The sequence below is a fragment of the Streptomyces sp. DSM 118878 genome (assembly GCF_052936595.1).
The window spans coordinates 5,045,880-5,160,730 of record NZ_CP193622.1 but is presented as its reverse complement, the minus strand read 5'-3'; the positions used below and the strand labels follow the sequence as shown (position 1 = coordinate 5,160,730).

The window sequence follows — 114,851 nt, the reverse complement described above, 5'->3', positions numbered from 1 at the left end:
GTTCGTCCCGTTCCCGGCGGCCGGTGCCTGGCCGTACCTGCTCATCTCGGCGGCCGTGCACGTCGGCTACTACGCCCTCCTGATGCGCTCCTTCAAGCTGGGCGACTTCGGCCAGGCGTATCCCATCGCGCGCGGCACGGCACCGCTGGTCGTCACCGTCCTCGCGGCGGTCTTCGCGGGCGAGATCCCGGACGGCTGGCAGGCGGCGGGCGTGGCGGTCTCGTGCGCGGGCCTCACGGGCCTGGCGCTGTGGGGCATACGGGGTTCAGGGCGCCGCCCGGACTGGCCGGCGCTCACCGCGGCCCTGGCCACGGGCGTCTCGATCGCCGCGTACACGGTGGTGGACGGCCTCGGCGTCCGAGCCTCGGGCTCCTCGATGGGCTACATCGCGTGGCTGATGATCCTGGAGGGCCTGGCGATCCCGCTCTACGCGGCGTGGCGCTGGCGCGGCGAACTGGTCCCCCGTCTCCGCCCCTTCGCGGCGGTGGGCCTCCTGGGCGCGGCCCTCTCGGTAGCGGCCTACGGCCTGGTCCTCTGGGCCCAGACCAAGGCGGAACTGGCCCCGATCAGCGCCCTGCGCGAGTCATCGATCATCGTGGGCGCGGTGATCGGCGCGGTCTTCTTCAAGGAACGGTTCGGGACGCCCCGGCTGGTGGCGGCGGGCTTGATGGTGGCAGGAATCGGCTTGATGCTGCACGCGGGGTAGCGCCCCGGGGGGCAATGCGGCGTTGTGCACGCCAGGCCGCGTCAGCAACTGCCAGTCATTCTTTTCGTTCTGACACATTGCCGACGTATTCGCTCTCACCTGGGGCAACACCCAAGTTCTTGTCAGGCAGGCACTATCGGGAGTGTGGGCCCCCGGCGCTCGACTGGCACAGTCCTGCTATGCGCATCCTCACCAAGGGCTCCGTCGCACTCATCGGGAGCTTCCGGCAGCACTACCCCGAAGTCCTGGCGGTCGCCCGGGTGTTCGCGGGTGCGGGACTGGCCGTGGGAAGTCCGCCGATCTGCCGGATCGTCGATCGGGGCCGCGAGTTCGTACGCTTCGAATCCGACCCTCCGGAGTCCTCGGACCAGGATCTCCAGGCGGCGACTCTGGAGAAGATCTTCACCTCGGATCTCGTGTACGTCGTGAACCCCGGCGGTTACATCGGCCGCACCACCGCCTACGAACTGGGACGCGTCCATGAGCGCGGCATGGCCGTGTACTACGCGGAGCCGCCGAAGGACCTGCCCATCGCCGTCCCGGAAGAAACAGTCATAGATGCCCGCCGCTTGGTGGAGATCATCACGGGCAGCGTTCCTGGACCCGCTCCGGTCAGGCGGCCACGAGTCGCGGCGCAGCCGACGGCCGACATCGTCATCTTCACGATCCGCATGGACCAACTCCGTGTCCTGCTCGTCCGGCGCGGCAAGAAGCCATATCGCGGAATGCTCGCCCTGCCCGGCGGGTTCGTCCGGCCCGGCGAATCCCTTGAGGGCACGGCGGAGCGCGAGCTCCGGGAGGAGACCGGGCTCAGCGACTCCCGAATCCGGCTGGAACAACTGCACACGTACTCGCGTCCCGAGCGTGATCCGCGGGGCCGCATCATCTCGACCGCCTTCTTGGCGGTCATGCCGGATCCACCGGAGGTGACCGGCGCGAGCGACGCCCGCGAGGCCGACTGGGTCGAGGTCGAGGAATCGCTCTGGGGACACAACAGCAGTCTCGCCTTCGACCATGGCAAGATCCTCCGGCACGGGCTCGACCGCATCAGGACCCGGCTGGAACACACCACCGCCGCGACCGCCTTCTGCGACGAGCTCTTCACCATCACTGACCTGCGCAAGGTCTACGAGGCCGTGTGGGGCTACGAGCTCAACCCTGGGAACTTCCACCGCAAGGTCGTGGAGGAGACCGCGGGCTTCGTCATCAGGACCGACAAGGTGCGCCGGTCAGGGCCCGGGAAGCCGCCTGCCCTGTTCCGTCGGGGCACGGCGAACCTGCTGTACCCGCCGATGGTGCGCGGCCGTCGCTCCCCTTAGGAAACCGCAGCGATCCACGCTCACCAGACCTTTGGAAGAGCCCGTCCGGTGCGCGTCCCACCTCAGGAAGGACAACACCATGCTGCCGCTTGCCTCTTCCAGCTCTCCTTCCGGCGCGGGCGATTTCTCTTCCGAGTGGTCCTGGGGAGCGTTGATCGCCCTTATCGCCCTGCTGGTCAGCACCTGGCTCGTCATCAACCACCGGCGCCGCGACCAAGCCGTCCAATGGCATCAGCCCGACTACGACACGGCGAGCGATGCGCTCCTCGTACTGAACCGCCTGGCACTCACGGCGGCCGTCGAAGGCGTCACGGCCGAACTGCGCGAGCTGATCGACGTGGTCAGCAGGCTCAGGATCGCCGAGCGGCGCTCCCCGGACCTCCCGTTCGGCGTGGCCGTCGCGCAGTTGGAGGGATACCGGACCAACGTGCTGCCGCGAAACCACGCCGAAATGCTGGCCGCCGACGAGAGCCTGCTGAACCACCACCTCGCTCTCGCCCGCATGCAGGGCATCAAACTCGAAGCCGCACGCACCGCGATCGTCCAAGTGCAGCGGAAGATCGAGAAGCGGACCCGCGCCTAGGTTCCGTCGAGCGGTCCCGGCGCCGGGAGCGTGATGCTGCCGCCGGGGCCACCGCGTGGCACGGCTTCGTCGCCGGGCTCCGGGGCGTCCGCGCCGAGTAGCCGCCCCGGCGTCAGCCGCGAATCGGCTCCCTGCGGGGCAGGGCGAGGCCCACGCAGCGGCGGCACGCCCGGGCTGAGGTTGCCACCACCGCGTGGGAGGCTGCCGCGAGGGCGCCCGCCGCTGCCAGTAGGGGCCAGTTCGTGGCCAGGGCCGCGGCTATGGCGAGGGACAGGGTCGCTACCGCCATGGCCCCGCTTGCCGTCGTGCCCGTCCAGGCCACCGCCCGCGGCAGGCCGTGCGGCGTGGGCAGCCGGCGGGCCAGGGGGCCCGTGGCCGCCAGGGCCGCCGCCGCCAGCAGGGCCGCCAGTGTGGCGATCAGGGCCAGATGAGCCGCCAGCGTCTGCCAGGCCAGGGCCTGGGGGTCACCCGCGCGGGACAGGTGCCAGCAGGTGAGCAGGAACGGTGCCGTCAGCGCGACCGTGCGGGCCGTGTGCCTCGCCTGGGCGATGGTCAGTTCGTGCTGGCAGGCGGGGGCCAGGTCCTCGACCGTGCCGAAGTCCCGTACCGCCAGGCGGGCAGCGTCGTCCTCCGGCGCCCCCGCTGCCGCGTGCGCCGCCGCCGTGTCGAGCAGGCCGCCCCGCATCTCCTCCACCAGGCGGGACTTCGCGTTCGGCGGGCCGTGCAGAGCCGCCGTCAGCTCCCTCACGTACTCCTCGATCGGGTCGGGGTGCCGCACCGCCGCGCTCATGTGGCCAGTCCGGGCCGCCGCGCGCCGAGGTCGGGGCCGGGGTTCAGCACCGACCCGATGGCCGCCGTGAACTCCGTCCAGGCCGCCCGCTCACCCGCCAGGGTCGCCCGCCCCGCGTCGGTCAACTCATACGCCCTGCGGCGCCGCTCCCCCGCCGCCGACTCCCAACTGCTGCTCAGCAGGCCCAGCCGCTCCAGGCGGTTCAACGCCGGGTAGATCGTGCCCGTACGCAGCTCCAGCGCGCCGCCGCTCCGGCGCTGCACCGCCGCGATGATCGCGTAGCCGTGCAGCGGGCCGGGTTCCAGCACCGCGAGCAGCAGTCCGTCCAGGTGCCCTCGCACCGCATCCGCCTTCATGGGTAGGCAGCCTACACAACACACACGTAGGCAGTGTATGTATTGGTAGCCAACATATGCGGACCGCAGCTCGTGGTTCCGCCATGCGCCCACGCGTACGTCCCGCCCGGAGGACCCCCGTGACCAAGTTCCTTCTGTCCGTCCACGTACTCGCGGCGATCCTCGCCGTCGGGTCCATCACCGTGGCCGCCTCGATGTTTCCGCGGTACGCGCTCCAGACACTCGGCGGCCAGAACGACCGGGCCGCCGGGATCGCCGCGCTGCTTCACCGCGTCTGCCGCGGCTACGCCCTCGCCGGGATCGCCGTGCCCGTCTTCGGCATCGCCACCGCCGCCCAGTTGGGCGTACTCGGCGACGCCTGGCTCATCGCCTCGCTGATACTGACCGCACTCGCCGCGGGCCTGTTGGCCATGGCCATCCTGCCCGGGCAGCGACTTCTGCTCGACGCGGGCGAGGACCCCGGTGCCGCCCGCGCCACGGCCTCCCGGCTGACCATGCTCACCGGTGTCTTCAACCTCCTCTGGGCGACCGTCACCGTCCTGATGATCGTCCGGCCCGGCTCCACGACAGGCGTGTGACGGCCATGCGCACACTCCGTATCGCCGCCGCCGTCGAGGCCGCCTCGCTCGCCCTGCTGCTCCTCAACCTCGTGACCGTGCACGCCCCCGCGGCCTCCGCGCTCCTCGGTCCCCTGCACGGCACGGCCTATCTGGTCACCATCGCCACCGCCTGGCCACTGCGTGGTGCCGCCCGGTGGCTCGCCCTCGTACCCGGCGTCGGCGGGCTGTTGGCGCTGCGGCGCACCCGTGTCAGTACGCCGGGCCGGACGCGGCAGCCCGCAGCGCCCGCACCAGCGCCTGGGCCCGCGGATCGGCCGTGACCCCCTTGGCCATGCCATTCGTCACGTAACCGAAGGCGAGGCCCGACTCCGGGTCGGCGAAGCCGAGGGCGCCGCCGCTGCCGGGGTGGCCGAAGGAGCCGGGGGCCAGGAGCGGGGATGCGCCGCCGTGCAGCATGTAGCCGAGGCCGAAGCGGGTGGGGACGACCAGGACGCGGTCGGGGCCCGAGGACTCCTCGGCGCGGGCCAGGCCGACCGTCTCCGGCGTGAACAACCGCCTCCCGCCGTCCACTTCACCGATCAGCGAGGCGTAGAAGCGGGCGAGGCCGTCCGCCGTGGCGATGCCGTTGGCACCGGGCAGGGCCGCCGCCCGGTAGGCCGGGGCGTTCTCGTCGGGGCGGGACAGCTCCTGGCCCGCGGCGGCCGGGGCTATCGCCCCGAAGGCGCGGCGGGTCAGGGAGCCCGGGTCCGCGTAGGCCTCCGCCACGTTCCGCCGCGGCCGCACCCGCAGGCCGGCCGCGGGGACGGGCGGTTCGATGCCGCCCACCCGGCCGACCCGTCCCGCCTGGGCGTCCGGAAGCCCGACCCACAGGTCCAGGCCGAGCGGCCCGGCGATCTCGGCCGAGATCCACTCGCCGACCGCCCTGCCGGTGACGCGCCGCACCAGCTCACCGATGAGCCAGCTGTACGTCTGCGCGTGGTAGCCGTGGTCGGTGCCCGGCTCCCAGAACGGGGCCTGCGCCGCGACCACCGCCGCCGCGAGATCCGGGTCCAGCGCCTCGGCCGGGGTGAGGGGCTGGTCCAGAGCGGGCACTCCGGCGCGGTGCGCGAGCAGGTGCCGGACCAGGGCGCGCTCCTTGCCGCGCGCCTTGAACTCCGGCCAGTGCGCGCCGACCGGGGCGTCCAGGTCGAGCTCGCCGCGCTGGTGCAGCAGGAGCAGCGTGGCCGCCGCCACGCCCTTGGTCGCCGAGCGGATGATCTGGGCGGTGCCGTGCTCCCACGGGGCGTCGCCCGCCGCCGGGTCTCCGTCGACGTCCTTCGCGCCGCCCCACAGGTCGACGACCTTGCGCCCGTCGCGGTAGACCGTGACGGCGGCGCCGCGCTCTCCGCGCTCGGCGAAGTTGCGTACGAAGGCGTCCCTGACCGGTTCGAACCCGGCGGCCACGGTGCCGTGCACCGCACCAGGCGTCAGATCCCGAGCACCAGACGCCAGAACCCGAGCCCCAGGCGTCAGAACCGGAGCGCCAGGCGTCAGATCCCGACTCGTACCGTCCCTCACATCATCCATACCGAAGACAACAGCCGCCCCCGACCGACGATTCCCTACCGTCCCACCCTTGCCGTCTTCGGATCGAAGCCGAAGGGCAGTTCCAGGCGGTGTCTGCCCATCAGCTCGGGGTCGGCCAGGAGTTCGCCCGTCGGACCGTCCCCGGCGATCACGCCCTCGCTGAGGATCAGGGCACGGGGGCAGAGCTCCATCGCGTACGGCAGGTCGTGGGTGACCATCAGGACGGTGACGTCGAGGGACCGCAGGATGTCGGCCAGTTCGCGGCGCGAGGCGGGGTCGAGGTTGGACGAGGGTTCGTCGAGGACCAGGATCTCCGGCTCCATCACGAGCACCGTCGCGACGGCGACCCTGCGGCGCTGCCCGAAGGAGAGGTGGTGCGGCGGCCGGTCGGCGAACTCCGCCATGCCGACCTGCGCGAGGGCCTTCGTGACCCTCGCCTCCAGCTCCGGGCCCCGCATCCCCGCGGCGGCGGGCCCGAAGGCCACGTCCTCGCGGACCGTCGGCATGAAGAGCTGGTCGTCGGGGTCCTGGAAGACGATGCCGACCCTGCGCCTGATCTCGGCCATGTACTTCCTGCCGACGGGCAGCCCGGCGACCGTCACGCTGCCCGCGCCGCCGGTCAGGATGCCGTTCAGGTGCAGTACGAGGGTCGTCTTGCCGGCGCCGTTCGGCCCGAGCAGGGCGACGCGCTCGCCGCGCCCGACGCGGAAGTCCACGCCGAACAGGGCCTGGTGCCCGTCGGGTAGGCGAAGGCGAGCCCCGCGACGTCCAATGAGGGCGGCGGGGGCGAGGTCACAGCGTCCATCCCCACAGGCATACGGCGAGAGCGCAGAGCGGCAGGGTCAGTGCGTACGTCCACTGCGCACGCGATGCCGTGACGTCGTCGACGACCGGCATCGTTCCGGTGTAGCCACGGCTGACCATGGCCAGGGGGACATGCACACGCGCGCTCCTGGGCAGGCGGAGAAGCAGAAGCCGTCTTGAACCGTCCTGAACCGATCAAGGATAGGGCCTTCTTGCGAACGGTTCGCAAGAGCGCCGCAGTCCCGACAAGGCGGCGCCCGGCGGACGCACCCCGCGCCCCCGCCGCGGTGGAGCGCCGTAAATATGGGACATTGGGGAAGGAAACATCAGAAAACATACGCCCGGTCGAGGAGTCCAGCGATGTCCGCAGTCGAGCAGTACGCACGCGCCCACCTCGTCACGGACTCCTCCGAGGGCCACCGCGTCGTCCCCGCCATGCTGCGGTACGACGCGGAGGCCGACCCGCACGCGATGCGGATCGGCCTCCCCGACGGCCACGAGTGGACCTTCGCCCGGCAACTCCTCGAACAGGGACTCCGGGCCCCCGTCACCGCCGGTGACGTGCACATCTGGCCGTGCGGCCGGGTCCAGACGGTCGTGGAGCACCACGCGGGCGACGGGGTGACGGTCGTCCAGTTCGACGCGTCGGCACTCATCCGCTTCCTGCGCCGCACCTACGCGGCGACCGCCACCCCGGTCATCCACTGACCTCGGTCATGCATCGACCCCGGTCAGACGCGGGCCAGCTCCCGTGAGTCGGTGTCGGAGTCCTTCTCGGCCGCCGTGCGCAGCCCCTCGCCCTCGACGTCGACGTTCGGCAGCGCGCGGTCCAGCCACCTGGGCAGCCACCACGCCTTCTTGCCGAGCAGCGCGAGGACGGCGGGCACGAGGGCCATGCGGACCACGAAGGCGTCGAAGAAGACCGCGATCGCGAGGCCGAAGCCGATCATCTTCACCATCTGCTCGCCGGAGCCGATGAAGCCCGCGAAGACCGCGATCATGATGACGGCCGCCGCCGAGACCACCCGGGCCCCGTGCCGGAAGCCGGTCACGACCGCCTGGGCGGGCCGCTCCCCGTGGACGTACGCCTCTCGCATACGGGTCACGAGGAACACCTCGTAGTCCATCGCGAGGCCGAAGACCACGCCCACCATGAAGATCGGCATCATCGACATGACCGGGCCGGTCTGCTCGACGCCGAAGAGCGAGCCGAGCCAGCCCCACTGGAAGACCGCGACGACCGCGCCGAGGGCCGCGAGGACCGAGAGCAGGAAGCCGAGGGCCGCCTTGAGCGGGACCAGGATCGAGCGGAAGACGACGATCAGGAGCAGGAACGCGAGGCCCACGACCAGTGCCAGATAGGGCACGAGGGCGTCGTTGAGCTTCTGCGAGACGTCGATGTTCATGGCCGTGGTGCCGGTGACCATGATCTCCGCGCCCGTGCCCGACGTGATCTCGGGTCCCGCGTCGCGGATCGCGTGGACCAGGTTCTCGGTCTCGATGCCGCTGGGCTTGGAGGACGGCACGACGCTGATGATCGCGGTGTCGCCCGCCTTGGTGAGCATCGGCGGCGCCACGGCCTGGACATCGTCGAGGCCGGAGATCGTCTTGGTGATGCGCTGAGCGGCGGCCTTCGGGTCGTCGGCGCCCTTGAGGTCGCCGACGACCATCAGCGGGCCGTTGGAGCCGGGGCCGAAGCCCTCGGAGACCAGGTCGTACGCCTTGCGCTGGGTGGTGGACGTCGGCTGCGCGCCGTCGTCCGGCAGGCCGAGTTCGAGCTGGGTGACCGGGATGGCGGCGGCGCCGAGACCGATGACGCCGACGAGCAGCACGGTGATCGGACGGCGCACCACGAAGCGGGCCCAGCGGGTGCCCAGGTTGGGCTTCCCCTCGCCGGAAGCCTCTCCGGAAACCCCACCGGAAACCCCACCGGCGGCCTCGCCGGAAGCCGCGCCCTTCTTCCTGCCGCCGCCGAACAGCCTGCTCTTCGCGCCCGTCGGCATGACCCGCTTGCCCGCGTACCCGAGCAGCGCCGGGATCAGGGTGAGCGCGATGAGGACGGCGATGACGACCGTGCCGGCCGCGGCGGCGCCCATCTTGGTGAGCATCGGGATGTTGACCACGGCGAGGCCGACCAGGGCGATGACCACGGTGAGCCCGGCGAAGACGACCGCCGAGCCCGCGGTGCCCACCGCACGGCCCGCGGCCTCCTCGCGGTCGCGTCCGTCGGCGAGTTCGCCGCGGTAGCGCGAGACGATGAACAGGGCGTAGTCGATGCCGACCGCGAGGCCGATCATCATGGCGAGCGTCGAGGTGGTGGTGCCGAGGTCGAGGGCGTCGGCGAGCGCGGTGATGGCGGAGACACCGATGCCCACGCCGATCAGCGCGGTGAGCAGCGGAAGACCGGCCGAGACCAGCGAGCCGAAGGTGATGACGAGGACGACCGCGGCGACCGCGATGCCGATGATCTCGGTGGTCCCGGTCGCCGGCATGGCCTGGAGCGCGTCACCGCCGACCTCGACCGTGAGCCCGGAGTCGCGGGCGTCGTCGGTGGTCTTCTCCAGCGCGTCGCGGTCCTCGTCGGCCAGCTCCATGGAGGAGACCTTGTACGAGACCGAGGTGTACGCCGTGGTGCCGTCCTTGCTGACCGTCTTGGCCGCGAAGGGGCTGTCCGCGCGGGCGACCTGGTCGGAGCCCGACTTCAGGGCGGCGACGGTCTTGTCGATCTCGGCCTTGTTGGCCGGGTCGGTCACCTTCTCGCCGTCCGGTGCCTTGAAGACGACGCGGGCGCTCGCGCCGTCGGCGCTGGCTTCGGGGGCGCGCTTCTCCAGCAGGTCGAAGGCCTTCTGGGCCTCTGTGCCGGGTATGGAGAAGCTGCTGGACGCGGCGGTGGGCGCGGTCGCGGCGCCGACACCGGCGAGGGTGAGCAGCGCCACCCAGATCAGGGCGACGAAGTGCCGTCGCCGGAAGGCGAGTTTGCCGAGTTTGTAGAGGAACGTTGCCACGGGGGCGTACTCCCGGTCAGGTCGTATTGCTTCAGAGCCTGTGTCATGACTCCGGTCGGATCAGCGTGCGGCGTCTGGTGCGTGCGATCGCAAGGCGCCGGAGAGTCCTCGATGGGGGTCCCCCCGGGCCGTTCAGGCCTGGGGGAGGAGCCACGTGGGCTTTTCGGCAACGCCGCGAGCGTGCGTGCCAGGCGTCGCGCGCCCGGCCGGGGTTATGACACAGGCTCTCGGGGCAGGGGGGATGAGCCCGACGACGTGAGCGGTCGCGTCAGGTAAGGGGTCGGGGCGTGCGGGGGGTCAGACGCCGAGGGCGGGGAAGATCACGGCGTCGAGGTACGAGGCGAGGAACGCGCGGTCGACCGGGCGGTCCTCGATCAGGTCACGGGCGACGAAACCGCCCACCAGCATGTGGACGACGAAGTCGAGCGCGGGATGGTCCGCGGCGACCTCGCCGCGCTCCACCGCTCTGCGCAGCAGATCGCTCAGGCCGGTCAGCTCCGGCTCGATGAGCAGGTCCCGCAGCGCCCGGTGGAGTTCGGGGTTGTCGTGGATGGCGTGGGACAGGCCCCGCATCAGCGCGGCGTCCCTCTCCATCTGGCAGTCGTCCGAGCGGGCCACCATCTCGTTCAGGTCGCCGCGCAGCGATCCGGTGTCGATGTCCGCCAGGGACGCCGGCTTGTTGTGCCGCAGCGCCCTGGCGATCAGCTCCGGCTTGCTCCCCCACTGGCGGTAGAGGGTGGCCTTGCTGGAGCGGGTGCGGGTGGCGACGGCGTCCATCGTGAGCGCGTCGTACCCCACCTCACGGAGCAGGTCGAGCACGGCCTCGTACAGCTCGGCCTCGCGCTCGGGCGTGATCCTGCTGCGCCGCGCCGTTGCCGCCTCAGCCATGACCATCGCCTCCTGTCCCGAATTCCCGAATTCCCGAACGAAACGGTTTCGTACCCCCGTATCGTATGCCCTGCCTTATCGAAACGAAACGGTTTCGTACGTGTCCTGGCTCACGTCGCCGCTCCGGGCCTCCGCGCTCCGCACAAGTTGCCGGGGCCTGCGGGGCGGAAAAGCATGGTGAGGTGACCGACGAGCGCGACGATGCCCAGGCCGACCACTCCACCGACCACTCCTACCTGCGATTCCCGCACCTCAGCGGCGACCGCCTCTGCTTCGCCGCCGAGGACGATCTCTGGGTGGCCCCCCTCACCCCGGAGGGCACCCCGGCCGGCCGGGCGTGGCGGGTCACCGTCGACCGGACCAAGGTGGGCCACCCCCGCTTCTCGCCGGACGGCCGCCACATCGCGTACACGACGTGGCGCAGCCTCGACCCGGAGATCCACCTGGCCCCGGTGGACGGCGGGCCCGCGCGCCGCCTGACCTACTGGGGCAGCACCGACACCCGGGTCTGCGGCTGGTCCCCCGACGGCGACGTCCTCGCCGTCTCCTCGCACGGACAGCCCTTCTCCCACCTCTGCTGGGCCTACAGCGTGCCCCTCGACGGCTCACCGGGCGGCAGGCTGCCCTGGGGCCCGGTCCACGACATCGCCGTCACCGACTCCCTCGCCGACGGCGACTGCGAGCGCAAGACGCTGCTCCTCACGGGCAAGCCCCCGCACGAGCCCGCCGCCTGGAAGCGCTACCGGGGCGGGGCGACCGGCCGCCTGTGGATGCACGGCAAGCGGATCCTCGGCCACCTCGACGGACACCTCGACTCACCCATGTTCGTGGCCGGGCGCATCGCGTTCCTCTCCGACCACGAGGGCGTCGGCAACCTCTACTCCTGCCTGCCCGACGGCTCCGGCCTGCGGCGCCACACCGACCACGACGCCTTCTACGCCCGCCACGCCTCCAGCGACGGCACGCGCGTCGTCTACCAGTGCGCCGGCGACATCTGGCTGGTCGACTCGCTCGCCGCCGACTCACGGCCGCGCCGCCTGGACGTCCGGCTCGGCGGGCCGCGCCCCGGGCGGCGGGTCTACCAGGTCCCGGCCGCGCGGCACGTCGACTCGCTCTCCGTGGACGCGACGGGCCGGGCCAGCGCCGTCGTCGTACGCGGCAGCCTCTACTGGCTGACCCACCGCGACGGCCCCGCCCGCACCATCGCCGACACCCCGGGCGTACGGGTCCGCCTCCCCGAGATGCTCGGCACCGGCGGCCAGGTCGCCTACGTCACGGACGCCGAGGGCGAGGACGCCGTGGAGATCGCCTATCTGCCGCGCGCCAGCGGTGCCCGGCCCCCGCGCAGGCCGGTGAGCGGCGGCCTCGGCCGCGTCCTTGAGCTGGTGTCCGACCCCGAGGGGGAGCGGCTCGCCGTCGCGTCGGACGACGGCAGGCTGCTGATCGTGACCCTGCCCGACGACGCGGGCGCCGCCGACCTGAACCGCGGGCTCCGCGAGATCGGCGAGCTCCGCGAGGCCGAGGAGGACGCCGACGACTCCCCCGACGAGGAGCCCGCCGAGGTCACCGAGCTGATCCGGTCCCTCAACGGGCCGGTGCGCGACCTGGCGTTCTCCCCCGACGGGGCCTGGCTGACCTGGTCGCACCCGGGGGTGGGGCGCTCCCTGCGCCAGATCAAGCTGGCCCGCGTCAAGGGGCCGGGCGCCCGTACGGTCGTCGACGTCACCAACGGCCGCTTCGAGGACGAGAACCCGGTCTTCACCCGTGACGGGCGCTACCTCGCCTTCCTCTCGTGGCGCGGCTTCGACCCCGTCTACGACGTGCACACCGGCGACCTGTCCTTCCCGCTCGGCTGCCGCCCCTACCTCGTGCCGCTGTCGTCGGCGACGCCCTCGCCCTTCGCGCTGCTGCCCGACGGGCGCCCGGTGGCGGGCGGCCTCGACCCGGCCGACGGCAGCTCCGGCGACGGCACGACGACCGTGGAGACCGAGGGCCTGGAGGCGCGGGTCACGCCCTTCCCCGTCGCCGCGTCGAAGTACTCGGCCCTCCAGCCCGTCAGCGACGGCGGCCTGGTCTGGCTGCGCTGGCCGATCTCCGGGGCGCTCGGCGAGACCTTCGCGAACCCCGCCGACATGTCGGGGCGGCCGACCCTGGAGCACTTCAACATCACCAAGGCGAAGAAGTCGCAGCTCGTCGACCACCTCGACTGGTTCTCGCTCAGCGGCGACGGCTCCCGCCTGGTCGTCGTGGACGAGGGCGACCTGTCCGCCGTGCCCTCCACCGAGCAGGGCGACGGCGACACCACCGTCTGGATCGACCTGCGGCGCATCCTGCACGAGGTCGACCCGGCCGCCGAGTGGCGTCAGTCCTACGCCGAGGCGGGCCGGATCATCCGCTCCTACTTCTGGGACCCCGACATGTGCGGCATCGACTGGGACTCCGTGCTCGCCCAGTACCGGCCGCTGGTCGAACGCGTGGCGTCCCCCGACGAGTTCGCCGACCTGCTGCGGGAGGTCCTCGGCGAGCTGGGCACCTCCCACGCCTATGTCTCCGCGGCCCGCCGCAACGAGGGCCCGCCCCACTACCAGCGCGCGATGGGCCTGCTCGGCGCCGATCTCGTACGCAGGGACGGCGGCTGGATGGTCAAGCGCATCCTGCCCGGCGACTCCTCCGACTCCAAGGCGCGCTCGCCGCTGGCCGGTTCCGGCATCCGCGAGGGCGCGGTCCTCACGCACATCGACGGCCGCGCCGTCGACCCCGTGGCAGGTCCCTTCCCGCTGCTCGCGGCGGCCGGCGGCACCACGGTCGAGCTGACGTTCCGGCCGCCGGAGGGCGGGGGCCGCGCGCGGCGCGTCGCCATCGTCCCCCTGGTCGACGAACGCCCCCTGCGCTACCAGGACTGGGTCGCCAAACGGCGCGAGGTGGTACGGCAGTTGAGCGGCGGCAAGTGCGGCTACCTGCACATCCCCGACATGGGCGGCTCCGGCTGGGCCCAGTTCAACCGCGACCTGCGCCTGGAGGTCTCACGGCCCGCGCTCATCGTGGACGTGCGGGGCAACGCGGGCGGCCACATCAGCGAACTCGTCGTGGAGAAGCTGACCCGGAAGATCCTCGGCTGGGACATCACGCGCAACGCCCAGCCCGTCTCGTACGCGTCCAACGCGCCGCGCGGCCCGATCGTCGCGCTGGCGGACGAGGCGACCTCGTCGGACGGCGACATGATCACCGCGGCCTTCAAGCTCCTCGGCCTCGGACCGGTCGTCGGCCAGCGCACCTGGGGCGGCGTCGTCGGCATGACCGGGCGGCACAAGCTCGGCGACGGCACGGTGATCACCGTGCCGATGAACGCGGGCTGGTTCGACGTCTACGGCTGGTCCGTGGAGAACCACGGCGTGGCGCCCGACGTCGAGGCCCTGCGGACACCGCTCCACTGGGCGGAGGGCCGCTACGCCCAGCTCGACGACGCCGTACGGATCGCGCTCGACCTCCTGGAGCAGCACCCCGCCGCGTCCCCGCCCGGATACGACGACGTCCCCGACCGGCGCAGGCCGCCGCTGCCGCCCCGCTCCTGACTCCCCGGTGACACTGCGTACTTGATCGAAATGCGAGGTTCGTCCGCCCGTGTAAATCTGGTCGAGGCCTCACCGAGGCCCCCAAAACCCCACTGGCATCACTGACATCGGGAGTGAACAACGCATGGGCATCAAGGACCAGTTCCAGGACAAGGCGCAGGACCTCGCCGACCGGGCCAACCGGGCCAAGGCGTCCGCGGGCGCCGATGACGACAGCCGCGAGCGCACCTCGCGCGCCCGTGACGAGGCGAGGGACCGCGCCTCGCAGGGCCAGGACCAGGCGCGGGACCGCGCCTCGCGGGCCCGCGACGCGGCGCAGAACCGCAAGGACCGCCTCGGCCGGGACCTCGACGAGGTCTGACCCGTCGCCCAGCTCGTGCGCAGGAGGCCCCCGGGACGCCGGGGGCCTCCTGTTCCGTTCAGGCGGTCACCGCGTGGTGCGGGCCGCCTCGTCCGCGGAGCCGCCCGCTCCGACCAGGCCCGTCGAGACGTCCTTGAGCCGCGGCCCGAAGCGCCGCATCTCGCGCTGGCCCACCGAGCCGACGACCGAGGGCAGATAGCCGCGGACGCCCTGCATGCCCCGCAGCCACCACTGCGCGTACACATGGCTGGAGCGCCGCTCGACGCCGGCCACGATGCGGTCGACCGCGGGACCCAGCGGATACGTCCGGTTGGCCGGCCACGGCAGCCGCTGCCGCAGCTCCCGCATCACGTCGTCCTGGTCCGCGCCCCGCACCATGTCCGTGTCGGTCCAGGAGAGATAGCCGACGCCGACCTTGACGCCCTGGTAACCCACCTCGGCCCGCAGCGCGTGCGCGTACGCCTCGACGCCCGACTTCGACGCGCAGTACGCCGTCATCATCGGCGCCGGGGTGATCGCGGCGAGCGAGGCGATCTGGAGCAGATAGCCGCGGCTCTCCATCAGGACGGGCAGAAAGGCGCGCCCGGTCACCGCGCTGCCGATGAGGTTGACCTCGATGACCCGCCGCCAGGCGTCCGGGTCGGAGTCGACGAAGGGGCCGCCGCTGGCGACGCCCGCGTTGGCGACGACGATGTCGACCTTGCCGAAGCGCTCCTTGACCTCCTGCGCGACCCGCGCCATCGCCGCGTGGTCGGTGACGTCCGCGTGCCAGTGGCCGGACTCGGTGTGCAGCCGCTCCGACACCTGCTTCAGCTCGTCCGGCTCCAGGCCGACGAGCGCGACCTTGGCGCCGCGCGCCGACAGCTTGCGCGCGAGCAGTTCCCCGACCCCGCGCGCCGCGCCCGTGACGACCGCGACCTGCCCCTCAAGGCTGACCCTGCTCATGCGCCCTCCCTCACCTGTACGTATGTTCCGACGAGCTCTCTGATCCGCCCCGTGACCACCTCGGGCGCCTCCACGGGCGTCATGTGTCCGACACCGGCGAGTTCCGTGAGGCCGACGCACTCCGGCAGCGCCTTCGCGATCCGCCGCGCGTGCACGACGGGCGTGAGCCGGTCGGCGAGTCCGGCGACGACGGCGGTGGGCGCCCGCAACGCGCCGACCTCCACGTCGAGTTGCAGGGTGGCGAGCACATGGGACCAGCCGTGCCGTACGGCCCGCGGGCAGGCGTGCACGATCCGCGCGCACGCCTCGACCCTGTCCGGCGCCGAGCCGGGGCCCATCGTGCCGTACCTCAAGATCCGCTTGGCGAGCGGCGTGACGGGGCCGAGCGGCGCCCGTGAGCCGAGCACGGAGCGCGTGACGCGGGTCCGCAGCCACCCGGCCCGCAGCGGCACCACCCGCGACTCGGCGACCAGGTCCGAACTGCCGGTGCTGCACAGCAGAACGGCCGCCGCGTGCTCACGGAACCTCGGGCGGTCCCCCGCGGCCATGATCGTCATGCCCCCCATGGAGTGCCCCACGAGCACCGCCTTCTCGCCCGGCGCGAGCGTCGCCGCGAGGACCGCTTCGAGGTCGTCGGCGAGCGCCCGCGTGCTGTACCCGTCGGCGTCCGGCGGCGCCGCGCTGCGCCCGTGCCCGCGCTGGTCGTACACGATGACCCGGTGGTCGGCGGCGAGGTCGCGTATCTGCGCGTCCCAGAAGAGCGTCGAGCAGGTCCAGCCGTGCGCGAGCACCACGGCGGGCGCGCCGTCCGGCCCGGACACCTCGACGTGGACGCGGGCCCCGTCGGCGGAGACGGCGGTCACCTCGCGCCCGGCGGCGTGCGGCGCGGGCGGCGCGGGCGGCCCGCTCAGGTCACGGGTCAGGCGGCTCACGCCTGGGCCTCCGCCCGCGCGCCACGGGACCCGTCGGCCACCGCCATCGCCTCTGCCTCTGCCTCTGCCTCCAGCGGCCTCGCCGGGCGCAGCACCTCGTACTCGGAGAGGTCCACGCGCCGCGTCGCCGCCCTGAACTCGGTGGTCGTGCCGGGCCACACGGTCGTGTTGACGCCGTTCTCGTCCAGGTACCAGCTGTTGCAGCCGCCGGTGTTCCACACCGTGCGCTTCATCCGCTCCTGCACGCGGTCGTTCCAGGCGCGCACGGCCCCGGGCCTGGCCGCGAGGGCGGCCCTTCCGCCGAGCACGTCGAGCTGCCGCAGGTAGTCCGCCATGTAGTTGAGCTGGGACTCGATCATCAGGATCATGGAGGAGTTGCCGAGCCCGGTGTTCGGGCCGATGATCGTCATCCAGTTGGGGAAGCCGGCGGCCGTCGCGCCGCGCAGCGCGTTCATGCCGTCCTTCCAGCTCTCCATGAGCGTGATCCCCTCGTCGCCCACGACCCGGTCGGCGATCGGCATGTCCGTCACGTGGAAACCGGTGCCGAAGATGATCGCGTCGGCCTCGGCCTCCGTGCCGTCGGCGCCGACCAGGGTGTTCCCGCGCACCTCGGCGAGGCCGCCGGCCACGACGTCGACGTTGGGCCGCGCGAGCGCCGGATAGTAGGAGTTCGACAGCAGGATGCGCTTGCAGCCGATGCGGTACGTGGGGGTCAGCTTCCGCCGCAGCGCCGGGTCCTTGATCGCCCGGTACATGTTCCGCTTGGCGATCTGCTCGACCATGCCCAGCTCGTTGGGCCGCTTGGTGAACGCCTGGACCTGCAACTCCCTGATGCCCCACAGGATGCCGCGCCGCGCCTGGGTGGTGAAAGGAAGCTGCCGGTGGAGCCAGCGCTCGGCCCCGGTGATGGCCCGGTCCGCGCGCGGCATCACCCACGGGGGCGTGCGCTGGAAGAGGGTCAGCCTGCCGACCCGCTTCTGGATGGCGGGCACGATCTGGATGGCGGAGGCGCCGGTGCCGATCATCGCCACGCGCTTGCCGGTCAGGTCGTAGTCGTGGTCCCAGCGGGCGGAGTGGAAGACCTTGCCGGGGAAGGTGTCGAGGCCGGGGATGTCGGGGGTCTTGGGGTCGGAGAGCGGCCCGGTGGCCGAGACGACGACGTCGGCGGTCAGGGACCCGTTGCTGGTCTCGATCTCCCACCGCAGCTTCGCGGCGTCCCAGCGCATCTGCTTCACCTCGGTGTCGAGGCGGATGTGGGAGCGCAGCCGGAAGGTGTCGGCGACACCCTCCAGGTACTCCTGGATGCGCTCCTGGCCGGAGAAGGTGCGCGGCCAGTCGGGGTTGGGCGCGAAGGAGAAGGAGTAGAGGTGCGAGGGCACGTCGCAGGCGCAGCCGGGGTAGCTGTTGTCCCGCCAGGTGCCGCCCACCGCGCCGGCCCGCTCCAGGACGACGAAGTCGGTGATGCCTTCGCGCCGCAGCCGCACGGCCGCCCCGAGCCCGCCGAAGCCGGACCCGATCACCGCCACTCGTACGTGCTCGTACTCGCGCCCCTGCTCAGGGGCACGCTCGTGCTCGGCCATGCCGACGCCTCCCGAAGTACCTGACTCTGCCAGTAACTACTGGCGCAATGGGGAGAGTAGAACACCGGCGTACTCATGGGTAGGGGTCGGCCCGGGAAAGTTACCAGCGGTACGCCATAGGCTTCCCCCGTGGCAGACGAACAAGAGAGCGGATCAGGGGACGTACGCGAGTACCGCATGGCGGAACTGGCCAAGGCGGCCGGCATCACCGTGCGCACCGTCCGCTTCTACCGCGAGCGCGGTCTGATCCCGCCACCCCGCCGCGAGGGCCGCATCGCCTGGTACGACGAGCACCACCTGGCCAGGCTCCGCACCATCGCCGCCCTCCTGGAGCGCGGCCACACCCTCAACGGCATCGCCGAACTCTCCGACGCCTTCGACAAGGGCCGTGACGTCGGCGAGCTCCTCGGCCTCGGCCGCCCCACCGAGGAGCAGCCGGTCCGCCTCACCCCCGAGGAACTCGCCGACCACTTCGCGGGCGAGGTGACCCCGGAGAACCTGGTCACCGCCCTCGACCTCGGCTACCTCGGCACCGACGGCGACGAACTGGTCCACATCAGCCGCCGCCTCCTCGACGCCTCATCCACCCTGGTGCGCAAGGGCGTGCCGCTCGCCGCGGTCCTGGAGGCGGGCCAGCGCGTCCGCGAACACGCCGACGCGCTCGCCGAACTGTTCATCACCGTCCTGCGCGCCCACGTCCCCGCCACCGCCGAGGTGGACATCGAACAGCTCCGCCCGCTGGCCAAGAGCGTGGTGGAGGCGGAACTGTCGATGGCACTGGACCGCCGCCTCCAGCAGCCCTAGTCCGCTCGGGAACCCAGCAGCCCTGATCCCCTCGGGAACTCAGCGGGGCAGCCACCAGCGCGCCTTGTAGATGCCGCCGCCGACGAGCTTGTGGCTGCTCTCGGGGCGGTGGACGCTCACCGTGGTCGTCCACCACGTCTCGCCGAGCCCGCTCTCGGGCACCGCGGTCACCACCTGCCCGGTGCGCGGATCGTCGCCCACGCACTTCACCGACTTACGGGAGATCAGCTCGGCGCCCGCGAAGTCCCGCACGAAGACGCGACGGGCCGTGTCGTACTGGAACACCGCCGCGTTCGTCGTCACCCAGAGCCGGCCGGGCCGCCGCGCCACGGGGAAGAGGTCGTGCCCGCCGGGCGTCCTGCCGGGCGTCCCCACCGGCAGCGCGATCGCCGAGGTCCGCTTCAACGCGGGCCGCGCGGCCGTCCCGCCCACCTCGTACGTCACCAGCTCGTCGTCACCGATCGCCCACAGCACCCGCCGGGCGGCGTCCCAGTGCAGCCCGTGCGCGCCCTTGAGCCCGGCCTCGGCGTACCGCGTGGCCCGCGGGCCCTGCGAAGCCGCGTAGAGCCGTACGATCGCGCCCGTGCTGCACGCGACGGCCACGTTGCCGTCGGGCAGGATCTCGGCGCTGTGCGGATTGAACAGGTCGTCGCCGGGTCCGATCGCCGCGGCCCAGTACCGCTCGCCGGAGGGGTACGCGACGACGGCCACGAAGCCGAACGACGCCGTGGTCAGGACGTACGGACGCCGCCGGTGCACCCGCACCTTCGACTCGTTCGGATAGATCCAGCTCACATCCGGCGCGAGGTCCTGGTAGCGCGGGTCCCCGAGCGGCGAGAACTGCCACCGCACGACGGAGGGGTCGGCGGCCGGGTCCCAGACGCGCCGCCGGGAATCGAGGACGAGGAGCCGCCTGGTCGCCTGCTCGGTGAGGAGCACGGGCGGCGTACCGCCGGGTCTCCCGCCGACGCCGTACGCGTTCGCGCCCGGCAGCGCGGCCACGGCTGTGGCGCCCGCGGCTCCCAGCAGCAGGGCACGCCTGGACGGCCGGGCTCCGCTCTCAGCGGCCTTCGACGACACGACGGACACGACGGACATGAAGTCCCCCCGACACCTCGGCAGTTGGGCATGACGCGACCGCAATCTGCCATGCCCCAGGGGCCCGGGACAGCCCTCTGCCGAACCGACTTTATGACCGCGCGCCGCTTCCGCCACGGGCGCCGCGCGCGCAGGGGTCCGCTACAGGTCGTAGACCACCGTCACGGGCGCATGGTCGCTCCACCGCTCGCCGTGCGTCGCGGCCCGCTCCACGTACGCCTTGACCGCGCGCCCGGCGAGGCCCTCCGTGGCGACGTGATAGTCGATCCGCCACCCTGAATCATTGTCGAAGGCGCGCCCGCGGTAGGACCACCACGAGTAGGGGCCCTCCACGCCGGGGTGCTGTTCGCGCACGACGTCGGCGTACTCCTCGAAGACCTGGCTCAGCCAGGCGCGCTCCTCGGGCAGGAAGCCGGAGCTCTTCCGGTTGCCCTTCCAGTTCTTGAGGTCGGCCTCCTGGTGGGCGATGTTCCAGTCGCCGCAGACGACGACGTGCCGCCCCTGTGCGGCGGCCCGCGCCTTGAGCTCCTTCAGGTACGGGAGGAACTCCCCCATGAACCGCACCTTCTCGTCCTGCCGCTCGGTGCCGACCTCGCCGGAGGGCAGGTACAGGCTGGCGACGGTGACGCCCGGCAGGTCCGCCTCCACGTACCGCCCGCTGCCGTCGAACTCCGCCGAGCCGAAGCCGACCCGCACCCGGTCCGGCTCGCGGCGCGTGTAGAGGGAGACCCCGGCCCGCCCCTTCGCCGCGGCGGGCGCGTGCACGACGTGCCACCCCTCGGGCTCACGGACGCCGTCCGGGAGCTGGTGCGGCTCGGCGCGCACCTCTTGCAGGCACAGCACGTCCGCGGAGGTCTCGGCGAGCCACTCGACGAAGCCCTTCTTGGCCGCGGCCCGCAGACCGTTCACATTCACAGAGGTCACTGTCAGCACAACACTCGCCTTACTTTCCTTTGGCCTCTCCGTCCTCGGGCCAGAGGAAAGGCTCCCATACGGGCGTCACGCGCCCACGCGAGCGTTACCGGCACACTGGATTACTGACTTCCCATACCGTCGCATAGAAGTACGATTGGCCGCATGACTATCCAAGACGCCGAAACCCCTGCCACCCCCCTCACACCCACTGCCCCCGCCGTTGATCTGCGTACGGTCACCTTCGCGCACCCCGACGCCGTCGCGCTCAACGACCGCGTCCAGCTCGAATATGCGGAGCGCTACGGCGACGAGGGCGACGTCACCTTCCTCGACCCGTCCATGTTCGAGCCGCCCCGGGGCTTGTACGTCATCGCGTACGACGAGCACGGCACGCCGCTGGCGACCGGCGGCTGGCGCTCGATGGACGCCGACAGCGAGGAGGGGTACGCGGACGGCGACGCGGAGCTGAAGCGGATGTACGTCACCCCGGAGGCCCGCGGCCTCGGCCTCGCACGCCGCATCCTGGCCGTCCTGGAGCAGGACGCGAGGGCCGCGGGCCGCACCCGCATGGTCCTGGAGACCGGCACGAAGCAGCCGGAGGCGATATCCCTCTACACCTCCACCGGCTACACCACGGCCCCGACCAAGTTCGGCCACTACCGCTTCGACGACCTGAGCCTCTGCTACGCGAAGCAGCTGTAACCGGGGATCCGGGAACGGGAAACGGGGAACAGGGAACGGGGAACGCAAAGATCCCGCCCGGTTCAGTGAACCGGGCGGGATCTCATGTGCAGTGGACCTGTGGGGATTTGAACCCCAGACCCCCTCGATGCGAACGAGGTGCGCTACCAGACTGCGCCACAGGCCCTTGCAACGAGTGAAACTCTAGCACCCCGAACGGAGTGTTCAAAAATCCGCTCCTGGCTGGTCAGCGGTCAGCCGGGGGACCTCACCGTGTCTCACTCGTTGGCGGCGCGGGGCCTGTCCCCGTCCTCGTACTGGTCGAAGAGCGGCGTGCGGCCACGCCCGCGGGCCCGCCGCGCGGACGCGGCCCTGCGCTTGTCGCCGCGTCCCCCGGTGGCGTCGGAACCCTCGGAGCCGTCGATGTCCCCGGCGTCGGCGGCCCGCCGGTCCGGCTCCTCGGCGGCACGCTCGGCCGGACCCGACCGCGCCGAGCTCCAGGCGTCGGGCGCGCCCAGGTCGACGCTGCCGGTGGCACGCGGGGCGACCGGCGCGGTGACGTACGTCGGCAGCGGCACCGGGACCGGGTCCCAGCTTTCGCCGCGGCCGGGGCCACGCTGCCGCTCGCGCTGCTGGTCGACCCACTCCGCGTGGTCGGTCTGCTCGACCAGGGCGCGGCGGTCGGCGGCGAGGGCGGACAGGCCGGTCTCGGTCCCGGGCCCCGCGCCCTCCTGCTCCTCGGCGGCGTCGCGCCCGGCGCCCACCGGCCCGCGGTAGGGCTGCCGCTCCCGTAGCTGCTGCGCCGCGGCCTCGGCGCGGCGGCGGTCCATGACGTAGGTGAAGCGCTTCCGCTCCTGGCCGCGCAGGTAGACGATGTAGCCGCTCAGGAGCAGGGCGGGCGCGGCGGGCGCCCACAGGAAGGCCAGGCCGCCGACGGCCGCGACGATCGCGCCGGCCGTGAAGGCGAGGAAGAGCAGCACGGTCGTGCGCCGGCGCCGGGCGAGCACCTTCGAGCGCCGGGCGCGCGCGGCGGCCTCGGCCGAACCCGCACGCCGCGCGGGCGAGGCCTTGGGGCGGCGGGAGCGCTCACGCTCCGGTTCGGGGCGCGCCTGCCGCGAGGCCGGGGCCTCGGACCGCGCCTGGGCGGCCTCGGACCGCGCCTGGGGGACCTCGGCCCGGGCCGAGGCGGTGTCGCCCCGCGCCGCGGAGACTTCGGGCGACCGTCCTGCGGGCTTCTCCGTCCGGTGCTCCTTGTCGGGTTCCGCCTTCGGGGGCGCGGCGAAGGACCGGACGTCCACCGAGCCGGTGATCACGTCCGGTTCGCCACGGCTCTCTCCCTCTTCGGGCGAGCGGGCTTGCAGGTCCTTGGCGTATCGGCGCTCCATCCCCGCCCGTCCGGACAGCAGCCGGATGGCGGTGCTGAAGCGTTCCGTCGGACGGGCTTCGTTCAGCTCGTCCTGCCTACGGAGCCACATCGGCACCAAGTAGGCGGCCCAGGCCCCGACGATGACTGCGTAGATGAGGCCGCTGCTGCTCACGCTCACACGGTAGAGGGGTTTCGCTGGGGCCATCCGCCAATTGAGTCGGTGTGTCGCACGATCCGGCAGATAACCCGAACTTTTTTGTGACTGATGTGATCAACGGATCACTGAGAGAAGGTGAATTAATGACCGGACGCGACCCATACGGACTGTTCATGCGCAACGCGGCGGGTCAGGCGGTGTTCCGAGGTCGCGCGCGGTGCCAGCGGCGCAGCAGCCCTTCCGGCACCTCTTCGACGGTGAGCGCGAAGACGAGATGATCGCGCCAGGCTCCGTCGATGTGGAGATAGCGCGGACGCATGCCCTCTTCCCGGAATCCGAGTTTCTCCACGACCCGTCGGCTCGGTGTGTTCTCGGGGCGAATGCAGACCTCGATACGGTGCAGCCCGACCGAGCGGAAGCAGTGGTCGACGGCGAGCGCGACGGCGGTCGGCATGACGCCGCGGCCCGCGACGGACTCGTCCACCCAGTAGCCGATGTGGCCCGAGCACATGGAGCCCCAGGTGATCCCGGCGACCGTGAGCTGGCCGACGAGGCGGCCCTGGTACTCGATGACGAAGGGCAGCATCCGGCCCGCGCCGGCCTCTGCCCGCAGATGGCGGACCATCTGCCGGTACGTGGGGCGGTGCACGATCGGGCCGCTGGGCGTGGGCGGCGGGATCGTGGCCTCCCAGGGGCGCAGCCAGTCACGGTTGCGCCGGTTGACATCACGCCAGACGCGCTGGTCCCGCATCTTTATCGGCCGCAGCGTGACGTCGCCGTCCGTCAGATCGACGGGCCAGGAAGAGCCGTTCAGCGCGCACCCCCTGGGGGGGCGGGGTGGTTCCCGGCGGCTGCCGGTCCCGGGTGGTTCGCCGCGGCTGCCGGGCCCGGGTGGTCGGCGGTGGCTGCCGGGCCCGGGTGGTCGGCGCCGCGCAGCTGGTCCGCGGCGTGCTTCAGCAGCGGCTCCAGGACGGCGAGCCCGTCACGTACGCCTCCGGTCGAACCCGGCAGGTTCACGATGAGCGTCCCTCCGGCGACCCCCGCGAGCCCTCGGGAGAGCACGGCCGTGGGGACCTTGTCCCTGCCGTACGCGCGGATCGCCTCCGCGATGCCCGGCACCTCGTGGTCGATGACGCGGCGGGTGGCCTCGGGGGTGCGGTCGGTGGGCGAGATGCCGGTACCGCCGGTGGTGAGGATGACGTCGTAGCCCGCGTCGGCGCCCGCGCGCAGGGCCCGCTCGACGGGGTCGCCGTCGGGAACGACCTGGGGGCCGTCCACGACGAAGCCGAGCGCGGTGAGCCCCTCGGCGAGGATCGGACCACCGCGGTCGGCGTACACCCCGGCGGCGGCGCGGTTGGAAGCGGTGACGACGAGCGCGCGATAGCCCCCGGTCCCATCCGACTGCCGCCCCCCGGCCTGCGGCTCCTGGCCGACCCGCGGGGCTCGGGGGTTCTGGGGCGCCCGGGTCGCCGGAGCCGCATCGTGGTCCACGCGTGCGTGGCCGTCTCCGACGCTCACGCCCCGGCTCCTTCGCGGCTCCACGTCCCCGACTTGCCGCCGGTCTTCTCCTCCACGCGTACGTCCGTGATGACGGCCCCCTTGTCGACGGCCTTGACCATGTCGACCACCGTGAGGGCGGCGACGCTCACCGCCGTGAGGGCCTCCATCTCGACGCCGGTACGGTCCGTCGTCTTCACCGTGGCGAGGATCTCGACCGCGTCGTCGGCCACGGAGAGGTCGAGCTTGACCCCGGACACGGCCAGCGGATGGCAGAGCGGGATCAGGTCCGGCGTGCGCTTGGCGCCCATGATCCCGGCGATCCGCGCGGTGGCCAGGGCGTCGCCCTTGGGGACGCCCTCACCGCGCAGCAACTCGATCACCTGCGGTGACACCAGGACGCGCCCGCTGGCACGGGCCGTGCGCGCGGTCACGTCCTTGGCCGACACGTCGACCATGCGGGCCGCGCCCGCCTCGTCGATGTGCGTCAGTCTCTGCTGCTCAGGGGGTCCGGGGGTGTCCCCCCGGGAAATCGCGGTCATGTGCTGTGGCGCTCCCGGTCCGGGCCCCGCGCGGTGCGGCGCGCGCGGGCCAGTTGTGCGCGACACGGTACCCCGCTGACGGCTGTCTCAGCCGAGCAGGACCACCTCGACGTCCGCTCCCGGCTCCACCGAAGTGGTGTCCTCGGGGAGGACGATCAGCGCGTTGGCGTGGGCGAGCGCGGCGATCAGATGCGATCCCGAGCCGCCGACGGGCTCCACACGGCCCGCCTCGGCGTCGTACCGCCCCCGGAGGAACTGCCGGCGGCCCGCGGGCGAGCCGAGCGCCTTGTCGCAGACCAGCTCCGCGCGCGCGGAGTCCCGGTTGACCTCGGGCAGCCCCATGAGCGTGCGGATCGCGGGGCGCACGAAGAGCTCGAAGGAGACGTACGAGGAGACGGGGTTGCCCGGCAGGGCGAGCAGCGGCGTGTGGTCGGGGCCGACGGTGCCGAAGCCCTGCGGTTTGCCCGGCTGCATGGCGAGCTTGCGGAACTCCACGCCGCTGCCCGCGCCGATGCCGTTCTCGTCGTCCGGGTCGCCCACGGAGGTCAGGGCCTCCTTGACGACGTCGTACGCGCCCACGCTCACGCCGCCGGTGGTGACGACGAGGTCGGCGCGGATGAGCTGGTCCTCGATGGTGGAGCGCAGCGTCTCGGCGTCGTCGCCCACCGCGCCCACGCGGTAGGCGATGGCTCCGGCGTCGCGGGCGGCCGCGGTGAGGGCGAAGCTGTTGGAGTCGTAGATCTGGCCCTCGGCGAGCGCCTCGCCGGGCTGGATCAGCTCGCTGCCGGTGGACATGACGACCACGCGGGGGCGGGGCCGCACCTTGACCGTGCCGCGTCCGATGGCGGCGAGCAGGGCGATCTGCGGCGGGCCGAGGACCATGCCCGCGCTCAGGGCGCGGTCGCCCGCGCGGACGTCGCTGCCCCGCGCCCGCACGTGCGCGCGTGCCGCGGCCGGGCGGTACACCTGGACCTCGCCGGAGGCGCCCTCGGGGGCGGCGCTGTGGGCGCGCATGCCGGTGACCGGGCCTCCGCCCAGTCCGCCGTCGGTCCACTCGACGGGCACGACGGCCTCGGCGCCGGGCGGCAGCGGGGCGCCGGTCATGATGCGGGCGGCCTGGCCCGCGCCGACGGTGAGCTGCTCGCCCGCGCCGGCGGCGACGTCCCCGATGACGCGCAGGACGGCGGGGAACTCCTCGCAGGCGCCCTCGACATCGGCGACCCGTACCGCGTACCCGTCCATGGAGCTGTTGTCGAAGGGCGGCAGCGAGACGGGCACCGTCACGTCCTCGACCAGGACGCAGCCCTGGGCGTCGAGGAGTTGGAGCTCGATGGGTTCGAGCGGGCGGACGGTCGCGAGAATGTCGTCCAGGTGCTCCTCCACCGACCAGAAGCCGCTCTGCCCGGTGGTCGGTGTCGTCGTGCTGCTGCTCAAGTGCTACATCTCCTCGGTGACGTAACTGCGAAGCCAGGCCTTGAAGTCCGGCCCCAGATCTTCACGTTCGCACGCGAGTCTGACAATGGCACGCAGATAGTCGCCCCGGTCACCGGTGTCGTAGCGGCGGCCCTGGAAGACCACGCCGTGCACGGGACCGCCCACCTTCTCGTCCGCGGCGAGCTGCTGGAGGGCGTCGGTGAGCTGGATCTCGCCGCCGCGGCCCGGCTCGGTTTCGCGCAGGACGCCGAAGACGTGGGGGTCCAGGACATAGCGCCCGATGATCGCGTAGTTGCTGGGGGCGTCGGCGGCGTCGGGCTTCTCGACCAGGTCGGTGACCTTGACGACGTCGTCGTCCTCGGTGGCCTCGACGGCCGCGCAGCCGTAGAGGTGGATCTGCTCCGGGGCGACCTCCATGAGGGCGATGACGCTGCCGCCGTGCCTCTCCTGGATCTCGACCATGCGGGCGAGGAGGGGGTCGCGCGGGTCGATGAGGTCGTCGCCGAGGAGGACGGCGAACGGTTCGTGGCCGACGTGCGGAGCGGCGCACAGGACGGCGTGACCGAGCCCCTTGGGGTCGCCCTGGCGTACGTAGTGCATGGTCGCGAGGTCGCTGGACTCCTGGACCCGGGCCAGCCTGTCCTCGTCGCCCTTCTTCAGGAGGGCGGACTCCAGCTCGTAGTTGCGGTCGAAGTGGTCCTCCAGGGGGCGCTTGTTGCGACCCGTGATCATGAGGACGTCATCGAGGCCCGCGGAGACCGCCTCCTCGACCACGTACTGGATCGCCGGCTTGTCGACGACCGGCAGCATCTCCTTGGGAGTCGCCTTGGTGGCGGGCAGAAAGCGCGTGCCGAGGCCGGCCGCCGGGATGACCGCCTTGGTGATCCTGGCGCGAGGGGGGTGAGACTCAGTCATGTCGCCACCATATCCGGTCAGTATGTGCGGAATCTGTGGTTCCAGATACTTGTTCGGCATATGCGTCCACTGAGAAGGGTTTGTGAATTCCCCATGAATGGAACCGATACCGGCGGCCAGCCAACCAAGCGTGGGTTGCGCGGGGACTTCCTCGCGGTGAGACGCGGGTTGACTGGGGATGACGTGCGGAAGGCGGCCGTGGTTCTCGCCGGGCACGCGCTGGAACTCCCCGAGCTCGCCACGGCCGGGACGGTCGCGGCCTACGTGTCCGTGGGCAGCGAGCCCGGCACGCGCGTACTGCTCGACGCGCTGCACGCGCGCGGGACGCGCGTACTGCTGCCGGTGCTCCTCGCGGACAACGACCTGGACTGGGCCGCCTACGACGGCGAGGACTCCCTGGTCGCCGTGGAACACCGGGGCAAGATGCCGCTGTTGGAGCCCGCCGGACAGCGGCTCGGCCCCGACGCCGTCCTGGAGGCGGACGCGGTGCTGCTGCCCGGCCTCGCGGTGGACGGGGGCGGCACCCGGCTCGGGCGCGGCGGCGGCTCGTACGACCGTGTCCTGACCCGCCTGGAGCGCGCGGCCACCGATCCGGCCCTCGTGGTGCTCCTGTACGACTCCGAGGTCGTCGCGCACCTTCCCGGCGAGACGCACGACCGGCCCGTGCACGCCGCGGTGACGCCCTCGGGGGTACGCCGCTTCCGGTGACCCCCGGACACCCGCTTCCGGTGACCTCCGGATACCCGAGAGGGCCCTCCACGCGCGCGTGGAGGGCCCTCTCGGCAGGTGCGGTGCTTCACCGCTCGGCGTGCCCGGTCAGGGGCGGAGCACCAGCTTGTCGCTCGTGCCCTTCTCGACGGCCTTCTTGGAGTGGGCCCACGGCAGCAGTTCGCCCTTGGCCCACTTGTCGGTCTGGTCGGTGTAGTGCGCGTTGTACGCGTGTCCCGAGGCGCCGGTGAGGTTGATCCACTTGGACTTGTCGAGGTCCTTGAGGTTCACCACCATGCGCATCGAGGGCACCCAGACGACGCCGTAGCCGCCCGCCGCGTTCCAGCCGGTGGCGTTGACCGCCGCCTCGCCGCCGCCGAGGTTCCACGGGCCGCGGTTGAGCACGTACTGCAGCCAGCCGGGGCCTTCGGTGCCGAGCGTCTGGTTCTTCAGCGTGAGGCGGTGCAGACGACCCCAGCTCCAGGTGTCGATGTCCTTGCCGAGCTTGGCCGTCAGGTCCCAGCGCGCGTCATGGAGAGCCCGCTCGAACAGCTGGTCGCGGTTCTTGGTCTTCTTGTCGGTGCGGGTCGACGGCGCCTTCCACCAGTCGTTGGTCTCGTCGTCGATGATCTTGCGGATCACCTCGTAGTAGCGGTCGCCGCCGTCCGGCTGGGCCGAGTCGGCGTCGCGCTCACCGCACTCGCGCACCCGCTTGCCCTCGTCGGCGGGGCGGGTGTTGCCGGCCGGTTCGACGTTCAGGCACTGGCCCTTGACGCGCAGCTCCTTGGGGAGCTTGTTGCCGATGGCCAGCTTGAGGATGTTGCGCCAGACCGAGTTGAAGTACGCGGCGGCCGCCGAATCGGCGTCCTGGGTGTAGTCCCAGCCCTCGAGGAGCTTCTGCGCCTCGCGGACGTACTTGTCCTTGATGTCGATCTTCAGCAGCTTGGGCACGAGCAGCTTGGCGATCTCGCTGCTGTTGTCCGTCTGCATGAGGCGCATGTCCTCGGTGGAGACCTTGCCGCCGTTCTTGATCTTCGACTGGATGAGGTCGTCGATCCGCTGGCTGCGCGCCCCGTAGCCCCAGTCCGAGGTGAGCTTGTACGGGTACTTCGCCTCGTCGCTGTCGTCGATGACGGCCTGGTTGGCCGTGACGATGTAGCCGCGCTTCGGGTTGTACTCGTAGGGCAGCGCGTCCTGCGGGATGTAGCCGTCCCAGCGGTAGTCCGGGTCCCAGCCCGGCGCGGGGAGCGAACCGTCGCCCTTGCCGCGGGTGGGGATCTTGCCGGGTGCCTGGTAGCCGATGTTGCCCTTGGTGTCAGCGTAGATCAGGTTCTGCGAAGGCACCTCGAAAGAAGCGGCCGCCTTGCGGAAGTCGGTGAAGTTCTTCGCCCGGTTCAGCTCGAAGACGGCGTCCATGGAGTTCCCCGGGGCCAGCGCGGTCCAGCGCAGCGCCACTCCGTAGCCGTCGCCCCGGTCGGGCGCGGCGGTGTCGACGCCTGCCTTCTTGCCGACCTTGACCAGCTCGTCGTCGCGGTCGGAGATGAGCGGGCCGTTGTTGGTCTCACGGACCGTGATCTTCTTTTCCTTGCCGCCCGCGACCTTGATGGTCTCCTCGCGCGAGGTGAAGGGCAGCACCTTGCCGTCGTACTGGTAGCCGTCCCCGGTGAACTTCTCCAGGTACAGGTCCGTGACGTCGGCGCCGAGGTTCGTCATGCCCCAGGCGATGTCGTTGTTGTGGCCGATGACCACGCCCGGCATGCCGGAGAAGGTGTAGCCGGAGACGTCGTACTGGCACTTGTCCGACACCGAACGGCAGTGCAGGCCCATCTGGTACCAGACGGAGGGCAGCTGCGGCGCCAGGTGCGGATCGTTGGCCAGCAGCGGCTTGCCGGTGATCGTGTGGTCGCCGGAGACGACCCAGGAGTTCGAGCCGATGCCGTTGCCGTTGGGGCCGAGGACCGCGGGGACCCCGTCCAGGGCGTCGGAGAGCCCCGAGAGCTGCGACTGCATCCCGTCCGGCGCCTGGCCGCCCCCGGCGAGCCCGGAGCCCGCAGCGCCGCTCGTGCCGGTCTGGGTGCCGGTGCCTGTGCCTGTGCCGGTGCCCGTTCCGGTGCCTGTGCCCGTTCCGGTACCAGTACCAGTGCCAGTTCCGGTGCCGGTACCAGTTCCGGTGCCGGTGGCGGTGCCCTCGGCGTCGTACTTCTCGGTGATGCCGTCGTAGGCGCCCTCGCGGACGACGGGCTTGTTCCGCTTGTACGGGTACGCCGGGTACAGGTCCTTGATCTGCGAGGGGCCGAGACGGCTCGTCATCAGGGAGCGGTCGATCTCGTCCTGCATGTTGCCGCGCAGGTCCCAGGCCATCGCCTTGAGCCACGCCACGGAGTCGACCGGGGTCCACTTCTGCGGCTTGTAGTCGTTGGTGAAGCCGAGCGCCGCGTACTCGACGGAGATGTCCTTGCCGTCCTTGCCGTCGAGATAGGCGTTGACTCCCTTGGCGTACGCCTGGAGGTACTTCTTCGTCTTCGGGGAGAGCTTGGAGTCGTACTCCTTCTTCGCCACCCGGTGCCAGCCGAGCGTGCGCAGGAACTCATCGGTCTTGACCTGACTCTTGCCGAACATCTCGGAGAGCCGCCCGGAGGTCATATGGCGACGTACGTCCATCTCCCAGAAGCGGTCCTGTGCCTGGACATAGCCCTGGGCCATGAAGAGGTCGGCGTCGGAATCGGCGTAGACCTGGGGGATCCCGTTCCCGTCGCGCTTCACCTCGACGTTGGCGGATAGTCCGTCGAGCTTGATCGATCCCTTGGTCTGCGGGAAGGAGGCGCGCACGGTGCTGACGCTCCAGTACGCGCCGAAGCCGATGCCTCCGACGATGGCCAGGACCAGGACGATCACGACGAGTCGGGCTCGGCGCCCCTTCTTCTTGCCGGACTTATGGCCGGAAGAGGCGTTGGTGTTGGAGGGCATCGCTGTCCTTGCTGTCCTTACGCGAGCGGCAGGGCGGGCTGTGCTGTCGACTGGGCGGCTCTGGGAGCGCTGGAGCAACCATAGGCGCAGGGGGTCGCGCCCCCGGACGCGGAGTCAGGAACCAGACGCCTGAAGATCGTAAATGCGTTCGAAGGCATCAAGGAAGCGTTAACAATTAGGTAAGGTAACGAAGTACTTGGCTCGCACGAACCACTTGTGCGCGCACGGAGGAAGGAACGGCCCCTGACTGTCCACCACCTCAACCAGCTCCTGCTCGTCTGCTCGCTCGTTCTGCTCGTCGCGGTGGCGGCGGTCCGCATCTCGTCGCGCAGCGGGCTACCGAGCCTGCTGCTGTACCTCGGCATCGGCGTGGCCATGGGCCAGGACGGCATCGGCGACGTCCACTTCGACAACGCCGAGCTGACGCAGGTCATCGGCTACGCCGCCCTGGTCGTGATCCTCGCCGAGGGCGGCCTCGGAACGAAGTGGAAAGAGGTCAAGCCCGCCCTGCCGGCCGCCGCCGTGCTCTCCACCGTCGGCGTCGCGGTGAGCGTCGGCGTCACAGCGGCCGGCGCGCACTACCTGGTGGGCCTGGAGTGGCGGCAGGCGCTGATCATCGGCGCGGTGGTCTCCTCCACGGACGCCGCCGCCGTCTTCTCGGTGCTGCGGAAGGTGCCGCTCCCCTCCCGGATCACCGGTGTCCTCGAAGCGGAGTCCGGGTTCAACGACGCGCCCGTCGTGATCCTTGTGGTGGCGTTCTCCACCGCGGGGCCGGTGGACCAGTGGTACGTACTGCTCGGCGAGATCGCCCTGGAGCTGGCGATCGGCGCCGCCCTCGGCATCGCGGTCGGCTGGCTGGGCGCCCTCGGCCTGCGCCACGTGGCGCTGCCCGCCTCCGGCCTCTACCCCATCGCCGTCATGGCCATCGCGGTCACCGCCTACGCCGCGGGCGCCATGGCGCACGGCAGCGGCTTCCTCGCCGTCTACCTCGCCTCAGTGGTCCTCGGGAACGCCAAGCTGCCCCACTGGCCCGCCACCCGCGGCTTCGCCGAAGGGCTCGGCTGGCTCGCCCAGATCGGCATGTTCGTCCTGCTCGGCCTCCTGGTCACCCCGCACGACCTCATCGACGACACCTGGCACGCGGTCCTCATCGGCCTGGTCCTCACCGTGGTGGCACGGCCCCTGGGAGTCGTGCTCGGCATGCTGCCGTTCCGGCTGCCCTGGCAGGAGAAGGCACTGCTGTCCTGGGCGGGGCTGCGCGGCGCGGTGCCCATCATCCTGGCGACGATCCCGATGGTGAGCGGCGTCCAGGACAGCCAGCGGATCTTCAACATCGTCTTCGTACTGGTCGTCGTCTACACCCTCATCCAGGGCCCCACGCTGCCCTGGCTGGCCAGGACGCTGCGGATCGGCGGCGGCTCGGAGGCGGCCGACCTCGGCATCGAATCGGCGCCCCTGGAGCGGCTGCGCGGCCATCTGCTCTCCGTGGAGATCCCCAAGGACTCCCGCATACACGGCGTCGAAGTCGGCGAGCTGCGGCTGCCCGCCGGGTCCGCCGTCACCCTGGTGGTGCGCGCCGGCGAATCGTTCGTGCCGCTGCCGACGACCGTGCTCCAGCGGGACGACGAACTCCTCGTGGTGGCGACGGACCCGGTGCGGGACGCGGCCGAGAAGCGGCTGCGCGCGATCAGCCGCGGCGGCAAGCTGGCCAGTTGGCTGGGAACCGACGGAGAAACGCACCAATCGTAGGTGGCGAGGGTCTCATCCACTGTGTTCACAGGGGCTGATGAGGCCCTTGCCTGTACGATAAAGGCACCTGATCGAACCAACTCTGCCTGAAGCAGAGCTGGCGCGACCGTATGGCGGCCGTGCAGCCCCACAGTTGGGCCCGGCATCTACCGCAGTTCCGCGCAAGAGGACAGCTCTCGGCGCCCCCGCACGGGCGCGCTACCAGGCGGCAGAAAGGCACGGCCGTGGCATCCACGGTCACCGACACCCGCCCGGGTTACGGACAGCTCCTGCGCACCCCGCGCGCCTGGACGTTCCTGCTGCCCGGCTTCGCGGCGCGCCAGCCGTTCGCGATGCTGACCATCTCCATCGTGCTGCTGGTCCAGCACACCACCGGCTCGTACGGTGCCGCGGGCGCCGTCTCGGCCGTCACCGGCGTCTCCATGGCGCTGTTCGCCCCCTTCAGCGGCAAACTCGCCGACCGGTTCGGCCAGCGCGCCGTCCTGGTGCCCGGCGTCCTCGTGCACTCCGCGTCCGTCATCACGCTGACGGTGCTCGCGCTCTCCGGCGCCCCCCTGTGGGCGCTCTTCGTGGCCGGCGTGCCCGCGGGCGCCTCGACGCCGCAGATCGGCCCCATGGTGCGTGCCCGCTGGGGCGTCAAGCTCCAGGACTCCCCCCTCGCGACCACCGCGGCGGCCTTCGAGTCCGTCACCGACGAGCTGACCTTCGTCCTCGGCCCGCTCCTCGCGACCGCGCTGTGCACCGGCATCACACCCTCCGCGGGCCTGTTCACCGAGGCCGGGCTCACCCTGGTCGGCGGACTCCTCTTCGCCGCCCAGAAGAGCACCCAGCCGAAGCCGTCCGCGCACGACGACGCCCACGCGCGCGTGGAGCACGTCTCCGCGCTGCGCATCCCCGGCGTGCGGGTCCTCATGGCCACCTTCCTCGGCATCGGCGCCGTCTTCGGCGGCATGCAGGTATCGCTCGCCGCCTTCTCCGAGTCCATCGGCGAGCCCGGCCTCAACGGCGTCCTGTACGGCACGTTCGCGGCGGGCAACATGCTCTCCGGCGTCGTCTGCGGCGCCATCGCCTGGAAGATCTCCCCGCAGCGCCGGCTCCTCGTCGGGTACACCGCGCTGACCCTGATGGCCTCCGGGCTCTGGGCCGCGCAGTCCACGCTGCTCCTCGCCGGGCTCGGCCTCCTGGTCGGCGTCTGCATCGCGCCCGCCCTGATCACCGGCTACACCCTGGTCGACAAGCTGGTCGCGCCGACCGGCCGCACGGAGGCCTTCACCTGGCTGACCGGCGCGGTCGCCCTCGGCCAGGCGGCGGCCGTCACGGTCGCGGGCCAGCTCGAGGACCGCCTCTGGGACGGGGCCGGATTCCTGGTCCCGCTCGGCGGCACGGCACTGGCCCTCGCGGTCCTCGTGACTCTCCGCTCGCGGCTCGTCCCCCCGGCCACGGGACGCACGGTCTCGCGTGGCGTGGGTCACCGCGTGCCGGTCGCGGTGGACTGATCTCGCGGAATACGTCACTATGGACCGTCGTTAGCACTCATCGAGTGAGAGTGCCAGGAGGAAGCAAGTGCCGACGTACCAGTACCAGTGCACCGAGTGCGGCGAGGGCCTCGAGGCGGTGCAGAAGTTCACCGATGACGCCCTGACCGTATGCCCGAACTGCGACGGACGCCTCAAGAAGGTGTTCTCGGCGGTCGGCATCGTCTTCAAGGGCTCCGGCTTCTACCGCAACGACAGCCGAGGCTCCTCGTCGAGCAGCACGCCGTCGACGGCCACGAAGACGGCCTCCGACGCGAAGCCGTCGACCTCGTCGTCCTCCTCCGGCTCGTCGTCCTCCTCGGACTCGAAGTCGTCCGCCGGCTCCTCGACGTCCGGCTCCTCGTCGGCGTCCAGCTCGGCCGCGTAGGAGCTCCTCGGAGGCTCGGGCTTCCGGGGTCCGGCTTCCGGCTTCGCCAGGTTTTCTTCGTGACCCCGCCGTTCACCGACGGCGGGGTCATCGTCGTGTCCGGACACGACGGGCGGGCGGGGGTGGCTGGTCGGGTCCGGAGGAATTGCACCTTCCGGTGACGGGGTTGTCCACAACCGGGGAGTAGTGCACGGGCCCCAGCGGGGATCGGCTCGGGCGTGGATCGTGGGAGCGCAAGTCCAGCTCGTCGTCCTCGCACCCCAGGCGGTGGTTGTCGTGACCCGCGTTTCCCCTCAGGCCCATGTCCCCTCCCCGAGCCGGCTCACGGAGGGCATCCCGGTCCCCCTCTTCCCGCCCGTTCGGGTGCGCGGCGGCCATCCGCGGCTGCGCCGGCTGCTGCGGCACCGCCGGTCGGCCATGGCCGCGGGGCTCGCGATGACCGCCGCCGCCCTGGCGGCCACGGGCCCGCCGGAAGCCGACCGGCCGCCGGACAGTACGGCGGCGGTCGCCTCCTCGCCCGAGCCGCCCCGAGGCGCTCCGGAGAGGGTGACGGCACCCGTGCGGATCGCGGACGCCGAGGCCGTGCGGCTACTGCGCCCCGGCGACCGCGTCGATGTCATCGCCGCCGCCGCATCACCCGCGGGAGGCGCGAAGCCGCGGGTGGTGGCCGCGGGAGCGCGCGTGACGGAGGTGCCGGAGCGAGGCGACGTCGCGGCGGAAACCGGCGCCTTGGTGGTTCTGTCCGTGCCCCGCGACACCGCCGCACGGCTGGCCGGCGCCGGGGCGAGCGCACGTCTGGCGGTGACCCTGCGATGAGGACCACCGGGCACGGTCTCACTGCCGCCCGCGGCCGCAGTGCCGCCCCTGGTCGCACTGGCACCCGGTCACGTCGCTCGTCCGTGAGAGCGCATTGGACAGGGCGACGGCGCGCTGGCGTAGGTTGCGGATTTGGCTGTTCCGCAACCTGCACACGCAACGAAAGGCCCCGTGGTGAGCGAGAAGAAGGAACCGGGCATCTGGGAGGGCTTCAAGGCCTTCCTGATGCGCGGCAATGTGGTCGACCTGGCGGTCGCGGTGGTCATCGGCGCCGCGTTCACCAACATCGTGAACTCGGTGGTCAAGGGTGTCATCAACCCGCTGGTCGGCGCCTTCGGGACGAAGGACCTCGACCACTACCGCTCGTGCCTGAAGTCACCCTGCGAGACGAACGCGGCGGGCGAGGTCACCCACGGCATCCCGATCATGTGGGGTTCCGTGCTCAGCGCGGTCCTCAGCTTCGTGATCACCGCCGCTGTCGTGTACTTCCTGATGGTGCTCCCCATGGCCAAGTACCTCGCGCGGGTGGCCGCGAGGAGGGCCGAGAAGGAGGGCACGAAGGAGGTCATGGAGGTCAGCGAGCTGGAGGTCCTCAAGGAGATCCGCGACGCCCTGGTGGCCCAGCGCGCCTCGGGCCCCGATGGCCCCTCCGACGAGCGGCCCGACGGGCGGCCCGGTCTGCCGTAGCGCGGGCTCAGATGTGGTGGGGCGGCTTCTCGTCGAGGAACCGCGCCAGATCGGCGGCACTGTCGCCGCCGGCCGACGGCCGCTCGCCCCACCCACGGTCCGTGTCGTCCGAGGACTGCTGCGACAGCGGATCGTCGAAGACCAGAGCGTTCCGGGGCTTCACGGATTTCGCGGTTTTCGCCGATTCCGCGGGGTTCCCGGGCTTCCCGGAGTCCTTGGACTTCTCCGGGGTCTCCGGGGTCTCCGGGTGCTTCGGGTCCTCCGGCTTCTCCGGGTGCTTCGGGTGCTTCGGGTCCTCCGGGTCGCGCGGCTCGGGGGCGGGGGCGGTACTCATGCCTCCAGGGTACGTCGGCCGAGTCCGGCACCGACGCGCTCGCCAGGGCTCCGCGGCCCATGCCGACTCCGCGGCTCACCTGGCCCTGACTGACATAGCCGGCTTGCGGGTAGGGCACGCCACGCCCATCAGCGACGGTCAACTGACCGGAACCACCGCCGTGTTGGCGCCGGAGGGCGGTGCGGTCGCCGCCGTGGACGTGCGCGGGGGCGACCCCGGGACCGCGAGACGGACGCCCTCGTCCCGCGCAACCTGGAGCGGCGCGTCGAGGCGGTCGTCCTCACCGGCGGCAGCGCGTACGGACTGGACGCCGCGGCCGGCGTGACGGCGTGGCTTGAAGAGCGCGGCCGGGGAGTGCGGGTCGGGCCCGGCGCCTGGCCGAGGCCACGGCGGGGAGCGGGACGCGGCCGCCGTTGAACACTCCACCGATGAATACCCCGCCGCTGAATACCCCGCCACTGAACACCCCGCTGCTGAACACCACACCGCTGAGCACCACGCTCGCCGTGGTCGCCACCGACGCCGCGCTCACCAAGGCGCAGGCGCAGAAGCCGGCGGGCACGTCGCACGACGGCATGGCGCGCGCCGTGCGGCCCGTTCACCTTCTCCATGACGGCGGCACGGTGTTCGCCCTCGCCACGGGTGAACACGCCTTGGCCGAGGGCGGTCCGCTCGCCCTGAACGACACCCTCGCCGCCGGTGCGGACCTGGTCACGGCCGCGATCGTGCGGGCGATGCCGGCCGGGGAGTCGGTGGGGACGCCGGGCGGAATGTTTCCCGCCTACCGCGACTTGTACGTGAAGTAGCAACTCCCGTACGTGCGAAGGCTGCACTGAAAGGGCGCATAGCGGCACAGAATCCCGCAAGTGCCCTCGGTGCCCGACGCATTGGGTGTCCTCGCGCCTCCGTAATGTGCCCGCACTCACACCAAGTGGCCGGAACCGCGCGGGCCGCCGTGCGCTCTTCACACGTACTGGATCAGAACACCTACTTGGAGCAGCCCGTGACAAGGTCGGTCATAGTCAACCCCCGGCGCCGTGCCCTGCTGGCCGCCACCGCGCTCGCCGCCGCGGGGGCGATGACCCTCACGGCCTGCGGCGGAGACGCGGACGCCAAGGGTGACAAGAACGGCGGGAGTTCAGCCGCCAAGGGCGCCGACATCACCATCTCCTCCAAGGACGGCGCCACCGACGCCTCGATCAACGCCACCGGCGTCAAGGTCGAGAACGGCAAGCTGACGAGCGTGAAGATGACCGCGGTGACGTCCGGTGCGGCCGTCGAGGGCGCCATCTCCAACGGTGGCAGCGCCTGGAAGCCCAAGGCTCAGCTGGAGCGCGGCACCAAGTACAAGGTCACCGCGAACGCCAAGGACGCCAAGGGCAACGCGGCGACCGAGAACGCGACGTTCACCACGGTGTCCACGGCCAACAGCTTCATCGGCAGTTACACGCCCGACGGTGGCACCACGGTCGGTGTGGGCATGCCGGTCTCCTTCAACTTCGACAAGGCGATCACGGAGAAGAAGGACGTCCAGTCGCACATCACGGTCACGTCGAGCAGCGGCCAGAAGATCGTCGGCCACTGGTTCGGCAACCAGCGCCTGGACTTCCGGCCCGAGGAGTACTGGAAGGCCGGTTCCAAGGTCACGATGAAGATCGACCTGGACGGCGTGAAGGGCGGGAACGGCATCACCGGCGTGCAGCACAAGACGGTCACCTTCACCGTCGGCCGCGCGCAGGTCTCCACGGTCGACGTGAACGCCAAGAAGATGACGGTCGAGCGGGACGGCAAGGTCATCAAGACCATCCCGATCTCCGCGGGCAGCGCGGCGAACCCCACGTACAACGGCAAGATGGTGATCTCCGAGAAGTTCACCCAGACCCGTATGAACGGGGAGACGGTCGGCTTCGGCGGGGAGTACGACATCAAGGACGTGCCGCACGCCATGCGTCTGTCGTCCTCCGGCACCTTCATCCACGGCAACTACTGGGGCTCGCCCTCGATCTTCGGCAGTTCCAACACGAGCCACGGCTGCGTCGGCCTTCAGGACGCGCGCGGCGCGGGTGACCCCAACACCCAGGGCGCCTGGTTCTACAGCAACTCCCTGATCGGTGACGTCGTGACGGTCAAGGGCTCGCCCGACAAGACCATCGCCCCGGACAACGGCCTCAACGGCTGGAACATGGACTGGAGCGAGTGGACGGCGGGCAGCGCGAGCTGACGCACGCCACCTCTCGACGACGCGAGCCACGTGGGAACTTCCCGCGTGGCTCGCGCGTTTTCCCGTTCCCGGGCATGATGTCCGACCCAGGGGCTACGGTATGCACCCACTAGGTGACATGCAGCAACGCCGGGAGACACCTTGAGCGTTCCGTACGAAACGGCGTACGAGCCACCCGAGTTGCCCGAGCCACATTCTCCGGAGGACCAGTCTCCGGAAGAACACCTCGAGCGGCTTCTCGGCCGTGCCCTGAATTCCTTCGACTTACCGGACGAGGTGCTCCGTCGCCTCGACTCCGCCCTCGCCCACAACAGCACCCTGCACTCCGCGCACCACAGCTCGGGGCTGCACCGCGAGACGTACAGACACACCTGGCTGCTCGCCGACGCGTCCGTGCTCACCCTCTGGGAGCTCGTCCACAACACCGCGCCGGGCAGCGAGCCGACGTATGAGATCTATGCCGACGAGGAGGACGCGGGCGTCGCCACCTCGCGGCTTCCGCTGCCGCCCGACCCGCCCGCCTGCGGCAGGCCCGTCGTGCTACAGCTCCCCGTCGACCCCGGCCCCCGCCACGCGTATGCTCCCGACGACTCCCCGGACCACGCGCGCCGGTTGCTGCGCCGTGCGGAGAACTCCGAGGGCGACCGCCCCGGCGAGGATGTCGCGCGCCTGCTGAGTTCGGCGGTCGCGCACCAGATAACGCAGGCCTTCGGCCGTCCCCGGCTGTCCGGCGAGGCGCGCCTGAGCCTCTCGCTCTACGAGCACGCCTTCCTGCTCTTCGACGGTGCCGAGGTCAGCCTGTGGGAGGTCGAGCACACCCTGACCCCTGACGGCCGCCACCGTTGCGAGGTGTATGCCACCGAGGAGGCGGCCCGCGCCGCGATGGAGCGCAGGGCCAAGGACGCGGCCAGAGGCTGACCGCGCCACTCGGGGGCTCGGGGGCGCCCGGCCGCTCGGAGATGCCTGGGCACCAGGGGGCGCCGGCCGTCACGTATCGCCGCACACCCCTACATACGCCCGTCTACATACGCCCGTCGCCGAACTGCCGGATCAGGCCGGCGAAGGCGGCGCGCTCGTGGGCGGTGAGCTGGACCGCCTCCGCGTGCGGCGGGCCCTGCTGGGCAGGCAGCGCGCGGAGCCGGTCGGCCTGGCGCCACGCCTCCGCGCCGGGGCGCTCTCTGCGCATCACCCGCACCAGACCGACGGTCCAGACGGCGGTCGCCACGGCGAACAGGGCGACGCCGATGCGCTGTACGTTCGAGACATCCTGGAACATGCGGCCCAGTAGACATCACGGACCAGGGCTTACGACAGGGGGGTTATGGGACATAGATCCTGAAGTGATGCATGTCGCACACTCCCCCACATCATCGGAAACTCCCCTGTCGCCGGGAACCCGGGGCCTCGGGGGCGATGCCATGCTGCTCTTCCTCGGGGCGGCCCTTCTCGGGCAGCAGGAAGGTGATCGCGAAGAAGACCACCAGCAGGCACGCCTGGACGATCAGCGCGCGGTGGAAGCCGCCGCTGAAGTCACCGGTCTTGGCCTCGGCGAAGAACACCGAGCCGAAGACCGCGACGCCGATGGAACCGCCGACCGCCTGGACCGCCGACAGGACACCGGAAGCGGAGCCGATCTCGTCGTCGTCGACCGCGGCCAGGATGAAGCTGAACAGGGCGGCGATCACCATGCCGGCGCCGACGCCCGCCACCGTCGTGCCCAGGACGATGTCCCAGATCGAGAACGAGGCAGCGTCCAGGCCGTCGAGCTCGAACCACAGCACGGCCGCGCCGGCCAGCTGGACCAGCGGTCCGATCTGGAGCACCTTGCGGCCGATCTTGTCGGCGAGGAACGCGCCGCTGATGGCGCCGCCGATCGCGGTTCCCACGGCGAGGGGCAGATTGCCCAGGCCCGCCTCACCGGCGGTGAAGTGCCGGCCGATCTGGAGGAACAGGGTCAGGACGAGCTGGGTGCCGATCAGTCCGCCGAAGAACAGGGCGATGCCGCCGAGGCCGACGGTGAAGGCCGGCTTGCGCAGCAGGCCCGGGGTCACCAGCGGCTCGCGGCCCGCGGCGGCCGTGCGGCGCTGCTGGAGGGCGAAGAGGGCGAAACCGATCGCCGAGGCGGCCATGGACAGCCACGTCCACAGCGGCCAGCCGTTCTCCTGGCCCTGGTTGAGCGGCAGCACCAACAGGGCGCAGGACGCCACGATCAGGGCGGCGCCGGTCATGTCGACCCGTAGCGTGCGGTCGCCCGCCTTCTTGGGCACGAACTTCGCGGCGACGATCAGTGCCGCGATGCCGATGGGCAGGTTGATCAGGAACACCGACCGCCAGCCCAGGCCGAAGAAGTCGCCCTCGATGAGGAAGCCGCCCAGGACCGGGCCGATGATGCCGCCCAGGCCGAGGACAGGTCCGAAGATCGCGAAGACCTTGGTGAGCTCGGGGCCGGAGAAGTTCTCCCGCAGCAGGCCCAGGCCCTGGGGCAGCAGCATCGCGCCTGCGGTGCCCTGTAGCAGGCGGAAGGCGATCAGCGACTCGATGTTCGGCGCGATCGCGCACAGCAGCGAGGCCGCGGTGAAGGCGGCGAGCCCGAGCAGGAACATCCGCCGCCGGCCGTAGCGGTCGCCGAGGCGACCACCGAGTACGAGCCCGGCGCCCAGGGTGAGGGCGTAGCCGCCGATCACCCACTGCAGTCCGACGGAACCGGCGCCGAGGGATCTCTCCAGGTCCGGTCCGGCGACGTTGACGATCGAGGAGTCCAGGAGGTCCATGATCTCCGCGACGATCATCACCGCCAGGATCAGCCACCGCCACCGGTAGGGCTCGGTCGCCTCCTCAAGGGTGGGGGACGGGTCGCGCATGACAGATACCTCCATGGTGAAGTAATTCCATCATGAAGGTAAAGTGGTGGCGGTAGGTTGTCAAAGCGGAGTGGCTGTGGGGACCGCGTGACAGGAGAGAAGGGCGAAGGCGTGGAGGAAGCAGTGCGCGACGGTGTCGCGGAGCAGCGTGAGCGGCTGATGGAGTCGCTGAGGATCTACGGCGGCCACTACGCCGAGCTCAGCCGGCGCTTCGCCGCCTGGCTGGGCCTGCACTCCACGGACGCGACCGCGGTCCTGGAGATCGCCGCCGCCGAGGAGCGCGGCGCCCCCCTGTCACCGGCGCGGCTGAGCGAGCGGATCTCCCTGTCCACGGGCGCCACCACCGCGCTGCTGAACCGCCTCGAAGCGGCCGGCCACATCACGCGGGCCCGCGAGCACTCCGACAGGCGCATCGTCACACTGCGCAGCGGCGGGCACATCCAGGAGCGGGCGGACGAGTTCTTCGGCCCGCTCGCTCACCGCCTCGACGCCGCGATGTCGCCCTACCCGCCCCGGTTCCTGGAACAGGTCGAAGCGTTCATGGCCGACCTGAACACCACCATGGACAGCCACCTCACGGAACAGGACGCGGTGACACCGCGTTCCCTTCGCGGCCCTGCCGAAGGAACGCCCTGACCGGCTTACTGCCCGCTGCCCGCTGCCCGCCAGTTTCTCTGGTCGGACCATCTCCGGTGGTCGGACCATCTCCGGCTTCACCCCGCCGTCGAGGTTCAGCAGCGTGGTCCGGTCAGGCCGCTGCCGGGTCCGGTCAGGCCGCTGCCGGGACGCGCTTGGTGTCGGACGGCTCGGCGGCGGTCGTGTCGTCGGCCGCCGGGGGCGTCGTCTTCCGTGCGCCCTTGAGCAGCACGACCACGGCCGTGGAGACGCAGACACCGGCGGCGATCGCCACGAGGTACAGCAGCGGCCGGCCGATCAGCGGGACCACGAAGACACCGCCGTGCGGAGCCCGCAAGGTGCAGCCGAAGGCCATGGACAGGGCGCCGGTGACCGCGCCGCCCGCCATCGACGCGGGGATCACCCGCAGCGGGTCGGCGGCCGCGAAGGGGATCGCGCCCTCGGTGATGAAGGAGGCGCCGAGGAACCAGGCCGCCTTGCCGTTCTCCCGCTCGGTCTTGGTGAAGAGCTTGCCGCGCACGGTCGTGGCGAGCGCCATGGCGAGCGGCGGGACCATGCCGGCGGCCATCGCGGCGGCCATGACCTTCAGGCTGCCGTCGGTGGGGTGGGCGAGGCCGCCGACCGCGAAGGCGTAGGCGACCTTGTTCAGCGGGCCGCCGAGGTCGAAGCACATCATCAGGCCGAGGATGACGCCGAGGATGACCGCGTTGGCCCCGGAGAGGCCCTCCAGCCAGTCGGTCAGCGCGCTCTGCAGGGACGCGATGGGCTTGCCCACGACGAGGAACATCAGGAAGCCGACCACCGCCGATGAGATCAGCGGGATCACCACGACCGGCATGATGCCGCGCAGCACGGTGGGGATGCGTACCCGTTGGATGCCCATGACCACGGCGCCCGCGATCAGGCCGGCGGCGAGGCCGCCGAGGAAGCCCGCGTCGATCGTGACGGCGACCGAACCGCCGACGAAGCCGGGCACGAGGCCGGGCCTGTCGGCCATGCCGTACGCGATGTAGCCGGCGAGGACCGGTACCAGGAAGGCGAAGGCGAGGCCGCCGATCTGGAACAGCAGCGCGGCCCAGCTCGTGTGGTCGCCCCAGGCGAAGTGTTCGGCGACGGACGGCGCCTTGTCGATCTTCCAGCCGCCGATGGCGAAGCCGAGGGCGATGAGGAGGCCGCCGGCGGCGACGAAGGGCACCATGTAACTGACGCCGGACATCAGCCACTTGCGGAGCTTGGTGCCGTAACCGTCGTCACCGTCACCGGCGTTGTCGACGGGGGTCGGTGACGCCTCGGCGGTGTTCTCGCCGCGGGCCGCCTTCTCCCGGACCTCCGCGATGAGTTCCGCGGGGCGGTTGATGCCGGCCTTCACGGCCACGTCGACCGTGGGCTTTCCGGCGAAGCGGGACTTGTCCCTCACCGGGACGTCGTGGGCGAAGATGACGCCGTCGGCGGCGGCGATGACCGCCGGGTCCAGGCGGGTGAAGCCCGCCGAGCCCTGGGTCTCCACCGTCAGTTCCACGCCTGCCTCGCGGCCCGCGGCCTCCAGGGACTCCGCTGCCATGTAGGTGTGGGCGATGCCCGTGGGGCAGGAGGTGACGGCGACGATCCGGAACGGCTCCTCCGGAGGCGCGTCGGTCTCCAGGGGCGCGTCGGCCTTCGGAGGCGCGTCGGCCTCCGGCCCCGGCTCAGCGGGTTCGTCTGCCGCGCCTTCCCCGGCGGGTTCCTCTGCCGCGCTCTCCGCGGAGCCGCGAGCCCGTTCGTCGCCGCGGATCAGGGAGGCGGCGGCCTCCGCGTCCTCCGCACCCCGCAGCGCCGCCGTGAACTCCGCGTCCATCAACTGTCTGGCCAGCGAAGAGAGGATCGTCAGGTGGGCGTCGTCCGCTCCGGCCGGGGCGGCGATCAGGAAGATCAGGTCCGCGGGGCCGTCCGGCGCGCCGAAGTCGATGCCGCGCGCCGAGCGGCCGAAGGCCAGCGTGGGCTCGGTGACGTGGGCGCTGCGGCAGTGCGGGATGCCGATGCCGCCGTCCAGGCCGGTCGGCATCTGCGCCTCACGGGCCGCCACGTCGGCGAGGAACCCGTCCAGGTCGGTCACGCGCCCGAGGGCCACCATGCGCTCGGCGAGGGAACGCGCGGCGGCTTCCTTGGTTTCGGCGGACAGGTCGAGTTCGAGATCGACCAGATCCGCGGTGATCATGTCGGTCATCGCGGGCTCCTTCGCGCGCGTATCGCCCGGCGGGGGGCGAGGGCCACAGAGGGGAGGGAGAGAGGGACGGGGACGGGGACGGGGGCCGGAGGGGTGAGGGCCGGAGGGGTGGGGGCGAGGGGGTTCACGGGGTGTGTTCCCTCGGTACGCGGTCCAGGAGTACGCGGTCCAGAAGTACGCGTTCCAGGAGTACGCGATCCAGCGGGACGTCGGCCGTCACGGTGACCGCGTCCGGTGCCAGGTCGGCGGGCGAGGGCATGACGCTGCCCGGCAGTTGGACCGCCGCCGCGCCGTGCGCCACGGCCGAGGCGAGCGCACGCTCCCCCGTGCCGCCGGCGATGAGGAAACCGGCCAGGGAGGAGTCCCCGGCGCCGACGTTGCTGCGTACGGCGTCGACGCGGGCGCTCGCGAAGTACGTGCCCGAGTCCTCGACCAGGAGCTGGCCGTCCGCGCCGAGGCTGGCGAGCACGGCACGCGCCCCCATTTCCCGCAGCTCCTCCGCCGCCTTGACCGCGTCGCCGACGGTGCTGAGGGGGCGGCCGACGGCTTCGGAGAGCTCCTCGGCGTTGGGCTTGACCACGTCGGGGCGTTCGGCGAGGGCGGCGAGCAGGGCGGGGCCCGAGGTGTCCAGGGCGATACGGGCGCCCGCGGCGTGGGCGCGGGCCACCAGGTCGGCGTACCAGGAGGGGGCGAGGCCACGCGGCAGGCTGCCGCAGCAGGCGATCCAGTCGGCCCCCGCCGAACGTTCGCCGACGGCGGCGAGCAACGCCTCCCGCTCCTCGCGCGACAGTTCGGGGCCCGGGGCGTTGATCTTCGTGAGCGTGCCGTCGGGCTCCGCGACCGCGATGTTGGAACGGGTCTGTCCGGCCACCGGGACCGGGGCCACCTCGATGCCCTGCTCGTCGAGGAGCTGCGCGACCAGTGCGCCCGGGGCGCCGCCGAGCGGCAGCACGGCGACGGTCCGCACGCCCGCCGCCGCGACGGCACGCGAGACGTTGACGCCCTTGCCGCCCGGGTCCATCCGGTCACCGGTGGCCCGCACGACCTCGCCGCGGTCGAGCGCGGGGACCTCGTAGGTGCGGTCGAGGGAGGGGTTGGGGGTGACGGTGAGGATCATGCGCGTACCGAGGCCTTCTTGTTGGTGCGTGCGGCGGAGGCGGCGGAGGCGGCGGCTGCTGCTGCTGCTGCTGCTGCCGGGATGTTGCCGACGGCTGTACGCGTGCTCGTAGACGTGCTCGTGCACGTACTCATACGCGTACGACCTCCGTGCCGTCGCGCTCGATGGCGGCGGCGTCGGCGGGGTCGAGGCCGGTGTCGGTGATCAGGAGGTCCACGTCGGTGAGGTCGCCGAAGCGGGCGAAGTGCTGCTGGCCGTGCTTGGCGGAGTCCGCGAGCAGGACGACCCGGCGGGCGGCGGCCACGGTCGCGCGCTTCACGGCGGCCTCGGCGAGGTCGGGCGTGGTGAGCCCGGCGTCGGCGGAGAAGCCGTTGGCCGCGAGGAAGAGGACGTCGGCGCGGATCTCTCCGTAGGCGCGCAAGGCCCAGGCGTCCACGGCGGCGCGCGTGCGCTGCCGGACGCGGCCGCCGATGAGGTGGAGCTGGATGCCGGGGTGGTCGGCGAGGCGGGCGGCGGTCGGCAGGCCGTGCGTGACGACAGTGAGCGTCGACTCCAGGGGGAGCGCCGCCGCGAGCCGCGCGACGGTCGACCCGGCGTCGAGGATGACGCTGCCCTCGGCGGGCAGCTCCGCGAGGGCGGCGCGGGCGATGCGGTCCTTCTCGTCGGCGGCGGTACCCTCGCGCTCGGCGAGGTCCGGCTCGAAGTCGAGGCGGCCCGCGGGGATGGCACCGCCGTGCACGCGGCGCACGAGGCCCGCGCGGTCCAGGGCCTTCAGGTCGCGGCGGATGGTCTCCGCGGTGACCTGGAACTCCTCGGCGAGCGACAGCACGTCGACCCGCCCGCCGTCCCGCGCGAGCCGCAGGATCTCCTGCTGCCGCTCCGGTGCGTACATGTCCGTTTGCCTCCGCCAGATGCCCGAGCGTGTTGTTTCACCGGCAGGCTACGGCGGCATTGCGCCAAAGTAAACACCTTCGGGCGAGGAACGGGCATGAACGGACATCAGGCGAAGCCCTGGCCAACGGGCCGGGACGTGGCGAAGCCTCGGCCCTACGGCCAGGGGAACGACTCCAACGCCGCCAGGCAGTGTGCCGCCAGGCCCGCCGGGCCCTCCCCCTCGGCCGCGGGCGCTTCCCCCGCCGCCCACGCCTCGACGGCGACCCGTACCGCCGCGCTCGCGACCGCTGCCGCGAGGCTGAGGTCCAGGGTCGGCCCGCTCTCGCCCGTCCGCTCCAGGAGTACCGCGAGCAGCGTCTGCTCCGAGGCGCGGCACGCGTCCGCCCACACCGCGCGCAACGCGGGGCTCTCCGCCGACATGCGCAGCAGCGAGCGCACCCACTCCAGGGACTCCACGGCCCCCGCGTCCCCGGCGGCCAGTGCCTGCGCCACCGCGTGCCGCAGCGCGTCCGGCACCGAAAGCCCGTCCGGGGCCAGGCGCACCGCCTCCGCCCACTGCTGCGCACCCGCTGCGAAGAGCGGGGCGACCGCCTCCTCCTTGGTCGCGAAGTAGCGGTAGAAGGTGCGGGGGGCCACGCCCGCGGCCCGGGCGATGTCCTCGGCGCGCGTGGCGCGCAGCCCGTCCGCGGCGAAAAGCGACGCCGCCGTGCGGGCGATGTCGAGACGGGTCTCGGTCTTACGACGCTCCGTCAGCGACGGCTGCGAGGGCGGCGACGACTGCGACGGCCGCGAGGGCGGCGACGACTGCGACGACTGTGAGGGCGGTGACGACTGTGAGGGCTGCAAGGGCGGTGACGGCTGCGAACCACTGGGCATGACAGGCAGGTTATGCCAGCCCAGCCGCAAGGCCCTCCACGGCTCAAACTGCCCGTATGGCAGACTCTGCCACCGCGCGAACGGAAAGCAGGACCGAAAAGCAAAGGTGGCACCAGCGGTGCGTCGTCGGCAGTTCCTTCTCCACTCCGCCGGTCTCGCCGGCGCCACCGGCCTCGGCGCCGCGGGCCTCAGCGCCTGCTCGGCGGAGACCGACACACCGCTGAGACTCCTCGTCGCCAGCTACGACAAGAGCGTCGGCTCCTCGATCGGCGACCAGTGGGACAGCCTCATCGCCGCCTTCGAGAAGGCCCACCCGGACATCCGCGTCGCCCTGGAGCGCGTGCCGTTCGCGAAGCTCGACCAGACCCTCGCCCAGCGCGTGAAGAAGGGCGACGCCCCCGACATCGCCCAGTCGAACTTCTTCGCCCCGTACGCGGAGGCCGGCAAGCTGTACGGCGCCGACGACCTCTTCGACGTACGCACGGAGGGCGATTTCATCCGCTCCTACGCGGAGGCCGGCATGGTCAACCGCGTCCAGTACGGGATGCCCTTCCTCGCCAGCACCCCGCGCCTCTTCTACAACAAGGCCCTCTTCAAGCAGGCCCGCCTCAAGGCCCCCCGTTCCTGGGCCGAACTGCGCGACGCCGCGGAGGCGTTGAAGAGGCTCGGCGTCGACACCCCCTACGGGCTACAGCTCGGCCCGGAGGCCGCCGAGGACGAGGCGCTGGCCTGGCTGCTCGCCGACGGCGGCGGCTATGCCGCCCTCACCGGCTACGACTTCGCGAGCGCGGCCAACATCGGTGCCCTGACCTGGCTGCGCGACAACCTCGTGAAGCGGGGCCTCGCGGGAGCGCACCCGTCGAAGCTGACCAGGACGGACGCGTACGCCCAGTTCCTGCGCGGCAGAATCGGCATGATGATCGCCCATCCGGTCCTGATGGGCGCCGCCGACCAGGCCAAGTTCCCGTACGCGCACGCCCCGTTCCCCAAGAGGCTCGGCGGTGCCGCGCCTCCGGTGGGGCTCAACGACTGGCTGATGGCGTTCCGGCGGGACGGGCGGCGCACGCGGTGCGGGACGTTCCTGAGCTATGTGTACGGCCGCAAGTCCGCCCTCGCGTACGGGGGCGGACAGTCCGCGCTACCGGTGACCAGTTCCGCGTCCGAGACCGCGCGCGAGGATCCCCGTCAGCGGTCGCTGCGGGACTTCATCGACCAGATGCCGCAGGCGCGGTTCCAGCCGACGAACCAGGCCTCCTGGCCCGAGGTGCGGACCGCTGTCCGGCAGCGGATCGGCGAGGCGGTGGCCCCGGGCGGTGATCCCGGGGCCGTACTGGAGTCCTTGGACGCGACGGCGGCCCAGGCGGAGCTCTAGGGGCTCCCGATGGGCGCGATGATCCGATGGATCTCCGCGGCGTCACCCGGTCAGGGAGTCGGCATCGCCCGGTCAGGGAGTCGGCGTCACCCGGTCAGGGAGTCAGCGCGGGCTCCGCGGGCTCCTTCTCCGCCCGCTCGTCCGGCTCCGCCACGTCGGCGCCGCCCTCCATGTGCTGCTGCGGCTTCGCCGGGAGGGCGAACATCAGGACGAAGATGGCCGCGAGGACCGCCGCCACCCAGCCCAGCGCGTTCTGGAACCCGTCCACGAACTCCAGGGGCAGCCGCTCACGCGGAACGCTCTCGTCGATCACCCCGAAGAAGACCACCGACACCAGGCCGAGGCCGAGCGCGGTGCCCATCTGCTGCATGGTGTTGAAGAGCCCGGAGGCCGAGCCCGCATGCTCCCGCGGTACGCCCGACAGGACGGCGTCCGTCAGCGGCGCCACGATCAGGCCCATGCCGACGCCCATCACGACCAGCGGCAGCGCCATCTGCCAGACCGTGATGCCCGTGCCGTACCGGTCGGCCTCCCAGATGTAGATGAGCAGGCCCGCGGCCATCGTCAACGCGCCGGCCTGAAGCACCTTGCGGCCGAACCGCGGCACGAGCTTCTGCACGGAGACCCCGGCCGCCACCGAGACCGCGATGGAGAACGGCACCCCGGTCAGACCGGCCTTCAGCTCGCTCCAGCCGAGACCGATCTGGAGATAGAGCGTCCAGACCAGGAAGAAGACGCCGAGCGCGACACCGAACACCAGCTGCACCGCGACGCCCGCCGCGAAGCTCTTCACCTTGAACAGCTCCAGCTCGACCAGCGGCGATCCGTCCCTGGCGGTCTTCCACCTCTCGTACGCGACGAACGCGCCGAAGACGACGAGTGAGCCCGCCATGGTGGCGTGGCCCCAGACCGGCCAGCCGAGCTCGCGGCCGCGGGTGAGCGGGTAGAGCAGCATCAGCAGGCCGAGGGTGATCATGACGACGCCGACGAGGTCCAGCTTGAGTGCCTTCGATGCCTTGGACTCGGTGATGAACTTCCGGCCGAGTATCAGCCCCGCGATGCCGACGGGCAGGTTGATGAGGAAGATCGGCCGCCATTCGAGGCCGAGGATGTTCCACTCGGTGAGCAGCGCGCCGAGCAGCGGCCCGGAGACCGCGCCGAGGCCGACGATCATGCCGAAGAGCCCGAAGACCTTGCCGCGCTCGTGGGCGGGGAACGTCGCGTGGACGATGGAGAGGACCTGCGGCACCATCAGCGCGGCCATGCCCCCCTGAAGGATGCGCGAGGCCACCAGCATCTCCGGGTTGACCGCGAAGCCGCAGAGCGCCGAGGCCACGGTGAAGCCGGCGATGCCGATCAGGAAGAGCCGCTTGCGGCCGTGGATGTCACCGAGCCGCCCGCCCGTGATGAGCCCGGCGGCGAACGCGAGGCTGTAGCCCGCGGTGATCCACTGGATCTGGCTGAACGAGGCGCCCGCGTCCCGCTGGATCGTCGGGATCGCGATGTTGACGATCGTGACGTCGACGAGGTCCATGAAGGCGGCGGTCATCACGATGGCCAGGGCGAACCACCGTCGCCGGTCCGCTGCCGGTGGCGTTTCGGGGAGGGTGCTGCTGGAAGAACTCATGGCCGGAAGGCTAGGAGCCATCTAGGTCATAACAGTTCCTACATCCAGCTCCTGAATCCAGTTCCCGCATCCTGGCATCCCGGCATCCTGGGCGGGTGAACATGCACAGGACGAGAACAAGAACGAGAACAAGGACGAGAACGAGGACGAGGACGACCGACACGGGAGCACGGTCATGACCGGCGCGACCGGTGCCCAGACCCCCATCCGGCTGCTGCAACTGCTCTCGCTCCTTCAGACGCCGCGTGAGTGGCCCGGCGGCGAGCTGGCCAAGCGGCTCGGGGTGAGCCGGCGGACCGTGCGGCGCGACGTGGACCGGCTGCGGGAGCTGGGCTATCCCGTGCAGGCCACGCAGGGCGCCCTCGGCGGCTACCGTCTCGTCGCGGGCAAGGCCATGCCGCCGCTCGTCCTGGACGACGAGGAGGCGGTGGCGATCGCGGTCGGCCTGCGGGCCGGTGCGGGGCACGCCGTGGAGGGCCTGGAGGAGGCATCGGTACGGGCGCTCGCCAAGCTGGAGCAGGTCCTGCCCGCCCGGCTGCGGCACCGCGTCACGTCCTTGCAGATCGCGACGATGCCGCTGGTCAGCGGGGACGGGGCGAGCATCGCGCCGGAGACGCTGACGGTGATGGCGTCGGCCACGGCGGGCCATGAGCGCCTGCGGTTCTCCTACCGTGCGGGCGACGGCACGCAGTCGCGGCGGCTGACCGAGCCGTACCGCCTGGTCTCGACGGGACGGCGGTGGTATCTCGTGGCGTACGACATGGACCGCGAGGACTGGCGGACCTTCCGCGTGGACCGTGTGGCGGAGCCGTTCGCCACGGGGGCGCGGTTCACGCCGCGGGAGCTGCCGAAGGGGGACGCCGCGGAGTTCTTGCGGCAGTCGGTCTACCGCGGGCTCACGACATACGAGATCGACGTGACGTTCGCGGCGCCCGCGGAGTTCGTGGCGGCCAGGCTGCCGTCGTCGCTCGGCGCGGTGGAGCCGCTGGACGACCACCACTGCCGGCTGCGCGGCACGGCCACGGACTCCGTCGAGTGGCTGGCGGTCCGCCTGGCGGTGGCGGACTGCGACTTCACGGCCCACGGCCCCCCGGAGCTGCTCACCTGCCTGCGGGACATGGGCTCCCGCCTGACGCGGGGGGCGGCCCCGCCACCGGACGAGCCCCAGTGATCCCGGCTAGGCCACCGCGTCGAAACCGGTGTCGCGCGCCAGCTTCTTCAGCTCCAGAAGGGCGTGCTTCTCGATCTGTCGGATGCGCTCACGCGTGAGGCCGTGCTCCTTGCCGACCTCCGTCAGCGTCCGCTCGCGCCCGTCGTCGATTCCGTACCGCATCTTGATGATGGAGGCGGTGCGCTGGTCGAGGCGGCCCAGCAGGTCGTCCAGCTCCTCGCTGCGCAGCAGCGAGAGGACGGACTGCTCGGGCGAGACGGCGGAGGTGTCCTCCAGGAGGTCACCGAACTGGGTGTCGCCGGAGTCGTCCACCCCCATGTTCAGCGAGACGGGGTCGCGCGCCCAGTCCAGGACGTCGATGACGCGCTCGGGCTTCGACTCGAGCTCCGCGGCGATCTCCGTGGGCTCCGGATCACGGCCGTGCTCGCGGTTGAACTCGCGCTGCACGCGGCGGATGCGGCCCAGCTCCTCCACCAGGTGGACGGGGAGGCGGATGGTGCGGGACTGGTCGGCTATCGAGCGGGTGATGGCCTGGCGGATCCACCACGTGGCGTACGTGGAGAACTTGAATCCCTTGGCGTAGTCGAACTTCTCCACCGCGCGCACCAGGCCCGCGTTGCCCTCCTGGATGAGGTCGAGGAGGGGCAGACCGCTGCGCGGATAGCGGCGGGCCACGGCGACGACGAGGCGGAGGTTCGAACGGATGAAGACGTCCTTGGCGCGCTCACCGTCGGCGACGAGGGCTTCGAGCTCCTCGCGGTCCGCGGTGACCCCGCTGTCCTCGACCTCGCCGTCCAGGATCTTGCGGGCATAGACGCCCGCCTCGATGATCTGGGACAGTTCTACTTCCTTGGCGGCGTCCAGCAGTGGTGTACGCGCGATCTCGTCGAGGTACATGCCGACCAGGTCGCGGTCGGCGATCTCCCCGCCTACGGCGCGAACACTGCGTGCCGCGTCGGTCTCGCCGGAGGCGGACTTACGACGGGCGACGGCACGGGTTGCCATGCGTGCTCCCTTGCGATGGTGGTCCTGGTCGGCCCCACTGGGGCCTCTGTGGTGGATGGCACACCCTCGGGTTCCCACCATCCGATGGAAACAACGACTGGAATCCGGACAGAATTCCCAAGGCGCGCATCTTTTTCCTCGGCGGTGCAGTACCCTGTGCCGCCACTCGGGGAGGCCGGATGTTGACAGGGTGTACTGAGGTGCAGGTCAGGCCGGGCGTCGAGGCGGACCTCGAAGCCCTCACGGACCTCTACAACCACTACGTACGTGAGACCGCGATCACATTCGACACGGTCACGTTCTCCCCCGAAGAGCGCCGCCCTTGGCTGCTCTCCCACCCCAAAGACGGCCCGCACCGCCTCTTGGTTGCCCAGGAGCGGCATTCCGGCCCCGGCGCGGGCCGCGTGCTCGGGTACGTCACCAGTAGCCCTTTCCGCGTCAAGCCCGCTTATGCGACCTCCGTGGAAGTCAGCGTCTACTGCGCACCGGACGCCGCGGGGCGCGGCATCGGCACGCTGCTCTACAAGACGCTCTTCGAAGCCCTGCGGGAGGAGGACGTGCACCGCGCGTACGCGGGCGTCGCCCAGCCGAACGAGGCGTCGGTCCGCCTCCACGAGCGCTTCGGCTTCCGGCACGTGGGGACGTACCACGAGGTGGGCAGGAAGTTCGGCCGCTACTGGGACGTGGCCTGGTACGAGCTTCCCCTCGGCCCCGCGGCGGATTAGCGACCCTCTCCGGGGCTTCGCCGCGATTCAGCCGAACCGCACCGATCAGCCGAACTGCACCGACCTCTTCGCCAGGCCCAGCCAGAAGCCGTCGATCACGCTGCGCTGGTCGGTCAGGTCGCCCGTGGCGTCCGCCGCGCCCAGGGTGACGAAGAGCGGGGCGAAGTGTTCCGTGCGCGGGTGGGCCAGGTGCCCCGCCGGGGACTTGCGGGCGAAGTCGAGGAGGGCGTCCACGTCGGCCGTCTCCAGGGCCTCGTGGCCCCAGGCGTCGAACTCCGCCGACCAGGCCGGGATGCCGCCCTGCCGCAGGGCGGCCAGGTTGTGCGTGAAGAAGCCGCTGCCGACGATCAGGACGCCCTCGTCCCGCAGCGGCGCGAGCCTGCGGCCGATGTCCATGAGGCGGCGCGGCTCCAGGGTCGGGAGGGAGATCTGGAGGACGGGTATGTCGGCTTCGGGGTACATCTCGACCAGTGGTACGTACGCCCCGTGGTCGAGGCCGCGGTCCGGCACGTCCTGCACGGGCAGGCCGGGCGCCCGCAGGAGTGCCCGTACCGAAGCGGCCAGCGCCGGCGCGCCCGGCGCCTCGTACGTCACCGCGTAGTAGTGCTCGGGGAAGCCCCAGAAGTCGTGGACGAGCGGCAGTGTCCGCGTGGCGCCGAGGGCCAGCGGGGCCTCCTCCCAGTGCGCGGAGACCATGAGGATCGCCCTGGGGCGCGGCAGGCCGGCGGACCAGGCCGCCAGTTCGCCGGGCCAGACGGGGTCGTCGGCGAGCGGCGGGGCGCCGTGGCTGAGGTACAGGGCGGGCATGCGGGTCATCGCGCACCTCCGGAGGGGGCCGGCATCGCGTACTGAAGGCAAGGTACTTGAAAACTCAAGTTCTATGTTCGACTGTACGTATGGTTTGTTCAAAGTTCAAGGAAGGGCCTCGTACGATGGAGTACATGGATATGGCACCCACCCCTTCCCCGGCCGGTGAGCCACGCTGGCTGGACGGCGACGAGCAGCGCGTTTGGCGGTCCTACCTCCAGGCGACCGCGCTTCTCGACGACTACCTCGACCGGCAGCTCCAGCGCGACGCGGGCATGCCGCACATGTACTACGGCCTATTGGTCCAGTTGTCCGACGCCCCCCGGAGGCGGCTGCGGATGACCGAACTGGCCAAGAACATGAAGATCACCCGGTCCCGCCTCTCGCACGCCGTCGCCCGCCTGGAGAAGAGCGGCTGGGTGCGCCGCGAGGACTGCCCCTCCGACAAGCGCGGCCAGCTCGCGATCCTCACCGACGAGGGGTACGAGGTACTGCGCGAGACCGCCCCCGGCCACGTCAGCGCCGTACGCCAGGCGCTCTTCGACCGGCTCACCCCGCAACAGCAGAAGTCCCTCGGCGAGATCATGACGATCGTCGCCGAGGGACTTCAGCCCAAGGAGGCCGGTGCGGACCTCCCCTGGCTCCGCTAGGAACCTTCTGACTCCGCTAGGGGACCTGCCCCAGGTGACCCGGCCGGGTCAGTGGGCCATCACCGGGATCTTCACCTCGTCCTCGGCACCGTCCGCCGAGTCCGAGCCTGCCGTGGAACCGCCCTGGTGGCCGGTGTTGATGAAGGTCGCCGCGATCAGCGCGGAGACCGCGAGGATGCCGACCGCCCACCAGATGGCGCTGGTGTAGCCCTCGACCATGGCCTGCGCCTGGAGCAGCTTCGGGTTGGTCGCGCCGGCCGCGTTGTCCGTGAGGTACGCGGTGGTCGCCGACGCCGCGATGGTGTTCAGCAGGGCCGTGCCGATGGCGCCGCCGACCTGCTGCGAGGTGTTGACCATCGCGGAGGCGACACCGGAGTCACGGGCCTCGACGCCGTGCGTGGCCAGGGACATGGCGGGCATGAACGCCGTACCCATGCCGAGGCCCAGCATCAGCTGCGCGGGCATGATCAGGCCGGCGTAGGACGTGTCGACCTCAAGCTGCGTCAGGAGCAGCATGCCGACCGCGGCGAGCAGGAAGCCCGGGGCCATCAGCAGCCGCGGCGGGACGCGGGTCATCAGGCGGGCGCCGATCTGCGTGGAGCCCGTGATCATGCCGACGATCATCGGCAGGAACGCGAAGCCGGTCTTGACCGGCGTGTAGCCCTTCACGATCTGGAGGTAGTACGTGAGGAACAGGAACAGGCCGAACATCGAGATGACGGCGAGTCCGAGCGAGAGGTAGACGCCACCGCGGTTGCGCTCCATCAGGACGCGCAGCGGGAGCAGCGGCGACTTGACCTTGGCCTCGGTGAGGACGAACGCGGCGAGCAGCACGACGGACGCGACGAACATCGTCACGGTCACGGCGTCGGACCAGCCCGCGGACTCGGCTCGCGTGAAGCCGTAGACCAGCGCGACCAGGCCGAGGGTGGAGAGGATCACGCCGGGGATGTCGAGCGGCGAGCGGTTGCGGCCGCCGGCCGGCTCACGGATGACGAAGTACGCGCCCAGGGCGGCGATCACCGCGAACGGGATGTTCACGAAGAAGGTCCAGCGCCAGTTCAGGTACTCGGTGAGGAAACCGCCGAGGATCAGGCCGACGGCACCGCCACCACCGGCGATCGCGCCGTAGATGCCGAAGGCCTTGGCGCGCTCCTTGGCGTCGGTGAACATCACCGCGAGCAGCGAGAGGGCGGCGGGCGCGAGCAGCGCGCCGAACACGCCCTGTAGGGCGCGGGCGCCCAGCATCATGGCCTCGCCGGTCGCGGCGCCGCCGAGCGCGGAGGCCGCGGCGAAGCCGATCAGGCCGGTCACGAAGGTGCGCTTACGGCCCCACAGGTCGGCGATGCGTCCGCCGAAGAGCAGCAGACCGCCGAAGGCGAGCGCGTAGGCCGTGATGACCCACTGGCGGTTGCCGTCGGATATGCCGAGGTCCTCCTGGGCGGAGGGCAGAGCGATGTTCACGATGGTGGCGTCGAGGACGACCATCAGCTGAGCGAGGGCGATGAAGACGAGCGCTTTCCAGCGCCTCGGATCCATTTCAGACATGCGTGTGGCCACCTAGCGGTACGTAAGGTCGAAAAAGGACGTAAGTGACGTAAGTGAGGGTGGGCGCGCGAAGGAGGCGAAGCGCGTTCAGTGCTCGCGCGTTCAGTGCTCCCTGAGATCCCCCAGGGTCGCCGCCTCCCCCGGGAGCTCGGAACGGGCGGGCGCCATCAGACCGTCGAGGAACAACTGAAGATGGCGGTGGACGAAGCGGTCCATGCTGAGGCAGGCCGTGCCCGGCAGCGGCCGGGTGAGCTGGGAGAGGGCGACCATCAGGTCGCCGACGGCGATGTCGGCGCGCAGCTGCCCGGCCGCGCGTGCCCTTCCCATCAGGCCTTCGATGGACCGCTCAAGGCGCTCGCGGGAGTCGAGCAGGTCGGGGTGGTTGGGGTCGAAGCCGGCCATCAGCATCGGGCACAGGGCACTGATCCGCTCTTCGGCGGCGGCGTGTACGAAGGTGCGCAGCGCACCGAAGGCGGCGTCCGCGTCGGCGTCCGCCGCGGCGATGCCTTCCTCGGCATGGTCCGCGACGCGGTCCGTCACCGAGAGGACGACCTGCCGCACCAGTTCGGCACGGTCGGCGAAGTGGCGGTAGACCGTGGCGTTGCCCACGCCCGCGCGGCGCGCGACCTCGTCGAGGGGCACGTCGGGCCCGTACTCCACGAACATCTCGCGTGCGGCGTTGACGATCCGCTCCCGGTTGCGCAGGGCGTCGGCCCGCGGTCGGGCGGGTCGACGCCGGGGGGCGGTGTCGGTGGCGGCGTCCACGGTTCCTCCTCTGGTCATCTCGGTCGTCTCGGTCAGGCCGTCTCGATCAGACCGTCTCGGCCGTCTCGGCCGTCTCGGCCGTCTCGGCCATCTCGGTCATCTCGGTCATCTCGGGCTGTCTCGGCCATCTTGAGATCGGTGCAAGTCATGGGTGCCGAGGTAACCGATACGGGGAGTGACTCCCCGTTTCGCTCGGACACAGGTCTAAACGGGGAAGCGCTCCCCGGTTATTTCCATCTCTCCCCCTGTCTTCCAGTGACCTGCGTCACACCTCTTGAGCGCAGAAACCCCCGGTCGGTCGCACCCAACGAGCGCCCGTCCACCCCCCGGCAGAGGGTGATCGGACAGGGTGCAGCCGGGTCCGGCGGCTGCCGCGGAGCAAAGGCGCACGTATGCAGCAGCCGACCTGGCGACGGATATGCTCCGCCCGCCGCGGGATGGCCCTCGCCTCGGTCACGGCGCTCGTCCTCGCGGTCACCACCTCGGCGGGCGCCGGCCACCTGACGGACGAGGCACCCAGCTCGGCGGGCCCCGTCTCCATGGCCGAAGGCAACGCCCTCGGCCCCTGCATGATCAGCGGCACGATGGGCGTGCAGATGTCGGAAGGCGTGCCCACCCCGCCCGGCTACGCGCGCTCCACGGGCACCGTCCGGGCCCTGAACCTCATGATCGACTTCTCCGACGCCCCCGGGCAGGGCAAGGCGACGGACCGCCTCGCGGAGTTCTTCCCGCAGACCGAGCAATGGTTCAGCACCAGCTCGTACGGGCGCCTGGAGTACCGCCCCGGATCCCCCGTGCGGCACTGGCTGCGCATGCCCAAGTCGTTCGCCGACTACGGGATAGAGCGCGGCGCCCCGTTCGACCCGGGCTACCGCGAACTGGTCGAGGACATCGTGGAAGCGGCCGACCCCGACGTGGACTTCCGGGAGTACGACCTGCTCAACGTCCTGGTCACGCCGAACGCCGGCCCCTCGGCTCTCGACACGGTCCTGTCGGTGACCTTCGCGGGCAACCACGAGGCGCCGGTCGCCGACGGCGTCCCTGTCTCCAACACGTCCTTCGTCTACAGCCGCCAGGACGACGGCTCGGGCACCTACCACGAGACCGGCTACCGCGTACTGCCGCACGAGAACGGCCACGTCTTCGGCCTGCCCGACCTCTATACGCAGGACGGCGGCGGCGCGGCCGGCCACTGGGACATCATGAGCGAGGACTGGGGCGCCAACAACGACCTGCTCGCCTGGCACAAGTGGAAGCTGGGCTGGCTCGACGACAACCAGGTCGGCTGCGCCGCGCGGCCCGGCACCTCCGAGCACACCCTCACGCCGCTCTCCCGCAAGGGCGGCATGAAGCTCGCCTTCGTCCCGCTGAGCGAGCGGACGGGGTACGCGGTCGAGGTGCGCACGCCCGGCGGCAACGACGAGGAGGTCTGCAAGTCCGGCGTCCTCATCTACCGCGTGGACGCGGACGTCGACACGGGCCACGGCCCGGTCACGGTCGCCGACTCCCAGACCGAGAGCGGCGGCTGCACCCGCCGCCCCAACGTCCACGCCGAACTCTCCGACGCGCCCTACGGTCCCGGCGAGACGTTCTCGGACGGCAGGACGGGGCTGCGGGTGACGGTGGCGGACGTCACGGACGAGGGCGACTACCGGGTGAACGTCACGCGGCAGTGACACCGCGGGGCACGGGCGTGCGTCATGCGGCAGTGACACCGCGGGGCACGGGCGTGCGTCATGCGGCAGTGACGCCGCGGGGCCACGGGTGGGCGTCACGCGCCCGTGCCGTCAGCCGCCGCGGCGGCCCCCGGCACGGTCTGCCGCACCTGCCGCAGGAACGCGGCGTTGCCCGGCGTCTTCTTGACGCGGTCGAGCAGCGCTTCGAGTGAACTGTGGCTGTCACGGCCTTGCAGGGCGCGCCGCAGCCCGCGCACGGCGCTCAACTCGGCGGCCGGTACGAGCAGTTCCTCGCGGCGCGTGCCGGAAGGGATGACGTCGACGGCGGGGAAGAGGCGCCGGTCGGCGAGGGTACGGTCCAGCCGCAGCTCCATGTTCCCGGTGCCCTTCAGCTCCTCGAAGTAGTAGTCGTCGGCGCGCGACCCGGTCTCCACCAGGGCGGTCGCGAGCATCGTCAGGGAACCGCCCTCCTCGGCGAGGCGCGCGGCACCGAAGAGCCGCTTGGGCCCCTGCACGGCGGACGCGTCGACGCCACCGCTGAGCGTGCGCCCGCCGCTCGCCGCCGCGTTGTTGTACGCGCGGCACAGCCGCGTCAGCGAGTCGAACAGCATCACGACGTCCCGCCCGTCCTCGACCATGCGCTTGGCGCGCTCCACAGCGAGTTCGGCGAGGGCGATGTGCTCCTTGGCGGGCCGGTCGAAGGTCGAGGCGAGCACCTCGCCGCGGACCGAGCGCCGCATGTCGGTGACCTCCTCGGGCCGTTCGTCGAGCAGGACGACCATGAGGTGGCACTCGGGGTGGTTCTCCGCGACGGCCGCGGCGATCTGCTGGAGCAGTACGGTCTTGCCGGTCCTCGGCGGCGCGACGATCAGCCCCCGCTGTCCCTTGCCGACGGGCGCGACGAGATCGACGATCCGCGTCGCGACGGGCCCGCCCGCGGTCTCCAGGCGGAGCCGTTCGCGGGGGTGCAGCGGCGTGAGGTCCCCGAAGCGGGGGCGCCGGTGCAGCTCCTGGGGCGAGCGCCCGTTGACGCGCTCGACACCGGCGAGCACCCGGGGGCGCCCGCAGACGCCCTCGACGAAGTCGCCGGGGCGCAGGCTCATCTGCCGTACGAGGGCCGCGGGAACCTGCACGTCCGCGGGGCCCGGCAGACATTCGGGACCTCGGACGAAGCCGTGACCGTCCCGGGCGATGTCCAGAACGCCGGTTGTTTGGTGGGGGGTTGGGGGCGTGGTTGGGGGCGTGGATGCGGGTGTGGATGCGGGTGTGGGCGTAACCGTGGTTTTGGATGTAGTCGTGGCTGTGGTTGTGGCTGTGGCTGTGGCTGTGGCTGTCATGTGAAGGGTTCCTTTCGCGGACATGCGAATGAGGGGCCCGGCTGGAGGCGGCGTTGTTCACGCCTCGCGCGACGGGCGGAGGGAAAGCGCTGCGGGAGCGGAGCGCTCCGAGAGCACTGAGGGAAAGCCCGGAACGGGGAACGGCCTGGCAGGCGGATCGATCCCGGATTTCGACGACCGGGAACGAGGGCGATGCCTGTGAACCGGAGGTTGCTCCCGTGAAGCGGGAGACTCCCGAGATCCGGGAGCAGAAGATTCAGCACCGGCGCCCAAGACAGGGCAGAAACACGTGCTGTCCGCAACGTAACACACCCGTACGGCGACGGGCCATGGCGTGGGCGACAGGGGCGGCACCCCTGGGCAGTGATCGTACGTTAGGTTAGGCTTACCTAAACAGTCTGGGGAGGTCGCTCACACATGCCTGAGCACATACCGTACGGGCCGTACGGGCCGTACGGGCCGTACGCCGAGGGCGAGTTCGCCGGGCGCACGGCCCTGGTGACCGGCGCCGGCCAGGGCATCGGCGCCGCGGTGGCCGCCGCGCTCGCCGCCCGGGGCGCGCACGTCATCGCCACGGACCGCGACATGGACCGCGCCACGGGCCATGCCACGGGCCGCGCCACGGATCGGGGCATGGACCGCGGCACGGATCGGGGCATGGACCGCGACGCCGGCCCGGTGGAAGCGGCGGGCCTGGTGGAAGCAGCGGGCCTGGTGGAAGCGGCGGGCCCGGGCGCGCCCTCGCCGGGCAGGATCACGCCTCGCGCCATGGACGTCACCGATCCCGCCGCCGTGTCGCGCGTGATCGACGAGACCGTCCGCGACCTGGGCGCCCTCGACATCCTCGTGAACGTCGCCGGCATCCTGCGCACCGCCCCCGTCGCCGAACTGACCGACACCGACTGGGCCGACACCTTCGCCGTGAACACCACCGGCGTCTTCAACGCCTCGCAAGCCGCCGCCTCCCACATGACGGCCCGCGGCTCCGGCTGCATCGTCACGGTCGCCTCCAACGCCGCCGGCATCCCGCGGACCGGCATGGCCGCGTACGCCGCGTCGAAGGCGGCGGCCACGATGTTCACCAAGTGCCTCGGCCTGGAGACCGCGCGCAGCGGAGTGCGCTGCAACGTGGTGGCGCCCGGCTCCACCGACACCGCCATGCAGCGCGCCCTGTGGCCCGACGGCCAGGCGGAGGTGCCGCGCAGCGTCATCGCGGGCGACCTCGCCACGTACCGCACCGGCATCCCGCTCGGCCGCATCGCCACCCCCGAGGACATCGCCGAAGCGGTCGTCTTCCTCGCCTCCGACCGCGCCCGGCACATCACCCTCCAGGAGCTGTACGTGGACGGCGGCGCCACGTTGCGGTGAGGCCGCGCTTTCCGTCCTTCCCGCCCGCGGCGGGGGATTCGCGGGCGCGGGCGCCCGACCCCCGAGCCCGCCAGCACGCCCCGTACGCCCGGTAGACCCACACGCACCCCGCACACCCCGCACGCCCTGCACACCCCGCCACGCCCTGCACACCCTGCACGCCCTGCACACCCCGCACGCCCTGCACGCCCTGCACACCCCGCACGCCCTGCACACCCCGCACACCCCTACGCCCCGCACATCCCACTCACCCCACTCACCCCACAAGCCACTCACCCCACGCACACGCACCCCGGATCACCCAGCCCCCGCCCGGCCTCCCGGCCCCCCAACCCGCCATCCCCAGCGCCCCCACGAGAAACGGAGCCCCCGTGTCGACGGCACCCGAGGTCGCCACACACGTCGCAGTCACGACGGCCGAGCAGGCCCATCCCGCCGTGGGAGCGGCCACCGCTCTCCTCGACGACTACACCCCTGGTCAACGTTTCCTCGCGACGCCGACCCGCACTCTGCTCGCCGAGGGCGTCCACGCCCACGTACCGCATGACGACAGGCCCCTGCCGCAGCGTGTCGAGGCCACGCTGGCCGCCGCGCGCAGATCCGGGGCGGACAGACCGCCGCACGTCATCGGCGCCGTCCCGTTCGACCAGACCGCGCCCGCCGCCCTCGCCGTGCCCCGGACCCTGCGCACCGCGCCGCCCCTGACCGCGGACCCGCTGATCGCGCTGCCCGCCGAGACGCCGGACGCCACGGACTGGCGGATCCGGCCGGTCCCGTCCCCCGAGGAGTACGGCCAGGGCGTCGCCGAGGCCGTGGAGCGGATGTGGCGCGGTGACTTCAGCAAGGTCGTCCTCGCCCGCACCCTCGAACTCACCGCGCCCGCCCCGCTGGACATCCCCGCGATGCTCCAGCGCCTGGCCCGCCGTGACCCCTCCGGCCACACGTTCGCGCTGCCCACCGCTCCCGGCCGCACCCTCCTCGGGGCCAGCCCCGAGCTGCTGGTCTCGCGCCGGGGCCGGCAGGTCGTCGCCAACCCCCTCGCGGGCTCGACGCCGCGCAGCGCCGACCTGGCCGAGGACGTCCGCCGCGCCGCCGCGCTCCTGGAATCCGCCAAGGACCTGCACGAGCACGCCGTCGTGGTCGACGCGGTGCACCAGGCACTCGCCTCGTTCTGCACGGACCTGACGGTCCCGGCCCGTCCCACCCTGATCCGTACGGCCACCATGTGGCACCTGTCCACGACGGTGACCGGCGCCCTCGCGTCCCCCGACGCCTCCGCCCTCGAACTGGCCTGCGCGCTGCACCCCACCCCCGCGGTCTGCGGCACCCCGACGGCCACGGCACGCGACGTCATCCGCGAGACCGAGCCGTTCGACCGCGGATTCTTCACCGGCATGATCGGCTGGGGCGACGCCGACGGCGACGGCGAGTGGGTCGTGACGATCCGCTGCGCCGAGGCCGAGGAGCGGTCCCTGCGTCTCTACGCGGGCGCGGGCGTCGTAGCAGCCTCCGACCCCGCGGCGGAGACCGCGGAGACCGGCGCGAAGTTCCGTACGTTCCTCAACGCCGTGGGAGCCGAGCTGTGAGCACCCCCCTGGACGCGCCCCCGTACCCCGAGGAGTTCGCCGAGCGCTACCGGGCCGCCGGCTGGTGGCGCGGCGAGACCTTCGGCGGGTTCCTGCGCGACCGCGCCGCCGAACACCCCGGCAGGACCGCGATCGTGGACCCGGCGGGAGGCCACCGCTGGACGTACGCGGAGCTCGACGTCCGCGCCGACCGGCTGGCGGCGGGCCTGCTGGCCCGGGGCATCAAGAAGGGCGACAAGGTGGTCGTCCAGCTCCCCAACACGGCGGAGTTCTTCTCGACGATCTTCGCTCTCTTCCGCGTGGGCGCCCTGCCGGTCTTCGCGCTGCCCGCGCACCGCGAGACGGAGATCCGCTACTTCTGCGAGTTCACGGAGGCCGCCGCGTACGTCGTCCCCGGCCGGCACGGCGGCTTCGACTACCCCGAGCTGGCGGCGAAGGTCGCGGCCCAGGTGCCGACCTTGCGGCACGTGTTCGTGGCGGACGCGAGGACCACCACCCCGCAGACTCCCGAGCCCCCGACGCACGCGAGGACCCCGCGAGGAACCTTCGAGACTCTGCCGGGAACCTTCGAGACCCTGGCGGAGGTGGCGACCGACCCGGTACCGATCCCGGATCCGCCCACCCCCTCCGACCTGGCGTTCCTCCAGCTCTCCGGTGGCTCGACGGGCGTGCCCAAGCTGATCCCGCGCACCCACGACGACTACATCTACTCCCTCCGCGGCTCCAACGAGCTCTGCGCGGTGGACGAGACGTCCGTGTACCTGGTGGCCCTGCCCGCGGCCCACAACTTCCCGCTCTCCTCCCCCGGTTCGCTCGGCGCGCTCTACGCGGGCGCCCGCGTAGTGCTCTCCCCGCAGCCGAGCCCCGACGCGGCGTTCCCGCTCATCGAGGCAGAGGGCGTCACGATCACGGGGCTCGTCCCGCCGCTGGCCCTCGTCTGGACGGAGGCGGCGCCTTCGACCCCGTACGACTTGAGCAGCCTGGAGGTGCTCCTGGTCGGCGGCGCGAAGTTCAGCGAGGAGGCGGCGCGGCGCGTGAGGCCGGCCCTGGACTGCACGTTGCAGCAGGTCTTCGGCATGGCGGAGGGCCTGGTCAACTACACGCGCCTGGACGACCCGTACGAAACGATCGTCACCACGCAGGGCCGCCCGATCTCCCCCGACGACGAGATCCGGATCGTCGACGACGAGGACGAGGAGGTGCCGCCCGGCGAGAGCGGCCACCTCCTGACGCGCGGCCCGTACACGATCCGCGGCTACTGGCGGGCCCCCGAGCACAACGCCCGCTCCTTCACCGCCGACGGCTTCTACCGCACCGGCGACATCGTCCGCCGCACCGAGACAGGCCACCTGGTGGTCGAGGGCCGCGCCAAGGACCAGATCAACCGCGGCGGCGAGAAGATCGCCGCCGAGGAGGTCGAGAACCACATCCTGGCCCACCCGTCCGTCCACGACGCGAACGTCGTCGCCGAACCCGACCCCTACCTGGGCGAACGCACCTGCGCGTACGTGATCCTGCGCGCGGGCGCCGAGCCGCTGAAGCCGGTCACCGTGAAGAAGTTCGTACGGGAACGGGGCCTGGCCGCGTACAAGGTCCCGGACCGCGTCGAGTTCGTGGAGGCCTTCCCGCAGACGGGGGTCGGCAAGATCTCGAAGAAGGACCTGAGGGCGTCACCGCCAGGGACGCACCGCCCCGCCGAGCCCCAATAACCCTTCCCATCCGCCCCCTGGTGGCAGCACTGCCACGCTGCACGGCTGCACCGCTGCACCGCTGCACCGCTGCACGGCTGCACCGCTGCACCGCTGCACCGCTGCACGGCTGCACGGCTGCACGGCTGCACGGCTGCACGGCTGCACGGCTGCACCTGCGTAACCACGACTCTGAACGGACCTGTCCACAGCCATGGCTCTGCCCGCGATCACCCCGTACCCCATGCCGTCGGCCGACGAGCTCCCCGCGAACCGGGTCGACTGGAAGGTGGACCCGTCCCGCGCGGTCCTCCTGGTGCACGACCTACAGAACTATTTCCTGTCGGCGTACGACAGGAAGGCCTCCCCGATCCCCGAACTGCTCTCCCACGTCTCACGGTTGAAGCAGGTGGCCAACCGCCTGGGCGTCCCGGTGGTCCACACCGCGCAGCCCGGCGGGCAGACCCCCGAGGAACGGGGCCTCCAGCAGGACTTCTGGGGCCCGGGCCTGCCGGACGACGCCCAGGCGGCGGCGATCGCCCCCGAGATCGGCCCGGCACCGGCGGAGACGGTCCTCACGAAGTGGAAGTACAGCGGTTTCGTCCGCACGGACCTCCTGGAGCGGCTGCGCGAACAGGGCCGCGATCAGCTCGTGATCACCGGCATCTACGCCCACATCGGCGTACTGATGACGGCGTGCGACGCGTGGATGCAGGACATCCAGGCGTTCGTGGTGGCCGACGCGGTGGCCGACTTCTCCCCCGAGGACCACGCGATGGCACTGCGCTGGGCGGCGGGCAGGTGCGCGGTCGTCACGACGACGGAGGGGGTGTTCGGGGAGGACGCCTGAGGCCGGAGGACTCAACGCAAACAGTCACTCGCCCCGTCGGCGGACTTCCCGCCAAGGTCTGCGGACTTCCCGCCAAGGCCGACGGACTTCCCGTCGAGGGCGGCGGTGAGGCTGTCGAGCCGTGCCCGAAGATCTCGCACCTCGTCCAGGGAGAGCCCGCTGGCGTCGCCGATGGCGCGCGGCACGGCACGGGCTTTCTCCCGTAGCGCGAGCCCCGCCTCGGTGACCCGGACGCCGACGGACCGCTCATCCTCCTCGCTGCGCCGCCGCTCGACGTGGCCGGCGGCTTCGAGCCGCTTGAGCAGCGGAGACAGCGTCCCGGAGTCGAGCCGAAGCCGCTCCCCGATCTTCTTGACGGGGAGCTCGCCGTGCTCCCAGAGGACGAGCATGACGAGGTACTGGGGGTAGGTGAGCCCGAGATCCTTCAGCGCGGCCCGGTAGACCCCGTTGAAGGCACGCGCGGCGGCGTGCAAGGAAAAACAGATCTGCTCGTCGAGCCGCAGAAAGTCATCGTGAGGGCTCTCGCGGAAGTCACCGCGCGGGCCCTCCCGGAAGTCACCGCGAGAGCTCTCAGGGGCTTCGCGCCCGGCCCCGTCCTGTACATGCTCCATGCGACCCATCGTACAACTCGCGACCCAATTAAGTTGTGCACAATTAAATGACGTGCTCTACTTCTCTCAGAAGAAGACACCGAACCCCATCGGCAGGAGAACGAGACCCATGGACGCTCTGTACACCGCTGTCGCCACCGCGAACGGCCGCGAGGGCCGCACCGTCAGCTCGGACGGCCAGATCGACCTGACGCTCGCCTTCCCCGAGGCCCTGAGCGGCGACGGCAAGGGCACGAACCCCGAGCAGCTCTTCGCCGCCGGCTACGCGGCCTGCTTCGCCAGTGCGATGAGCAACGTCGCACGCCAGGAGAAGATCGACGTGACGGACGTCTCGGTGACGGCGGAGGTCAGCATCGGCAAGGACGAGGCGGACGGCGGCTTCGGCCTCTCGGTGGTCATGCGCGCGGAACTCCCCGACCACCTCCAGGGCCCCGCGGGCGAAGACCTCCTGAAGAAGACCCACGCCTTCTGCCCCTACTCCAAGGCCACTCGCGGCAACATCCAGGTAGACCTGATCATCGAGTAACCCCCGCCCAGGCCCGACCCCCACGCCCCATCCCTGTGGATCACCCGGGGGCCCCAGGACCACCCGCTACACTGGCGGCGGCGACACAGTCTCCGGACGAGCATCGCCATGCCTCGCCTTCGTAGCTCAGGGGATAGAGCACCGCTCTCCTAAAGCGGGTGTCGCAGGTTCGAATCCTGCCGGGGGCACAACGAGAAGGGCCGGCTCAGGAGGGCTTTCCTCCTGAGCCGGCCCTTTGCCGTTTCAGGCACACAACTTGCTAGTCGCGCGTCGGCCAGATCAGGCCCTGTTCGGTCCAGGTGACGCCCTTGTTGCGGCAGAGGCAGAAGGGGTGGCCGATGGGGTCGGCGTAGACGGTGAAGCCGTAGCCTTCGAGGCCGACGCAGTCCCGTTGCAGGGTCGCGCCGAGGGACAGGACACGGCGCTTTTCGGCCTCGAGGTCGTCGACTTCGAAATCGAGGTGGAACTGCTTGGGGTGCTCGCTGTCGGGCCACTGCGGGGCGCGGTAGTCCTCCACCTGGTTGAAGGCCAGCTCGATCTCGCCGAGCTGGATACCGGCCCAGTCCTCATTGCTGTCCTTCTTGACCGGGAGCCCCAGCACCTCGGAGTAGAAGGCGGCCAGCTTCATCGTGTCCGGGCAGTCGATGATGAAGTCGGTAAGTCGTAGCATCCCGCGATCTTGCCACAAGGGCGAAGAGGTCGGCCTTCGAAGCAGGCCCTCGAACCGGGCCTGCCCGCCCTCAAGTTAGAGCCGGTCAGCGATCAAGCGAGACCTTGATCGCGTCCGGCTGTCCACGGTCGGGCGTCATTCCGTTCCGGCGCGTTCCTGCGCTGATGCCTGCCGGGGCGTCGGGCCGTCCAGGTGGATCACCACGGTGGTGTAAAAGCGTTGTACGGCGTCGTCGACGCTGCGGATGAAGCCGGATTCGGCGTTCCCACGGCTGCTTCCCATGCTTTTGAACAGGGACAGGCGGAAGCCGGTGATGTGAGTGTCGTTGCTCTTCGGCAGCATGTCCGCCGGTTCCGGGCGGAGCCGTTCCAGCGTGCCCCGTGGCCCCCCGGCCTCTCCTTCGACCAGGGTTTCGATATGGAGGTCTGCCGGCGCCTCGGCCAGGCGGCGGATGAGGCGTTTGGCCCAGGTCAGCGGGTACCCCTGCTCGGGTACGGGGATCTCGATGGACGTGCGGAGCTTGCCCGTGCGCAGGTCGGCGCTGATCGCCAGGATCCCGGGTGCGCCCTCGATCCGGAGCTCCGCCTGAAGCCTGCCGTCGAGGCAGAGCTGATCGGCCTGGCGGACGCGGCGGGTTCGCGGATCGGCGCCACGCTTGGCTCGCTGGACGGGCAGTACCTTCTGTCCGAGTTCGCCACCGAGGCTGAGGCAGATCTGACGGACGAGCCGTTCCCAGCTCTCCACCACGCCCAAGGCCCGCGCATCGCCCTGGCACAGGGTTTCGTCGTCGATTCCGTTGCGTACGGGGACCCAGGCCGCCCCCATGTTCTGGAAGCCGTGGCAGCCGGAGTTCTCATGCCGCAGGTAGTAGAGGAGTTCCTGGAGCAACCACGCATGCGCCTTGTCTCCGACGCCCTCGTGCCGGATCAGCATCTGCGCCTGGTGGGTGACCTCGGCCCAGGACAGGTGCCAGAGAGCCACCTTGTGCTTGCGCCGTCCATCGATCTTGACGTCGACGAGCGGGCTGCCTTCCAGCGCGACATCGTTCGACAGCGTGATCACGGCCTCATAGCCACGGCGTGCGGCGATGTCCGCGTATGCCTGCACCTGCTCCGGCTTGAGGTCGTTGCCGTTCGTCTTGGTCTCCACCAGCGCGGTCCACAGTTTGCCGGCCCGCTCGACGCGGACCACCCCATCGGGGCGTCGCGGTGTATCGCCGTGCGGCAGGGAGACCTCGGTGAACGTCTCCATACGGCCCGACGGCGCTCCGAACGCCGCCGTGAGCCGCCGGCCGAACTCCGGCACCTGCGCCATCACCGACAGCAGTACCGACGTGGCGCGCGTTTCCCGGTCCCGGTCGCTCTTGAGCGCCGAGACCGGAAAGAGCCTGGCCGGCTTCCAGGACTCGTTGTCCGCCAGAGACTTCCTGGCCACCCTGGGCACAGTGACCTTCTTCTTGGCCGTACGAGGCCGTGCCGCCTTCTTCGGCACCACCTCGTCGCCAGGCGGGCGGGGAGCCGGGACCAGGCCTGGCGTCACCTGCTGTTCCTGCGCCACAGCCGGAGCCACAACCGGAGTCGGAGCCACAGCAACAGCCACAGCCGGATCCGGAGCCGGAGCCGGGTCCGGAGCCGGCGCCTCCTCCGTGCCCGCGTCGTCATCGATGTCGACACCGAAGTCCGCCGCCAGACCGGCCAGGCCGGTGTCATAGCCCTGTCCGACAGCGCGGAACTTCCACTCTTCCCCGCGCCGGTACAACTCGCCGAAGATGATCGCGCTCACCGTGCCTGCGCCGTCGATGGCGAACCTGAGGAGACTCTCCCCGCCCCCATCGGCCAGCGTCATCCTCAGGTCTTCCAGCTCCCCGAAGCCGGCTCCCTCGTAGCGGCTCGCCGCCACGACGATCCGGTCGATGCCGGAGGGGACCGCCGTCAGGTCGAAGCTGATCCGGTCCTCGTCACCGCTCTCCGTCGGTGTCTTGCCCAGCAGTTGCACACTCCCGTCGGCGGCGACCGGATTGTTGTAGAAGTAGAAGTCGCTGTCACTGCGGACCTTGCCGTTCGGATCCAGCAGCATGACGGACACGTCCGCATCGCCTTCACCGGTCGGGCTGACCCAGCTCAAACCGACGATCAGCGAAGCCGCGTTCTCACTCAGCGCCGCCAGCGCCACGTTCGAGCCCTTGACCATCTCGTGCATGAAGCCCCCCCGGGCCAACCACCCCAGGCCGCCGTCGTGTGACGTACGGCACAACACATGACTGTAGTGCCCGTTGCCGAGCCCGCGAGGCCCGTTTCGTGGGCGACTACCACCAGTTGGGCGCGGTCGCGTGCGCTCAGCGCGATCAGCCCGAGTACCTCGAACTCCCGGTCGGTGATCCGGACAGCGAGCGGCTGGGCGGGCGCGCGGCTCTGGGCAGCGGGGGAACTCCGCGATCAGGCGGCGGGTCACCGAGGGCAAGGACCACCCACCCGGCGAGGACGGCGGGGACAGCGGGGACGGCGAAGACGGCGGGGACGGCGAGGTTCAGCGTGGCGAAGACGTGGAAGGCGCCGTAACCGGCCGAGACGGTTTCGACGGCGGGCCCGGCCCCTTGGGAGCGCACCTAGACACGGGCGAACAGCCCGAACATCACCAGGACCCCGCCCCACAGCCCCAGCCGGCGCTCCGCGCCCCGACCCGTGCGGTCGGCACCGCCACGGCGGGCCGGAGCAGCAGGCCGCCGGCGGCGGAAAGGGCGTATGCGGTGGCCACCAGGGTGGGGTGCCGCTCGTACCGGGCGGCGACACCCTTCGGCAGCGGCGATTCGCCGTGCGCCCGATGCGTTCGGCACCATGACCCCCATGACCGAAATTCGTACCCCACGCCTTCTCCTGCGTCAGTGGGACGACGATGACCTCGTCCCCCTCGCTGACATCAATGCCGATCCCCACGTCATGCGGTGGGTCGGGGACGGGGCCACGCGGGACCTCGAAGCGACCGCCGAGGACATCGAGCGGTGGGAGGAGGAGTGGGACGAAGAAGGGTTCGGGCTCTTCGCCGTGGAGCTGCTCGGATCGGGGGAGCTCGCCGGGGTCGTCGGGCTCTACGTCCCCGAGGATCTGCCCGACCTGCTGCCCGCCGTGGCCATCTGCTGGCGGCTCGGGTCGCAGTTCTGGGGGCAGGGGTACGCCTCCGAGGCCGCTCAGGCCACCTTGGAGTTCGCCTTGCAGGACCGTGGGCTCGACCGCGTCATCAACGTCGACCGGCTCGGCAACACCGCGTCCGCCAACGTCGTCCGCAAGCTCGGCATGGTTCCCGAGCGGGAGATCCGCCACCCGGTCCATGGCCACGCGCTGAGCATCTCCTCCATCGACCTGACCGAGTACCAGGCCTGAGCCGGCGACGTATCCGCCCCTTCGCGACCGGGGGAGCAGGGGCAGGGCGGGGCAGGGAAGCAGGGGCAGAGCGGGGCAGGGGAGCAGGGGCAGGGCGGGGCAGGAAAGCGGGCCATGTGACGCGGAACACGTGCCGCCACCGCTCAGTTCCGGCCTCCCGCGACGTCATACGCGTACCCAACAACCGCACGCACTCCCACGCTGCCACGCTCCCACGCCCCCACGCCCCCGCGTATGACGAGAGGACCACCTCACATGACCGCCAAAGTCCAGGGCCCCGCCGGCTACTTTCCCGCGATCGAAAAGAAGTACGGGCGGCCCGTCGCCGACTGGAAGGCCCTGATACGGGAATCGCCGCTCACCCGGCACATGGAACTCGTCGCCTGGCTCAAGGCTGACCACGGGCTCGGGCACGGTCACGCCAACGCGCTCGTCGCCCACACCCTCGCCGAGCCACCCACCGCCCCGTAACGCCGGTGCGGGCCCGGCGTTGCAGGAAAGTCCCGGCAACACGCCGGTCGTCACGGCGTGTCGGTGGGACTTTTGTGTGATCGAGCCCCTGACCAGCCGCCCCGGCCGCCCCGGCTTCCGGTTTCCGGCTTCCGGTTTCCGGCTTCCGGCCTCAGCCCGTTGGCTTCGCGCAGTCCGACTTCGCCTGGGCCCTTGCCAGGCTGGCGTCCAGCTCCCTGCGGATGTTCTCCGGCAGGTCGCCCGCGCAGCCCCAGGCCACGATCAGATCCGCTATGCGGCTCAGCTTCGTGTTCGTGTGCTGGGAGGTCTCGCGGAGTACGGTCCAGCCCTGGTCCGGGGTCAGTTTGCCCACGGCGACCACTATGCCGATCGCCTGGTCCACCGCGGCGTGGGACTCCACCGCCTGTTCGAGCTGGCTCACCTTGCGCTCCAGCTCCATCACCTTCTCGCCCTGACCGCCCTGGCCGCCCTGACCCTGACCTCCCTGCCCGGCCTGACCGCCCTGCCCGCCCTGGCCTCCCGGATCGTCGTGGCCGTCGTCGGCGTCCGGCTCAGGGGCGTCCTGTCGCCGTGCCGCCGCGTTTTCGTCCTGCGCCGTCATCTCGCCTCCGGGGGTCTGGGGGGCAGGCACCAGGATGACACGGTGTGGTCGGCGTGCCCCACGGTTCCGGTCCGGTCATACCGGCCATCTAAGCTGCCCGCCTGGCCGGGACCGAGGCCACGTCAGCAGGGGGAGCATGAACAACAGCGGAAACCTCGGCAACAGCCGCAACAACCGCAACAGCGGCAGCCCCCACATCCTCACCCCCACACCCACCCCCGCCGAGCAACCACCACCCCCGTCACCCGGCCCCCCGCCCCTCCGCATCCCCGCCTTCCGGCGGTTCGCGCTCGCTCAGCTCGTTTCCGCCGCCGGGTCGGCGATGGCGCCGCTCGCTCTCGCGTACGCGGTGATCGGCGCCGGTGGTGGTGCCGGGGCGCTGGGGCTCGTGCTCGCCATGAACACCGTGCCGACCGTGGCCTTCCTGCTGCTCGGCGGTGTCCTGGCCGACCGGCTCTCCCGCAGTCGGCTGCTGTTCTGCGGCAATCTCCTCGCCGCGGCGGCGCAGGGCGCGCTCGCCCTGGTCGTCGCCGCCGGACACGCGGGCACCGCCTCCATCGCGGCCTGCGGCTTCGTCTCGGGGGTCGCCGTGGCCTTCACCACGCCCGCCGCGCAGGGCGTCGTCACGCAACTCGTCGCGCCGGACCGGCTCCAGCAGGCCAACGCCCTGCTGCGGCTGCCCACCAACGCCGTCAAGGTGGCCGGGCCCGTGGCCGGTGGCATGATCGTCGCCCTCAGCGGGCCCGCCTGGGCCCTCGGCTTCGACGCCGTGACCTTCGTCGTCGCCGCGCTGCTGATTCTCGGGCTGCGCCTCGGCGCCCCCGCCGCCCGCGGCTCCGCGCTCGCCGATCTGCGGGAGGGCTGGACCGGCTTCTGGTCACGGACCTGGCTGTGGACCTACACGGCGGCCGGGACGGTCCTCGTCGCCGCCTTCCTGGCCGGCTACCAGCTACTGGGGCCCGTCGTCACCGAGGAGCACTACGCGGGCGCCCGTACCTGGGGGTTCGTCCAGGGCGCCTTCGCCTTCGGGCTCCTCGCCGGGGCCGTCGTGTGCCTGCGGTGGCGGCCGCGGCGGCTGCTCACCGTCGCCGTCACCGCCAGTGCCGGGCTCGCGCTGCCCCTGGCCGGGCTCGCCCTCGGCCTCCCGCTGCCCTGGCTGATGCTCTGCGCCGCCCTCGCGGGCGTCTGCCTCGACATCGCGGGCGTCACCTGGGTCACCGCCTTCCAGCAGCACGTGCCGGACGCCGAGCTGGGCCGCATGAGCTCGTTCAACCAGGTCGGTGAGCGGCTCGCCATCCCGCTCGGGTACCTCGCCGTGGCGCTCCTGTCCGGCGCCTTCGCCGACCGGGCCGTCCTCCTCGTCTGCGCGGGGATCGTCCTCGCCGCCACCGCCCTCAACCTCTGCGTACGGGACATTCACCGCATCCGGCGGGTCCAGTAGCACGGCGGTACATCTCAACGCGCTTACCAGATCCGGGTGTTGATGTCTTCGCGCTATCGCCCAATGGCATCAGGGCAACTCGCGCCACGCTCCCGATACTCGTTCCCGACCGGAGGCCGCACCCGCAGGTCTCCAGCCCCCGGAAGGGACACCCCCATGAACAAGAACATGACCAAGAGCAAGGGCAAGAGCAGAACCTACGCCGTCGCCGCCCTCGGCACCGCCGCGCTCGTGGCCACCCTGACCGCCCCCACGGCGTTCGCGGCCCCCGCCCCCGCCGCCGGCTCGGGTGCTTCGGCGAGTACGGCGTCGGCGTACGGGGTCTCGGCGTACACCGCGTCGAAGACGGACAGCGCGAAGAACGAGGCCGCGAACCGGCAGTTCTTCGAGGCCGTCATGAAGTCCGCGCTGAAGAAGCAGGAGGCGGCGCCCGGCATCCAGGCCGTCACCGTGCGGTACCGCACCAGCAGGGCGCCCAGCTTCCGCAGCCAGATATCCCAGTCCACGTCGATCTGGAACTCCTCGGTCACCAACGTGCGGCTCCAGGAGGTCACCACCGGGTACGACTTCGAGTACCGCGAGGGCAACGACTCGCGGGGCTCCTACGCCTCGACCGACGGGCACGGACGCGGCTACATCTTCCTGGACTACCGGCAGAACCAGCAGTACAACTCCACCCGCGTGACGTCCCACGAGACCGGGCACGTCCTCGGGCTGCCCGACCACTACTCGGGCCCGTGCAGCGAGCTGATGTCGGGCGGCGGCCCCGGCACGTCGTGCACGAACGCGCGGCCCAACGCCACGGAGCGGTCGCGGGTCAACCAGCTCTGGGCCAACGGCTTCGCCCTCTTCAAGGACAAGGGCGCGCTGAGCAAGGTCGGCTGACCCCTCCCCCACGCGTACGGGCGCCGACGGCTGTGACGTAAGGCTGTCGCGTACGACTGTAAGGCTGTTGCGTACGACTGTTACGTACGGCTGACAGTTTCCTGACCAACCCGGCCGCGCGCGGCGACCTCCTCCCCGGCATGGGAACACATGCGCAAGGGAAGACGGTGCGTCGCCGCGGCCGGCGGCGCGTGGACTACCCGCGTGCGGGGCGGTCGGGGGTGCGGCGCTGGCTGCCCTCGTGGCGGCAGCTTCTCGGCACGGCCTCCCTCGCCGTGCTGACCGTCCTCGCGGCCTTCGTCGCGGTGTACGTGAGCGTGGACATCCCCGACGAGAACGCCGCCGCCCGGCGCGAGGCCAACGTCTACTACTGGTCCGACGGCACCCAGATGGTGAGCACCGGCGAGGTGAACCGGCAGAGCGTGGAGCTGGACCAGATCGCCCCGGCCGCCGTGAACGCGGTGATCGCCGCCGAGAACGAGACGTTCTACGACGACTCCGGCGTCTCCCCCAAAGGCCTGGCCCGCGCGGCGGTCAGCATGGTCAGCGGCGAGGAGACGCAGGGCGGCTCCACCATCACCCAGCAGTACGTGAAGAACACCTACCTCTCCCAGGACCAGACGGTCACGCGGAAGGTCAAGGAGTTCGTCATCGCCCTGAAGGTGGACCGCGTCAAGAGCAAGAAGGAGATCCTCAAGGGGTACCTGAACAGCAGTTGGTTCGGGCGCGGGGCGAATGGGATCGAGGCCGCCGCCCACGCCTACTACGGGATCTCCGCCAAGGACCTGGACCCCAGCCAGGGGGCGATGCTCGCCGCGCTCCTGAAGGGCGCCGAACTGTTCGATCCCGCGGGCGGGGCGGACAATCACCGGCGTGCCGAGGACCGTTGGGCCTGGATTCTCGACCGGCAGGTCGATGTGGGGCTGATGTCGGAGCGGGAGCGGGCCAAGTACCGCACCTTCCCCGAGCCCCGGCGGGAGTCGCGGTCCACCAGCCTCGGCGGGCAGACCGGCTACCTCGTCGAGGTCGCCAACAAGTACCTGAAGCAGCGCGCCGGGCTCACCGCCAAAGACCTCGCGCGCGGCGGGCACCAGATTCACACCACCTTCGACAAGGCCAAGGTCCGCCGCCTCGAACAAGCCGTGCGTCAGGTCCTCGACCACGACACCGACCCCGCGCGGCGGGCCGCCGACCGGCACGTGCAGGTCGGCGCCGCCTCCGTACGGCCGTCCGACGGGGCGGTGGTGGCACTGTACGGCGGACGTGACGCCACCAAGCACTTCTCCAACAACGCCGACACCTCCGGCGTGCCGGTGGGCTCGGCCTTCAAGCCGTTCGTGCTCGCCGCCGCGCTCCAGAGCGGCGTGACCTCGCACGAGGCGCCGGTCGTCGCCGGCAGCGTCGGGCCGGCCCGCACACCCGGCCCCCGGCAGAGCGTCCTCGCCGACAGCCACTACGCCGCCGACGGCTCCCTGCGCCCCGCCGTGGGGCAGCCGGACCCCGACCGCCCCACCCTCCGCGAGGCGCTGTATCCGGGCGGCAACGCCACCTACGTACGCCTCGGCAAGGACGTCGGGCACGCCGATGTCCGCAGGACCGCCGTCGCCGCCGGGCTGCTGCCGCAGAGCATGGCGAAGCCGGACTCCGCGTTCCCCGTGGGCACGTCGACGCCCAGCGCGATCCGGATGGCCACCGCGTACGGGACCTTCGCGAGCGGCGGCACCCGGCACGCCCCGTACTCCGTGACCAAGGTCGTCAAGGACGGCGTGGCGCTGCCCGGCCTGGAGCCGCCCACCGCGGGGCGGGCGCTCGACCCGGAGGTCGCCAGGGAGGTCACCGACGCCCTGCGCACGGGCGCCAAGGGCTTCGGGCCCGGTGTCTTCGCCGGGCGCACGGGTGACCAGGACCGGCTGCGGACCGCCTGGTTCACGGGGTTCACCAAGGACCTGTCGACGGCGGTGACGCTGTTCAGGCTCCGCCCCGACGAGCCCCGGCTGCTGCCGCTCTCGGGGGTCGGCGGCGAGGCGTCACGGCGGGGGACCACGCTGCCGCCGCGTATCTGGGGCGCGTACACGGGACTTGGCCCGAAGGGCTGACGCCCGGCCGTTGACCTTGCCCCTGGGGCAGACCCGAGAGTCGGCGACGCCGGGCCGAACGGTCCGGTGACGGAGGATGATCCCGTGCGACAGGTACCGGGGCAGGAGCTGCTCTCCATCGGGGCGTTCGCCGCGCGGGCGCGGCTCTCGCCGAAGGCGCTGCGGCTCTACGACCGCCTGGGGCTGCTCGCGCCCGCGTACGTCGACGAGGTCAGCGGCTACCGCTACTACCGCGTCGAGCAGGTAGAGCACGCCCGCACGGTCGCGCTGCTGCGCCGCCTGGACATGCCCCTCGCGGGCATCGCCGAGGTGGTGGGGCTCGACGGGGAGCGGGCGGCGCGGTCGCTCGACGCCTACTGGGCCGGGATCGAGGAGCGGTTCGCCGAGCAGCGGACGCTCGCGCGTTACCTCCGTGGACGACTTTCGGGAAGGAACACCGAGTTGTACGCGACATTCGAGGTGAAGACCGTGGACGTGCCGGAGACGTACGTCCTCAGTGAGACCCGGCACGTGAGCGCGCACGAGCTGCCCGCCTGGATCGGCGGCTCCGCGGAGCGCCTGGAGCGGGCCGCCGTGGAGCGGTGCGGGGGCATGGCCGCCCCGCACTTCGTCGTCTACCACGCGGAGGTGACCGAGGAGAGCGACGGGCCCGCCGAGTCCTGCGTGCCGGTCGTGGACGCGGAGGCGGCCCGTGCGTGGGCCGCCGGGCCGGGGAGCGCGACGGGGGCCGAGGTGCGGGTCGAGCCCGCGCACCGGCTCGCCTGCACCAGGATCACCAAGGCGCAGGTCGCCTACCCGCAGATCATCGCGGCCTTCGACGCCGTGGAGGCCTGGGCCGCCGGGCAGGGCCTCACCCTGTCGGGGCCGTGCCGCGAGGTGTACTTCGCCGACTGGGACGCCTGCGGCCCGGAGGACGAGGTCTGCGACGTGGCGTTCCCCGTCTCAGTTCCGGCTTCGGCGTCGGCGACGGCGTCGGAGGGCTGAGGGCCTGTGTCATAACCCCGGTCGGATCAGCGCGCGGCGTCTGGTGCGTGCGATCGCAAGGCGCCGGAGCGTCCTCGATGGGGGTCCCCCCAGGCCCTTCAGGCCTGGGGGAGGAGCTACTAGGGCGTTTCGGCAACGCCGCGAGCGTGCGTGCCAGGCGTCGCGCGCCCGGCCGGGGTTATGACACAGGCTCTGAGGGCGCCGCACGCCCGGGCTATGTCACAGGCTCTGAGTCCGGGAGCTTCTCACCACCTCCCCATGCAGCCCAGGCGTCATAGCCGTCCCCCGCGCCTACCCTGAGGAGGCATGGGGGAAGGAGACGGGCGTGAAGTGGCCGGCGCGGGCGTGAACGGGCGTGCCGATCACGGGAGTTGGCGGGTCCGGCTGCGGCGGTGGGCGGCGTCGGGCAGCGGCGATGTCCTGGGCGCGGGGGTGCTGTTCGGCAGTGACCGCGTGCTCACCTGCGCCCATGTCATCCGTGATCCCGCCACGGGCCAGCGCCCCGACCGCGTCCAGGTCGAGTTCCCGCTGCTCCAGGGCCTGACCCGCACCCCGTGCCGTACCGCGACCGTCGAGGCCGGGCACTGGGTGCCGCCCTTCGGCAAGGCGCAGGGCGACCTGGCGGTGCTCGTCCTGGACGAGCCGGCCCCGGTGCCGTCCCCGGTCAGGCTGCACCGCACGCTCGACTACCGGGGCGCCGCCGTCCTGATCGACGGTTTCCCCGAGTACCGGTCGGGCGGCCAGTGGCTGACCGGCGCCTGCATGGGGCCGGGCGGCGAGGGCGACGAGCGGGTGCAGATCGACGTGACCGGGGCGGACGGCCTGCGGGGCGGCTTCAGCGGCTCGGGGGTGCGCGAGGAGGAGGGCGACCGGCTGCTCGGCATCGTGGCGCAGGCCGACGCGAGCGGCGAGCACGGGTACATGATCCCGGCGGCCACCGTCGCGAAGTACTTCCGCCGGTTCGCCGAGCGGTACGTGACGGGGCCGCACGCCGTGCCGGGACACCGCGTGGTCTCCGCCGAGGCGACGCGCGCGGCCCGCCCGCACGGCCTCCAGCGCACCATCACCCGCTGGCTCAACGGGGCCGAGGGCGCCTGGGACACCGAGGTCCTCTTCATCGCCCAGGACGACGAGCGGGCCAGGCAGGCGCTGTACGTGGTCCTGAACATGGCCGACCGCGAGCAGGCCCCGCAGCTCGCCGTGAGCCCGCTCGACCCGGCGGGGGACGCGGAACCGCCGGCTGGGGACGCGGAACCGCCGGACCCCGCGGCCGACGGCGCCCCGCTGCTCTCCCGCGCCGGGATCACGCCCCGCGTCGGCAGCATCGGTCTCGTACTCGATCTGGAGGGCGTGGCGTTCGACGATCCCGCCCAGCCGGAGCTGCGCGAGGCGCTGGCCGTGCTGCGGCACGAGCTGCGGCACGCGGAGCGGCTCCACACCGCCGCGCGGCGGCGGCCCGCCGTGGCCGTGCTGCACGCCGACCGGTCGGCCACGGAACCCGGGGCTGCGGCGCGTGTCCTGGCGGAGTTGAGCGAGGCGGGGGCCCGGCTGCTGCTCGTGGTGGGGGACAGTACGCACGGCTTCCCCTACGCCATGGCCGAGCGGCTGCTGCCCGCCGGGCGTGCCGCGCAGTGGCTCCAGCGGATCGGCGCCCGCGTCGACGAGCTGGCCGACGCCGAGCGGCGCGCCCGGCGGCTCTTCCACCGCGTGGAGCCGCATGTGGTCGACCCGCCGGTCGCCACCGGGTACGCGGCGCGGGCCGCACTGTGGACGGTGCAGCTCAGCGACGAGCTGCGGCCCCTGACCGGGCGGGGCGGGCCCCACCTCCTGGAGAAGCTCTCGTACGCCGAACAGGCCGTGGAGACCCACCTGTTACGGGCCGAGAGCGCCGAGAGCGAGCTGCGCGCGGTCCTCGAAGCGCATCTGCGGCTGCGCGCCCTGCTCCGCGACCACCTGGCGCTCCTCGCGGGGCGCGGCCTCACCGAGCACCCGGAGGCGGTCGGCCCCTACCGCGAGGCCCAGCGGCTCCTGATGGCGGGGCCCTGCCCGCTCGCCGACGCCGAACGGGCGGTGGAGGCGTTCGCGCGGGTGGCGCGGCGCCTGGCGGGGGGCGGTGCCGCGTGACGCCGGTCAAGCCCTGCCCGCACCCCGGCTGCTCGGGCACCGTCACACCCACCGGGTACTGCCTGGCCAGCGGTGAGCGCGTGGACCCCGCGACGGGGCGGCACTCCTCACCGGCCGCCGTCACGCCACCACCCCTGGCCCCGCCGGAGCGCTGCGCCTCCGAGAGCGAAGTCGGCGGAGAGTCCTCCGAGTTCTGGGTCGTGCACCCCTCTCCCGCCGCCGCTGCCCCGCCGCGCCCCGCCCACGTCACGCTGCCGCCGGAGAGCCCCGACCCCACGGTCCTGCCCGAGATCACGCTCCTGGAACGGGCGGACAGCGCGGGCGCGCTCGACTCCCCCGGCGGGCTGCCGCTGCCGCCGGGGACCCTGCTCGCCGGGCAGTACCGCCTGGTGCGGCTCCTCGGCTACGGCGGGATGGGCGACGTCTGCCTCGCCCACGACACCAAGGTCGACGACCGTGCCGTCGCCATCAAGATGCTGCACGCGGAGCTCGCCGCGGACTCGTACAGCCTCCTGCGCGGCGAGCGCAAGGAGCTGGTGGAGCTCAACCACGACGCTTTCATCCGGGTGTTCAACTACGGGCACCACGAGGGGGTGGGCGACTTCCTCGTGCTCCAGTACGTCGACGGGCTCACCCTCAAGGAGGTGGGGGCCCGCGCCCACGCCCACCCCGAGGAGTTCGGCCACGAGCGGTTCCTGGAGTTCACGCTCGCGTACGGCATGCGCATCCTCGCCGGGCTCGCCCATCTGCACGCCCCCGGGCGCGGCAAGGTCTACGGCGACCTGAAGCCGCCGAACGTCATGCACGACGGCTCCACCATCAAACTCATCGACGTGGGCAGCGTGCGCCGCGCCGGGGCGCCCGGACTGACCACTGACGCCTACCGCGCCCCCAGCGTCGGCGGCCACGGCGAGTCCGACCCGCGCGACGACCTGTTCAGCCTCGGCGAGACGCTGCGCACCCTCTGCGGCCTCGGCGGCGACCGCCACGACCTGGCCGCGCTCGCCGCGCTCGGCCCGCTGGACGATCCCTGCGCCGGGCACCGCGGCCTCGGCCTGGTCTCCCTCGCCCGGGTGCTGCGCCGCGCCACCCGCACCCGGCGCGCCGACCGCTTCGCCACCGCCAGGGAGATGGAGGACCAACTGCGGGGCGTCTTCCGCGAGCTGCGGTCGCTGCGGACCGGCGCGGAGACCTTCGAGCCGTCCCCGCTCTTCCTCCAGTCCGCGTACGCCCTGGACGGCGGGCTCGGCTCCGCCCCCGACGTCTCGCGCTGGGCCGCGCCCCGTTCCGCCGCCCGCCATCCCGCGCCCACCCCGGCCCAGGTCGCCCGGCGCCTCCCGGTGCCGCGCCCCGACCCGGACGACGACCACCACGGCGAGCTGAGCAGGCTCAGCGACGACGACCCCGAGGCGCTCCTCCAGCACACCGGCGACTGGCGGGACTCCCCCGAGGTCCATCTGCTCCGCTGCCGCCTGCGGCTGCGGCTCGCGCCGCGCGCGGACGACGGGCCGCCCGACGCCGACGCCCTGTCGGCGGCCGAGACCGCGCTCGCCCTGGCCGAGGACGCCATAGGCCCCGCCCGTGCCCCGCACGACTGGCGGCTCGACTGGCACCGCGGTCTGCTGGCGCTGGCCCGCTCCCGCGTCGGCGCGGCCCGCGACCACTTCGACCGGGTCTACGCCGCGATCCCCGGCGAGTACGCGCCCAAGCTGGCCCTCGGCCACTGCGCCGAGCACCTGGACCGGCGGCACGAGGCCCTGACGTTCTACGAGGCCGTACGGCTGCGCAACCCCTCGCTGGGCAGCGCGGCGTTCGGCGCCGCCCGCGCACGGCTCGCGCTCGGCGGGCCCGACGCGCTGGCCGACGCCATCGCCGCCCTCGACGCGGTGCCCCAGCACTCCCGGCACCGCACGGCCGCCCGCACCGCCGCCGTGCGCGTCCGCGTCGATCACGCGCGGGACGCGGACGGGCTCGGCACGGCCGTACGGGACCTCGCCGGGCTCTTCTTCGAGCACGGCCTGACCGACGTGGCGGCCCGCGTCCGGATGAAGGCGGAGGTGTGGGGCGCCGCCCACCGCCTGCTCGCCCCGCCGGAGGGAGGCACGCCGGAGGGGGGCACGCCCGAGGGAGGCACGCCGATGACGGGCGCCGAGCTGCGGGCCGTCGCCGCCAGGGCCGACCCGCGCCTGGAGTTCCCCGCCGAGGAGCGGACGCTGCGCAAGGACCTGTCCCGCTTCTACCGCGGCCTGGCCCACCAGGCCGCGCGGGACGCACCGCCGCGGGAGGCCGAGGTGCCGCTCGCCGAACTGCTCCTCGACCGCGCCTACGCGGTACGCCCCTTCGCCTTACGACACCACAGGGACACCCCATGGCTGGGCAAGAAGATCAAGGACTGGGTCAGGGCCAACGCCTCCGCGCAGGGCCACGGTTGAGCGGGACCACCGGGACCGCCGGAGCCGCCGGGTCCGCGTGGGCCCGCGTCGGCCTGGAGGTCAGCCAGGTCGTCGAGCTGCCCCGGCCCCGCACCCCCGGCGACGGGGAGCCGGCGCGGATGTACGCCGTCGTCACCGTGACGGTCCGCAGGCCGGGCACGGCTCACCCGCCCGGCACGGCTCACGTGCGGGGGACCACCGGGCCCCGGCTCGCGGAGGTGCTCCTCATCGACCACTCCTCCTCGATGGTGATCCCGCCGAGCCGCCTCGCCGCGGCCCGCGCCGCCGCGTCGTCCGCGCTGGCCCGCATCCCGGACGGCGCCCTGTTCGCGGTGGTCGCCGGGGGCGACAGGACCGCCATGATCCACCCCAGGCGGCCGGGGTTCGCCGTCGCGCACGCCGAGTCACGGGCCGCCGCCGAAGCCGCCCTTCACGACTGCACACCCGGCGGCGGCACCGCGATGGGCACCTGGCTGGAGCGCGCGCGGGAGCTCTTCCGCGGACTGCCCGCCGCCGGGCCGAACGGCCACGTACGCCACGCCCTGCTCCTCACCGACGGCAAGAACGAGCCCGGCTACGAATCGCGGGCGGAGCTGCGCGAGCGCGTCGAGCGGTGCGCGGGGGCCTTCGACTGCGACGTCGTCGGCATCGGCGACGCCTGGGAGACCGAGGAACTGCTGCTCATCGCGGGCACCCTGGGCGGCCGCACGCGGGCCGTGGAGGACCTGACGCGGCTCCCCGACGAGCTGGCCGCCCTCACCGCGGGCGCCGCCGAGCGCGATGTGACCGGGCTGCGCCTGCGCCTCCACCACCGGGCCGGAGTGCGCCCGTACTCCTTCGAGCGGGTCCACCCCACGCGGGCGCCCCTCACCCCGGCCCGCACCGACCTGTCCGGTGTCGAGACGGGCGCGGGCGGCCCCGTCGAGGAGTACGAGCTGGGTCCCTGCGGCGAGGAGACCCGCGCCTATCTGCTCTGCGTCGGCGCGCCCTACGACCCCTCGCAGTTCGGCAAGGAGCTCCTGCTCACGGAGGTCGAGATCGACACCGGAGGACACCCCGAGGGGCTGGAGCTGCCCGCCCCGCGGCCCGTCCTGATGCGCTGGACCGACGACGCCGACCTCTACAGCCGCCTCGACCCGCAGGTCGCCCATTACCGGCACGAGGAGGAGCTGCACCGCACCTTCGAGGAGGCCTGCGCCGAGCTGAAGCGCGGCGCGCGGGACGCGGCACAGGCGCTCCTCGGCACCGCCTGGCGGCTCGCCGGGCGGGTCGGCGACACCGCGATGCGCGACCATCTGCTGCACCTGGTCCGCGTCACGGACGCCGAGCGCGGCCGGGTCGAACTCCTGGAGCACATCGCGCGCTTCGACGTGGAGGCCGCCCGCATCCAGTCGAGCGTGACGGTCCTGCCCGGCGCCCGGCCCGGCACGCGGCGGGCGGAGCGCCGGTGACCGTCCCCTGGCGCACCGCCCGCCGGGCCGCCGCCGGCGGGCTGCGCCGGCTGCGCGCCCACCTGTGGCCCGCCCGGCACGCCGCACGGCCGCGCAACCGCGTCTACCTGCGGGAGCGCATGATCACCCTGCCGCTGCTCACCGTCGTCGCCTCCCTCGCGTTCGGCTGGGCGTACGGGGAGGTCCGCGCGGACTCGGCGGCGCTGCGCGACAGCCACACGCCCGCGCTCGGCGACCTGGCCGACGCCGAGATGTCCCTGCGCATCGCCGACCGCGAGGCGGGCCGGAGCCTGGGCGCCGGGGAGTCGGTACGGCTCAGCGGCATCGGCAGGCGCTACCTCACCCGCACCACACGGGCCACCCAGAGCCTCAACCAGGTGGCCCGCAGCGGCGCCCTGACCACCGCCGAGCGCCAGGAACTCGACGTCGTCTCCGGCCTCGTCGCCGACTACGGCAACTGGATCGCCTTCGCGCAGAACAACGTCGGCGACCCGGTGCTGCGGGACACCGGGCTCGGCTACGCCCGCAGCATGCTCTGCACCGCCCCCGCCTCCGTTTCCGCCCCCGCCCCCGCTTCCGCTTCCCCGCGCGAGACGGCACCCGGCGGCTTTCCGCCCTGCGAGCCCGGGACCGGCTCGGACGCCACCACCGTGGTGGACCGCATCTCCGCCCTGGAGACGCGCCTGCGCGGCAGGGTCGCGGACCGGGCCTCCCTCGGCGCGGGCGTGACCGCCGCCGCCGTCGTCGCCGGGGCCGCGCTCGTGCTGCTCGCCGTCGGCCTGTGGCGCACCCAGCTCTTCCTCCACCACCGCTTCCACCTGCGCGTCAGCCTGCCGCTCACGGCGGCGGCGCTGCCGCTGCTCGCCGTGCCGTTCCTGACGGCCGACGCGGTCCTCGCCCAGCGGGCGCAGCAGCACGTCGTGGCCACGGCGCGGGAGCTGTCCGACCGCACGTCGCCGGCGGTCGAGTCCCGCGCCGACGAGCACCCCTACGCCCGCCCCGACCCCCGTCTGATCGACACCCTGGAGTCCGGGGCCCGCCGCGACCTGGCCCGGGGCCGGCTGCCCGCGCTCGACGGCGTGGCGCCCTGGGTGGCGCCCACCGGCCTGCTCTGCGCCGCCCTGATCTACGCCACGCTGCACGGCTACCGGCGCGAGTACCTCCACATCTCCCGCCCCGGAGCCGCCTCATGAGCCGCCCCACGCGCCGCGCCCACACGGTGCTGCGCGCCTTCCTCGCGGCCTGCCTGCTCGCCGTCGCCGCCGGGGGCTGCGCGGGTGAACGCCGCGAGACGCTCGTCGTCCTCGGGCCCTGGACGGGCGAGGAGGGCGAGGCGTTCGAGGCGATGCTCGGCCGGCTCGACGACGGCACCGGACAGACGTACACCTACCAGGGCACCAGCTCCCTGCGGGAGACGCTCGTCGCCCAGCTGGAGGCCGACGCCCCGCCGGACGTGGCGATCCTCAACAGCGTCGGCGAGCTCACCGAGTACGCCCGCGCCGGACGCCTCCAGCCCCTCACCCCCGCGGCCACCGCCCGCGCCTACCCGCCCTGGGCCCCGGCGCTGAACGTCGACGGCACCCGCCGCACCTACTGGGTGCCGCTGAAGGTCGACCTCAAGAGCCTGGTGTGGAGCGTGCGGGAGCGCCCGGCCGCGGCCCCGCGGTGGTGCGTCGGCCTCGCCTCGCAGGCGACGTCCGGGTGGCCGGGCACCGACTGGGTGGAGGACGTCCTGCTGCACCAGGCGGGCCCCGACGTCTACACCGAGTGGGCCACCGGGCGGCTGAGCTGGCGCGACCGCCGGGTCCGCGAGGCCTGGACGACCTGGGCCGCGCTCCTCGGAGACCGCTCCAAGGCCTCCGTCGACCAGTCGCTGACGACGCCGTACGTGGGGACGCCAGGACCGGCGAAGGGCGGCGGCCCGCGCGGGCTCCTGTACTCCCTGACGCCCCGCTGCACCCACGAGCACCAGAGCGCGTTCATCCGCTACGTCTACGCGGGCGACCCCGTGGACGTGCGGCCCTCCGCGGGGTTCCTGCGCGGCCGTGCCGAGCACGACGGCGCGTACGAGGTGGCGGGCGACATGGCGGCCGTGTTCAGCGACGCCCCGGCGGCCCGCACCCTCGTCGAGCGCCTCTCGGGCGCGAGGGCGCGCACGCTGTGGCGCGCGGAGGCGGAGCGGGAGCTGCGGCCCTTCTTCCCCGCCGCGACCGATCCGCAGCCCACCGACCCGACCGGGCGGCGCATCGCGGACCTCCTCACCGGGAAGGCGCGGACGCTGTGCTTCGACGCCTCGGACGTGATGCCGCCGGGCCTACGCGACGCCTTCCACCGGGCGGTCCTCCAGTACTTCAGGGACACCACGGGAAAGCGCCTCGACGAGCTACTCGGCCGGCTCGACACGGTCCGCGAGAACGCCGTCCGTGACGCGGGCCCCGCCCGGCCGCCCGCGTCCGGGGTCTGCGCGCCGCCGGGCGGCTGAGAGCCTGTGGTGCGCGCCGGTCAGCGGCGCATCTCCTCCGGGCAGGGCGTACCGCGGGGAATCTGGTACGGCGAGCCGAGCCGGTAGGTGCCCGCCTTCGGGGCGAGCAGCTCGACCCACTCGTCGCCGTGGTGGTCCTCCTCGGCTTCGAGCAGGCAGCCGTGGACGTTGGCGTACTTCTTGGGGAGCGACTCGTCGCGCTGCCGGTCCCGCTTGGACGCCTCGGTCTCCTTGGGCTGCTCGACGCCCTTGCCCTTGGCGTCGACGACACTCAGCCACGGGGAGTACGGGATGCGGATCAGGATGCGGCCCGGCTTCTGCACGCGCAGGGTCATCTCGCCCTGCTCCGCGCGCTCCACCACGGCGTTCGGCTCGGCGAGCGGCCTCGGATCGGTCACCTCGTACAGCCGCCAGTTGGTGTCGACCCACACCTGCTCCAGGTACGGCAGGCCGTCCGTGATGAGCTGCGTCTCGCGCTTGCCGCCGTCGCCGTCGGGCTCGCCCTTGGGGACCGCCACGTAATGCACGGACCAGCGCTGGAGCCACTCGTGGTAGTTCGCGGAGTTCAGGGTGTCGTCGTAGAAGAGCGGGTTGCGCTCCATGTCGGCCTGGCGGTTCCAGCCGCGCGCGAGCTGTACGTACGCGGGGAGCGCGGACGCCTCGCGGTGGTTGCGGGCCGGCACCACCTCGACGCGGCCCTTGGCGGCGCCCCGCTCCTTCAGCTCGTTCACCAGCGGCGAGACCTCGCGCGTCCAGGAGGCGGCGGCGTGGGTGTGCACGATGTCGTCGACGGACTTGAAGCCGATCCACCCGGTGAAGCCCACGAGGGCCACGACGACGACGTACCAGATGCGGGACTTCGGCACGAGGTACGGCAGCGCGGCGAGGAGGGCGACGCCCGTGAAGGACATCGCGAGGCGGGTGATGTTGGAGCCGATCTGCGAGCTGATCAGCCAGACGCCGAGCACGAAGGCCGCGTATACGGCCGTCGTGATCCGTACGGTCTTCCAGTCCTTCGGGACGGCGTAGTACACGATCACGGCGAAGAGCAGCGGCAGCGACGCCGACCCGAACGACATCGGCTGTGTGCCGGAGAACGGGAAGAGCCACGCGGAGAGGCCCACGACGATCGCGGGCGCGACGCCGAGCGCGTACGCGCCGGGGTAGCGCTTGCTGAGGAAGAGCGCGACGGCGACCATTCCGACGAAGAGCCCCGCCACCGGGCTGCCCATCGTGGCGAGCGCGGCGAACGGCGCGGCCACCAGGGCCTTCGCCCACCGCTTGTAGCGCCAGCGGTACGGCCAGCAGAAGACCGCGGCGACCGCCATCAGGGCGAACATCTGGCCGAGGCCGAAGGTGACACGGCCCGAGACCGCATTGCAGAACAGCGCGAAGACGCCCGCGAGGGCGGGCCACAGCGGCTGCTTCACCGCACGGCTGCGGATGAGGATCATCGTGAGCAGCGCGGCGGAGAGCGTCCCGGCGATCATCATCGTCGTCCGCACGCCGAGCACCGACATCAGATACGGCGAGATGACGCTGTACGACACCGGGTGCATGCCGCCGTACCAGGCGAGGTTGTACGCGGAGTCGGGGTGCCGCCCCACGAACTCGGCCCAGGCGTCCTGCGCCGCGAGGTCGCCGCCGCCGTTGGCGAAGATGAAGAACCAGACGAGGTGCAGCACGGCGGCCAGCAGCGTCACGGTGATCACCGGGTGCCGGTGGGCGCGCTCCGTCAGCGTGGCGATCCGGGAAGCCTTACGGGCGGGCTCCGGGGACGGCAGCGGTATTCGTCCGGCGCCGCCGGGGCCTTCGTCCTTGCCGCTGTCCGGCTGTGCGTCGTCGTCGGCGCGCGTCGGCTCCGCTGTGGCCACTGCTGGCTCTCCCCGTGTCGTCCGTGGTTCCGACAGGCGCCGGGTGCGATCCGATGAGGGTCCGTCCCGGTCCACCCCGTACTCGGCCCCGGCGTACTGCCCCCCGAGCTTGTGACGCTAGCACGCAGACGCGGGGGGAGGCCCGGGGCGGGGTCTCCCCCCGGGCCTCCCCCCGCGTACGTCGCGCGGGCTCTCGCCGGGCGTCAGCCGACGCGCTGCAGCTTGGCGCCGAAGCCCGGTTCCGCGAGGTCCTTCTGGAGGGCGACGGGCACCTTCACGGCGTCTCCCTTGCCGTCGCCGACGCTCAGCACGCCGACCTCGGTGCCCGCCTTCGCCGAGTGCGGCACGGGCTCGCCCTTCTTCTCCGTCAGGTGCAGCTTCACCGTGAGACCGGCCCAGCCCGCCGCGGCGACGTCCTTGGTGGCGACGACCGGGGTCGTGCCCCCCAGACCGTCGTCGACCTGGCCGACCACGTCACCCTTCTTGACGATGGTCTTGGAGGTCAGCGCGTCCTTGCCGGCCCCGATGAGCTTCTGTACGACGCCGGTGACCTCGTCGATGTTGGCGACGCCGTTCTTGCCGTACTGGCCGAGGGCGGCGCCGATGATCGTCTGCGTCTCGCCGCCGACCTTCTTCTCCGCGGCGAAGAGGATGTTGCCGCCCGCGGCCGTGGTGGTGCCGGTCTTGATGCCGATGGCGACGGTCGGGACGAGCCCGAAGAAGTTGTTCTGCTTGTCGCCGTTGAGGTCCTTGTAGCTGGGCTGGCGGGAGATCTCGTTGAAGACCGGGTCCTTCATGGCCGCGCGGCCGAGCTTCACGAGGTCCTCGGCGGTGGAGACGGTCGTCTTGTCCAGGCCGCTGGGGTCCGTGTAGTGGGTGTTCTTCATCCCCAGCTCCTTGGCGGTCTCGTTCATCTTCGCGACGAACGCGTCCTCGGAGCCGCTCTTGCCGTCCCAGCGGGCGAGCAGCTTGGCGACGTTGTTCGCGGACGGCAGCATGACCGCCTGGAGCGCCTCGTACTGCGTGATCTTCTGGCCCTCGGTGACCTTGACGACGGACTCGTTCTCCGCCTTGCCCGTCTCGTAGTGCTTCTGCGCGGCGGCGTCGACCGGGATGGCCGGGCCGTCCTCGCCCCTCTTCAGGGGGTGGTCGCGGAGGACCACGTAGACCGTCATGACCTTGGCGATGCTCGCGATCGGCACGGGCTTCTGGTCACCCGACGTGCCGAACGTGCCGATGCCGTTGACGTCCATCGCGGCCTGGCCCTGACCCGGCCACGGCATGGACGGCTTGCCGCCCTCGAAGGAGACGGACTCCTGCGCGGTGAGCGTCAGGGTCGGCGCCGGCAGCGGGCGCACGGCCTGTACGACCGCAAACACGACCACCATGAGCAGCACCAGCGGCGTCCAGATCTTGACCCGGCGCACGGCGGTGCGGACGCGGGTCTCCGGAGGCGGCGGGGTGTTGGTCAGCTCGGCGAGCAGGTCGATCGGCGGGCGGGGCGGAAGGGGCTGCTGGGTCGTCCGCTCCACTGGCGGGGGCGCCTGCACCGGCACCTTGGGCTCGGCCTTCGGGGCGGGGGCCGCGGGCCTCGCCGGCGGGCCGTCGAGCGGCTTGAGCGCGACGAACTTACTGGTCCGCTCGGCGTCGCCCTCGCGCTTTGCAGCACCCTTTGCAGAATCGTTCTTGTCACGCGGCCCCTGCGGGCCCTTCGCCCACTTGGGGCCCTCGGAGTCCTTGGGCTCCTTGGCGTCCTTGGCGTCCTTGGCTTCCTTGGCGTCCTTGGCTTCCTTGGCGTCCTTGTGGTCGCCGATCTTGAGCATGGTCGTCGGCTGGTCGACGGACCTCGGCGGCACGGGGGCCTTGAAGACGGCGGTGGCCTGATCGACACCGGACGCCTTGGGCGCGTCGTCCTCGGGGGCCTCGGCGTCGGACTTGGCGTCGTCGGCGTCGGGCTCGGCGTCGGGCTTGGCGGGGGCGTCGGGCTTGGCCGGGGCCTTGGGCTTCGCGTCGGCGCCGGGCTTCGTGTCGGCGTCGGGCTTCGTGTCGGCGTCGGGCTTGGCGTCGGCGCCAGGCTTCGGCTTCGGGTCCGCGGCAGACTTCGCGTCGGCGTCGGGCTTCGGGTCCGCGTCGACGTCCGGCTTCGCTGCGGCGTCGGGCTTCGCATCCGCGCCAGGCTTCGGCTTCGGGTCCGCGCCAGACTTCGCGTCGGCGTCAGGCTTCGGCTTCGGGTCCGCGCCCGGCTTCGAGTCCGCCCCAGGCTTCGCTGCGGCAGCCGGCTTCGCCGAAGCCGTGGTCTTTTCAGCGACGTCCGGCTTCGCGTCTTCGACGTCCGGCTTCGCCTCAGCGCCCGGCTTCGCGTCCGCGGGCTCGGCCTCTCCCGCACTCTCATCCTGAGGCTTCGCCGAAGCCTCGGGCTTCGCGTCCCCCTTGGCGGGAGCCTCCGGCTTCGCGGCACCCTTGGCGGGAGCCTCCGCCGCTTCGGACGGGTCCTCGTCCTCGTCTCCGGCCACCCACGCCGCCACGGCGTCCCGCAGCCGTGCGTCGCCGCCTTCGCCGCCCCCGGCGGCCGCCGGGGTCTCCGAGGAGGCCTCCGTCGGCTCGGCGGGCTCCGGGGAGCCCGAGGCCCGGTCCTCCCGCGCCGCCGGAACCTCCCGGGCCACCGCGAGCCGCGGATCCCGTTCCTCCGCTGCCGGCGCAGACGCCGCAGTCGGTTTCCCCGACGACTTCCGTTGCTTCGACCTGTCGGGGGTCTCGCCCGCCACCGATGCCTCCTCGTACGCCATGCCGTATGCCGATGCTGAATGCTGACCGTGTGCTCGCCGTGCGCCAAATCCGGCCGGACCCCACTGTCCGAACCGTGTACCAGTGTCCTGTGTGAGGGCTTAACCCCCGTGGTAGACGAGAACGACATACCTACTGGTTCCCGTACAGACCACCCACGCGCTCTCGACAGACCAATGTGAGAGGGGTCACCCTGTCATTCATCCACGCGGGGAGGCATGGATGGGCAGGAGCCGCAGAACAATTCCGGAGGAGCTTCTGCTGCTCGCTTTGGACCCGGCCACGGGTACCACAGCGCAGCCGCAGTCGCTCGACCTGGGTCTGGCCGGAGCGCAGCTAGTAGAGCTGGCACTGGCCGGACGGATAGCCCCTGACGGGGATCGTATAGCCGTGGTGATGCCACGGCCGACCGGAGATCCGACTCTGGACTCCGCACTGGAACTGCTGCGCAGGCGCGGCAGCCCGGTTCGGGCCGTCCATTGGATCGGCGGGCCCCGACTGGGGCTGCGCCAGATTTACCTCTCGCATCTGGAGCGGTGCGGCATGGTGCATGCCGTGGCGGGCCAGATGTGCGGAGTGCTGCCGACGACGCGTTACCAAGCGACGGAGACGGCGATCAGCCGGGACATCAGGGCCCGGCTGGACTCAGCGATCCGCACCGGTGTACCGCCGGACCCGCGGACCGCGGCGCTCGCCGCGCTGGCCCATGCGGTCGGTCTCGGCAAGCATCTCTACCCCGGGAACGAGGGGCGTTCATCGCGCTCCCGCCTCCGGGACCTGATCAGGCACGACCCCATGGGCGGCCTCGTGGCGCACGCCGTGATGGACGTCCAGAACGGCGTGGCGGCTCAGCCGCGCCGCAGCGCCGCGCCGGCGGGCCCCCCGGGTCCCGTGGGACGGCAGCCGGCCAGGGCGGCAACGGATTCCGACCGGATTCCGATGCAGCCGCGCCGCGGGTCCATGGCACGCGCCGTGGCCCACTGAGTACGGCGTGACCGCCCGGCACGGCCGGGTGCCCGCCGAGGAACATCACGCTCATCACGCACCGCTCAGCACCAAGCACCGCTCAGCACCACCGCACCGCTCGCACCACCAGCGCCATCAGCATCATCCGCACCACCAGCATCACCTGCACCACCCGCATCAGCGCCGCACCGCAGTCCCCCGGGCCCGGTTCGGGAGCCGCTGAGCCGCGCGGGGAGTGGTGCCGGACCGTCCGGGTGACGGTCCGGCACCATCTCCGCGCGGCCACACACCCGCTTGACGCCACAGGGCCGACCGCAGGGCCACCCGCACCCCCGACATCTCCCTCGATTCCGTACATCCGCTGTTTCCCAGCGGTGCCGCACACGTTGGTGGCACTCTGCTGAGCAGTAGATACGTAAATTCGAGGCAGCCAAGCCGGAGGTGCACGTCCCGTGGCGTCCAATGTCAATCCCACCGTCAGGCGACGCCGTCTCGGCCAGGAGCTGCGTCGGCTCCGTGAGCTCAAGGGCATGACGGCCGAGGAGGTCGCCGAGCGGCTGCTCGTCTCGCAGTCGAAGATCAGCCGCCTGGAGAACGGCCGCCGGTCGATCAGCCAGCGGGACGTCCGCGACCTGTGCGGGGTCTACGAGGTCGAGGACCACCGCATCGTCGACTCCCTCATGCAAATGGCCAAGGATTCGCGACAGCAAGGCTGGTGGCACTCCTTCGGCGACATCCCGTACAGCGTCTACATCGGTCTGGAGACGGACGCCGCGTCCCTGCGCGTGTACGACCCGCAGGTCGTGCCGGGGCTGCTCCAGACCCGCGCGTACGCCGAGGCGCTCATCACCGGCGCGCTCCCCGAGACGACGCCGACCGACATCGAGAAGCGCGTCCAGGTGCGCATGCGCCGCCAGGAACGTATCTCCGCGCCGGAGAACCCGCTGCGCCTGTGGACCGTTCTGGACGAGTCCGCGCTGCGCCGCGTCGTCGGCTCGCGCCGTCTCATGGGCGAGCAGCTCGAACACCTCGTGGAGCAGTCCCAGCTCCCGCACGTGACGGTGCAGGTCATCCCCTTCGAGATGGGCGCCCACCCGGGCCTCAACGGCCAGTACGCGATCCTGGAGTTCCCCGACGCGGCCGACTCCAGCGTGGTCTACATCGAGGGCGTCACGAGCGACCTGTACCTGGAGAAGGCGAACGACGTGCAGCAGTACAGCGTCATGTACGAGCATCTGCGCGCCCAGGCGCTGAACGTCGAGCAGTCGCGCCGGCTCATCGCGGAGATCGTCAAGGAGTACGCCGCCTGATGTCCGGCCCGAGATGACCGTCCCGGCGAAAGTTTCCGCACGGTACACCCTCGCCCGGGCGAGGCGGAAGACCCACCTGGAATATGCCATCCGACCGAGTGAACGCCTCCCTCACTGGACGATGTTGGCGAGTAGCGTCGTTCACGCCATCGAGCCCGCACCGAGCAGGCACGTCGGCGCCGACCGCGGTCACGCGGCGGCCAGCAACTCACCAACTGGGCAACCGGAGCAGACATGGCAATTCAGCGAGGCTCGTCGAACACCTGGGTAAAGTCTTCGTACTCCACCGGGAACGGTGCGTGTGTCGAGGTCAAGTCCCCGGTGGAGACCGGCATCTCCGTGCGGGACTCCAAGGTCGTCGAGGGGCCGGTGCTCGCCTTCCCCGCCGACTCCTGGAACGCGTTCGTCAGCGGGGTGAGCCGGGGGTCCGCCGATCTCGCGTGACGCGGCAGCGCCCTCGCACGGGCAACACGTATGAGCCCTCTCGACTGGCCCGCCGTCCCGGCCGAGGGGGCTCGGCCCTTTCTCAACGCAGCTGATCCACGTACAGATCCGTCCCCGGCACGGTCGGGATGAACGGCGCGAGAAGTTCGAGGCGCCCGAGTCCGGACCCGGCCACGGTCTCCTCCCGCCCGGCGAAACATGCCTCCCAGCGTTCGCGTGGGTCCTCCTGGAGGAACCACAGCAGCGTCAGGCGGGTGCCGATGCCCTCCACCTGCTTCACGTACGTCATCCGGTCGCCCGGCAGCGGCGTCGGCCGGAAGATCGTCACCATCGCGGCGGGCGAGCCGGCCAGGGCGCGCGGCAGGTGCCGGGAGCGCAGCCACTCCAGGAGCTCCGCCCGCCGCGCGGTGTCCTGTGCGTCGATCACTTCGAGGACGAGGCCGCGGTACGGATGGTCGAGCGCGTGGAAGTCGCGCGGGCCCGCGGCGCCGTCGCGGTAGACGGTCGCCTCGTGGTCCTGGAAGGCGGTGAAGACGTGGCGGCGGTCGTGGTGGACGCGGCCGTCGCGGTTGAGGCGCTTGTTGATGCCGACGGTCCACTTCATGTGGTCGTCGTAGCGGCCCTCCGTCACCCAGTACGTGGAGAGGTAGCACCCGGCGGTGACCGGCTCGGCGACCGCGGACTTCTCGGGGCGCCGCAGGAGCTGGAGGTCCCGCGTGGCCACCCAGCGGCGCCCGGCGTACATCCAGGGCATGGCCATCGCGCCCGCGTAGTAGTGGTCGTCCTCGTACCAGCGGTTGTACGCGTACTCGTGCCCCGGGTGCGGTTCGACCATGGTGATCAGGGCGTGCCCCGGGCGTACGCCGTAGGGCCCGACGGCGGCGAGCTCGGCGTAGACGTCACTGCGGGTCTCCTCGGCCATGTCTCTCCCCTGTCTCCCTCTTCCTTCCTCCGGTGCGCGCCCATACTCTGACGCCCCGTCAGCGAAACTGCCAGAGCCGGGAGGCGCCCATGCCGTCGTCGCTCCTTCGGGGAAAGACCGTCGTCGTCTCCGGCGTCGGCGCGGGGCTCGGCCACCGGGTCGCGGCGGCCGTCGTACGCGACGGGGGCAACGCCGTGCTCGGCGCGCGCACGGAGGCGAACCTCGCCAAGTCGGCCGCGGAGATCGACCCCGAGGGGGCGCGCACCGCCCATCTGGCCACCGACATCACCGACGAGCGGCAGTGCGACGCCCTGGCCGGGCTGGCCGTCGACCGGTTCGGGGGGATCGACGCGGTCGTTCACGTCGCCGCCTGGGACAGCTGTTTCGGCGGCCTTGAGGACGCCGACTTCGACACCTGGCGCGGCGTGCTGGACGTGAATCTGCTCGGGACGCTGCGCATGACGCGGGCGTGCCTGCCCGCGCTCAAGGAGCGGCGGGGCGGTTCGGTGGTCTTCATCGGTACGCAGTCCGCCGTCGCGGCGCCCTCGCAGGTCCGCCAGGCCGCGTACGCGGCGTCCAAGGGGGCCCTGACCTCGGCGATGTACTCCCTCGCGCGGGAACTGGGGCCGCGGCGGATCCGGGTCAACACCGTGCTTCCGGGGTGGATGTGGGGGCCGCCGGTGGAGGCGTACGTCCGGTTCACCGCGGTGACCGAGGGGGTGCCGGAGGCCGCCGTCCTGGACCGCCTGGCCTCGCGGATGGCGCTGCCGGAACTGGCGACCGACGGTGACGTCGCCGACGCCGTGACGTTCCTCGCCTCGGACCGGGCGCGGGCCATCACGGGGCAGTCCCTGTTGGTCAACGCGGGGGAACTCATGCGCTGACACCGGCTTCCCGCGCCCCTTCGGGGGCGCTTTTTCATGCCCTGAACCCGCTACCCCGTAGTCACGTACATGAACGCAAGTCAGCTAAACGAACGATTTTACTCTCCCTTGACCTGCCGTGCGGTTGTCGGGGAGGTGTGGCCGAACCCACGATGAGCGGGCACTTCCGGGGGCGATCGGGCTCCCGTCGCCCGGTACTGGCGAAGTGCGAGCCATCTCTGCGCAGTTCACCAGGCGGACCCCTGGAGGGCCATATGAACAGTCTCGACTGGGCCGTGCTCATCGGCTACTTCGGCGTGATGGTCGCGATCGGCGTGTGGTCCCACAAGCGGGTCGACAACGTCAGCGACTACTTCACCGCCGGCGGCAAGATGCCCTGGTGGCTGTCGGGCATCTCGCACCACATGTCCGGCTACAGCGCGGTGATGTTCACCGGCTACGCCGGCATCGCGTACACCTACGGCGTGACGTCCTTCGTCACCTGGTCGTTCCCCATCGCGCTCGGCATCGCCATCGGCGCCCGCCTCTTCGCGCCGCGCATCAACCGGCTGCGCTCCCGGCTGCACGTGGCGTCGCCGCTCGAATACCTCAAGTCCCGCTACAACTTGCAGACCCAGCAGGCGCTGGCCTGGTCCGGGATGCTGCTCAAGATCGTGGACGTCGGCGCCAAGTGGGCGGCGATCGCCACCCTGCTCTCGGTGTTCACCGGGATCTCGCTGAACCAGGGCATCCTGATCACCGGCGTCATCACGGCGATCTACTGCACGATCGGCGGCCTGTGGGCGGACGCCCTGACCGAACTCGGCCAGTTCATCATCCAGCTCCTGGCCGGAATCGCCATGTTCGTGGCCGTCGTCTCCAAGCTCGGCCCGTTCGGCGGGTTCTTCGGCGTCTGGGACGAGCCCGAGCTCGCCGGACACGGAAAGCCGCTGGTCGGCCCGTACGGCACGGTCTTCCTGCTCGCCTTCCTGTTCATCAAGCTCTTCGAGTACAACGGCGGCATGCTCAACCAGGCGCAGCGCTACATGGCGACCGCGAACGCCAAGGAGGCCGCGCGTTCCGCGAAGCTCTCCGCGATCCTCTGGCTGGTCTGGCCCGTCGTCCTCTTCTTCCCCATGTGGATGTCGCCGCTGCTCGTCGACGCCAAGAAGCCCGACGGCTCGGACTCGTACGCCCTGATGACCGAACAGCTCCTGCCACATGGCCTGCTCGGCCTGGTCATCGTCGGCTTCTTCTCGCACACCATGGCGATGTGCTCCTCCGACGCCAACGCCATCGCCGCCGTCTTCACCCGTGACGTGGCGCCGGCGTTCTCCGCGAAGGCCCGGATGTGGAACGAGCGGAAGGGCCTGCTCGCGGCCCGCCTGACCACCGTGGTCTTCCTGGGCCTTTCCATGGCGGTCGCGACACAGGTGAACTCCCCGACCTTCAAGGACATCATCACGGTCGTCATCAAGTGGGTCGCCGGTCTCATGGGCCCCATCGCGATCCCGATGATGCTGGGCCTGCTGCGCACCTTCCGCAAGTCCGGGCCCACCGCGGCCCTGAGTAGCTGGGGGGCCGGTCTCGTCGCCTTCTACCTGGTCAACTTCCCGATCAACGACGCGGTCGACGGCGGTGTCCCCCTGGAGTACCAGGTGTCGATCCCGCTGGCGGTCTCGCTCATCCTCTACATCGTCATCGGTTACGTGAAGCCGGAGGACACCCCGGAGCGGGACGCGCTCATCGAGCGCATCAACACCGACGACGACGGTTCGCAGTCAGCGGCGGCCGTCCCCTCCCCCGCCGAGCCCCTGGACGACGCGGCGCGCACGCCCGTGAAGGACTGATCAAGCGCGGGGGTAGCGGGTGAGCCAGCCGGGGGAGGAGGCCGCGGGGCCGTGCAGGGCGGGGCCCTGGGTCATCTCCATGGCGAAGTCGTCCGCGAGCTCCAGGACCGTCGCCCGGCCCTCCAGCTCCGTGAGCCAGCCGGGCGGCAGCGCGGTCTCGCCGTGCAGCGCGCCGAGCAGCGCCCCGGTGAGCGCGCCCGTCGCCGAGGAGGGCCCGCCGTGGTTGACGGCAAGCCGCACCCCGTGGCGGACGTCCTCGCCGACCAGGGCGCAGTACGCGGCGACGGCGAGCGCGCCCTCGGCGGTGCCCTCCCCAAGGAGCTCCTCCACCCGGGCCGCCGTGGGCAGGCCCTGGCGGACAGCGCCCAGGGCGTGCCGCAGCGCCTCCGTGACGGGCTGCTGGCCCGGGCGGGCGGCCAGCAGGGCCAGGGCCCGCTGGATCGCGCCGTCCGGGGAGTCCCCGCGCGCGAGGCCGTGCAGGATGACGGTGTGGGCGCCCGCCGCCAGGCTCGCCGCGGGGTGGCCGTGGGTCTGGGCGGCGCACTCGACGGCGAGCTGGAGCACGAGCTGCGGCTCCCAGCCGACGAGCAGCCCGAAGGGCGCGGACCTGACGGCGGCCTCCGGGCCGCGCTCGTCGGGGTTCTTGGGGGTCTCCAGAGTGCCCATGACGTCGTTGCCGAGCCCCAGGAGGCAGGCGCGGGACGGGCCGCGCCGCGCGTACAGCCACTCCTCGCGGGCCAGCCAGCCGTCCTCCTTGCGCCGCTCGTCCGGGCCCCAGTCGCTCTGGGTGGCGGCCCAGCGGCGGTAGGCGCGGTGCAGGTCGGTCGGCGGATGCCAGGCGCCGGTGTCGCGCCGCACCTGGGCGCGTATCAGCCCGTCGACCGTGAAGAGGGTGAGCTGCGTGGCGGCGGTGACCGCGCCGAGCCTGCCGTACGCGGGCGCCGGTTCGGTCAGGCCGTCGGGCCCGTACTCCTCGCGTATGCCGTCCAGGGAGAGCCCGTCCAGGGGCGCCCCGAAGGCGTCGCCGACCGCGGCCCCGAGGAGCGTGCCGCGCACCCGGCTGCGGAAGTCCTGCTGCTCGGCTCGGCCCCAGACACCGGTGGCTGTTGCAGTGCCCACCGGGACCTCCCTCCGTGCCTCGACCGGTTGCGACTGCGCAGCACTGTAATCGACCACGGCTGATCGATCGGGACGTCATGTGGTATGCGAAGAGTCGCCCGTGAGGCGGCTTTTGAACGACGTTCACGAAAGCTTCGCAGCCGCCACGAGTGCCCTCCGCCGACGGCCGTCCGGGCCCGCGTCGGCCGCCGGACAGCCAACTCGCGGGCCCTGAACGGTCAGTTAATTCCGCCTGCACCATAAAAGTCCCTGCGATGTACAACCGATTCCGCGGAACGCGCGTCTCTAGCTGTGCAACACACTTTCCCCACAGGAGGACATGCACGTGCGTCGCAGTCTCATTACCGCCGTGGCGGTCGCCTCACTCACCGCACCTCTCGCCATCGCCGCCACCGCGGGCACCGCGTCCGCCGCCCCACGCGCCGCGAAGGCTCCGGTCGTCGACTTCAACAAGGACGGGTACGCCGACCTCGCCATCTCGGCCCCGGGCAGCTACGACAGTGACGTCCCCGGCAGCGTCTCCATCGTGTACGGCTCGGCGAACGGCCCCGACAAGGCGAAGGCCGTCACCATCAGCCGCGCCACGGCGGGCGTACCCGGCTCCGCGGCCGACGGCGGCCACTTCGGCACCCAGACGGCCGCCGCCGACTTCGACGGTGACGGCTACACCGACCTCGTGGTCAACGGCGGCAAGAAGCCCGTCGTCCTGTGGGGCTCCGCCCAGGGCCTGTCCGGCTCGGGCAGCGCCACGCTGGCCTCGAACGGCGCGGGCCTCACCGCCGGTGACTTCAACGGCGACGGCAAGGGCGACCTGGTCACGTCGGAGTACCCGGAGCCCGAGGACCCGATGGACAACGACGACAAGGGCATGACCATCGCGTACGGTCCCTTCAAGCGGGACGGGAAGGCCGCGAGCACCCAGCAGGTCGCCACGAGCGTGACGTTCGGCCCCAGCGACTTCGTCGTGGGCGACGTGACCGGCGACGGCGCCGACGACATCGTCACCAGCCACGGCTTCGAGGAGATGGCGTACGACAGCAAGCTCTGGAAGGGCGGCAAGAACGGGGTGTCCACCACCCCGCAGAAGCTCGCGCCCTCCCTCGGCGGCGCGGTCGCGGACGTCGACGGCGACGGCTACAAGGACTTCGTCACCCGCGACATCGGTGACTACTTGGAGGACCTGCCCGACCAGGAGGGCACGGTCCTCGTCCGCTACGGCTCGGCGTCCGGTCTCTCGTCCCGCACCACGAAGATCACCCAGGACACGGCGGGCGTGCCCGGCGCCGGCGAGAAGGGCGACCAGTTCGGCTCCGCCATCAGCGCGGGCGACGTGAACGGCGACGGCTACGCGGACGTGGCCGTGGGTGTCCCCAACGAGGACATCGGCACGACCGCCGACGCGGGCAGCGTCGTCATCCTCAAGGGCTCCCGCACCGGCCTGACCGGTACCGGCGCCCAGGCCTTCGACCAGTCGAAGGCCGGTGTCCCCGGCGCCTCCGAGAAGGGCGACAAGTTCGGCGGCACCGTCCTGCTCTCGGACACCAACAAGGACGGCAAGGCCGACCTGACGGTGGGCGCGCCCGGCGAGGCCGGCACCTACGCCGCCTCCGGCGCGATCTGGCACCTGCGCGGCTCCGCGAACGGCCTGACCACCACCGGCATCGAATCCTTCGGCCCGGCGGCGATCGGCGCCCGGGAAAAGGGCGGCGTGCAGTTCGGCGTGTTCCTGGGCCACTGAGGCCCTGGCCTCATGAGGCCGGTTTTCCGGCCCACTGAGGCACGGCGGCGGCCGGGGGTGGCTTCTGGCCATCCCCGGCCGCCGCTTTTCTCGGAGCCTGGGCTCTCAGTCCGCCAGCGGCAGCAGTTCCGGCAGGTGCCCGTCCGAGGCCGCCGCGGCCCGCTGCCGCTCCTCGGGCACCTCTCCGTACAGCGTCGTCCGCGGCTTCGCGGGCCGGCCCGCCGCCTCCGCGATGGCGACGAGGTCCTCGACGGACCGGTAGGAGCCGTAACTGGAACCCGCCATCCGGGAGATGGTCTCCTCCATCAGCGTCCCGCCGAGGTCGTTGGCGCCGGACCTGAGCATCTCGGCGGCGCCCTCCTGCCCCAGCTTCACCCAGCTCGTCTGGATGTTGGGGACGTAGGGGTGGAGCAGCACGCGCGCCATGGCCGTCACCGCCCGGTTGTCGCGGGTCGTCGGTCCTGGCCGGGCGATGCCCGCGAGGTAGACGGGCGCGTTGGTGTGGATGAAGGGCAGCGTCACGAACTCCGTGAAGCCGCCGACGCCCTTGGCCAGCGCCGTGCGCTGGACGGCCGCCAGCGTCCGGAAGTGGCCGAGCCAGTGCCGCGGCTGGTCCACGTGCCCGTACATCATCGTGGACGAGGACCGGATGCCCAGCTCGTGCGCGGTCTCGATCACCTCGATCCAGGTGGCCGTCGGCAGCTTGCCCTTGGTGAGGATCCAGCGCACCTCGTCGTCGAGGATCTCGGCGGCCGTCCCCGGGATGGAGTCGAGCCCCGCCTCCTTGGCGGCGGTGAGCCACTCCCGGATCGACAGGCCCGTCCTGGTGGCGCCGTTGACGACCTCCATCGGCGAGAAGGCGTGCACGTGCATGCCCGGCACGCGCTCCTTCACGGCGCGCGCGATGTCGAAGTAGGCGGTGCCCGGCAGGTCGGGGTGGATGCCGCCCTGCATGCACACCTCGACGGCCCCCACGCCCCAGGCCTGCTCGGCCCGGTCGGCGACCTGGTCGAGGGAGAGCGTGTAGGCGTCGGCGTCGGTCCTGCGCTGGGCGAAGGCGCAGAAGCGGCAGCCGGTGTAGCAGACGTTGGTGAAGTTGATGTTCCTGGTGACGATGTACGTGACGTCGTCGCCGTTCACCGTCCTGCGGATGTCGTCGGCGACGGAGCAGAGCGCGTCGAGCGCGGGCCCGTCGGCGTGCAGCAGCGCCAGCGCCTCGTCGTCGGTGAGCTTCGTCGGGTCGTCGGCGGCCTGCTTCAGGGCCGCGCGCACGTCGCCGTCGATGCGGGAGGGCACCATGCCGGGTGCCGCACGCTCGCGCAGCGCCTCCCAGTCGCCGTACACCTCGTCGAAGTCGTCGCGCCGGTCGGCGGTGCGCCCGGTGGTGTCGATGGTGCGGTGCAGGTCGGTGCGGCCCGACGACGCCACGTACCCCTCGTCGGGCTCCTGCCAGGGGTGGCCCTCGACGACCGCTTCGGGGCGTGCGAGGCCGGTCTCCGGGTCGGCGAGGGCCCGCAGGTGCGGCAGGAGCCGCGGATCGAGCCAGGGCTCACCGCGCTGGACGAACTCGGGGTAGACGCAGAGCCGTTCGGCGAGCCGGAAGCCCGCCGCGGCGGACCGCTCGGCCAGCTCCTCCACCCGCGGCCACGGCTTCTCGGGGTTGACGTGGTCGATCGTGACGGGGGAAACGCCGCCCCAGTCGTCGATGCCCGCCCCGATGAGCCGCTCGTACTCGCCCGCGATGAGGTTCGGCGGCGCCTGGATGTTCCCCGAGGGCCCCATGATGTGCCGGGCGACGGCGATGGTCGCGACCAGGTCGTCGATCTCGGCGTCGGGCATGCCGCGCATCGCCGTGTCCGGCTTGGCACGGAAGTTCTGGATGATCAGCTCCTGGATGCCGTGGTACGCCCGTGCCACCCGCCGCAGCGCGAACAGCGCGTCGGCACGCTCCTCGTACGTCTCGCCGATGCCGATGAGCAGCCCGCTGGTGAACGGCACCGACGAGCGGCCCGCGTCCTCGAGGACCCGCAGCCGCACCGCCGGCTCCTTGTCGGGCGAGCCGAAGTGCGGCTGTCCCGGCTCGCTCCACAGCCGCTCGGAGGTGGTCTCCAGCATCATCCCCATGGACGGCGCGACCGGCTTGAGCCGCTGGAAGTCCGTCCAGGACATGACGCCCGGGTTGAGGTGCGGCAGCAGCCCGGTCTCCTCCAGGATGCGGATGGAGATGGCACGGACGTACGCGAGGGTGTCGTCGTACCCCTCGGCCTCCAGCCACTCGCGGGCCTCGGGCCAGCGGTCCTCCGGCTTGTCGCCGAGGGTGATCAGGGCTTCCTTGCAGCCCAGTTCGGCGCCGCGCCGGGCGATGTCGAGGACCTCGTCGGGGGACATGAACATGCTGTGGCCGTCCCGGCGCAGCTTGCCCGGCACGGTCACGAAGGTGCAGTAGTGGCACTTGTCGCGGCAGAGCCGGGTGAGCGGGATGAACACGCTCTTGGAGTACGTGATGACGCCCGGCCGCCCCGCCGCCTCCAGACCCGCGTCCCGCACCCGCGCCGCGGAGGCCGTGAGGTCGTCCAGGTCCTCGCCGCGCGCCTGGAGCAGCACGGCCGCCTCACTCACGTCGAGCGCCACCCCGTCCCTGGCCCGCCTGAGCGCGCGGCGCATGGCGTTCGCGGTGGGTCGTCCGGCCTCGGGGGGCTGCGCGCTGTTGGTCATGTCCCCGAGCATACGAGCGGTCACACACGACGCGAACAGGCACTTCCGCCCCTTTTCCGCCACGCCTCACCCTCGCCCCACGCCTTGCCTCACTCTTGCCCCACGCCTTGGCTCACTCCCGTGGGGTCACGTACCGCCGCATGCCGTCCAGCGCCCGGCTGACCTCCGCTACCCCGGCCGCCGGGAGCTGCACGATCACCTCGTCGACGCCCAGCTCCGCGTAGTGCGCGAGTTTCCCGGGCTCGGGGGCCACGCCGGTCAGCGCCACGTACAGGTCGTCCGCCTCGCGCCCCGCCCGCGCCCACGTGGCGCGCAGTACCGGCAGCGCCTCGCGCAGCCCGCTGCCGCCGATCGGCATCCAGCCGTCCGCGTACTCCGCGATGTGCGCGAAGAGCCCGGGCCCCGCGGCGCCGCCGATCAGCGTGCGCGGGCCGTACAGCGGAGCCTTGCCGAGCCGTTTGCGGGGCGGCAGGGACGGCTTCGGATGCACCTCGCTGGGCCGCACCGAGCCGAACTCCCCCTCGTACTCCGTGGGCCGGTCCGACCAGAGCGCCCGCATCAGCGCGAGGCGGTCCCGCACGACCGCCCGCCGTCTCGGCCACGGCACCCCGTGGTCCTCGGCCTCCTCGCGGTTCCAGCCGTAGCCGACGCCGAACGTGAAGCGACCTCCGGAGAGGTGGTCCAGGGTCGCGATCTGCTTGGCCAGGTCGATGGGGTCGTGCTGGGCCACCAGGGCGATGTTGGTACCGAGCGCGATCCGCTCCGTGACGGCGGCGGCCTGGGCGAGGGCGACGAGCGGGCTGAGCATGCGGGCGCACTCGGGCGGCAGGTCACCGCCGGGGTAGGCGGTCTCGCGGGGCACGGGGATATGCGTGTGCTCGGGCACGTAGAGGCCGTCGAAGCCGCGCCCCTCCAGCTCACGGCCGAGCTGGGCGGGGCCGATCGTGCCGTCCGTCAGGTACAGCGTCGCCGAGATGCGCACGGGTGCCTCCGGGAGCGTCGGTGTGGGGCACTGACTGTGCCTGATGGCCCTTCCGGGCGCGACACGCCCTCGAAGTCCTTGCGCCAATCACCTTCCCTTGCCGCAGAGTTAACGGCTGAATACCAGGGTTGCACGCACCACCCACGTCACCACCGACACCCTGGGGAGCCGCAGCATGTGTGAGGACGTACACCACGAGAGCACGTCGGGCCCGGCGAAGGACGCGTCCGGCCTGAACCGGCGCGGATTGTTCGTGACGGGAGCCGCCGCCGCGCTTACGTTGGGCACCGTGAGCTTCGCAAGCGGCGCCGAGCGGCGCGCCCCGGCCGGCGGCAAGCAGACGAAGACGGTCCGCGGGACGCTGCCGCCGGGCGCCCCCGACTTCGTCTACCTGCCCGTCGAAGTGCCGCACGGCGTCCGCGAGCTCCACGTCGCCTACACGTACGAGAAGCCGTCCGTGCCGGCGGGCACCCAGGGCAACGCCCTGGACATCGGCGTCTTCGACGAGCGCGGCACGGACCTCGGCGGCCGTGGCTTCCGCGGCTGGTCCGGCGGCGCCCGCACGGAGTTCTTCATCCGCGCCGACGCGGCCACGCCCGGCTACATCCCGGGCCGGGTCCGCGCGGGCACCTGGAACATCGCGCTCGGCCCGTACTCGGTCGCCCCCGAGGGCCTGCCCTACGAGGTGACCATCACGCTCGCCTACGGGGCGCCCGGCACGACCCCGCGGCCGGTCCACCCGCCGGAGCGGGCGAAGGGCCGTGGCCGCGCCTGGTACCGCGGCGACTGCCACCTGCACTCCGTCCACTCCGACGGCAGACGCACCCTCGCCGAGGTCGCCGCGGCGGCGCGCGCCGCCGGGCTGGACTTCATCAACAGCTCGGAGCACAACACCCACTCCGCGCACGCCCACTGGGCCGAGCACGCGGGCGACGACCTGCTGATCATGCTGGGCGAGGAGGTCACCACCCGCAACGGCCACGTGGTCGCCCTCGGCACCGACCCCGGCACGTTCATCGACTGGCGCTACCGCGCCCGCGACAACCGCTTCGGCAAGTACGCCCGGCAGATCCGCGAGGCGGGCGGCCTCGTCGTCCCCGCCCACCCGCACGCCACCTGCGTCGGCTGCAACTGGAAGTTCGGCTTCGGCGAGGCGGACGTGATCGAGGCCTGGAACGGCCCGTACACGCCGGACGACGAGATCGCGCTCGCCGACTGGGACAGTCAGCTCGTCGCCTCCGTACGCGGCGGGCGGCCGTGGATCCCGGCGATGGGCAACAGCGACGCCCACCGCGACCCCGACCCGGTCGGCGGCCCGCAGACGGTGGTCCTCGCCGACGACCTGACCCGCGAAGCGATCCTGGAGGGCCTGCGCCGTGGCCACTCCTACGTCGCCGGATCCAAGGAGGTGGTTCTGTCCTTCTCGGCGGCGGGCGGCAAGGGCAGGCACGCGGGCATCGGCGAACGCCTGGACGTCGACCGCGACACCCCGCTCACGATCCGCCTGGACGTGCGCGGCGCCCCCGGCTGCACTCCCCGCTTCGTCACCGACCAGGGCGTCCTGCACACCGGCCCCGCGCTGCCGGCCTCGGGTGAGGGCACGCTCGTCTGGCACACGACGGCGTCGTACGCGGCCTACGCCCGCGCCGAGGTCCGCCACCCGGCGACGGCCCCCGGCCTCCCCGGCCCCCTGCGAGCCTTCACGAACCCCATCTTCCTGGGCCGCGCGGGCTAGCTCGTGCCACGTCACCCCGGCCAGACGATCGCCTGGGTCTCGCTGTACGCGTGCAGGGCGTACGAACCCACGTCCCGGCCCACGCCGCTCTTCTTGAAGCCGCCGAACGGGGCCTCCATGTTGCGTCCGACCGTGTTGACGCCCACGCCGCCCGCGCGCAGGCGGCGGGCCACGCGGAAGGCGCGGGCCACGTCGCCGGAGAAGACGTAGTCGATGAGGCCGTAGTCGGTGTCGTCGGCCAACGCGATCGCCCTCTCCTCGGCCGCGTCCGGGGCCTTGGGGTCCTCGCCGTCGAAGGGGATGACCGTGACCACCGGGCCGAAGATCTCCTCGCGGACCGCCCGCATGTCGTGGGTGCAGTCCGCGAGGAGTGTCGGGGCGACGTAGAAGCCGCTGCCGAAGCCGGGTCCCGCGGGGCGCTCGCCGCCCGCGGCGACGCGGGCGCCCTCCTTGCGGGCCAGTTCCACGTACGACTCGATCCGGTCCCGGTGCGCCGCCGAGATGACGGGCCCGACGATCGTGCCGTGCTGTCGCGGGTCACCGACCGGCAGCCGCCCGACATACGCCGTCAGCCCTTCGATGAGCCGCTCGTACACGCCGCGCTGCGCGAGGACGCGGGTCGGGGCGGTGCAGATCTGGCCGCTGTAGAAGGAGAAGGTGGTGCCGATGCCGGCCACCGCCGCGGCCAGGTCCGCGTCGTCGAAGACGATCGCCGCGCCCTTGCCGCCCAACTCCATGAGCTGACGTTTCATGTCACGGCCGCAGACCTCGCCGATGCGCTGCCCGACCGCGGTCGACCCGGTGAAGCTGACCATGTCGACGTCCGGGGAGCCGACGGCCGCCTCGCCGACGGCGACGTCCGTGCCGGAGACGACGTTCACGACGCCGGGCGGGACGCCCGCCTCCTCCAGGGCGGCCGCCATCCGGTAGACGGAAAGCGGGTCCTGCGGGGCGGGCTTGACCACCACCGTGTTGCCCATGGCCAGCGCGGGAGCGACCTTGCCCGCGGCGTTCGCCCAGGGGTTGTTGTACGAGGTGACGCAGGTGACGACGCCGACCGGCTGGCGCACGGCGAGCGCGCCCATGACGCCCGCCTTCCCCATCGGCCCGGCCTCGTTGATCTGCGGCGGCAGGGCGGACTCCACCGGTTCGAGCGCGCCCTTCGCGTACCGCTCGAAGCGGGCGACGGCCACCGCGACCTGCATGCCGCGCGCGGTGGCGGTCGTCGCGCCGGTCTCGGCCTGGGCGAGTACCGCGTGCGCCGCGCTGTCGCGCCGCATGACCGAGGCGGCGCGGGACAGGATCGCGGACCGCTCCTCGGGGTCCGTACGGGACCAGCCCGCGAAGGCCTCGCGGGCGGCGGCGGCGGCCGCGTACGCCTGCTCCGGGCTCGCCTCGGGCGCGAGTCCGACGACCTCTTCGCTCGCCGGGTCGACGACCTCGTAGTGCCCGTTGCCCGGCGCCACCCACTCGCCGCCGATGAACAGCCGCTGCGGATCCTCGCGGAGGCTCACTTGGTGCTCACCGTCCTCGTGTCGCGGCCGGAGCGCAGGACCTTGCCGGGCACGGCCCCGGTGACGACGTCCTCGCGGATCGCCTCGACACCGTTGACCCAGACCGCGTTGACGCCGATGGCCTTGGAGTCCAGGCGGGGGCTGTCGCCGGGCAGGTCGTGGACGAGCGTGGCCTTGCCCGCGTCGATCCGCTCCGGGTCGAACAGGACCAGGTCGGCGTGGAAGCCCTCGGCGATCCGCCCTCGCTCGCGAAGCCCGAACAGCCGCGCCGGATCGTCGGTGAGCATCTTGACCGCCTCTTCGAGGCCGACCAGCTTCCGGCCGCGCAGGCAGTCGCCGATGAACCGGGTCGTGTACGGGGCCCCGCACATGCGGTCCAGGTGCGCGCCCGCGTCCGAGCCGCCCAGCATCACGTCCTCGTGCCGCCAGGTCTCGGCGCGCAGCGCCCAGGAGTCGGGGTCGTTGTCGGTGGGCATCGGCCAGAGCACGGTGCGCAGTTCGTCGGCGGCGCATATCCCGACGAGGCACGCGAAGGGCTCCTGGCCGCGCTCGGCGGCGATGTCGCCGACGACGCGCCCGGTGAGGCCCTCGTTCGCCTCGCTGTACGTGTCCCCGATGACGTAGCGGTCGAAGCGGGCGAGCCGCCGGAAGACGCCCGCCTCCTTGCTGTCCGCGCGCCGCAGCATCTCCCCGCGGACCGCCGGGTCGCGCAGCGCGGCGATCCGCTCGGGCACGGGCAGGCCGAGGACGTCGCCCCAGCCGGGGATGAGGTTGAGGGCGCAGAACGTACCGAGCGACATGTTCATGGGGGTGAGGATCGGCATGGTGAGGGCGACGATGCGGCCCCCCGCGTCCCGGGCCCGCTCACTGGCCAGGAGCTGGCGCGGTACGCGCTCGGGGACGGCGGCGTCGATGGTGAGCACGTTCCAGTTCAGGGGGCGTCCCGCGGCCGCGCTCATCCCGACGAGCAGCTCGATCTCGTCGTCGCCGAACTGGTCGAGACACCCGGTGACGATCGCTTCGAGCTGCGTCCCCTCGTGTCCGGCGACGGCACGGCAGAGCGCGAGCAGCTCGTCGGGCCCGGCGTGGCGGGAGGCCACGGGCTGCCCGTCGCCGTCGGAGTGGGTGGTGGACTGCGTGGTGGAGAGCCCCCAGGCGCCCGCGTCCATCGCCTCGTGGAGGAGCCGCACCATCGCGTCGAGCTGGGCGGGGCTCGGCTGCCCGCCGACCGCGTCGGGGCCCATCACGTGGCGCCGCAGGGCGCAGTGCCCGACCATGAACCCCGCGTTGACGGCGACGCGCCCCTCCAGGGCGTCCAGGTACTCCCCGAACGAGTTCCAGGTCCAGGGCGCCCCTTCCTCCAGGGCGACCAGCGACATCCCCTCGACCTTGGACATCATCCGCCGCGTGTAGTCGGCGTCCTCGGGGCGCCCCGGATGCAGCGGCGCCAGCGTGAAGCCGCAGTTGCCGCCGGCGACGGTGGTCACGCCGTGGTTGAGCGACGGCGTGGCGTACGGGTCCCAGAAGAGCTGGGCGTCGTAATGCGTGTGCGGATCGACGAAGCCGGGCGCGAGCACGAGCCCCCGGGCATCCTCCCCGGACCGCGCCTCCTCGACGACGGCCCCCGGCTCGGCGACGACGGCCACTCGCCCGTCCCGCAGCCCGACGTCGGCGACATGGGCGGGGGCGCCGGTCCCGTCGACGACGGTCGCCCCCTTGATGAGGTGATCAAGCATGACGTCCCTTCCAACAAGCGAACGACGACAACCAAGCCCGCGGGGCGAAGATCAAGCCCGTCCGGCGTTTGAGGACGAGCCCGCAGGGCGAAGATCAAGCCCGTCCGGCGTTTGAGGACGAGCCCGCAGGGCGATAGACGGAGACGCAGCCCCGGGCACCGGAACCAGCCCCCGGGCACCGGGACCCGCCCCCGTCTGGCAAAGACCCCGGCTTCCGTCCGGGAGAGGAAGCCGGGGAGCACCAATGGCACGGTTCAGACCCGGCGGGTCACGCCCCCGCGGAACCGCGTGGTCCGGTGCACCGGATCCGTGTCGATCTTCGGGATCACGTGCTCACCGATCAGCCGGATCGTGTTCTTCGTGTCCTCGGGCGAAACCCCGATCGGCAGCCCGAAGCTGAGCTGATCGGCCCCGGCCTGCTCCCACCGCTTGCACTGCGTGAGCACCTCGTCCGGGTCACCGCAGATCATCAGCTCCTCGGCGATGAGCAGCTCGATGATCTCCTCGCTGTACGCGGGGAGCAGCTCGGGCCACTCGGGAATGCCCTCGGGCCGCGGAAACGTGTCGTGGTAGCGGAACAGCAGCGACTGGAGGTAGTTGAGCCCGCCGCCGACCGCGATCTCCACGGCCTTGGCGTGCGTCTCGGCGCAGATGGCCGTGGACGTCACCATGACGTTGTCGTTGACGAAGTCGCCGATCGCCTCGGCCTCCTTCACGGCCGTCTTGTACGACTCGACGACCCACTCCATGTCGGAGACCTTCTGCACGCTGAACCCGAGGACGCCGAGCCCCTTCTTCCCCGCCATCGCGTACGAGGAGGGGGACCCGGCGGCGTACCACATCGCCGGGTGGGACTTCCCGTACGGCTTGGGCAGGATCTTGCGCGGCGGCAGGGACCAGTGTTTGCCCTGGAAGCCGACGTACTCGTCCTGGAGCCACATCTTCGGGAACTCGGCGATCGTCTCCTCCCAGATCTCCTTGGTGTGGTTCATGTCGGTGATGCCCGGCATGAAGCCGAGGATCTCGTGCGAACCGGCACCGCGCCCCGTGCCGAACTCGAACCGCCCCTCGGAGAGGTGGTCCAGCATCGCGACCTTCTCGGCGACCTTCACCGGGTGGTTGACGGGCGCGAGCGGGTTGAAGATGCCGGAGCCGAGGTGGATGCGGTCGGTGGCGTGGGCGAGGTATCCGAGGAAGACGTCGTTGGCGGAGAGGTGCGAGTACTCCTCCAGGAAGTGGTGCTCGGACGCCCAGGCGTACTTGAAGCCGGACTTGTCCGCCTGGATGACGTACTCGGTCTCCTCAATCAGCGCCTTGTGCTCCGCCTCGGGGTCGACCTGGGCCCGCGCGGCGGGCACGTATCCCTGTACAAAGAGGCCGAATTCCAAGGGATGTTCACCGTCCTCATGAAGTCCTGGGGAATGAAGTCCTGGGGAATGAAGTCCTGGAGAAGCTGACAGGTACGGAAGCGTGGCGACGACGGTGTCCGACGACCTGACGACCCGTCAGTTACGCTGCGTCGACTGTTCCACCGAGGCCGCGGACCGTCAATAGCTGACGGCCGGTCAGATGACGCTGACCCCCGCCAGCCAGCCGCCGTCGATGACGAAGGGCTGGCCCGTGATGTACGCGGAGTCGTCGCCGGTCAGGAACAGCGCGAGCGCCGCGACCTCCTCGGGCGCGCCGACCCGCCCCAGCGGCACCAGCTTCCTGTACAGCTCCGCGACCGCCGCCCCCGCCACCTCCGGATCGGCCGTGGGGTCGAGCTGCGCCGGGTTGGTCATGGGGGTGTCGACCGCCCCCGGGCACACGGCGTTGACGCGGATGTTCCGCCCGGCGAGCTCCAGCGCGGCGACCCGGGTGAGCCCGAGGATGGCGTGCTTGGTGGCGGCGTACGCGCCCACGTACGCCATGCCCGTGAGGGCCGTGTAGGAGGCGGTGTTCACGATGGTGCCCCCGCCCGCCGCGCCGATCTCGGGGGCGACGGTACGGATGCCGAGGAAGCAGCCGATCTGATTGACCTGGATGATCTCCTGGAACTCCGCGAGCGGGGTGCTGAGCAGCTCGTTGAAGCGGAGGATGCCCGCGTTGTTGACGAGGCCGTCCACCTTTCCGTAGGCGTCCTTGGCCGTGGCCACGGCCGCCTGCCAGTCGGCCTCCCGCCCGACGTCCAGGTGGACGTACCTGGCCGCCCCCTCCCCCCGCTCCTCCTCGATCTCCTTGGCCACGGCCTCGCCCTGGTCGTCGAGCACGTCGGCGACGACGACCCTCGCCCCTTCGGCGGCGAAGAGTCGCGCCTCCTGTTCGCCCTGCCCGCGTGCGCCGCCGGTGACGATGACCACGCGGCCGTCCAGCTTGCCCATGCCGTACTCCCTCTTCTTCTCGGGTGGTGCGGGGCGTCAGTCGTCGAGGTGCGGGGCCACGTCCGCGGCGAACGCCGCCATCTGGTCGGTGAGCTCGGTGCGGCCGCGGCTGCGGAAGCGCACCTGGATCTGGTCGACGCCCATCGCGCGGTAGGCGCGCAGGGACTCGGCGAGGGCGTCGGGCTTCCCGCTGAGCGTGCGGCGGCCGACGGGCCAGGCGGCCTCGCCCACGTACAGCACCTCGGTGATCGCGCCGACCGTGACCGGCTCCTCGATCCCCGCCTCCGCGCGCAGCCGCCTGAGGCGCTCGATTTGCGCGGGCAGCTCGCCCCTCGGGTCGCCCTGGGGCAGCCAGCCGTCGCCGCGGGTCGCGGCCCTGCGGATGGCTGCGGGCGATGAGCCGCCCACCCACAGGGGTACGCGACGCTGGGCGGGGCGGGGGAGCTGGCCGAGCCCCTCGAAGTGGAAGCGCTCGCCGTGGTGGGTGGGGTACTCGTCCGGGCCGAGGGCCGCCCTCAGCGCGTCGACCGTCTCGTCGAGGACCGGCCCCCGCCGATCGAAGTCCACCCCGAGCGCCTCGAACTCCTCCCGTACGTGGCCCGCGCCGACGCCGAGGATGAGGCGCCCGCGGCTGAGGTGGTCGAGGGTCGCGTACTGCTTGGCGGTGACCAGGGGGTGGCGGAGGCCGACGATGGCCACGTGGCTCATGAGGCGGACGTGCCGCGTGATCCCCGCGAGGTAGGACAGGGTGGCCACGGGGTCGTACCAGACGGTGCTCATGGCGCCGGCGAGGCGGTGGGGGATCGCCACGTGGTCGCATACCGCGAGGTAGGCGAAGCCGGTGCGGTCCGCGGTACGGGCGACCTCGGCCAGATCCTCCGGCCCCGCGGCGGCTTCCCAGGACTCGGCGTAGAGGGAACTCTGCGACTGCACGGGCAGCTGCATCCCGTACGCGAGCCGCCCTCCCTGAAACCCACCCATGACCAACGCCACCCTCCGCTAGGCCGGACTGGCGGCCATGGTGGTATCTGACGTTCCATCAGGCAAGGGGCGGGTCGGGTGGGAAACCTCCGCCCACCGCGGATCACGCGCCCGGCCAGAGGCCCTCCTGCGACAGGCCCAGGAGGTCGATCGCGTTGCCCCGCACGATGCGGGAGACCACGTCAGGGGCGAGGTGCCCCATCTGGCGCTCCCCCACCTCCCGGGACTTGGGCCACGTGGAGTCCGAGTGCGGATAATCCGTCTCGTACAACACGTTCCCGACCCCGATGGAATCCAGGTTCCGCAGCCCGAAGGCATCGTCGAAGAAGCACCCGTAGACGTGCGAGGCGAACAGCTCCGACGGCGGCCGGTGCACCTTGTCCGCGACCCCGCCCCACCCCCGGTTCTCCTCCCACACCACGTCCGCCCGCTCCAGGATGTAGGGGATCCACCCGATCTGCCCCTCGGCGTACATGATCCGCAGCCCGGGGAACCGCTCGAACTTGCCGCTCATCAGCCAGTCCACCATCGAGAAACAGCAGTTGGCGAAGGTGATCGTGGAGCCCACGGCCGGCGGCGCGTCGGCGGATGTCGACGGCATCCTGCTGGACGAGCCGATGTGCATGGCGATGACGGTCCCCGTCTCGTCGCACGCCGCGAGGAAGGGGTCCCACTCGTCGGTGTGGATGGACGGCAGCCCCAGATGCGGGGGTATCTCGGAGAACGCGACCGCCCGCACCCCGCGCGCGGCATTGCGCCGCACCTCGGCGGCGGCCAGCGCGGGGTCCCACAGGGGGATGAGGGTCAGCGGGATGAGGCGGCCCCCCGCCTCGGGGCCGCACCACTCCTCGACCATCCAGTCGTTGTACGCGCGTACCGCGAGCAGCCCCAGCTCGCGGTCCTTGGCCTCGGTGAAGGTCTGCCCGCAGAAGCGCGGGAAGGTGGGGAAGCAGAGCGCGGACTGGACGTGGTTGACGTCCATGTCGGCCAGGCGTTCGGGCACGCTGAACGACCCCGGCCGCATCTGCTCGTAGGTGATGACCTCCAGCTTGATCTCGTCCCTGGCGTAGCCGACAGCCGTGTCGAGCCGGGTCAGCGGGCGGTGCAGGTCCTCGTACACCCACCAGTCCCCGATGGGCCCTTCGTCCCCTTTCTCCCCCATGACCGGCGCGAACTTCCCGCCGAGGAACGTCATCTCCTTCAGGGGCGCGCGGACGATACGGGGGCTGCTGTACCGGTACTTCGACGGGAGCCGGTCACGCCAGACGTCCGGCGGTTCGACGGTGTGGTCGTCCACCGAGATGATCTTCGGGAAGGTCTCCGGGCTCTCCATGGTCTCCATACGCCCAAGGTAGCGCGCATCTGACACCCCGTCAGCTACCAGTTCACGACCCGCCGCCCACCCCGCCCACGGACGGGAACCAGTACCGGAACCGGCACCGGAGCCGTACCGGAACCATGACCGGAACCGGCGCGTAATCGGCATCCCGCCGCGAACTCCGTGCGAGGACCCTGTGAGAGCCGTCTCCCACGGCTGACGCATCAGCCGTGAACAAGGCAAACTGACGGGTGCAAGAAACCGAGGTACGGCTGAGGCGCGCCCGGCGCGCCGCCTTGGCACCGCCGAGGTGACCGGAGAACGGCAAGACCGCGGGACGGGCAGCCCGCGACCGGCAGGACTGGGAACGGCAGGGCAGCAGGGGGAGCGATGGTCGATGTACCGCGAGTACCGGAGCAGTGGCGTCCGGCCTCGGGGGACGCCCCCGAGGAGCGGACCGAGGGGAACCCCGGGGCCGAGCGGACCGAGGGGTACCCCGGGGCCGAGCGGACCGAGGGGAACCCCGAGGCCCAGGCGTCACGTTTCAGCGTGCTCGGACCGGTGCGCGCATGGCACGGTGAGGAACAACTCCCGCCCGGTTCTCCGCAGCAGCGGGCCCTCCTCGCGGCCCTCCTGCTGCGGGACGGCCGCACGGCCACGGCCTCGGAGCTGATCGACGCCCTCTGGGGGGAGGAGCCGCCCTCCCAGGCACTGGCGGCGGTACGTACGTACGCCTCCCGGCTGCGGAAGGTGCTGCCCCCCGGCGTTCTCGTCAGCGAATCCGGGGGCTACTCCATCCAGGCCGCGGACGGCGCCCTCGACCTCGCCGTGGCGGAGGACCTCTGGGCCGCGGCGGAAAAGGCCCGCAGCGCGGGTGACCTGTGCCGGGCGCGGACGCTGGTCAACAAGGCGCTCGCCCTGTGGCACGGCGAGCCCCTGGCCGGCGTGCCCGGGCCCTACGCCGACACCCAGCGCACCCGCCTGGACGAATGGCGCCTGCAACTGATCGAGACCCGCCTTGACATGGACCTGGAATCGGGCTGCCATGCGGAGGCCGTCTCGGAACTCACCGCCCTGACGGCGGCGCACCCTTTGCGCGAGCGTCTGCGCGAACTCCTGATGCTGGCCCTCTACCGCAGCGGGCGGCAGGCCGAGGCCCTCGCCGTCTACGCGGACACGCGCCGCTTGCTCGCCGACGAGCTGGGCGTGGACCCGAGGCCGGGCCTCAAGGAGCTCCAGCAGCGCATCCTCAAGGCCGACCCGGCCCTCGCGGAGCCCGCGGCGGCCGCCGCCGAGCCGGCCGCCACCGTGGTGCGGCCCGCGCAGCTCCCGGCGACCGTCCCCGACTTCACGGGACGCGCCTCCTTCGTCACCGAGCTGAGCGACATCCTCTCCTCCGCCGAGGGGCGGGTGATGGCGGTCTCCGCCCTGGCGGGCATCGGCGGCGTCGGCAAGACGACCCTCGCCGTGCACGTGGCGCACGTGGCCCGCACCCACTTCCCCGACGGCCAGCTGTACGTGGACCTCCAGGGCGCGGGCCCGAGGGCGGCGGAACCGGAGACGGTCCTCGGCGTCTTCCTCCGTGCCCTCGGCACGCCCGACTCGGCGGTCCCCGACTCCCTGGAGGAGCGGGCGGCCCTGTACAGATCCGTCCTCGACGGCAGAAGGGTCCTCGTCCTCCTCGACAACGCCCGCGACGCGGCCCAGGTGCGCCCCCTCCTGCCCGGCATGGAGGGTTGCGCGGCCCTGGTGACGAGCCGCGTCCGCATGGTCGACCTGGCGGGCGCGCACCTCGTCGACCTGGACGTGATGTCCCCCGAGGAGGCCCTCCTCCTGTTCACCCGCATCGTCGGCGAGGAACGGGTCACCTCCGAGCGCAAGGCCGCCCTCGATGTCGTCGCGGCCTGCGGCTTCCTGCCCCTGGCCATCCGCATCGCGGCCTCCCGCCTGGCGGCCCGCCGCAC

96 protein-coding genes, 2 tRNA genes and 3 pseudogenes (2 of these 101 cut by a window edge) are annotated in these 114,851 nt (G+C 71.8%); 50 read left to right on the top strand and 51 right to left on the bottom strand.

All coding sequences use genetic code 11. The annotated features are described in order from the left end of the window. From ACRAKF_RS23075 to ACRAKF_RS23065, 3 genes are all read left to right on the top strand, one after another. A protein-coding gene (locus ACRAKF_RS23075; protein ID WP_447039241.1) for an EamA family transporter crosses the window boundary here: on the top strand, positions 1-706 show its 3' portion. It extends 146 nt beyond the left edge of the window; the window shows 706 of its 852 coding nt (coding positions 147-852); the start codon falls outside the window, past its left edge; its stop codon occupies positions 704-706. A gap of 179 nt (positions 707-885) precedes the next feature. After that, positions 886-2,025, top strand: a complete 1,140-nt coding sequence (locus ACRAKF_RS23070; RefSeq protein WP_447039239.1) for an NUDIX hydrolase — start codon at positions 886-888, stop codon at positions 2,023-2,025. Positions 2,026-2,104: 79 nt separating this feature from the next. Continuing rightward, positions 2,105-2,608 carry a hypothetical protein gene (locus ACRAKF_RS23065; protein ID WP_447039237.1) on the top strand — a complete coding sequence of 168 codons (504 nt, stop codon included), beginning with the start codon at positions 2,105-2,107 and terminating at the stop codon, positions 2,606-2,608. 112 nt (positions 2,609-2,720) lie between these two features. Here the strand turns inward: ACRAKF_RS23065 and ACRAKF_RS23060 are convergent, their stop codons facing one another. Both ACRAKF_RS23060 and ACRAKF_RS23055 read right to left on the bottom strand, forming a co-directional pair. Further along, positions 2,721-3,398, bottom strand: a complete 678-nt coding sequence (locus ACRAKF_RS23060) for a permease prefix domain 1-containing protein (RefSeq protein WP_447039236.1) — start codon at positions 3,396-3,398, stop codon at positions 2,721-2,723. After that, positions 3,395-3,754: a PadR family transcriptional regulator gene (locus ACRAKF_RS23055; protein WP_447039235.1), complete on the bottom strand. Its 360-nt coding sequence runs from the start codon at positions 3,752-3,754 to the stop codon at positions 3,395-3,397. Before ACRAKF_RS23055 ends, ACRAKF_RS23060 begins: the two co-directional genes overlap by 4 nt. Positions 3,755-3,873: 119 nt before the next feature. On the opposite strand from ACRAKF_RS23055, the gene ACRAKF_RS23050 reads away from it, so the two are divergent. Together ACRAKF_RS23050 and ACRAKF_RS23045 are read left to right on the top strand one after the other, a co-directional pair. Next, positions 3,874-4,332: a hypothetical protein gene (locus tag ACRAKF_RS23050; RefSeq protein ID WP_447039234.1), complete on the top strand. Its 459-nt coding sequence runs from the start codon at positions 3,874-3,876 to the stop codon at positions 4,330-4,332. Positions 4,333-4,337: 5 nt separating this feature from the next. Next, the gene (locus ACRAKF_RS23045; protein ID WP_447039233.1) at positions 4,338-4,634 is read left to right on the top strand and encodes a DUF3817 domain-containing protein; all 297 of its coding nucleotides are present in this window, start codon (positions 4,338-4,340) and stop codon (positions 4,632-4,634) included. Here ACRAKF_RS23045 and ACRAKF_RS23040 read toward each other — a convergent pair. From ACRAKF_RS23040 to ACRAKF_RS23030, 3 genes and pseudogenes are all read right to left on the bottom strand, one after another. Beyond that, positions 4,564-5,769, bottom strand: a complete 1,206-nt coding sequence (locus ACRAKF_RS23040) for a serine hydrolase domain-containing protein (RefSeq protein ID WP_447039231.1) — start codon at positions 5,767-5,769, stop codon at positions 4,564-4,566. The genes ACRAKF_RS23045 and ACRAKF_RS23040 overlap by 71 nt on opposite strands. Positions 5,770-5,915: 146 nt before the next feature. Then, positions 5,916-6,697 (bottom strand): annotated as a pseudogene (locus tag ACRAKF_RS23035) (energy-coupling factor ABC transporter ATP-binding protein). Continuing rightward, positions 6,673-6,834: pseudogene (locus ACRAKF_RS23030) on the bottom strand (cobalt ECF transporter T component CbiQ); the annotation flags it as partial. The pseudogenes ACRAKF_RS23030 and ACRAKF_RS23035, both read right to left, overlap by 25 nt. A gap of 210 nt (positions 6,835-7,044) precedes the next feature. Between ACRAKF_RS23030 and ACRAKF_RS23025 the strand changes: the two are divergent. Beyond that, on the top strand, positions 7,045-7,392 hold the full coding sequence (locus ACRAKF_RS23025) for an SsgA family sporulation/cell division regulator (RefSeq protein ID WP_447039230.1): 348 nt from the start codon (positions 7,045-7,047) through the stop codon (positions 7,390-7,392). Positions 7,393-7,415: 23 nt separating this feature from the next. Here the strand turns inward: ACRAKF_RS23025 and ACRAKF_RS23020 are convergent, their stop codons facing one another. After that, positions 7,416-9,689, bottom strand: a complete 2,274-nt coding sequence (locus ACRAKF_RS23020; RefSeq protein ID WP_447039229.1) for an MMPL family transporter — start codon at positions 9,687-9,689, stop codon at positions 7,416-7,418. A gap of 297 nt (positions 9,690-9,986) precedes the next feature. Next, a complete protein-coding gene (locus ACRAKF_RS23015) occupies positions 9,987-10,577 on the bottom strand; it encodes a TetR/AcrR family transcriptional regulator (RefSeq protein ID WP_447039228.1) in 591 nt (196 codons plus the stop codon). 182 nt (positions 10,578-10,759) lie between these two features. Here ACRAKF_RS23015 and ACRAKF_RS23010 point away from each other — a divergent pair, with 182 nt between their 5' ends. After that, positions 10,760-14,149 (top strand): S41 family peptidase, encoded by a 3,390-nt coding sequence (locus tag ACRAKF_RS23010; protein WP_447039226.1) that lies wholly within the window; start codon positions 10,760-10,762, stop codon positions 14,147-14,149. A gap of 124 nt (positions 14,150-14,273) precedes the next feature. After that, a complete protein-coding gene (locus ACRAKF_RS23005) occupies positions 14,274-14,510 on the top strand; it encodes a hypothetical protein (protein WP_447039225.1) in 237 nt (78 codons plus the stop codon). Positions 14,511-14,576: 66 nt separating this feature from the next. On the opposite strand, the gene ACRAKF_RS23000 is transcribed toward ACRAKF_RS23005, so the two are convergent. The 3 genes from ACRAKF_RS23000 to ACRAKF_RS22990 are packed head-to-tail and all read right to left on the bottom strand — an operon-like array spanning position 14,577 to position 17,967. Beyond that, a complete protein-coding gene (locus ACRAKF_RS23000) occupies positions 14,577-15,455 on the bottom strand; it encodes an SDR family oxidoreductase (RefSeq protein ID WP_447039224.1) in 879 nt (292 codons plus the stop codon). Next, positions 15,452-16,387 carry an alpha/beta fold hydrolase gene (locus tag ACRAKF_RS22995; RefSeq protein ID WP_447039223.1) on the bottom strand — a complete coding sequence of 312 codons (936 nt, stop codon included), beginning with the start codon at positions 16,385-16,387 and terminating at the stop codon, positions 15,452-15,454. The genes ACRAKF_RS23000 and ACRAKF_RS22995 overlap by 4 nt, the downstream gene beginning before the upstream one ends. Continuing rightward, positions 16,384-17,967: a flavin-containing monooxygenase gene (locus ACRAKF_RS22990; RefSeq protein WP_447039222.1), complete on the bottom strand. Its 1,584-nt coding sequence runs from the start codon at positions 17,965-17,967 to the stop codon at positions 16,384-16,386. The genes ACRAKF_RS22995 and ACRAKF_RS22990 overlap by 4 nt, the downstream gene beginning before the upstream one ends. Before the next feature lie 177 nt (positions 17,968-18,144). Between ACRAKF_RS22990 and ACRAKF_RS22985 the strand changes: the two genes are divergently transcribed. Then, positions 18,145-18,771 carry a MerR family transcriptional regulator gene (locus ACRAKF_RS22985; RefSeq protein ID WP_447042124.1) on the top strand — a complete coding sequence of 209 codons (627 nt, stop codon included), beginning with the start codon at positions 18,145-18,147 and terminating at the stop codon, positions 18,769-18,771. Positions 18,772-18,810: 39 nt separating this feature from the next. Here ACRAKF_RS22985 and ACRAKF_RS22980 read toward each other — a convergent pair whose 3' ends face one another. Then, positions 18,811-19,869, bottom strand: a complete 1,059-nt coding sequence (locus tag ACRAKF_RS22980) for a DUF6528 family protein (protein WP_447039220.1) — start codon at positions 19,867-19,869, stop codon at positions 18,811-18,813. 141 nt (positions 19,870-20,010) lie between these two features. Then, positions 20,011-20,793 (bottom strand): exodeoxyribonuclease III, encoded by a 783-nt coding sequence (locus tag ACRAKF_RS22975; RefSeq protein WP_447039219.1) that lies wholly within the window; start codon positions 20,791-20,793, stop codon positions 20,011-20,013. 153 nt (positions 20,794-20,946) lie between these two features. Here ACRAKF_RS22975 and ACRAKF_RS22970 point away from each other — a divergent pair, with 153 nt between their 5' ends. Continuing rightward, positions 20,947-21,486, top strand: a complete 540-nt coding sequence (locus tag ACRAKF_RS22970) for a GNAT family N-acetyltransferase (protein WP_447039218.1) — start codon at positions 20,947-20,949, stop codon at positions 21,484-21,486. A gap of 92 nt (positions 21,487-21,578) precedes the next feature. On the opposite strand, the gene ACRAKF_RS22965 is transcribed toward ACRAKF_RS22970, so the two are convergent. The 7 genes from ACRAKF_RS22965 to galU all read right to left on the bottom strand — a co-directional run bounded on the left by ACRAKF_RS22965 (position 21,579) and on the right by galU (position 27,376). Next, positions 21,579-21,652: transfer RNA gene (locus tag ACRAKF_RS22965), tRNA-Ala, on the bottom strand. 91 nt (positions 21,653-21,743) lie between these two features. Next, complete coding sequence (sepX, locus tag ACRAKF_RS22960; protein ID WP_447039217.1) at positions 21,744-23,003, bottom strand: divisome protein SepX/GlpR; 1,260 nt, start codon at positions 23,001-23,003, stop codon at positions 21,744-21,746. Between the two features lie 175 nt (positions 23,004-23,178). Beyond that, positions 23,179-23,802, bottom strand: coding sequence for a GNAT family N-acetyltransferase (locus ACRAKF_RS22955; RefSeq protein WP_447042122.1), 624 nt, complete (start codon positions 23,800-23,802; stop codon positions 23,179-23,181). Then, positions 23,799-24,326: a MogA/MoaB family molybdenum cofactor biosynthesis protein gene (locus ACRAKF_RS22950; RefSeq protein ID WP_447042120.1), complete on the bottom strand. Its 528-nt coding sequence runs from the start codon at positions 24,324-24,326 to the stop codon at positions 23,799-23,801. The genes ACRAKF_RS22955 and ACRAKF_RS22950 overlap by 4 nt, the downstream gene beginning before the upstream one ends. Before the next feature lie 176 nt (positions 24,327-24,502). After that, entirely contained in the window at positions 24,503-25,027 is a 525-nt protein-coding gene (gene moaC, locus ACRAKF_RS22945) for a cyclic pyranopterin monophosphate synthase MoaC (protein WP_447039216.1), read from the bottom strand. A gap of 87 nt (positions 25,028-25,114) precedes the next feature. Continuing rightward, entirely contained in the window at positions 25,115-26,461 is a 1,347-nt protein-coding gene (glp, locus tag ACRAKF_RS22940) for a molybdotransferase-like divisome protein Glp (protein ID WP_447039214.1), read from the bottom strand. A gap of 3 nt (positions 26,462-26,464) precedes the next feature. Beyond that, entirely contained in the window at positions 26,465-27,376 is a 912-nt protein-coding gene (gene galU / locus ACRAKF_RS22935) for a UTP--glucose-1-phosphate uridylyltransferase GalU (protein ID WP_447039213.1), read from the bottom strand. Positions 27,377-27,469: 93 nt separating this feature from the next. Between galU and ACRAKF_RS22930 the strand changes: the two genes are divergently transcribed. Next, positions 27,470-28,084, top strand: a complete 615-nt coding sequence (locus ACRAKF_RS22930; protein WP_447039211.1) for a 5-formyltetrahydrofolate cyclo-ligase — start codon at positions 27,470-27,472, stop codon at positions 28,082-28,084. A gap of 108 nt (positions 28,085-28,192) precedes the next feature. Here the strand turns inward: ACRAKF_RS22930 and ACRAKF_RS22925 are convergent, their stop codons facing one another. Next, positions 28,193-31,051: a penicillin acylase family protein gene (locus tag ACRAKF_RS22925; protein WP_447039210.1), complete on the bottom strand. Its 2,859-nt coding sequence runs from the start codon at positions 31,049-31,051 to the stop codon at positions 28,193-28,195. Between the two features lie 216 nt (positions 31,052-31,267). On the opposite strand from ACRAKF_RS22925, the gene ACRAKF_RS22920 reads away from it, so the two are divergent. From ACRAKF_RS22920 to mscL, 5 genes are all read left to right on the top strand, one after another. Next, positions 31,268-32,800, top strand: a complete 1,533-nt coding sequence (locus tag ACRAKF_RS22920; protein ID WP_447039209.1) for a potassium/proton antiporter — start codon at positions 31,268-31,270, stop codon at positions 32,798-32,800. Between the two features lie 224 nt (positions 32,801-33,024). Then, positions 33,025-34,296, top strand: a complete 1,272-nt coding sequence (locus ACRAKF_RS22915) for an MFS transporter (RefSeq protein WP_447039207.1) — start codon at positions 33,025-33,027, stop codon at positions 34,294-34,296. A gap of 67 nt (positions 34,297-34,363) precedes the next feature. Beyond that, a complete protein-coding gene (locus ACRAKF_RS22910) occupies positions 34,364-34,702 on the top strand; it encodes an FmdB family zinc ribbon protein (protein WP_447039206.1) in 339 nt (112 codons plus the stop codon). Positions 34,703-34,969: 267 nt separating this feature from the next. Continuing rightward, a complete protein-coding gene (locus tag ACRAKF_RS22905; RefSeq protein ID WP_447042118.1) occupies positions 34,970-35,518 on the top strand; it encodes a hypothetical protein in 549 nt (182 codons plus the stop codon). A gap of 171 nt (positions 35,519-35,689) precedes the next feature. Further along, the gene (gene mscL, locus ACRAKF_RS22900) at positions 35,690-36,205 is read left to right on the top strand and encodes a large conductance mechanosensitive channel protein MscL (protein ID WP_447039205.1); all 516 of its coding nucleotides are present in this window, start codon (positions 35,690-35,692) and stop codon (positions 36,203-36,205) included. 7 nt (positions 36,206-36,212) lie between these two features. On the opposite strand, the gene ACRAKF_RS22895 is transcribed toward mscL, so the two are convergent. Next, positions 36,213-36,539, bottom strand: a complete 327-nt coding sequence (locus ACRAKF_RS22895; protein WP_447039204.1) for a hypothetical protein — start codon at positions 36,537-36,539, stop codon at positions 36,213-36,215. 85 nt (positions 36,540-36,624) lie between these two features. Between ACRAKF_RS22895 and ACRAKF_RS22890 the strand changes: the two are divergent. The 3 genes and pseudogenes from ACRAKF_RS22890 to ACRAKF_RS22880 all read left to right on the top strand — a co-directional run bounded on the left by ACRAKF_RS22890 (position 36,625) and on the right by ACRAKF_RS22880 (position 39,678). Further along, positions 36,625-37,345, top strand: a pseudogene (locus tag ACRAKF_RS22890) (P1 family peptidase). Between the two features lie 272 nt (positions 37,346-37,617). Continuing rightward, positions 37,618-38,760, top strand: coding sequence for a L,D-transpeptidase (locus ACRAKF_RS22885; RefSeq protein WP_447042116.1), 1,143 nt, complete (start codon positions 37,618-37,620; stop codon positions 38,758-38,760). A gap of 141 nt (positions 38,761-38,901) precedes the next feature. After that, positions 38,902-39,678, top strand: a complete 777-nt coding sequence (locus ACRAKF_RS22880) for a DUF6227 family protein (protein ID WP_447039203.1) — start codon at positions 38,902-38,904, stop codon at positions 39,676-39,678. A 103-nt stretch (positions 39,679-39,781) separates the two neighbouring features. Here ACRAKF_RS22880 and ACRAKF_RS22875 read toward each other — a convergent pair whose 3' ends face one another. Together ACRAKF_RS22875 and ACRAKF_RS22870 are read right to left on the bottom strand one after the other, a co-directional pair. Further along, on the bottom strand, positions 39,782-40,036 hold the full coding sequence (locus ACRAKF_RS22875) for a hypothetical protein (protein WP_447039201.1): 255 nt from the start codon (positions 40,034-40,036) through the stop codon (positions 39,782-39,784). A gap of 91 nt (positions 40,037-40,127) precedes the next feature. Beyond that, positions 40,128-41,621 (bottom strand): MFS transporter, encoded by a 1,494-nt coding sequence (locus ACRAKF_RS22870; protein ID WP_447039199.1) that lies wholly within the window; start codon positions 41,619-41,621, stop codon positions 40,128-40,130. Positions 41,622-41,780: 159 nt separating this feature from the next. Here ACRAKF_RS22870 and ACRAKF_RS22865 point away from each other — a divergent pair, with 159 nt between their 5' ends. Next, positions 41,781-42,257: a MarR family winged helix-turn-helix transcriptional regulator gene (locus ACRAKF_RS22865; RefSeq protein ID WP_447042114.1), complete on the top strand. Its 477-nt coding sequence runs from the start codon at positions 41,781-41,783 to the stop codon at positions 42,255-42,257. A 133-nt stretch (positions 42,258-42,390) separates the two neighbouring features. On the opposite strand, the gene ACRAKF_RS22860 is transcribed toward ACRAKF_RS22865, so the two are convergent. The 5 genes from ACRAKF_RS22860 to ACRAKF_RS22840 all read right to left on the bottom strand — a co-directional run bounded on the left by ACRAKF_RS22860 (position 42,391) and on the right by ACRAKF_RS22840 (position 47,347). After that, the gene (locus ACRAKF_RS22860) at positions 42,391-44,460 is read right to left on the bottom strand and encodes a fructose-specific PTS transporter subunit EIIC (protein WP_447039198.1); all 2,070 of its coding nucleotides are present in this window, start codon (positions 44,458-44,460) and stop codon (positions 42,391-42,393) included. A 124-nt stretch (positions 44,461-44,584) separates the two neighbouring features. Then, complete coding sequence (gene pfkB, locus ACRAKF_RS22855; RefSeq protein ID WP_447039196.1) at positions 44,585-45,577, bottom strand: 1-phosphofructokinase; 993 nt, start codon at positions 45,575-45,577, stop codon at positions 44,585-44,587. Then, the gene (locus tag ACRAKF_RS22850; protein WP_447039194.1) at positions 45,574-45,711 is read right to left on the bottom strand and encodes a hypothetical protein; all 138 of its coding nucleotides are present in this window, start codon (positions 45,709-45,711) and stop codon (positions 45,574-45,576) included. Before ACRAKF_RS22850 ends, pfkB begins: the two co-directional genes overlap by 4 nt. Further along, positions 45,708-46,469, bottom strand: coding sequence for a DeoR/GlpR family DNA-binding transcription regulator (locus ACRAKF_RS22845; protein WP_447039193.1), 762 nt, complete (start codon positions 46,467-46,469; stop codon positions 45,708-45,710). The genes ACRAKF_RS22850 and ACRAKF_RS22845 overlap by 4 nt, the downstream gene beginning before the upstream one ends. 155 nt (positions 46,470-46,624) lie before the next feature. Next, positions 46,625-47,347 (bottom strand): TetR family transcriptional regulator, encoded by a 723-nt coding sequence (locus tag ACRAKF_RS22840; RefSeq protein ID WP_447039192.1) that lies wholly within the window; start codon positions 47,345-47,347, stop codon positions 46,625-46,627. A gap of 118 nt (positions 47,348-47,465) precedes the next feature. Here ACRAKF_RS22840 and ACRAKF_RS22835 point away from each other — a divergent pair, with 118 nt between their 5' ends. Then, entirely contained in the window at positions 47,466-48,719 is a 1,254-nt protein-coding gene (locus ACRAKF_RS22835) for an extracellular solute-binding protein (RefSeq protein WP_447039190.1), read from the top strand. 94 nt (positions 48,720-48,813) lie between these two features. Here the strand turns inward: ACRAKF_RS22835 and ACRAKF_RS22830 are convergent, their stop codons facing one another. Further along, on the bottom strand, positions 48,814-50,346 hold the full coding sequence (locus ACRAKF_RS22830) for an MFS transporter (RefSeq protein WP_447039188.1): 1,533 nt from the start codon (positions 50,344-50,346) through the stop codon (positions 48,814-48,816). Between the two features lie 175 nt (positions 50,347-50,521). Between ACRAKF_RS22830 and ACRAKF_RS22825 the strand changes: the two genes are divergently transcribed. Further along, complete coding sequence (locus ACRAKF_RS22825) at positions 50,522-51,517, top strand: helix-turn-helix transcriptional regulator (RefSeq protein ID WP_447039186.1); 996 nt, start codon at positions 50,522-50,524, stop codon at positions 51,515-51,517. Between the two features lie 6 nt (positions 51,518-51,523). On the opposite strand, the gene ACRAKF_RS22820 is transcribed toward ACRAKF_RS22825, so the two are convergent. Beyond that, on the bottom strand, positions 51,524-52,522 hold the full coding sequence (locus tag ACRAKF_RS22820) for a sigma-70 family RNA polymerase sigma factor (RefSeq protein WP_447039184.1): 999 nt from the start codon (positions 52,520-52,522) through the stop codon (positions 51,524-51,526). 179 nt (positions 52,523-52,701) lie between these two features. Between ACRAKF_RS22820 and ACRAKF_RS22815 the strand changes: the two genes are divergently transcribed. Then, positions 52,702-53,247 carry an N-acetyltransferase family protein gene (locus ACRAKF_RS22815; protein ID WP_447039183.1) on the top strand — a complete coding sequence of 182 codons (546 nt, stop codon included), beginning with the start codon at positions 52,702-52,704 and terminating at the stop codon, positions 53,245-53,247. Between the two features lie 45 nt (positions 53,248-53,292). Here the strand turns inward: ACRAKF_RS22815 and ACRAKF_RS22810 are convergent, their stop codons facing one another. Beyond that, positions 53,293-54,054 (bottom strand): dioxygenase family protein, encoded by a 762-nt coding sequence (locus ACRAKF_RS22810; RefSeq protein ID WP_447042113.1) that lies wholly within the window; start codon positions 54,052-54,054, stop codon positions 53,293-53,295. Between the two features lie 125 nt (positions 54,055-54,179). Here ACRAKF_RS22810 and ACRAKF_RS22805 point away from each other — a divergent pair, with 125 nt between their 5' ends. Next, a complete protein-coding gene (locus tag ACRAKF_RS22805) occupies positions 54,180-54,704 on the top strand; it encodes a MarR family winged helix-turn-helix transcriptional regulator (protein WP_447039182.1) in 525 nt (174 codons plus the stop codon). A 48-nt stretch (positions 54,705-54,752) separates the two neighbouring features. Here ACRAKF_RS22805 and ACRAKF_RS22800 read toward each other — a convergent pair whose 3' ends face one another. Next, positions 54,753-56,252, bottom strand: coding sequence for an MFS transporter (locus ACRAKF_RS22800; protein ID WP_447039181.1), 1,500 nt, complete (start codon positions 56,250-56,252; stop codon positions 54,753-54,755). 102 nt (positions 56,253-56,354) lie between these two features. Continuing rightward, positions 56,355-57,017: a TetR/AcrR family transcriptional regulator gene (locus ACRAKF_RS22795; RefSeq protein ID WP_447039180.1), complete on the bottom strand. Its 663-nt coding sequence runs from the start codon at positions 57,015-57,017 to the stop codon at positions 56,355-56,357. A gap of 392 nt (positions 57,018-57,409) precedes the next feature. Between ACRAKF_RS22795 and ACRAKF_RS22790 the strand changes: the two genes are divergently transcribed. Continuing rightward, positions 57,410-58,693, top strand: a complete 1,284-nt coding sequence (locus ACRAKF_RS22790; RefSeq protein WP_447039179.1) for a M6 family metalloprotease domain-containing protein — start codon at positions 57,410-57,412, stop codon at positions 58,691-58,693. 95 nt (positions 58,694-58,788) lie between these two features. On the opposite strand, the gene rho is transcribed toward ACRAKF_RS22790, so the two are convergent. Next, a complete protein-coding gene (rho, locus tag ACRAKF_RS22785; protein ID WP_447039178.1) occupies positions 58,789-60,030 on the bottom strand; it encodes a transcription termination factor Rho in 1,242 nt (413 codons plus the stop codon). Positions 60,031-60,447: 417 nt separating this feature from the next. Here rho and dhbA point away from each other — a divergent pair, with 417 nt between their 5' ends. From dhbA to ACRAKF_RS22765, 4 genes are all read left to right on the top strand, one after another. Then, the gene (gene dhbA / locus ACRAKF_RS22780) at positions 60,448-61,398 is read left to right on the top strand and encodes a 2,3-dihydro-2,3-dihydroxybenzoate dehydrogenase (protein ID WP_447039177.1); all 951 of its coding nucleotides are present in this window, start codon (positions 60,448-60,450) and stop codon (positions 61,396-61,398) included. Positions 61,399-61,769: 371 nt separating this feature from the next. After that, complete coding sequence (gene dhbC, locus ACRAKF_RS22775; protein WP_447039176.1) at positions 61,770-62,984, top strand: isochorismate synthase DhbC; 1,215 nt, start codon at positions 61,770-61,772, stop codon at positions 62,982-62,984. Further along, a complete protein-coding gene (locus ACRAKF_RS22770) occupies positions 62,981-64,693 on the top strand; it encodes a (2,3-dihydroxybenzoyl)adenylate synthase (RefSeq protein WP_447039175.1) in 1,713 nt (570 codons plus the stop codon). The genes dhbC and ACRAKF_RS22770 overlap by 4 nt, the downstream gene beginning before the upstream one ends. Positions 64,694-64,886: 193 nt before the next feature. Continuing rightward, positions 64,887-65,522: an isochorismatase family protein gene (locus ACRAKF_RS22765; RefSeq protein WP_447039173.1), complete on the top strand. Its 636-nt coding sequence runs from the start codon at positions 64,887-64,889 to the stop codon at positions 65,520-65,522. 11 nt (positions 65,523-65,533) lie between these two features. Here ACRAKF_RS22765 and ACRAKF_RS22760 read toward each other — a convergent pair whose 3' ends face one another. Further along, a complete protein-coding gene (locus tag ACRAKF_RS22760) occupies positions 65,534-66,133 on the bottom strand; it encodes a MarR family winged helix-turn-helix transcriptional regulator (protein ID WP_447039171.1) in 600 nt (199 codons plus the stop codon). 109 nt (positions 66,134-66,242) lie between these two features. Here ACRAKF_RS22760 and ACRAKF_RS22755 point away from each other — a divergent pair, with 109 nt between their 5' ends. Together ACRAKF_RS22755 and ACRAKF_RS22750 are read left to right on the top strand one after the other, a co-directional pair. Further along, on the top strand, positions 66,243-66,659 hold the full coding sequence (locus ACRAKF_RS22755; RefSeq protein WP_447039170.1) for an organic hydroperoxide resistance protein: 417 nt from the start codon (positions 66,243-66,245) through the stop codon (positions 66,657-66,659). Between the two features lie 115 nt (positions 66,660-66,774). Then, a tRNA-Arg gene (locus ACRAKF_RS22750) sits at positions 66,775-66,847 on the top strand. A 71-nt stretch (positions 66,848-66,918) separates the two neighbouring features. Here ACRAKF_RS22750 and ACRAKF_RS22745 read toward each other — a convergent pair. The 3 genes from ACRAKF_RS22745 to ACRAKF_RS22735 form a co-directional block, all read right to left on the bottom strand. Then, a complete protein-coding gene (locus tag ACRAKF_RS22745) occupies positions 66,919-67,329 on the bottom strand; it encodes a VOC family protein (RefSeq protein ID WP_447039169.1) in 411 nt (136 codons plus the stop codon). Between the two features lie 135 nt (positions 67,330-67,464). Then, positions 67,465-69,528, bottom strand: coding sequence for a TerD family protein (locus ACRAKF_RS22740; RefSeq protein ID WP_447039167.1), 2,064 nt, complete (start codon positions 69,526-69,528; stop codon positions 67,465-67,467). Positions 69,529-69,673: 145 nt separating this feature from the next. Next, positions 69,674-69,934: a hypothetical protein gene (locus ACRAKF_RS22735; RefSeq protein ID WP_447039166.1), complete on the bottom strand. Its 261-nt coding sequence runs from the start codon at positions 69,932-69,934 to the stop codon at positions 69,674-69,676. 238 nt (positions 69,935-70,172) lie between these two features. Here ACRAKF_RS22735 and ACRAKF_RS22730 point away from each other — a divergent pair, with 238 nt between their 5' ends. Together ACRAKF_RS22730 and ACRAKF_RS22725 are read left to right on the top strand one after the other, a co-directional pair. Next, positions 70,173-70,706 (top strand): GNAT family N-acetyltransferase, encoded by a 534-nt coding sequence (locus ACRAKF_RS22730; RefSeq protein ID WP_447039165.1) that lies wholly within the window; start codon positions 70,173-70,175, stop codon positions 70,704-70,706. Positions 70,707-70,961: 255 nt separating this feature from the next. Next, positions 70,962-71,177 carry a DUF4287 domain-containing protein gene (locus ACRAKF_RS22725; protein WP_447039164.1) on the top strand — a complete coding sequence of 72 codons (216 nt, stop codon included), beginning with the start codon at positions 70,962-70,964 and terminating at the stop codon, positions 71,175-71,177. A 151-nt stretch (positions 71,178-71,328) separates the two neighbouring features. Here the strand turns inward: ACRAKF_RS22725 and ACRAKF_RS22720 are convergent, their stop codons facing one another. Then, positions 71,329-71,778 carry an ANTAR domain-containing protein gene (locus ACRAKF_RS22720; protein ID WP_447039163.1) on the bottom strand — a complete coding sequence of 150 codons (450 nt, stop codon included), beginning with the start codon at positions 71,776-71,778 and terminating at the stop codon, positions 71,329-71,331. 136 nt (positions 71,779-71,914) lie between these two features. On the opposite strand from ACRAKF_RS22720, the gene ACRAKF_RS22715 reads away from it, so the two are divergent. The 9 genes from ACRAKF_RS22715 to ACRAKF_RS22675 all read left to right on the top strand — a co-directional run bounded on the left by ACRAKF_RS22715 (position 71,915) and on the right by ACRAKF_RS22675 (position 85,673). Then, the gene (locus ACRAKF_RS22715; protein ID WP_447039162.1) at positions 71,915-73,219 is read left to right on the top strand and encodes an MFS transporter; all 1,305 of its coding nucleotides are present in this window, start codon (positions 71,915-71,917) and stop codon (positions 73,217-73,219) included. A gap of 156 nt (positions 73,220-73,375) precedes the next feature. Further along, positions 73,376-74,104, top strand: a complete 729-nt coding sequence (gene snpA, locus ACRAKF_RS22710) for a snapalysin (RefSeq protein WP_447039161.1) — start codon at positions 73,376-73,378, stop codon at positions 74,102-74,104. Positions 74,105-74,271: 167 nt separating this feature from the next. Then, positions 74,272-76,200: a transglycosylase domain-containing protein gene (locus ACRAKF_RS22705; protein WP_447039159.1), complete on the top strand. Its 1,929-nt coding sequence runs from the start codon at positions 74,272-74,274 to the stop codon at positions 76,198-76,200. Between the two features lie 84 nt (positions 76,201-76,284). Then, the gene (locus ACRAKF_RS22700; protein WP_447039158.1) at positions 76,285-77,184 is read left to right on the top strand and encodes a MerR family transcriptional regulator; all 900 of its coding nucleotides are present in this window, start codon (positions 76,285-76,287) and stop codon (positions 77,182-77,184) included. A gap of 306 nt (positions 77,185-77,490) precedes the next feature. Further along, positions 77,491-79,308: a trypsin-like peptidase domain-containing protein gene (locus ACRAKF_RS22695; RefSeq protein ID WP_447039157.1), complete on the top strand. Its 1,818-nt coding sequence runs from the start codon at positions 77,491-77,493 to the stop codon at positions 79,306-79,308. Beyond that, the gene (locus tag ACRAKF_RS22690; RefSeq protein ID WP_447039155.1) at positions 79,305-81,740 is read left to right on the top strand and encodes a tetratricopeptide repeat protein; all 2,436 of its coding nucleotides are present in this window, start codon (positions 79,305-79,307) and stop codon (positions 81,738-81,740) included. The genes ACRAKF_RS22695 and ACRAKF_RS22690 overlap by 4 nt, the downstream gene beginning before the upstream one ends. Then, entirely contained in the window at positions 81,737-83,191 is a 1,455-nt protein-coding gene (locus ACRAKF_RS22685; RefSeq protein WP_447039154.1) for a VWA domain-containing protein, read from the top strand. The genes ACRAKF_RS22690 and ACRAKF_RS22685 overlap by 4 nt, the downstream gene beginning before the upstream one ends. After that, positions 83,188-84,384 (top strand): hypothetical protein, encoded by a 1,197-nt coding sequence (locus ACRAKF_RS22680; RefSeq protein WP_447039152.1) that lies wholly within the window; start codon positions 83,188-83,190, stop codon positions 84,382-84,384. Before ACRAKF_RS22685 ends, ACRAKF_RS22680 begins: the two co-directional genes overlap by 4 nt. Next, entirely contained in the window at positions 84,381-85,673 is a 1,293-nt protein-coding gene (locus ACRAKF_RS22675; protein ID WP_447039151.1) for an extracellular solute-binding protein, read from the top strand. Before ACRAKF_RS22680 ends, ACRAKF_RS22675 begins: the two co-directional genes overlap by 4 nt. A gap of 20 nt (positions 85,674-85,693) precedes the next feature. On the opposite strand, the gene ACRAKF_RS22670 is transcribed toward ACRAKF_RS22675, so the two are convergent. Both ACRAKF_RS22670 and ACRAKF_RS22665 read right to left on the bottom strand, forming a co-directional pair. Next, positions 85,694-87,547, bottom strand: a complete 1,854-nt coding sequence (locus ACRAKF_RS22670; RefSeq protein WP_447039149.1) for a glycosyltransferase family 87 protein — start codon at positions 87,545-87,547, stop codon at positions 85,694-85,696. Between the two features lie 203 nt (positions 87,548-87,750). Beyond that, positions 87,751-90,210, bottom strand: a complete 2,460-nt coding sequence (locus tag ACRAKF_RS22665) for a D-alanyl-D-alanine carboxypeptidase (RefSeq protein ID WP_447039148.1) — start codon at positions 90,208-90,210, stop codon at positions 87,751-87,753. A 343-nt stretch (positions 90,211-90,553) separates the two neighbouring features. Here ACRAKF_RS22665 and ACRAKF_RS22660 point away from each other — a divergent pair, with 343 nt between their 5' ends. The 3 genes from ACRAKF_RS22660 to ACRAKF_RS22650 all read left to right on the top strand — a co-directional run bounded on the left by ACRAKF_RS22660 (position 90,554) and on the right by ACRAKF_RS22650 (position 93,051). Further along, positions 90,554-91,315, top strand: coding sequence for a GOLPH3/VPS74 family protein (locus ACRAKF_RS22660; RefSeq protein ID WP_447039146.1), 762 nt, complete (start codon positions 90,554-90,556; stop codon positions 91,313-91,315). Between the two features lie 434 nt (positions 91,316-91,749). Further along, positions 91,750-92,607, top strand: a complete 858-nt coding sequence (locus ACRAKF_RS22655) for a helix-turn-helix domain-containing protein (RefSeq protein ID WP_447039145.1) — start codon at positions 91,750-91,752, stop codon at positions 92,605-92,607. Between the two features lie 234 nt (positions 92,608-92,841). Then, positions 92,842-93,051, top strand: coding sequence for a DUF397 domain-containing protein (locus ACRAKF_RS22650; protein ID WP_447039144.1), 210 nt, complete (start codon positions 92,842-92,844; stop codon positions 93,049-93,051). Positions 93,052-93,133: 82 nt separating this feature from the next. Here ACRAKF_RS22650 and ACRAKF_RS22645 read toward each other — a convergent pair whose 3' ends face one another. Beyond that, positions 93,134-93,973 carry a hypothetical protein gene (locus ACRAKF_RS22645; RefSeq protein ID WP_447039143.1) on the bottom strand — a complete coding sequence of 280 codons (840 nt, stop codon included), beginning with the start codon at positions 93,971-93,973 and terminating at the stop codon, positions 93,134-93,136. Positions 93,974-94,062: 89 nt separating this feature from the next. Here ACRAKF_RS22645 and ACRAKF_RS22640 point away from each other — a divergent pair, with 89 nt between their 5' ends. Next, positions 94,063-94,857 carry an SDR family oxidoreductase gene (locus ACRAKF_RS22640; protein ID WP_447039142.1) on the top strand — a complete coding sequence of 265 codons (795 nt, stop codon included), beginning with the start codon at positions 94,063-94,065 and terminating at the stop codon, positions 94,855-94,857. 254 nt (positions 94,858-95,111) lie between these two features. Then, on the top strand, positions 95,112-96,686 hold the full coding sequence (locus ACRAKF_RS22635) for a sodium:solute symporter family protein (protein WP_447039140.1): 1,575 nt from the start codon (positions 95,112-95,114) through the stop codon (positions 96,684-96,686). On the opposite strand, the gene ACRAKF_RS22630 is transcribed toward ACRAKF_RS22635, so the two are convergent. After that, the gene (locus tag ACRAKF_RS22630; protein ID WP_447039139.1) at positions 96,687-97,805 is read right to left on the bottom strand and encodes an ADP-ribosylglycohydrolase family protein; all 1,119 of its coding nucleotides are present in this window, start codon (positions 97,803-97,805) and stop codon (positions 96,687-96,689) included. 319 nt (positions 97,806-98,124) lie between these two features. On the opposite strand from ACRAKF_RS22630, the gene ACRAKF_RS22625 reads away from it, so the two are divergent. Continuing rightward, positions 98,125-99,543, top strand: coding sequence for an FG-GAP-like repeat-containing protein (locus ACRAKF_RS22625; protein WP_447039138.1), 1,419 nt, complete (start codon positions 98,125-98,127; stop codon positions 99,541-99,543). Positions 99,544-99,648: 105 nt separating this feature from the next. Here the strand turns inward: ACRAKF_RS22625 and ACRAKF_RS22620 are convergent, their stop codons facing one another. Beyond that, positions 99,649-102,258 carry a bifunctional FO biosynthesis protein CofGH gene (locus ACRAKF_RS22620; RefSeq protein WP_447039137.1) on the bottom strand — a complete coding sequence of 870 codons (2,610 nt, stop codon included), beginning with the start codon at positions 102,256-102,258 and terminating at the stop codon, positions 99,649-99,651. A 112-nt stretch (positions 102,259-102,370) separates the two neighbouring features. After that, a complete protein-coding gene (locus ACRAKF_RS22615; protein WP_447039136.1) occupies positions 102,371-103,240 on the bottom strand; it encodes a TIGR03619 family F420-dependent LLM class oxidoreductase in 870 nt (289 codons plus the stop codon). Between the two features lie 175 nt (positions 103,241-103,415). Between ACRAKF_RS22615 and ACRAKF_RS22610 the strand changes: the two genes are divergently transcribed. Beyond that, the gene (locus ACRAKF_RS22610) at positions 103,416-104,975 is read left to right on the top strand and encodes a CehA/McbA family metallohydrolase (protein ID WP_447039135.1); all 1,560 of its coding nucleotides are present in this window, start codon (positions 103,416-103,418) and stop codon (positions 104,973-104,975) included. An 11-nt stretch (positions 104,976-104,986) separates the two neighbouring features. On the opposite strand, the gene ACRAKF_RS22605 is transcribed toward ACRAKF_RS22610, so the two are convergent. The 6 genes from ACRAKF_RS22605 to ACRAKF_RS22580 form a co-directional block, all read right to left on the bottom strand. Continuing rightward, the gene (locus ACRAKF_RS22605; RefSeq protein WP_447039133.1) at positions 104,987-106,489 is read right to left on the bottom strand and encodes an aldehyde dehydrogenase family protein; all 1,503 of its coding nucleotides are present in this window, start codon (positions 106,487-106,489) and stop codon (positions 104,987-104,989) included. Then, the gene (locus tag ACRAKF_RS22600) at positions 106,486-108,225 is read right to left on the bottom strand and encodes an N-acyl-D-amino-acid deacylase family protein (protein WP_447039132.1); all 1,740 of its coding nucleotides are present in this window, start codon (positions 108,223-108,225) and stop codon (positions 106,486-106,488) included. Before ACRAKF_RS22600 ends, ACRAKF_RS22605 begins: the two co-directional genes overlap by 4 nt. A 254-nt stretch (positions 108,226-108,479) precedes the next feature. After that, positions 108,480-109,613: an LLM class flavin-dependent oxidoreductase gene (locus tag ACRAKF_RS22595; RefSeq protein ID WP_447039130.1), complete on the bottom strand. Its 1,134-nt coding sequence runs from the start codon at positions 109,611-109,613 to the stop codon at positions 108,480-108,482. Between the two features lie 177 nt (positions 109,614-109,790). Further along, positions 109,791-110,588 (bottom strand): SDR family NAD(P)-dependent oxidoreductase, encoded by a 798-nt coding sequence (locus ACRAKF_RS22590; protein ID WP_447039129.1) that lies wholly within the window; start codon positions 110,586-110,588, stop codon positions 109,791-109,793. Between the two features lie 36 nt (positions 110,589-110,624). Then, positions 110,625-111,569 (bottom strand): LLM class F420-dependent oxidoreductase, encoded by a 945-nt coding sequence (locus tag ACRAKF_RS22585; RefSeq protein WP_447039127.1) that lies wholly within the window; start codon positions 111,567-111,569, stop codon positions 110,625-110,627. Positions 111,570-111,672: 103 nt separating this feature from the next. Continuing rightward, on the bottom strand, positions 111,673-112,902 hold the full coding sequence (locus ACRAKF_RS22580) for an amidohydrolase family protein (protein ID WP_447042112.1): 1,230 nt from the start codon (positions 112,900-112,902) through the stop codon (positions 111,673-111,675). A 375-nt stretch (positions 112,903-113,277) separates the two neighbouring features. Between ACRAKF_RS22580 and ACRAKF_RS22575 the strand changes: the two genes are divergently transcribed. Further along, positions 113,278-114,851: the 5' portion of a BTAD domain-containing putative transcriptional regulator gene (locus ACRAKF_RS22575; protein ID WP_447039125.1), read on the top strand. The gene runs 1,456 nt beyond the window's last position; only the first 1,574 of its 3,030 coding nucleotides appear in the window; the start codon lies at positions 113,278-113,280; its stop codon lies beyond the right edge, outside the window.

Bases quoted from the DNA above. Each gene is read 5' to 3' on its own strand.
- ACRAKF_RS23070 (WP_447039239.1), top strand. From the start codon at position 886: ATGCGCATCCTCACCAAGGGCTCCGTCGCACTCATCGGGAGCTTCCGG.
- ACRAKF_RS23065 (WP_447039237.1), top strand. From the start codon at position 2,105: ATGCTGCCGCTTGCCTCTTCCAGCTCTCCTTCCGGCGCGGGCGATTTC.
- ACRAKF_RS23060 (WP_447039236.1), bottom strand. From the start codon at position 3,398: ATGAGCGCGGCGGTGCGGCACCCCGACCCGATCGAGGAGTACGTGAGG.
- ACRAKF_RS23055 (WP_447039235.1), bottom strand. From the start codon at position 3,754: ATGAAGGCGGATGCGGTGCGAGGGCACCTGGACGGACTGCTGCTCGCG.
- ACRAKF_RS23045 (WP_447039233.1), top strand. From the start codon at position 4,338: ATGCGCACACTCCGTATCGCCGCCGCCGTCGAGGCCGCCTCGCTCGCC.
- ACRAKF_RS23025 (WP_447039230.1), top strand. From the start codon at position 7,045: ATGTCCGCAGTCGAGCAGTACGCACGCGCCCACCTCGTCACGGACTCC.
- ACRAKF_RS23015 (WP_447039228.1), bottom strand. From the start codon at position 10,577: ATGGCTGAGGCGGCAACGGCGCGGCGCAGCAGGATCACGCCCGAGCGC.
- ACRAKF_RS23005 (WP_447039225.1), top strand. From the start codon at position 14,274: ATGGGCATCAAGGACCAGTTCCAGGACAAGGCGCAGGACCTCGCCGAC.
- ACRAKF_RS23000 (WP_447039224.1), bottom strand. From the start codon at position 15,455: ATGAGCAGGGTCAGCCTTGAGGGGCAGGTCGCGGTCGTCACGGGCGCG.
- ACRAKF_RS22990 (WP_447039222.1), bottom strand. From the start codon at position 17,967: ATGGCCGAGCACGAGCGTGCCCCTGAGCAGGGGCGCGAGTACGAGCAC.
- ACRAKF_RS22985 (WP_447042124.1), top strand. From the start codon at position 18,145: ATGGCGGAACTGGCCAAGGCGGCCGGCATCACCGTGCGCACCGTCCGC.
- ACRAKF_RS22980 (WP_447039220.1), bottom strand. From the start codon at position 19,869: ATGTCCGTCGTGTCCGTCGTGTCGTCGAAGGCCGCTGAGAGCGGAGCC.
- ACRAKF_RS22970 (WP_447039218.1), top strand. From the start codon at position 20,947: ATGACTATCCAAGACGCCGAAACCCCTGCCACCCCCCTCACACCCACT.
- moaC (WP_447039216.1), bottom strand. From the start codon at position 25,027: ATGACCGCGATTTCCCGGGGGGACACCCCCGGACCCCCTGAGCAGCAG.
- galU (WP_447039213.1), bottom strand. From the start codon at position 27,376: ATGACTGAGTCTCACCCCCCTCGCGCCAGGATCACCAAGGCGGTCATC.
- ACRAKF_RS22930 (WP_447039211.1), top strand. From the start codon at position 27,470: ATGAATGGAACCGATACCGGCGGCCAGCCAACCAAGCGTGGGTTGCGC.
- ACRAKF_RS22925 (WP_447039210.1), bottom strand. From the start codon at position 31,051: ATGCCCTCCAACACCAACGCCTCTTCCGGCCATAAGTCCGGCAAGAAG.
- ACRAKF_RS22895 (WP_447039204.1), bottom strand. From the start codon at position 36,539: ATGAGTACCGCCCCCGCCCCCGAGCCGCGCGACCCGGAGGACCCGAAG.
- ACRAKF_RS22885 (WP_447042116.1), top strand. From the start codon at position 37,618: ATGACCCTCACGGCCTGCGGCGGAGACGCGGACGCCAAGGGTGACAAG.
- ACRAKF_RS22875 (WP_447039201.1), bottom strand. From the start codon at position 40,036: ATGTTCCAGGATGTCTCGAACGTACAGCGCATCGGCGTCGCCCTGTTC.
- ACRAKF_RS22870 (WP_447039199.1), bottom strand. From the start codon at position 41,621: ATGCGCGACCCGTCCCCCACCCTTGAGGAGGCGACCGAGCCCTACCGG.
- ACRAKF_RS22865 (WP_447042114.1), top strand. From the start codon at position 41,781: ATGGAGTCGCTGAGGATCTACGGCGGCCACTACGCCGAGCTCAGCCGG.
- ACRAKF_RS22860 (WP_447039198.1), bottom strand. From the start codon at position 44,460: ATGACCGACATGATCACCGCGGATCTGGTCGATCTCGAACTCGACCTG.
- pfkB (WP_447039196.1), bottom strand. From the start codon at position 45,577: ATGATCCTCACCGTCACCCCCAACCCCTCCCTCGACCGCACCTACGAG.
- ACRAKF_RS22850 (WP_447039194.1), bottom strand. From the start codon at position 45,711: ATGAGTACGTGCACGAGCACGTCTACGAGCACGCGTACAGCCGTCGGC.
- ACRAKF_RS22845 (WP_447039193.1), bottom strand. From the start codon at position 46,469: ATGTACGCACCGGAGCGGCAGCAGGAGATCCTGCGGCTCGCGCGGGAC.
- ACRAKF_RS22840 (WP_447039192.1), bottom strand. From the start codon at position 47,347: ATGCCCAGTGGTTCGCAGCCGTCACCGCCCTTGCAGCCCTCACAGTCG.
- ACRAKF_RS22830 (WP_447039188.1), bottom strand. From the start codon at position 50,346: ATGAGTTCTTCCAGCAGCACCCTCCCCGAAACGCCACCGGCAGCGGAC.
- ACRAKF_RS22825 (WP_447039186.1), top strand. From the start codon at position 50,522: ATGACCGGCGCGACCGGTGCCCAGACCCCCATCCGGCTGCTGCAACTG.
- ACRAKF_RS22820 (WP_447039184.1), bottom strand. From the start codon at position 52,522: ATGGCAACCCGTGCCGTCGCCCGTCGTAAGTCCGCCTCCGGCGAGACC.
- ACRAKF_RS22815 (WP_447039183.1), top strand. From the start codon at position 52,702: ATGTTGACAGGGTGTACTGAGGTGCAGGTCAGGCCGGGCGTCGAGGCG.
- ACRAKF_RS22810 (WP_447042113.1), bottom strand. From the start codon at position 54,054: ATGCCCGCCCTGTACCTCAGCCACGGCGCCCCGCCGCTCGCCGACGAC.
- ACRAKF_RS22805 (WP_447039182.1), top strand. From the start codon at position 54,180: ATGGAGTACATGGATATGGCACCCACCCCTTCCCCGGCCGGTGAGCCA.
- ACRAKF_RS22800 (WP_447039181.1), bottom strand. From the start codon at position 56,252: ATGTCTGAAATGGATCCGAGGCGCTGGAAAGCGCTCGTCTTCATCGCC.
- ACRAKF_RS22790 (WP_447039179.1), top strand. From the start codon at position 57,410: ATGCAGCAGCCGACCTGGCGACGGATATGCTCCGCCCGCCGCGGGATG.
- rho (WP_447039178.1), bottom strand. From the start codon at position 60,030: ATGACAGCCACAGCCACAGCCACAGCCACAACCACAGCCACGACTACA.
- dhbA (WP_447039177.1), top strand. From the start codon at position 60,448: ATGCCTGAGCACATACCGTACGGGCCGTACGGGCCGTACGGGCCGTAC.
- ACRAKF_RS22765 (WP_447039173.1), top strand. From the start codon at position 64,887: ATGGCTCTGCCCGCGATCACCCCGTACCCCATGCCGTCGGCCGACGAG.
- ACRAKF_RS22760 (WP_447039171.1), bottom strand. From the start codon at position 66,133: ATGGAGCATGTACAGGACGGGGCCGGGCGCGAAGCCCCTGAGAGCTCT.
- ACRAKF_RS22755 (WP_447039170.1), top strand. From the start codon at position 66,243: ATGGACGCTCTGTACACCGCTGTCGCCACCGCGAACGGCCGCGAGGGC.
- ACRAKF_RS22745 (WP_447039169.1), bottom strand. From the start codon at position 67,329: ATGCTACGACTTACCGACTTCATCATCGACTGCCCGGACACGATGAAG.
- ACRAKF_RS22740 (WP_447039167.1), bottom strand. From the start codon at position 69,528: ATGCACGAGATGGTCAAGGGCTCGAACGTGGCGCTGGCGGCGCTGAGT.
- ACRAKF_RS22730 (WP_447039165.1), top strand. From the start codon at position 70,173: ATGACCGAAATTCGTACCCCACGCCTTCTCCTGCGTCAGTGGGACGAC.
- ACRAKF_RS22725 (WP_447039164.1), top strand. From the start codon at position 70,962: ATGACCGCCAAAGTCCAGGGCCCCGCCGGCTACTTTCCCGCGATCGAA.
- ACRAKF_RS22720 (WP_447039163.1), bottom strand. From the start codon at position 71,778: ATGACGGCGCAGGACGAAAACGCGGCGGCACGGCGACAGGACGCCCCT.
- ACRAKF_RS22715 (WP_447039162.1), top strand. From the start codon at position 71,915: ATGAACAACAGCGGAAACCTCGGCAACAGCCGCAACAACCGCAACAGC.
- snpA (WP_447039161.1), top strand. From the start codon at position 73,376: ATGAACAAGAACATGACCAAGAGCAAGGGCAAGAGCAGAACCTACGCC.
- ACRAKF_RS22695 (WP_447039157.1), top strand. From the start codon at position 77,491: ATGGGGGAAGGAGACGGGCGTGAAGTGGCCGGCGCGGGCGTGAACGGG.
- ACRAKF_RS22675 (WP_447039151.1), top strand. From the start codon at position 84,381: ATGAGCCGCCCCACGCGCCGCGCCCACACGGTGCTGCGCGCCTTCCTC.
- ACRAKF_RS22660 (WP_447039146.1), top strand. From the start codon at position 90,554: ATGGGCAGGAGCCGCAGAACAATTCCGGAGGAGCTTCTGCTGCTCGCT.
- ACRAKF_RS22650 (WP_447039144.1), top strand. From the start codon at position 92,842: ATGGCAATTCAGCGAGGCTCGTCGAACACCTGGGTAAAGTCTTCGTAC.
- ACRAKF_RS22645 (WP_447039143.1), bottom strand. From the start codon at position 93,973: ATGGCCGAGGAGACCCGCAGTGACGTCTACGCCGAGCTCGCCGCCGTC.
- ACRAKF_RS22640 (WP_447039142.1), top strand. From the start codon at position 94,063: ATGCCGTCGTCGCTCCTTCGGGGAAAGACCGTCGTCGTCTCCGGCGTC.
- ACRAKF_RS22635 (WP_447039140.1), top strand. From the start codon at position 95,112: ATGAACAGTCTCGACTGGGCCGTGCTCATCGGCTACTTCGGCGTGATG.
- ACRAKF_RS22625 (WP_447039138.1), top strand. From the start codon at position 98,125: ATGCACGTGCGTCGCAGTCTCATTACCGCCGTGGCGGTCGCCTCACTC.
- ACRAKF_RS22620 (WP_447039137.1), bottom strand. From the start codon at position 102,258: ATGACCAACAGCGCGCAGCCCCCCGAGGCCGGACGACCCACCGCGAAC.
- ACRAKF_RS22610 (WP_447039135.1), top strand. From the start codon at position 103,416: ATGTGTGAGGACGTACACCACGAGAGCACGTCGGGCCCGGCGAAGGAC.
- ACRAKF_RS22600 (WP_447039132.1), bottom strand. From the start codon at position 108,225: ATGCTTGATCACCTCATCAAGGGGGCGACCGTCGTCGACGGGACCGGC.
- ACRAKF_RS22590 (WP_447039129.1), bottom strand. From the start codon at position 110,588: ATGGGCAAGCTGGACGGCCGCGTGGTCATCGTCACCGGCGGCGCACGC.
- ACRAKF_RS22585 (WP_447039127.1), bottom strand. From the start codon at position 111,569: ATGGGTGGGTTTCAGGGAGGGCGGCTCGCGTACGGGATGCAGCTGCCC.
- ACRAKF_RS22580 (WP_447042112.1), bottom strand. From the start codon at position 112,902: ATGGAGAGCCCGGAGACCTTCCCGAAGATCATCTCGGTGGACGACCAC.